This window comes from Gardnerella sp. c11Ua_71 (genome assembly GCF_055818025.1).
Genome location: NZ_JARFVR010000002.1, coordinates 173,014 through 288,356, shown reverse-complemented (window position 1 = coordinate 288,356; position 115,343 = coordinate 173,014). Strand labels below are relative to the sequence as shown.

Below are 115,343 nucleotides of genomic sequence, written 5' to 3'. Positions count from 1 at the left end.
ATCTGTTGGGTTTAATAGCGTGCGCGCACCAATTTGTATAGTAAGTCCTTGTGCGTCAATGGCCATTTGCACCCACTCCTTAAAACAATGCTTTAATCTGAATATCTTCAAAATGTGTTAGCCAAACTCACGATTATACAGTTAGGCTTGCATAGTTTTTGCTAAAGGATTTTATTCTTTATTTTTCTATGTATTTCGACAACACGCAGAAAATTATCTACTTCGAACAAGTGTTCTATAATTAATCGTATTGTATAATTAATGCTCAATCAAGAATGGGTTTGGTGCAAAATCTTGATTCTTAAAATAGCTCTTAGGGAGGCAGAATGCAAAGCAAATCAGATTCTTCGCAAAAGATGCAATTACCTTTATCCCAAGATGCAATTTTAGATAACAAAAACCGTGAATGTAATAAAAAAGCTGACATCTTGCAATCTATGCTCGATTCTGCTCATCCTGTAAAAAACAATGACAATTTAGTATATGATTTGTCTTCTGTTCCTTCAGATTTAAAGATAACCATACAAGGAGCTAGAGAACACAATTTAAAAAATGTTAGTTTACAATTGCCTAGAAATCGTATGATTGTTTTTACTGGATTGTCAGGATCTGGTAAATCTTCTCTTGCTTTCGATACTCTTTTTGCAGAAGGTCAAAGGCGTTATGTGGAATCCTTAAGCGCGTATGCCAGGCAATTCCTTGGAAGAATGGATAAACCAGATGTAGATTTTATTGAGGGATTAAGCCCAGCTGTATCTATTGACCAAAAAACTACTAATCGTAACCCTCGTTCTACTGTTGGAACAATCACAGAAGTTTATGATTATTTAAGGCTTCTTTTTGCTAGAGTTGGAATTCCTCATTGCCCTAAATGTGGCGAACTTGTCAGTGCTCAAACACCACAACAAATGGCTAATTCTATACTCTCTTTACCAGAAAGAACAAGATTGCAAATATTAGCACCTGTTGTTAACGGCAGAAAAGGCGAATTCAAAGATACAATTACTCTTCTTAGATCAGACGGCTATTCGAGAGCGCTTGTAGATGGGCAAATGCGCGAGCTTTCTGAAGATATTACTTTAGAAAAACAAAAGAAACACACAATCGAAGTTGTAATAGATAGGTTAATTATAAAAGATGGCATACGTACTCGTTTGACTGATTCTATAGAAACGGCTTTAAAACTTTCTAAAGGAATTGTTATAGCTGATTTTGTAGATGAAGTTGCTGATTCTAAATGCAGACGCCGAAATTTTTCTGAGCACAGAGCTTGTCCTAACAATCACCAGCTTAATTTATCAGAAATAGAGCCTAGAACATTCTCATTCAACGCTCCTTATGGGGCGTGCCCCGATTGCTCTGGAATCGGTTACAATCTAGAGATTGACCCTGCTCTTGTTGTTCCAAATACAGAAAAATCACTTAATGAAGGCGCGATAGAACCTTGGGCACTAAATAAAGCTGCAGGGGAATACTATAGGCATGTGCTACAAGGGCTAAGTGTTGAACTTGGTTTTAGTATGGATACACCATGGTGTGAATTGTCGAAAGATACGCAAAATTCAATACTTTATGGGCATGATTTCGAAGTAAAAGTATCTTATAAAAATAGATGGGGTAGGCAGAGAGAATATTCAACAGGATTCGAAGGTGTAGTGCGCACTCTTATGCGCAAGCATGATGAAACAGACTCAGATCAAATGCGCCAATACTACGAGTCATACATGCGAGAAGTTCCATGCTTAACATGTAACGGTAAACGATTGCGTCCAGAAGTCTTAGCAGTAACAATAAACTCATACTCAATTGCAGACATATGTGATATGCCAATAGAAAAAAGTCTTGAATGGATTAATTCTTTAAAACTAGAAGGATCAAGCAAGATAATTGCTAAAGAAATTGTAAAAGAAATCAAGGCAAGATTAGGATTCTTAAATGATGTTGGCTTAAATTATTTAACTCTTTCTAGAGCCGCAAAAACACTTTCAGGTGGAGAGGCACAAAGAATAAGATTGGCGACTCAAATTGGATCTGGACTAGTTGGAGTCATGTACGTTCTTGACGAGCCTTCAATAGGATTACATCAAAGAGACAATGAGAAACTCATATCAACATTGCACAATCTTCGCGACTTAGGTAACACTCTTATAGTTGTTGAACATGATGAAGATACAATTCGGCAATCCGACTGGTTAGTAGATATTGGACCCGAAGCTGGAGAAAACGGTGGAGAAGTAGTATATTGCGGACCAGCAAATCACATAAAAGATGCAAAACGTTCAATTACAGGAGACTATATTGCAAAAAGAAAATGCATAGAAGTTCCTAAAAATCGTCGAAAAATAAACAAAAATCGTTTACTAACTATTGTTGGAGCAAAAGAACACAACCTTAAAAATATAGATGTAGAAATACCTTTAGGCATATTTACTTGCATAACAGGAGTATCTGGATCTGGAAAATCTAGTCTTATAAACTCGATACTCTACCCAGTTTTAGCAGATAAGCTAAACGGCGCTCGCATTGTTCCAGGACTTCATAAACGAGTTGATGGTATTGAAAATTGTGACAAGGTTGTTCACGTAGACCAAAACCCTATTGGTAGAACTCCAAGATCAAACCCTGCGACTTACACTGGTGTCTGGGACAAAATACGTACACTTTTTGCTCAAACACCAGAAGCAAAAGTTAGAGGTTATGGTCCTGGAAGATTCTCGTTTAACGTAAAAGGCGGAAGATGCGAAGCTTGCAGCGGAGACGGAACGCTTAAAATCGAGATGAATTTTTTGCCAGATGTATACGTACAATGTGAAGAATGTCATGGGAAAAGGTACAACAGAGATACTCTAGACGTAACGTATAACGGTAAAACTGTTTCAGACGTGCTGAATATGCCAATTTCTGAAGCTGCTGTATTCTTTAAAGCATATCCATCTATTTCAAGATATTTGGATACTCTTGTACAAGTTGGTCTTGGATATATTAAACTTGGACAAAGTGCTCCAACATTATCTGGTGGAGAATCACAAAGAGTAAAGCTTGCTACAGAGTTGCAAAAACGTTCAACTGGCAAAACTGTTTATATTCTTGATGAGCCTACAACTGGATTGCACTTTGAAGATGTTCGTAAACTTTTAAGCGTTCTTCAATCTTTGGTAGATAAAGGCAATACTGTAATAGTTATTGAACACAATCTTGATGTTGTAAAATGCGCGGATTGGATTATTGATTTAGGACCAGAGGGAGGAGACAAAGGCGGCGAAATAGTGATCACTGGCACTCCAGAAGAAGTTGCAAAATCGACAAAAAGTTGGACGGGCAAATTCTTAAAGCCTATGCTCAAATCTTAAAGGAAATATTATTAAAAAGTATTTTTATGAAAGGAGGTGAAAACATAATGGAAATTGTGAATAATAACATAGATATCAAAGAAGATGCTATAAGCAGTCAAGGCAAATGGAAGAAAACTCATCTGTCTAATAGTGATATAAGCACTACTGACATTTTGAACAATTCAGTTAAAAATAATTTTGGAGCATCACTTTTAGGTGACACGAGAGACTTATTTAGACCAAAAACTTCCGATATTCCAAATCAACCTGGAGTATACAAGTGGAGAGATGATAAGGGGAAAGTAATATACGTTGGAAAAGCAAAAAGTTTAAGAAATAGGTTGTCTAATTATTTTCAACCGTTAAATCAGCTTCATCCTAGAACTCAGTCGATGGTTTTAACAGCTCGAAGTCTAGAATGGACCGTTGTAAACACTGAGCTTGAAGCTTTAACACTAGAATACACGTGGATTAAGGAGTTTAATCCACGTTTTAATGTTGTTTTTAAAGATGATAAAACATATCCTTATCTTGCTGTATCTGTGAATGATGATTTTCCAAGAGTCTGGATCACAAGAAATAGGAATTCTAAATCAACTAGATACTTTGGTCCATATGCAAAAGTGTGGCAGCTAAGGCACAGTCTAGATTCTTTGCTTAAGACTTTTCCTGTAAGAACGTGTAGACAATCCGTTTTTGTAAAAGCTCATAAAACTGGTAGACCTTGTCTTCTTGCAGATATTGGCAAATGCTCTGCACCTTGCATTGCAAAAGTGGATCGTAAAACTCACAGAAATAATGTTGAACAATTAGTTGGTGTACTAACTGGTTCTATAGGTGATTCTTACATTAACGATTTAACAAGAGAAATGAAAGAATCTAGCGATAATCTTGATTTTGAGAATGCTGCAAAAATAAGAGATAAAATAAACATTTTTAAAACTGTTATGCAACAAAATTCTGTTGTTTTTGACGAGAATGTTGAAGCTGATGTTTTTGGTTTTAGTGGAGATTCTCTAGAGGCATGCGTTCACGCATTCTTTGTTCGCGAAGGCTTATTGCGAGGAGAGAAAAATTGGCAGGTTGAAAGAAGCGAGGATATTAACGATGCAGATATAATAGCGAATTTGCTTATGCGAGTTTATTCAGAATATGAATCAAATAATAATTTGCAATATGAAGACTCTTTGAAAATAGAGCAATCAAGAAATGCATTGCAGATTGACTTGGAGAATACCAAGAGTAAATATATTGACTCAGCGTATCGTGCAAAAACAACAAAAGAGCGTAAAAAAAGGCAAGAATCAACAGGAAGGGGAGATTTACTAGACCCAATTACCCCAATCCCTAGAGAAATAATCATTCCTTTTGAAATATCACAGAATCAATGTGAAAATTTGGAAAATTGGTTAAGCAAATTGCGTGTATCTAAAGTTAGCATTAAGGTTCCTGAACGTGGCGATAAACGAAATCTTATGAATCAAGCAAATGATAATGCTAAACAATCATTAATGAGACTGAAGTCCAGCAGAATCAGCAGTTTAGATGCAAGAAGTAGCGCCATGAACGAGGTTGCCGATGCTCTTGGAATGAGCGAATCTCCTTTGCGTATTGAATGTTATGATATTTCCAATACGGTAAATGGAGAATATCAGGTTGCATCAATGGTTGTATTTGAAGATGGTATTGCTAAACCTAGCGAGTACAGAAGATTCTCCATAAAAGGGTCTGATGGCAACGGAAAACTTGATGATTTGAGCGCATTGTATGAAACTATTTCTAGGCGTTTTAAGCACACAAGTAGTGGCGATGTAGATGATGATTACGGAGAAAATCTTGAAAAATCAAAATATAAAAAATTCGCTTATACGCCTAATCTTATAGTTGTTGACGGGGGTAGAGAACAAGCCAGAGCAGCACAAAAAGCTATGATAGATTGTGGAATAAAAAACATAGTCGTATGCGGTTTGGCTAAAAAGCTTGAAGAAGTTTGGCTTCCTAATAATGAATACCCAATTATTCTTAAACGAAGCTCCCAAGGATTATATTTGCTACAGAGAGCTAGAGATGAATCGCATCGTTTTGCTATAACTTATCATAGGCAGAAACGAAGAAGAGCCATGTTAAATTCGTCACTAGACTTGATTCCTGGTATTGGAGAGTTTTACAAAAAACGTCTTCTTTCCGTATTTGGTAGTGTTAAGAAATTAAAAGATGCGAGTATTGACGATTTACAAAAGGTCTCTGGCATCGGTCAAGCTAAAGCTAAATCTATTTACGAATCATTGCATAAGTAACATTGATATTCAATAGAATTATCTTATAAATTAGTTAAATAATTTTCGGCATGTTGATTCGTCATGATAAGACACTAGCCTTGTAAGTATGTCTCAGGAAATTGAAATAGGATTGGGCAAAAAAGCCCGAGTCGCTTACTCACTTGACGATATTGCTATACTACCTTCGCGTCGTTCTCGCGACCCGCAGGCTGTTTCTACGTCCTGGCAAGTCGATGCTTATAGTTTTGACGTACCAGTGATTGCTGCGCCAATGGATTCTGTTACTAGCCCAGATACGGCTATTGCAATGGGTCAGATGGGCGCCTTGGGCGTACTTGATTTGGAAGGTTTATGGACTCGTTACGAGGATCCAGAACCACTTCTAAAGGAAATTTCGGAGCTTCCAAACGAAATTGCTACGAAGCGTATACAAGAAATTTATTCTGAACCAATTAAGCCTGAACTTATTGTTAAACGTTTGCGCACTATTCGTGATTCTGGAGTTACTGTTGCAGGTGCTCTTTCCCCTCAGCGCACTCAGGAATTCTACTCTACTGTGTTAGAAGCTGGAGTAGATCTTTTTGTTATCCGTGGAACAGCTGTTAGTGCAGAACATGTTTCTAAAGATCATGAACCACTTAATCTAAAGAAATTTATTTATGATCTTGATGTTCCAGTTATTGTAGGAGGCTGTGCTGATTACACTTCAGCTTTGCATTTAATGAGAACTGGTGCAGCTGGGATTCTCGTAGGTTTCGGTGGAGGTGCAGTTTCTGCAACTATGAACACTCTTGGTGTTCAAGCTCCTATGGCAACTGCAATCTCAGATGTTGCCGAAGCTCGTCGCGACTATATGGATGAATCTGGCGGAAGGTATGTTCAAATTATTGCAGATGGCGGAATGGGAACATCTGGCAACTTTATTAAGGCTTTGGCTATGGGAGCAGATGCAGTTATGCTTGGAACTCCTTTAGCGCGAGCAACCGAGGCTCCAGGCCGAGGAATGCATTGGGGTGCAGAGGCTCGCCATCCATCTTTGCCACGCGGAATGCGTACAAATGTTGGAACTGTTGCTCCGCTGGAGAATATCTTGTTTGGTCCAAGTCATATGGCAGACGGAAAAACAAATTATGTTGGTGCGTTAAGGCGCACAATGGCATCCACTGGGTATGTTGATGTTAAGAGTTTCCAGCGTTGTAGTGTTGTATTTAACCCATTCCATCAGGATGTTCGGTAATTTTTAATACTATTTGTTTACTTCCTTGTGAGCTTAAAACTAAAAATTTAAGTGCACAAGGAAGTAAAAACTATAATGTGCATAACTTAACACTAAATAATCCTTGATTTTTCAACAAAAATCGAGGATTTAATTTTATTTATGCACACTTAGAAATAATACTTTGAATTTTTGAAATAAGTTGTATGCTTTATTTAAACCTTTGCTAGACATTGGTTTTAAATTAAAAATACAAAAAATAAAATAAGGAATTTAAAAATAGAAAATGGGATAAGTAACAAATTTTAACGGGAAAGAGCAGGAAAATGAATAATACTCTTGGTACCATAGTCAGCGATAACTATGACGAAAATGATGCATTCTGGGAAGTTGTAAAAAACGACTTTGCTGCAAATGATGATCATCCTACGTTCAAGTGGAATGATCGCAAGCCATTGCCAGTATACGAAGGTTCATTCCCAGTGGGTTCTTCGCATTTTATGGCAACATATCATGTATCATCATGCTTTAATAATTCGGCAGATGAGGAATTGTACTTAGACCTCGCTTTAATAGCGTGCAAGGTAGCATGTATTGCTAGTGACATTTCTAGAGGAAGACCGATATCGTCACAAATGCGTAAGGTTCTTAGCGAAGAATGTATTTTTAAGCTTGAAAACATGTGGTATCTAATATCTCAATGTTTCTCAGACAAACACGATGAATATACAAGTTGGCAACTACGTTGCAAACCGACTATGCCAAGAATGATAAATGGAATGCTAATTAGTCCAACTCGTTTTGAGGCAGTTGTTTTATTTTCTATTGGAAGCTTAAATTATTGTGCGTCTTTGGCATTTAAATCTCAAAACGGGAGTTGGATATGTACATTAGTTGACTTGGGATGATTGGGAGGAAATATACTAGCCTTTAAATTCCATTGTCAATTAAATAATAGTTAAATACAAAAATATGACTCTTCTGGTTTAGGTAATCATTATTAGTTTGCTTCTAATTATCTAACCAGAAGAGTTTATTTGTAAAAACCACCAATTTTAGGTTGACATTTTTGTACGACTTTCGTTTGTGTCGTGTTAGATATACCGTACAATTAAGACTATGCTGCGAGAATTTGCTGTAGAGGTCATTCACCCAACAAATGACGGTGACACAATTTATTCACTGCTTGCCAATAGGGCAATGCGAGATCCACAAGGCGTAATAGCCCAATGGCAAGACGATGATACTCGTCAATGGCATGATGTTACTGCATCGGAAATGCTATTAAAAGTTCGTGCAACAGCTAAGGGGTTGATTGCTCTTGGCGTTAAACGAGGAAGCAAAGTTGTTATTTATTCCCCAACCTGTTATGAGTGGGGTGTTACGGATTTTGCTTGCGCGTGCATTGGTGCTGTAAGCATTCCAATTTATGAAACAGATTCAGCAATTCAAGCTGCTGAAATTATTTCTGAAGTAAAGCCTGTTATAGCTTTTGCAGGTGATGATGAACATGCGCAGTGTTTAGAGCGAGTCCGCCAAGACAATAAGCGTATGTCTTTAAAGACTATTTTTAACTTTAAAGCTGCTGGAATAGACGCAGTGATTGATTTTGGAAAATCAATCAGCGACGACGAGCTTAATAGAAGCATAGGTCAAGTAAAAGCTGATGATTTAGCGACTATTGTATATACCTCTGGTTCAACTGGAAAACCAAAGGGTGCAATGCTTTCCAATAGGAATTTTACGCATATTGTCTATGCGGCTTATGACGTTTTAAATGATATGCTTTATAAGCCAAGTAGACTATTGCTGTTCCTTCCATTAGCTCATTGCTTTGCCAGATACATACAATATGTGGCAATAGGTTCTCACGGCGTTATTGGATATGTGCCAAATGCGAAGCATTTATTAGCAGATTTGCGTAGTTTTAAACCTACATATTTGCTTGGAGTTCCAAGAGTGTTTGAAAAGGTTTATAATGCTGCGTCTCAAAAAGCTGGAGCAGGTATACGCGGTAGGATTTTTGCGAAGGCTGTACAACATTTTATTGAGTGGTCTAAAAATGAAGTTGAAGGCAGAGCACATTCAATTTATGCAAAACTTCAGCATGACTTCTATATGAAAACTGTTGGATCTTCCATAAGGTCTGCTTTGGGACCTAATCTATCGTGGTTAGCTTGCGGCGGAGCTCCAATAAATGCTGAACTTGCTCATTTCTTTAACGGATTGGATGGAATAACCTTTATTCAAGGTTATGGAATGACAGAAACAGCAGCTCCTTGTGTTGTTAATTTTGAACATGCTAATCAAGTTGGTTCTGTGGGTCGCCCTGGTCCTGGAATTACTATCCGTATTGCAGATGATGGGGAAGTCCTTGTAAAAGGTCCTAACGTTTTTATCGGATATTATGATAAGCCAGATCTTACTGCGGATGTTATTGACGAAGATGGATGGCTCCATTCTGGAGATTTAGGCGAGATAGACGATGAAGGATTCTTGTCTATTACTGGCAGAAAGAAAGATATTATTATCACTGCTGGTGGGAAAAATATAAGTCCAGCGCCTTTGGAAAGTATTATCTCTAAGTGTCCTCTCGTATCTCACGCAGTAGTTGTAGGAGACGGTAAGCCATTTGTTTCCGCTTTGATTGAGGTTGAGCCAGATATGGTTCGTTCTTGGCTTAAGAGTCAGGGAATGGATGAAAATCTTTCTATGAGTGCTGTTGCGGAAAACGATGCTATTCGTTCTGTTGTACAACAGTTTATTGATCAGGCAAATAGCACTGTTTCTAGAGCTGAGTCTATTCGTAAATTTATTATTTTGGATGAAGAATTTTCACAAGATGCTGGCACTTTGACTCCAAGCATGAAAGTTGTGCGTCCTAAGGTTTTGAAGAGGTATTGTGATCTTATAGAGAATCAGCTTTATGCTCCAAAACCAAACAGTAGACCATTACCTGCTACAGTTAAGATTTTAGATAAGACAACTGAGACTGTTAAGCAAGCGCAAGAAACTGTTAAACAGGCTCAAGAAGCGGTTACTCCTAGAGTTAAACAAGCAATAGATCAGGCTGCTACTCATCTGAAACGTTTTGGTGAGGATTTGCCTACACAGGTTAATGTAAAAGATCAGCATACTGAATATGCTGATAAGAATAATAATTCTAACGACAAAGAATAGTTATTGAAATTAAATTAGCTATAAAACGTTAAATAGGCTGATTAAAATTGCAATTTTAATTACACTAAGTCTTGTATAATTGCATTGCATTTTTAATTAGCCTTTTAGAATTTTTAAGGAAGTACTGTGACTATTAGACAGATTCGCATTGTTCCAGATCCTGTTCTTCGAACACCATGTGACCCAATTCGTGAGATTACTCCAGCAGTTAGAAGTCTCGTAGAAGATTTATTAGAGACTGTAAACGATCCAGGTAGAGCTGGGCTCAGTGCAAATCAAATAGGTATTAGCCTTAGAGCGTTTTCATACAATATTGAAGGCCATATTGGCTATATTCTCAATCCTGTTATTGAAGAATTGAGTGGTGAACAATATGGGGATGAAGGTTGCTTGTCCGTTCCAAGATTATGGTATAAGACTCGCAGGGCAGATTATGCTAGGGCTAAAGGCATTGATTTAGACGGTAAAACTATTGTTCTAGAGGGCAAGGGGTTAATGGCTCGTATGATTCAGCATGAGTGTGATCATTTAGATGGACACGTTTATTTGGATCGTTTAGAGAAAGATGTTAGAAAACAAGCTTTGCGCCAACTTCGTAATGGATTATCTAAATAATATCTAGATAAGAAATATCAACAACTATAGTATTAGTTCCTAATATTTATTTAGTATTAAGCGTCTGATATGATTATCTTTTGCGTGTCCATTGAGCATGAATGTTGTCGCGTTATATGATTGCTCGTTTTTTATTGTCTACTCGGATACGCGAATACGCGCCATGTACGCGTCCGTTCGTGTCGGTCGGCTTGGATTTAGACATATGTTATCCAAGTTGCATGCGAACAGGCATGGCCAGGCAAGAACCGACAAGAAAGGTATATAGATATGGCACAGATTACCATGAGTGAAATGCTGAAGGCAGGTTTGCACTTCGGACATCAGACTCGTCGCTGGAATCCAAAGATGAAGCAATTTATTCTAACCCAGCGCAATGGTATTCATATCATCAATTTGTTCAAGTCGCTCGACATGATTGACAAGGCTTATGACTTCATTAAGCAGACTGTTGCTCACAACGGTACTGTTTTGTTCGTGGGTACCAAGAAGCAGGCTCAAGAAGCTGTGCAAAATCAGGCTACCCGTGTGAACATGCCTTACGTGAGCGAGCGTTGGCTCGGCGGTATGCTGACGAACTTCCAGACTGTTTCCACTCGCGTAAAGCGTCTCAAGGAACTTGAGGAAATGGACTTCACTGATGTTCGTGGATCTGGTTTGACTAAGAAGGAGCTTTTGCTTCTTGAACGCGAAAAGGACAAGCTTTCCAAGCAGCTCGGCGGTATTCGCAACATGAACCGTACTCCTTCGGCAATGTTTGTTGTTGATATTAACAAGGAAGCTTTGGCCGTTGAAGAAGCTCACAAGCTTGGTATTCCAGTTGTGGCAATCGTTGACACCAACACTGATCCAGACTCTGTTGAGTATCCTATTCCAGCAAATGATGATGCAATTCGTGGTGTCGAGCTTCTTACTAGCTTGATGGCTGACGCTGTTGCAGAAGGTTTGCTTGAACGTGCTGGAAAGGGCGCAAAGTCCGAAGGTTCTGACGCTCAGCCAATGGCAGCATGGGAAAAGGAACTACTCACTAAGGAAACTGAACAGTCTGAAGACGAAGCCAAGGCTGAATAAGTCTGTTGGCGGTTAATGAGGAGAACAAAATGGCAGCAATTACTGCAGCGTTGATTAAGCAGGTGCGCGAAGAAACTGGCGCTGGCATGATGGACGTTAAGAAGGCTCTTACCGAAGCCGAAGGCGATGTAGCTCGCGCTAAGGAAATTATCCGTGCTAAGGGCATTCAGGCCGCTGGCAAGCGTGAAGGTCGCAAGGCTCAGGAAGGAACCGTTGCTTCTAAGGTTGTTAAAACTGCAGAAGGTGAAACTGGCTATGCAGTTGAATTGAATTCCGAAACCGACTTTGTTGCTAAGACTCCAAAGTTCGTTGAATTCTCTGAAACCGTGTTAAGCAATGCTATTGAAGCTGACGCTTCTAGTGCAGAAGAGCTTCTTGCAGCTAAGGCTGGAGATGCTACGGTTAAGGAAGAAGTAGAAGAAGCAGCAGCTTTGTTTGGTGAGCACGTTAAGGTTGGGCAGATTGCCAAGATTAGCGGTCCTCACGTTGAGGTTTATGCTCACAAGAAGTCCGTTGAATTACCTCCAAGCATTGTTTCTATGATTGCTACCGACGAAGCGGGCGCTAAGGTTGCTCACGAAGCTGCTTTGCAGATTTCCGCTATGGGCGCTCAGTGGCTTCGCCGCGAAGATGTTCCAGCAGATGTGTTGGAGTCTGAGCGTCGCGTTGCTACAGAAAAGTCTTTAGCTGAAGGCAAGCCAGAGAAGATTGTTCCAAAGATTGTTGAAGGTCGTTTGAATGCCTTCTTCAAGGAAACCGTTCTTCTTGAACAAGCTTATGTTAAGGATCCTTCCAAGACTATTGGCGACTTGTTCAAGGAAGTTGGCGGCTCTGCTTTGGCTTTCGCTCGCGTTGAGGTTGGCAAAGGCTCTGCTGAATAATTTTTAAGCGAAAGCTTATTAAAAATTCATAAAACAAGAATGGGTTTGCGTGATAAGTCATGCAAACCCATTCTTTTAATTTATACATTATAAAATCGTGTTTTGCTGTGTCGTCATTGAAAGATATCATGGCAAAGATATGCTTGCGTTCGCCGTTATGACTGGAGGAAAGTTTTATGACTATCGCACAAGCGGGGGAAAGCAAGTCTCGTAGAGTTTTATTGAAGCTCTCGGGAGAAGCATTTGGCGGTGGAGCCGTTGGTATTGATACTCATGTTATTCGTAGAATTGCTGGAGAAATTGTAAAAGCAGTGCATGAAGGCGTGCAAGTTGCAATTGTTGTTGGCGGTGGAAACTTCTTCCGCGGAGCAGAACTTCAGCAGGCTGGAATTGATCGTAGCCGTGGTGACTATATGGGTATGCTCGGTACTGTTATGAATTGCTTGGCTTTGCAAGATTTTCTTGAACAAGCAGGGCAGGCAACGCGTGTGCAAACTGCTATAACAATGGGTCAAGTTGCAGAACCTTATATTCCACTTAAGGCAATTCGACACCTTGAAAAGGGTCGTGTAGTTATTTTTGGCGCTGGTGCTGGAATGCCATATTTTTCAACCGACACTGTATCAATTCAGCGATCTTTGGAAATACATTGCGATGAGGTTTTGATGGGCAAGAATGGTGTAGATGGCGTTTATAGCGCTGATCCACGGAAAGATAAGAACGCGAAGAAATTTGTAACGTTAAATTATCAACGTGCTCTTGTCGATGGTCTTGCTGTTATGGATGCTTCTGCACTATCTATGGCTAGAGATAACAAGCAGAAGATTCGCGTATTCGGATTAGAGGGTGAAGGAAACGTCACTAGAGCACTGGTTGGTGAGGAAATCGGAACTTTAGTTTCGGATGCTGAACCTACATTTGCTTAAATATGCGAATATTCATAATTTGAATATTTAAAATTTAATAAACATGAATAGATAGTTAAATAATAAATTTTAAAATTGGCACATACCGATAAAGGAGAATACATGCCAGCGATTATCGATCAGGCTCTTGAACAGATGAACAAGTCTGTGGAAGCTACTAAAGAGAACTTCATGGGTATTAGAACTGGACGTGCTAATCCTGCTCTTCTTAATGGCATTATGGTTGACTATTATGGTGCTCCAACACCTATTAAGGCTGTTGCTTCTATTGGTGTTCCAGAGCCTCGCACTCTTTCTGTAACTCCTTTTGATGCTTCGCAAGCTAATGCTGTAGAAAAGGCTATTCGCGATTCAGATTTAGGAGTAAGCCCTAATAGAGATGGAAATGTAATTCGTGTTACAATGCCAGAACTTACAGAAGACCGTCGTAAAGAATACGTAAAACTTGCTAAAACAAAAGCTGAAGAAGGTAAGGTTGCTGTTCGAAATATTCGCCGTAAAACCAAGGAGAATATTGATAAGTCTGTAAAAGATGGTGAAATCGGCGAAGATGAAGGAGAGCGCTTACAAAAAGAGCTTGATAAAGTTACGAAGCAAGTAACTGATTCCTTAGACGCTTTGCTTGATGGCAAGCAGAAGGAAATAATGGAGGTCTGATTCTTCAGAAACTTTTAGGTTGAATGGGTGTCGTATGAATCAAGAAAATCTTGGAGAATTGTCTAACAAAGCTGATTTGTTAACTAATAACAATTTAGTCGATAATAATAAGTCGGCAAAATCTGATTCTTCACATGAAAAGACCATTAACGGCACCCATGATACTTTAGACGATATAAATCGTCGTACTGGCAGAAATATGCCTCAGGCTATAGCGACTGCGATTTTATTGGTTGCTGTGATTGTTGCTTGTCTTGTAATTAGCATCGATACTTTTGTTATTCTTTTAACCATTTTTATGGTTCTCGCGTTGTGGGAGTTGCATGTAGATTTTGCTACGGCAGGTTTTAGGATCCCATTTCTGGTATTGTCTGTTTGTTCAGTAATCACTATTCTTTCTGCTTTTTATGCAAGATGGCATACTGTTGCTATGGCTAGTGGCATAACAGCATCATTGCTTTTAACTGTTGTTTTTGCTACATTGAATAGCACTGTTTCGCAAAGGACTTTACGCGCTGTAGAAAAAAAGCTCCAGCATCCTACATCATCTAAAAGTGCAAAGGCAAATACTTTCACTAATACGGCAGTCTCATTGTTTGTTGTATTGTATATTCCTTTGCTTGCCTCATGCATTGTTTTGTCTTTAACAAATACTAAGTATGCTATAGCGCATGCGATGCTGCTTGTGTTTCTACCAGCTTTAAGTGACACTGGTGGTTTGTTTGCTGGTGCGTGGCTTGGTAAGCATAAGCTCTCTCCTCGTATTTCTCCTAAGAAATCAATAGAGGGTCTTTTAGGGTCAATGCTTTTTGCTTTGATAGGTGCTTACGCTATCATATCTGGCTTCTATGGATCTTCTTGGATAAAATTCTGGTGGATGCCAGCAATAATGGGTGTTGCATCAGGCATGGTTGGTACCTTTGGTGATTTATGTGCTTCAATGCTTAAAAGGGATATTGGTATTAAGGATATGGGGCATTTGCTTAAAGGTCACGGTGGCGTTTTAGATAGAGTGGATTCTATTTTGCTTTGTGCGCCTGTTCTTATGGCATTGATTAAGGTTGTAGGGTTCTAATTTATAGGTAATATTTTAGATATTAATCGTTTGTTTTGTCATAAAAACATTACAAGTAACCGTCATGGTTTTCTACTAACATGAGGATTTATGACGATTTGTTCTATTCCTAGTCCTAGTATTTCTCAGATTACATTAGGACCTATAACGTTAAGATTTTATGCTTTATCAATTCTTGCTGGTGCACTTGTTGCAATGTGGATTACCACTCGTAGATGGAAACGAGAAGGCGGAGATTTTAATCAGATATTAGATGTTGCACTGGTTAGTCTTCCGTCAGGAATAGTTGGAGCACGTCTTTATCATGTTATTACCACTCCCGAAAAGTTCTTTGGACCTAAGGGAGATTTGTTGGAGATATTTAGAATTTGGAATGGTGGTTTAGGAATCTGGGGAGGAGTAATCCTAGGATCTATTGCTGCAAGCGCACTGTGTGCCTATAAAAAATATCCAATAAGCTTGCTTGCAGATGCAGCTGCACCTAGCTTGCTTATTGCACAAGGTATAGGGCGGTTAGGTAATTGGTTTAACCAAGAACTTTATGGTGCTCCAACTACTTTGCCATGGGGCCTAAAACTTAATTATTCTGCTGCAAATGCTATAGGACACAGTGAAAGTTGCTACGATGGTCTCACATGCCCAGAGGGTACTCTGTTTCACCCTACTTTCTTATATGAAATGATTTGGAATTTTGCAGGCGCAGCCTTGCTTATTTCTTTCGGCAAAGTTCTTAAGAGAAAACTTAAATCTGGATCTGAGTTTGTTCTTTACGTAATGTGGTATACGGCAGGAAGAATGTGGATTGAGTCTTTAAGGATTGATTTTTCACATACTTTTCTTGGAGTAAGAATTAACGTATGGGTTTCTATAGTTATATTTATTATTTCAATTATTGTTTTTATGATTTTGCAAAATACCCACAAGTCACGAACAGATCTTGTGAATCGTCTTATTGATATAACTGCAGATGAACGTGAGCGTGAATCTCAATCTAATTCAAATATTAAAACAAAAAGATTATCCTAAAATATTCTTAAATAATATAGATATTTTGTTTTTCTAGTCGCTTGCTTTTCTTAGAATGGAACACATGAATATACAAATAGCACCTAGCATTCTTTCTGCAGATTTTTGCAATCTTGAAAGAGATCTTATAGCAATTTCAAATGCTGATCTTGTTCACGTTGATGTTATGGATCATCATTTTGTACCGAATTTAACTTTAGGGGAGCCGATTGTAAAACGCATTTGCGAAGTTACTAGTCTTCCTGTAGATGTTCATTTGATGATTGAGGATCCTGATCGTTGGGCTCCAGAGTACGCAAAACTTGGTGCTGATTCTGTGAGCTTCCATATGGGTGCCACTCATGCGCCTGTTCGTCTTGCTCGTCAGCTGCGAGACATGGGTTGCAAAGCTTGTTTTGCAGTCCGCCCAGCTGAGCCAGTTGAACCTATTTTCGATATTCTTGATGAATTCGATATGATTCTTATTATGACTGTTGAGCCTGGTTTTGGTGGACAAAAGTTCTTGAGCAATCAAATGGGTAAGGTTCGTCGTTTACGTGATGAAATTGCTTGTCGTGGATTGGATACTCATATTCAGGTTGATGGTGGAGTTAGTCCTTCTACAGCTGCTATAGTCGCAGAAGCTGGCGCTGATGTGCTGGTTGCAGGATCTGCTGTTTATGGAGCTGAAAATCCATCAGCTGCTATTGATTCTATTCGTAATATTGCGCAAGAGGCTTGGCAAGCATAAAACTTTTATTGGGGCATTTTTAGAATAATGCCCCAATATTTTATATATGCAAAATAGAATACAATTGGTAAGTCTTTTAAATTGTTTTTAAGGAAATAGGTATGGTTAAGTTCATTTCTAATCAGGAGTACAGTCCTGAAGCACTTGATCGAGTTTTTACTGTACCTAATGTGATTAGTTTTCTGCGTATATGTTCTATACCATATCTTGCCATTTTAATTGCGCAAAATAAAATGGGAGTTGCTCTAATCGTTCTTGCTATATCTGCTTTTTCAGATTGCGTTGATGGTTATATTGCCAGAACTTTTAATCAGGTTAGCAAATTAGGGCAGATTTTAGATCCTGTTGCAGATAGGCTTTTAATAGCATGCAGCATTTTAGCTTTAGCGTTTGCCAAGATTATACCTTGGTGGGCGTTGGCTCTTGTTGTTTTGCGAGATATAGTAATGGCTATTTTGATTGTTATTCTTGCACAATATGATTATGGACCTTTACCAGTGAATTTCATGGGTAAAACTGGAACAGCATTATTGATGATTGCTATCGTATTATTTATGATTGTTTATGCTGTTGCTACTGAACCAATGCTTATTTTGTATGCTGCAGCGATAGCTTGTGCAATTTGGGGAATAACACTTTACTGGTTTGCTGGAGTATTGTATTGCATTCAAGCCTATAAGCTATTAATAAAAAAGTTTAAATAAGGATTATAAGTATTATAAACTGGTTTAAATAACGGACATATTATGGTGCAAAAGACTTCTAATCTAAATCATGATGTGAATAACACTGATAATAGTGTTATTCCAGAGTCTTTTCCTGCTCCAACCGTTATCTTATTTTCAAAACGCAGAGCAGTTTTTTCCAAATCTGTATTTGCTCTTGGTCCTCATCATGTGACTAATTCAAGTTATAGCTTTTCTAACCATAATGAAAAAAGACGTCGTATTGAAGACTATTCATTACGCTTAATTGACGATTTAAGCAATAGACCGGTGGATCCTCTTTTTATGGATTCCCGTCTTAATAAGCAGAATGTTAGTAAGATTAATCTCTGGATTACTAGAATAATTGTTTTTATTATTTGTGTTGCTCTTGGTACTGTGGGAAGCCAATTTGTGCGAAAATTGCATACGGATTCTCGTAAAGCCATACGTTTATCGTTAGCTAACGAGCTTACTTCTCACGCAAGCCGTTTTGACAATCTTGTTAAAGATGTAACTAGATTGCGGGCTAGTGTAGATCGTGAGTCAAAAAGAATTAATACTCCTTATGAAAATCAAGTTGATAAATCTGACAATATGACGAATGGTACACATGGCGTTGTAGGGTCTGGAATTGTTTTAACTATTGCTAATCCTATTTCTACAAACAATGACGTCTCTAGCGGCAACATTCCTAGAGAAATGGCTAAAGGAGAAAGAATTAGGGTTGTTACAGATAGAGATATTCAGATTTTTGTTTCCATTCTTTGGGATGCAGGCGCAGAAGCAATATCAATAAATGGTCATAGAATTGGCGCTCAAACGTCCATCCGTACTGCTGGGTCAACTATTCTTATAGGTGTTAATCAGACTCAAAGCCCTTATATGATTGAGGCTATTGGAGACAGTTCTAGTCTTATTGAAAAGTTAAATTCTCAAAAGCGTTCTCCGTGGTTTGTTTCTCTTAGCGACGCAGGTATTAACCCGCAAATTTCTAAGTCAAATACGCTTAAACTTTCTGCTGCGGGAACTGGTGAAATTAATTTTGCAAAAGAATTATTGAGTAGGAGATAGGAAAATAGGTTATGACAGCTGTTCTTGGATTGATTTTAGGTGCGCTTATTGGGATTGTTGTACATCCTGATATTCCAGTAGTTATTCAACCTTATCTGCCGATTATGGTTCTTGCAGCCTTGGACGCTCTGCTTGGAGCTGCTAGAGCTTATTTTGAGCGTAGTTTCTCTGATAAGGTGTTTGTTATTTCATTCTTTTCGAATGTTATTGCTGCTACTCTTTTAGTTTTACTCGGAAACCAACTTGGAGTTGGAGCACAATTGCAAACTGCTGTTATTGTTGTATTAGGAATACGAATCTTCTCTAACGTTTCTGCAATACGTCGTTTTATATTTAGAGGCTGATATGCGTCACCCATTTTCTAATACATCAAAAAATAGCATAAAAAACGACAATTTAGACGATACTTTTGATAAAAATGTTGACAAAAATATTGATAAAAATATTGACAATATCGTCAGAAAATTGCATCTTCAGCATGCTAAAGATCGCGAAAGTGATCGTACACAAACAGGTTCTTTCCCGATTGTTAAACGAAAAAATAAGCCTTCATTGCAAGGTCATATTACGCGTACTCGTATTTTAACTGGCTTACTTGTTATGCTTCTTTGTGCATTGCTTGGATTTGCTTATATGATTCAAGTTAATAGAAGTACACTTGTATATCAGACGATGAGTGAGGATGAGCTTACTCGTTTAATTACAGAAACTAATTCGCAAATACAAAATCTAGAGCAGCGAAAGTTTGAGTTAACTAGCCAGCTTAATTCTTTAAAAGCATCTGTTAACAAACAGGAGGAAGCTGCTAGGATTGCTAAGCAGAATTCTCAGACGAGTGGTTTAATATCTGGTCGTCTTCCAGCTGTTGGTAAGGGAGTAATTATTCACATTACTGCTGGAGAAAAAGAGCGTGTGGATGCTGCTACAATGTTTCAACTGCTTGAAGAGCTTCGTAATGCTGGAGTGGAGGTTATGTCTGTTAACGACATACGTATAGTAACTTCTAGCTATATTTCTGACACTAAGCATGGGTTATTGTGTGATGCAATTGAGATTAATCCTCCATATGTTGTTAAGGCTATTGGCGAGCCTCAGAACTTGCAAAACGCCGTAAATATTGCTGGGGGAGTTGGGTCTAGATTAAAAGTCAAATTCGGTGCTTCCGTATATGTTTCAACGCCTGAAGAGGTTGAAATTCGCTCGACACGCGAACCAAAACAGTATCAATATGCAAAACCGGTCGAATAAGAAGGTAAAATAGCAATTATGACTGAACCGATTCCTACTGCTGGCGAAACAACCATTATTGGTATGCCAGCTATTACCATTCCAATAAACTCTAATGCAGATCGTCCTCTTAGGCAGGATGATTTAGATACTATAGCAAAGCTGCTTCCTGGTACCGCTTTACTTATTTCTACACGTGGAGCAGTTTCTGGATCGCGTTATTTACTAGATGAGGACGTCGTTTCTGTTGGGCGAGATTCTAGAGCCGATATTATGCTAGACGATTCTACTGTCTCTAGAGCTCATGCTGTTTTTCGTAGAAATGGTACTGTTTTTAGCATTGCTGACGCTGGAAGTCTAAATGGAACGTATGTTAATCGTAACCGTGTTGATGAAGCTATTCTTCATAATGGTGACGAAATTATGATTGGCAAGTTCCGATTAATGTTCTTTACGTGTGACGCTGTTACTAAACGATAATGACTTTTGAAAACTCTCCTGAAGATAGTGCGTTGGTTGATTCTTTAAAATATGATCATCAGCCAACGCAGGGGGAACTGTTTTCGTTTTCGGATGATGAAGAGTATTCCACAGGATACCGTGGAAGTGTTGCTATGAATATCGCTGGTATTACATATAGACAACTTGATTATTGGGCTCGTAAACACATAATTGAGCCTTCTATTAATCCGTCTCATGGTTCTGGGTCTCGTCGTTTATATTCATTTAAAGACATTGCAATTATGGCGGTTTCTAAGCGACTTTTAGACGCTGGAGTAAATCTTACTAATGTGACTACTGCTATAGTGTTTTTAAATTGTTTTAGTGTAAAGCATCTCGAAAATATGACCATAATTTGCGATGGTCAATCTGTTGTGGAATGCGATAGTAATCAGAAAAATATGCGAGATATGCTTGAATGTGGCACAGCTGTTTTTGCTATAGCTGTTGGTCGTATTGTCAAACAGGTTAAAGCTGATTTAGACTCTGAATTATCTAAGTAAATTTCTAATCTATTTGTATATTTTATCCCTAAAATATATCTAATCTGACATAACGTACATTATCGGATAAATACTCATATATTTTTTAGCACGAAAAACAAATAATATTTCAAAATTATTCAAAATACTCGTTAATGGCATTATTCAAATCAGAAACACTGTCGATAATACGATATGCTCCGTGAGTTTTAAGCTCACCAGGCTCGGCATAACCCCAAGAGCAACCCAAACAATCAATATCGCATGCTAAAGCGCCATCAACATCTGTCCAACGGTCGCCAACCATTAAAGCACGATCCCGTAAAGGATTGAATCCAATATTTTCAAAAACATAGCGAATAACTTGATCTTTATTAATCCTAGACATATCTTTGCTAGCACCATAAATACCATCAATCAAGTTTGTCAATCCAAAATGATCACAAATTGGTTTAACTTGATATTCAGGCTTGCAAGATGCAGTAGCAAGATAATAACCAGACTTTCGTAGCAACTTAAGCTGTTCAGGAATGCCATCATAAACTTTGTTCAAAAAATTCCCAGTAATCATATCGCCATTTGGATTATCAGGATCTATAAAAGTTGCAACTTCGGAATAATATTTCCTATACAATTTAACGCCTTCAGATTGCAATTCTTTAGGCATATGATTCCTCTGAAAAGATTCAAGTATAGACGGTCCAACAAAACGCAACATTTCAGTATCATCAGGTATCTGCATACCAAGATCAGACATCGCTTTTTTAGCGCACGCAATAATACCAGTATGCGATTGTGTTAAAGTACCATCTAAATCAAGAAGAACAACTTTCATGACAGCTTATTTCCCTTAGAAGTGTTTTGTTTGTAAAAATAATTCTCACTCGTAATCAGGAATCCAACCCTCATGATGCATCTTTAAACGCTTATCAAGTAAAGCTTTAAGCTCTTCTTCACTTCTACGCTCTAAAAGCATATCCCAATGCGTACGAGCTGGCTTATTAAAATCATCATCTGGTCTGTCTGCATCGCCTTCCTTATGTGCTAATGCACCACAACGGCATTCCCACTCTTCAGGGATCTCGGCACCTTGAGCAAATGGAAGAATCGTTCTGTGACCCTTAGGGCACACATATGCAACATCGTTACGAGCAGCGAAATCAACATTATCGTCGGATTCCAATGATTTAGCTCCAATGCTCATTCCACGTAAACTGCGCTCTGCCATAATATATTATTCTCCTTTTTGTTTTCATTATAAAGCTAGCGAATTGCACGGACGATACACAAAGGTATACCATGGTATATCAATAACATATCAAACATCACAATAAGCAACTACCCCGCGATTAATAAGTTTAGCTGCTTCATAAGCATTGTGAGCTAAAGAATCATCTACGTTAGGCAATATTTTCAAATATTCGCTAGCAACAGCAAGTTGATTAAGTAAGTCAATAAGTCTTTTTGCAAATCTGACAAAATCGCCACCAGTTATGTCAGTATTTTGCAATATGTCGAGTAAATCAGCACCTTGAGCCCAATCATAAATCATATCGATTGCACCAAAATCAAGAGGTCTTAAAGCATCAAGATGATTATTCAAGCACATATCACTTATACGAATAAATAATTCTTTCATCTTTAAAACTGTATTGAATACAGGCGCATTTAATCCTCCAGGATACCTACGCGGCCCTCCCCCAGCAGGACCCCTAGATTCATACACTAATGCAGATAAACAAGACAATAATTGAATAGGAGTTAGATTATTAAAAATTCCTTCACAAATTGATTGAGCAAAAACAACATCAAGCTCGTTGTAAAGTCTACGAAGCAACTGACCCTTGTCTGTTAACACTAAAGCATCGTTCGTATTTTTTAAATAATCTAATCTACAAAGTACTTCACAAATACTATCAAAACATCTTGCAACTGAGCCAGTACGAGAATTATAGCGATCCTTAACCTGATTTAGTTCACGCATTTCTCGAGCCCAATAATAACCCCAGTGTAAATGTTCTTGAATATCTGGGCATCCTGCACAAGGATGGTTACGCTCCTCGTTGCGTAAGGTATCGATAGTTTTATCTAATTCTTTAAAAGCTTTAGCACGCTCAACTTCACTAGCAAATATTGTGTGCTTAAGTTTTCTGCGCTGATCATGTTGAGCATCTTTAAGACACATTCTAAGAGTCATAAACTCAGAAAAATCACCTTGAGTGCAATGAAATGCCTGTTTGTAACCGCTAATAGCTTCTTTAAGATCCTCAATACGACTTAAAAGCCTTTGAGCAGAAGCATTGGCTTCCCATTGAGCAAAAGAACTGCTTAGAGTTATGCGAGCAGTTTTAACATCACTATTATTTAGAAGATTAACAGCCATGTTGAATGTAGGAACAAAGCTAGAATGAAGAGGATACACACGTTTACTAGACAAGGATGCAGCCTTAGAAGGATCAAAATCAGGATTGTCAATTAACACTGCATGACCAATATCATCTATGCCACGTCTGCCAGCGCGACCAGTAAGTTGTGTGAACTCACCAGGAGTTAGCGGAACATGACCTGTACCATCAAATTTAACAAGTTTTTCAACAACAACACTTCTCGCAGGCATATTTAAACCTAAAGCAAGAGTTTCTGTAGCAAAAATAACCTTAATAAGACCGCGTTCAAAAAGCGTTTCTACAATATGGCGAAAAATAGCAATCATACCAGCGTGATGAGCTGCAAAACCTTGTTCAAGAGCATACCTAAAACGCTCAAATCTAAGTGCCTTTAAATCGCTTTTGCTTAGCTTATTTTCCGCAATCATAGAATCAACTATTCTGCGAATTTCATACATTTCTTCATCGCTAGTAAGAGATAATCCAGCGTTTAAACATTGTTGAACAGCCTGATCGCATCCTGAACGAGAAAAAATAAAATATATTCCTGGTAGCATATCAAGGTAATCAAGCTCATCTATAACAGCCCACCTTTTAGGGGTGTGTCTAACAGCAACTTCTCCCCTATTACTTTTAGATGAATTAGAAAACTTATTCTTAGAAAACTTGCCTTTGCTAAAACGTTTATTTACATTACGATAAGATGCTTTACGTCGTAAAGAGGCATTCTCCCATTGAGTGATTTTTCTTGTTAAAGCAAGATTTACATGATTGGTGCTATTACCATTTTTATCAACATCATATAAGTTAAGTAATTCAGGCTCTGTGCGTCCATCCTTTTGGATAATAACATGTCTTTCAAGTGGAACAGGACGATGCTCATCTACAACCAAATGTGTTTCTCCGCGCACAGAAGAAATCCATGCACTAAAATCTTCCACATTAGAAACAGTTGCAGAAAGACCAATAATCTTAACGCTCTGAGGAAGATGAATAATAACTTCTTCCCACACAGCACCCCTGAACTTATCTGCAAGATAATGAACCTCATCTAAAACAACAAATCCAAGAGATTTAAGAGTAATTGAACGTTCATAAAGCATATTGCGTAAAACTTCTGTAGTCATAACAACAATATCAGCCTCTGGATTAACCGAAGTATCTCCAGTTAAAAGTCCAACTCTATCTATTCCATAAACTTCACAAAAATCATGATATTTTTGATTACTTAAAGCCTTAATAGGAGTTGTGTAAAATGTTTTAACTCCACGATTTACGCCTAGAAAAACAGCAAAATCAGCAACAACAGTTTTACCTGCTCCAGTAGGAGCTGCCACAAGAACATTATCTCCATTTTCCAGTGCATCAATTGCTTCTGCTTGAAAATCATCTAAATCAAAACTTAAAGATTGTTCAAATTTTGCAGCCATAGTTCGAGAGTGCTCAATAGTTTGCTTAAACAAATTAAACCGTTCAGCTGGAGATAAAGGAATTTCAGAATCATTCTTGTAATCGTTTGAATCAACAAGAATATCATTTTTCTTTTTCTTGCGATATGACGTCTTAGACATAAAAAAGTTTAGTTCTTTCTTCTTAAATCAAAATAATTTTAAGTTCGCAATTCACTAAGATTCTTTTGACTCTTTAAAATTAGGATTATCAATATCTTCTTGACGCAACGACTTTGTATTCCAATTTTGCCAAATGGACTTATGGGTTTCTCTTATACGATTATGACGATCATTAACCTTAATTCGAGTATGCTCGTATCTACGTGCCGCATCCTTTATAGGACGAGTGAATAGCGGGCTTGTATCATTATCTAAAGAATCATCATTGTCTTGAAGTCTTTCAAAGCAAGAAGAAACTTTTTCAAGAAAACTTGAAGAATTTTCAAAAATCCTAAAAGCATTTCTAATAGCGAAAACAGTCCCGCATGCAATCATACAAAGCATGAAAAGCGTAATAATAACCCAAATCCACCACGGCATTTTAATTCTCCACAATAGGAGAATCGCTATGATCAACACTCAATTCACGTTGAGCACGAGCAATAATCATAGTACGCAAAGTTTCTGGAGAAACAGCTTTAATATGACGGGCATGCGCAATACAGAAAGCAACAAACCAAGAATCTGAGCAAACAGTCAAATGAACTTTAACCCCACTCCCACAAGGCTCAACCGTAGCACCTGAAAGACTCTTTAAGAAGTTTAAATCAGGTTCATCAGTGATAAAGCATGTTTGCGTACCATTGTCAAAACTCCACTTACGAAGTTCGCTAATAGGAACATCTGGAATTTCTACAGGGCAAACAGGCGTAATTACCTCTGCATGCTCAATGCGAGCAACGCGAAGAACTTGCCAAATTCTAGGCAAACCATTTGCCTTATTGATAGAAGTATCCTTCGCAACTAGACTACGTTTATCTTCTGGAGCCTGATTTTCAACATCAGTCCAAACTGCAACGTAATAAACGCCTTCATCAACAAAAATCTTAGAAGGTGCAACAACTTTCCTACGAGTTCTGCCAGCTCCGTCCGTATACTCCATGTCAATTAGAGCACCAGCATTAATAGCGCTACGAACTATAGAACAGTTTCTAGGCTCTACTTCATAACCAGTAAGGCTCAGCCAAGGAGTTTCACCTGGACGCACATGCCTACGCAAACGCATATACAAAGCCTTAGCCTGGTCTCTCTGTTCAACAGGAAGAAGCGGAGAATGAGCAAGATAATTAACTGATGCGGTCAACATGCTCATATACTGTTGAGAAACACCAGCCAAACGCTCAAGCCCTAATGAATTTGTTGCAGAAACAATTCCTTCAGCTTCTAGCAAAGACCAATCAATATCGAAGAACTGACTACCAGCCATCTCTCCATCATCAGATACAGTCGTAAGAGTATTGATATCTTTGTGCAAAATAGCAACAAATCTACGAAGTTCGTCTTCACTCTTTGGCTTTCCTATAAATCTAACAGCAAGCTCATCCAATGGGAACTCTTCACCAAGATGTGCAGAAAGGAAGAGCATTAATCGAAGTCTGCGATCAACCTCACTGCCAGTTTGGAAAGATGCTTTCTTTTGGCGTGATTTGTCTGGCTCAGAGTCAGACAAATCCTGATTATCGTCAGAGCTATTTTGCGATAAATCGTCTTGCTCAACATAATCTTCATCGCAAGACACAAATTCCGTTGCAGCATTAAGTCTACGATGGAATGCATCTACTGCTTCTTGTGGACTTACAACACAAGAACCTGGATGTTCAAGAACGAACATCGCTAAATCATCTGAATCAGTATAAGCAACATTCAAATGCTCGCCATCAACATCAACTGTTGCGGCGAATCTACGTGAATCAATAACCTTAACTAATGCATCTGGAATTGTCTGAGTGCCTAAACCTGGAGCGATAGAATCAAGACCTAGTCCAGGTATAGGAGTTTGAGGAACTCTTGGAGCTGTGCGAGACGCAGAAGAATGCTGATGCTCAACTTTACGAGATTCAGAAGAAGAAATGGACATAGACCTAGCCAAATAATTGGCAGCAGCCAAAACAGGAAGTTCTTCTTGCTCGAAACGTATACGAACTCTTGGCTCATCGCCAAGCTGCAATCTATAAGATGCAAAATCTTGCCCTTCGGATTTGGAAGAATATTCTGGCTGTCGTGACTCAATTGCAATTCCCATAGCCGCAAGTTTTGCACGATCCCTTTGGAACTGCTTGGCAAAAGCTGCCTTAGCAGCCTGATCAGCAAGCTCTCCATATGAATCAGCATAAGCTTTAACTCGTTGTGCAATCTGACGCGAAGTCAGCCATTGTGGAAATGCGGAAGACAACACCGCTAGCACATCTAGCTCATGTTTGCCCCACTTATCGGAAAAACGACGCCTTCCGTTACTTCCTTCTGCCATTGGTCCTCACGTATCGTTTCTTTTGTAGTTTCCTTCCATGCATAGAGAATCTGCGATTAATGTAAGACGCTAAATCCTCCACACACACTTTATCTATTTTAATGGTGTTTTGCTATACGTGTGGACATTTTTAAAAAAACTCATGATTTTTCTTATTTTATTATTTTCAAGGGTAAGAGAACCCTTGAAAACAAGCCATTTCACGCGCGACACGCCATAAATATTTTTTAATTCTCAAATTTCACACGCTATTTACACCCATTCATCTGGTTCAATACCCTGAGGCCCAACAAATTCCCCATTTGGAACGTAGCTTGGCTCTCCAGTATCTTCTAAAACAGCATCGGAGAACATAGAAACCTGATTACCAAATGTCCAATCACCACGAATAGTAACTGACTTTGCAGCAGCTAAAGCAGGCACCGAATAAGGGAATCTTTCGTTGAAATCATTGATATTTCGATAATAACGAGGATCGAGATCAATATCTGGGAATATGTAGTTGCCATCCTCCATCTCATAAGAATCAGTAAGATGGAATCTGTCTGAACGCATTATAAACAAATCATTAGTTGTCTTGACAGGCAAGAATCTCATTCTATCTACTTCTACACAAATAGCATCATTAAAAAGCGAAATTGCAGCACCCATCGCAGTTTCCAGCTGAATAACTTTCTCGCTTTTTTCATTTGTAGGATCAATAGTTTTTCTATTGCAAATCACAGGAAGAGGAAGAACTCCATTGTATTCTTCCAACTTTTTTTGTAATGCGTCAACGCGAACCCAAATATTATTTGTATTAAAATAGGGATGTTTCTTAATACTTTGAGCACTTCTTCGATCTTCTGGATGAACTTGAGTCATTTCTCGAAGCATCATTCTTCCAGTTTCGAGATCTCTAACAATATGACCACCTTTACGATCGGCTTGAGTACGCTTAGCAACCTCAATCATTATTGAAGCACCCGTGTTTTCAAAGTGCTGAGCAAGAGTACGAGAAGGTCTAGCGCCTAAATTATCTGAATTTGAAATAAATAAATATTCAATACCATTTTTCTTCAAAACGTTTAACAATCCTGATTCCCAAATTGTAGAGAAAATATCTCCATGACCTGGAGGACACCACTCTAACTCAGGATCTTCTGGATAAGAAACTGGCTCACAGGTTTCCTCTAGCAATTTCGGTTCTTGATGCTGAATAATTTCAACAGGAATGTTTTCTTGAGAAAATTTACGATTACGCTTCAGCACTTGTAATGTATCTTTAGATGTGCGGAAAGAGTTCATAAAAATAAGAGGTAAATCAACACCTAAGCGTTGGCGTGCTGTAAGAACCTGACCGATTATTATATCTATAAATCGCATTTGTCGAGCTTTGTGCCTACGGACAGGCAACAAAGATTTTGCGCACGACAATCCCATAGACGTTCCCAAACCACCATTAAGCTTAATAAACGCTGTTTTTGCAAAAGCGTTTACAGCTTTATCATGATCAATAGTCTCATAAATTTCGTGAAAATTTGGAACACTCTTAATAGGCTCTACAGTGTTTTCGCGAATAAATTCACCAGACTTATCATTAATCCACGAGTCATAAAGATGCGCAAATTGATTAATCGCAATCTCACTCATACCTTGTTCGCGCATCTTTGCAGCGGACAATTCAAAAGTGTCGCCCATTTAAGACAGCCTCCTTGTATGCATTATGTTTAATAGTTTATCTATTCAATCTATATGTTGCAAACAAGGTGAATGGATTTTATTACTAAAAATCAAAAAAATAGCACAACAGGCGGAATCAAACCCATTGCGCTATTATTCATAATTAATCTAAAAATTAGAATTAATCATGCTTTTTATTATTTTTATCTTGGTTAGTATTTTGACTATCATCTAAATTCTCGTCACCAGTTTCTAGATGATGCTCATCGTAGCCTTGCAAGTAACGAGTACGACGCCAATGGTGAATAGAAGCGTTTGTACCGCGGTGATGCACGTGGTACTTTCTAGGAGTTCCACCGTACGGAAGCTCTTTAACTTCCTTAGCAACAGCAATCTGATTCACGTTAGAAGGATCCATAATTGCGATTGGCGCAACAGGTTCTGGTTCAGTCGGAGCTGCCGTTCTGCTACTAAGCTTTGATGGGAGCCATTCAGCAAACCAAGAAAGCGCCCAGCAAATCAAGAAGTACACAACTGCAGCAACAGTCAAAGTTTGCAAAATATTAAAGTACATTGATCCAAGTCGTCTAGATTCTTGGAGCAAATCAGTGTACATGATTATGGAACCCAATGCAGTATCTTTTAACACGACAACAAGCTGAGTTACAGCTGCTGGAAGCATTGCGAATATAGCTTGTGGCATTTCGATTTGTGTTAAAGACTGATATTGAGATAGTCCAAGAGCTAAAGACGCTTCACGCTGACCGTTAGGAAGATTTCCAACGCCAGATCGAACTAGCTCTGCGACCACGGAACCGTTGTACAAAATCAAAGACAACACAACGGCCCAGTAAGACGCGCCACTTATTCCAGCAAACGCAAATCCTCTCCAAAGGAAGATCATAAGCAAAAGCACTGGAACAGCTCGGCAAAACTCAACTACAACGGCAGAAATGCTACGAAGAATCAAGCTAGGCAATAGTCTTAAAAGACCAAACAAGAGTCCAAAAACTATTGAGCCTACAACAGCAAGAAGTGAAGCTTTAAGAGTCATCCACAATCCTGGAAGATAAAAATCAGTCCACGCTTCCGATTCCACAGCTGGATTCCACAAATCCCACGAAAGCTGATTTTCGCCTTCGGGAGGATTGCTAAGTCTTAAAAGCAAAGCAATAACAATAAGCGCAAACACAACGCACGCAACAATATTTGCAATGCGAATCTTTTTTAAAGCCTTAGGCCCAGGCGCATCAAATAACAGAGATTTTTCTTGTTTTTTTGCCATTTTCATCACCTTCTAACCGCAAGCTTATTAGACAAATAAGTTGTGAAAATACCGATTGGAATAATCAACACAATGTATCCGCACGCAAAAATCAAAAAGATTGGAACAATCAAATCTGCATGCCTTTCAATCATCTCACTCATAAGAGTAGATGTTTCAGTCGCAACAGATGCAGCTGCAGCAACAGTGGAATTTTTAAGCAACGCAATAAAAGTGTTTCCAAGAGGTGCTACAGATCCGCAAAATGTTTGAGGCAAAATCACATTAAAAGCTGATTGGAAGAAGTTAAGCCCAAGCGCCCTACATGCTTCTGCTTGACCCAAAGGTACAGTGTTTAAGCCAGATCTTAAAGATTCGCAAACAAATGCTGAAGTGTAAAAACTCAAGCCAGCTATAGCAAGCCAGAAGAAGTTTACGCTAAAAACAGTTGAAAAACCGAGCTTTAGCTGAGCATACACGCCAAGAACCATAAATACCATGATTATTGTTAGAGGCATATTCTTAAAGAACTCAACGTATGCGCTTGCAATAATTCGAAGCGAATGAATTGGGCAAATCCTCATCATAACTAGAATCACACCAAGAATCGTTGAAAAAAGCACGCTCCACAATGTGATTTCAATATTCACCAAGAATGCTCCTGGAATATTGTATGAAGTAAATAATTGCACAAAGTCTTGCATTTTACTCCTCCCCCTCATTTGGTACTGGCGGATTATACTTTGCGTTTGGCTTAAAACCAGTTCCGCGCATGTTATCGTCTAAAGCTCTTTTCCATGAACCATTTTTAATCATGTCTTTAAGAGCATTATTAATGCGCTTAGCTAGCTTAGTGTTTCCTTTTTTAATGCCAATGCCGTAGTGCTCTTCAGTAAATGGCTTACTAACAAGCTTTAGTCTGCCTCTAGATGCTGTAGCAAGACCAGCGAGAATAATATCGTCTGTTGTAACAGCGTCTACGATTCCAGAGAATAATGCTGTTGCACATTCTGCATAGCCAGGCTGTTGCATAAGTTGAACTTTTGAAGAGTACTTCTCTTTAATAACTATTGCAGACGTAGAACCAGTTACTGAGCATAAACGCTTTCCGTCTAAATCGTCTGGACCGCTTACTTTATGCTCGTCTTTGCGAACTAATAAATCTTGACCTGCAATAAAGTATGGTCCAGCAAAAGAAACAGTGTTTTTTCTAGCATCTGTTATAGAATATGTTGCAACAATCATATCTACATCGCCATTTTGAAGCATTGCTTCACGCTGTTTTGAAGGCGATTCCTTCCAAACAATCCTATCTTCGGAGTAACCCAACTTTTTGGCAACGTACTTTGCAACGTCTACATCAAAACCAACGTAAGTTCCAGACTTTTTAAAGCCAAGACCAGGCTGATCAAACTTAATGCCAATGCGTATTACATCGTTGCGACTATTTTTACTGCAAGCGCTAAGTGGTAGAACGCAGCACAATGCGCAAATCATAGATAAAATTGCGCGATATGTATGTCTTAATCCCAGTTTGTAACGCTTACACTTAAGCGCAATATTGTGTAAATATTTCATAACTACCTCTTAAAGATTTAAAAAATCGCTATTAATGATTTAAAAACGAGTCAAATTAATGAGTCAAAATCTTTGAAAGGAAGTCTTTTGCTCTGTCTGTCTTTGGATTTTCAAAGAACTCTTCTGGTGTATTTTGCTCAAGAATTCTGCCATCTGCCATAAACACGATTTTGTCTGCAGCTTTACGTGCAAAACCCATCTCGTGAGTAACGCAAATCATGGTCATTCCTTCTTTTGCAAGCTCAACCATAACATCAAGAACTTCGTTAACCATTTCTGGATCAAGCGCAGATGTAGGCTCATCAAAAAGCATAACCTTTGGATGCATTGCAAGCGCGCGAGCAATTGCCACTCGCTGCTGCTGACCTCCAGAAAGCTGAGAAGGCATTTTGTTAGCTTGATTATCAACACCAACTCTAGCAAGAAGATCCATTGCCAAACTTTCTGCTTCTTGCTGCTCCATATGACGAACCTTAATAGGAGCAAGCGTAACGTTTTCTAGAATCGTCTTGTTTGCAAAAAGATTAAAAGACTGGAACACCATTCCTACTTCTGCACGCAATGCGGCAAGTTCTTTTCCCTCTTGAGGAAGAGGCTTACCATCAATGCGAATGTCTCCAGAGTCAATAGTTTCAAGACGATTAATCGTCCTGCACATTGTTGACTTGCCAGAACCAGAAGGTCCAATAATAACAAGCACTTCGCCTTTATTAACAGTCAAGTTAATATCTTTTAAAACGTGAAGCTTACCGTAGTGTTTTTCAACATGGCTAAGTTCCACCAACGGCTGTGCTACTTTTTTTGTGTTGTTTAATTTAGTATCCATAAAAAGGATTCTAATGTTCTTTTGTTACATGCGTTTATCGTAATAGTTACTTTTAAACGCTTATAAAGTTACGGAAAACAATAAAAATGATACCAAAATGTTAATTTTAGTTTAAAAATGCCGTTAAGTTCGGATTTCCTAATACAATCACACAACTTAACGGCATTTATTAGCAATATTTAAATTGTAAATTATTGCATTCTATTATATTTACGATTACTCGTCTTCTTCTGGATCGTAATCGACGCCAGTTTCAGCACGCTGTTCGTCAGAAATTGGAGCAGGAGCGCCAGTTAGAGGGTCGCGTCCGCCGCCAGCCTTAGGGAAGGCGATTACGTCGCGAATCGAGCTTGCGCCTGCAAGAATTGCAGCAGTACGATCCCAGCCCAAAGCAATACCAGCGTGAGGTGGAGCACCGTACTTAAAGGCTTCAAGCAAGAAGCCGAACTTTTCTTCTGCTTCCGCTTTGTCGATTCCAAGAACATCAAGCACGCGATCTTGAATATCGTCGCGGTGAATACGAACGGAGCCACCGCCCATCTCGTTACCGTTGCACACGATATCGTAAGAATCGCTCATTGCATGCTCTGGATCTTTATCGAACTTATCAATCCAATCAGCAGATGGCATTGTAAATGGATGGTGCATAGAAGTCCACTTAGAATGGCCAACTGCAACATCATCATCGTCTGGATCATCTGTGCGCTTAAACAATGGGAAATCAACAACCCAAGTGAAAGCAAACTCGTCTGGGTGAAGCAATCCTGCGCGGCTAGCAAGCTCTACACGAACTGCACCAAGCAAAAGCTGAGAAGATTCACGGCTTCCTGCTGCAAAGAATACAGCATCGCCATCTTGCGCACCAACAGCTTCCTTAAGTCCTGCACGCTCTTCTTCGCTAAGATTCTTAGCAACAGGGCCTTTTAGCTCACCATCTTCACCAAAGACTACATAAGCCAAGCCCTTAGCTCCACGCTGCTTAGCCCAATCCTGCCATGCGTCAAACTGACGACGAGGTGTATCTGCACCGCCCTTAAAGAGCACAGCGCCAACATAAGGAGCTTGGAACACGCGGAATGGAGTGTTCTTAAAGAAGTCAGTCAACTCAATAAGTGGGTTTCCAAAACGCAAATCAGGCTTGTCGGAACCGTACTTATCCATAGCTTCCTGCCAAGTGATTCGAGGCAAAGGAAGAGTAATCTCGTGACCAGCTTCCTTCCAAATAGCAGCAATAACGCGCTCTGCCATATCCATAACATCTTCTTGGCTTGCAAAGCTCATTTCCATATCAAGCTGAGTGAACTCAGGCTGACGATCAGCACGGAAATCTTCATCACGATAGCAGCGAGCAAGCTGATAGTAGCGCTCAACACCAGAAACCATAAGCAACTGCTTTAAAAGCTGAGGAGACTGTGGAAGAGCGTACCAAGATCCTGGAACCAAACGTGCTGGAACAACAAAGTCGCGAGCGCCTTCTGGAGTGGACTTAATAAACGTTGGTGTTTCTACTTCTGTAAAGTCCATATCTTCCAAAGCGTGACGAGCTGCCTTAGCCATATCAGAGCGAAGCTTTAGATTACGCTGCATTGATGGGCGGCGCAAATCAAGATAACGATACTTCAAACGAACATCTTCGCTAGGAAGCTTGTTTTCAGACTCGTTTTCCAATGCTGTAGAAACCTGGAATGGTAACGCATCGGACTTAGCGAGAATTGTCATTTTATTCGCAACGATTTCGATTTTTCCTGTTGCTAAATGGTCATTTTCATTGCCATCTGGACGCAGGCGAACTTCGCCAGTAACCTGAACAACAAATTCACTACGCAATGGTCGCGCAGTTTCCTCATCGTAAATAACAACCTGCACTAAACCTGTGTTGTCACGAACATCTACGAAAGCGACGCCACCGTGATCACGGCGACGATCAACCCAACCAGCAATGGTTACGTTCTGTCCGACCAAGGTCTCAGTCACTTCAACGGCATGGTGTGTGCGATACGCCGTCTGGCTCATAAGTCCACTTCCTTGTTTAAATAATTTTGTTAATTTTTGTTTTGACTTTAATAGTTTACCGCATGAATCGCGCGTTCAAATATTGCAAAATATATTCTTAAAATATAAAGCAAATTATTGAGCGCAAGAAACAGTCTGCCGGGCATAAACAGTATCTGGTTGCCAAGACGTGGCGTCTGCAGAAACTTGTTCCCCAGTAATAATATTCTTCACTTCATCATGGTTAGATTCAGAATCTGCACTATCAGCTGGGAACCACACATAAGGAATACCTAACTTATCTGCATATTTTATCTGCTTACCAAGTTTTGCTGCACTTGGAGAGACATCGGCAGCAATTCCTCTAGCACGAAGCTTTCGAGCAATCTCGTTACAAGCAGACCTATCTTCCTCATTCCAAACTGCCACCAATACTGCAGCAGGAGAAACACGGGAAACAGTGGCACCAGCTGTGTGAAGCATATAAGAAAGTAAACGCGAAAGTCCTATAGAAAGACCTACGCCTGGATACTTTTTATTACCTTGAGAAACAAGATTATCGTAGCGTCCGCCAGAGCAGATTGATCCAAGGGATTCAGCACCATCCAAGAATGTTTCATACACAGAGCCAGTGTAATAATCCAATCCTCGCGCAATCTTCAAATCTGCCACAACAGCACCTGGACGAATTTTTGCTGCATCGTCCACAATCATTGCAAGAGTTTCAACACCTTGTGAAGCTAAAGTGTACGATTCGTTATCTTCACTGCGAGAAATATCATGCTTATCGCATAATTCATCGAAACGAGACTTCAACTCATCTCCTGTTTCAGCAGTAAGTTCAGCCAATTCTAAGCATGCAGCAGCTTGGGAGTCCGTAGCTCCGCACTCTTTTACCAAAAGCTTAGCAACTTCTTCAGCGCCAATTTTGTCGAGTTTGTCGATTTCTCGAAGAACTCCCTCAATATCGCTTAAACCAATACCTCGATAAAAACCTTCAGAAAGCTTACGATTATTGGCGTGAACAGTGGCTTTAGGTAATCCAAATTCGCGCAAACGTTCAAGTGCTTCTACCATGACAAGAGGAAGCTCCACTTCATAGTGAGACGGCAAATCACCATTTCCCACAACATCAATATCTGCTTGAACAAATTCACGGAAGCGTCCTTCTTGCGGACGTTCGCCGCGCCAAACTTTTTGCATCTGCCAGCGCTTAAAAGGAAAAGCTAAATCGCCAGTGTGTTCAACAACATAATGACTAAGAGGAACTGTTAAATCAAAATGCAAACCTATTCGATTTTCAACAGGAGTGTCGCTTTCATGCCCCACCTCTTGCAATCTAGACAAAAGATAGATTTCTTTGCTAGTTTCGCCTTTTTTTAACAGACTTGAACCCTGCTCAACAGCACGAGTTTCAATGCCTATAAAACCATTTAATTCAAATACTTCCCGCAATGTGTCCATAACACGCTGTTCAACAGCGCGCTCACTAGGAAGCCACTCTGGAAAACCAGATATTGATGAGCCTTGTACCATGTCCACTATAATAGGTTATGTTGCGGAAAAATCATGGCTTACCGTCATACTTATTCGTAACACTGTTACCGTGCATTTGCTGTAAGGAGTCGACCCGTGACCGAACAGACTAAACCTGAAGAAACTACTAAACAAACTACCCCAAAGCCGCATGCGCCGTCGCCTGCAAACTTTGCTAACAAGGCTCGCGTTGTTGCTGCTGTTCCAACTATCTCGTATAGCGACGAAGATGTTAAAACCGCTAAAACCTTTGGGCGAGTTGATGAAAATGGAAACGTTTATGTTCGTGAAGGAGCTGACGAACGCGAAGTAGGTCAGTATTCTACTGGTACTCCAGAAGATGCTTTGACTTTCTACGTACATCGTTATCTTGACTTAAAGATTAAACTTGATCTCTTCGAAAAAAGACTTGAATCGTCTAATGTGAGACCTAAGGAAATTGATGAGACTTTAGCTACTTTAGAGGCGGATCTTAAGGAACCATCGGTAGTTGGAGACATCGCTGCTTTGAATGCTCGACACGCCGAATTGCAGGCTAAGGCTGCATCTAAAAAAGAAGAACTTGCAAAAGCTCGCAAAGATGAATTAGATAAAGCTCTTAAAGAACGTACTGCTATTGTTGAACAGGCAGAAACATTAGTTGCTCAAATAGGTGATTCTACAAATTGGCGTTCGCTTTCAGATAAGCTTCGTTCCCTGTTTGACAAGTGGCAGCAACATCAGCGCACTACGATCCATCTCAATAAGGCGGATGCTGACGCTTTGTGGCAGCGATTTTCTAAAGCTCGTTCTGCTTTCACTCAAGCACGCAACGCTTGGGTTAAGGAGCGTGATACTGAAAGAAATACTGCTAAAGAAATTAAGGAAGCCATTATTGCTGAAGCTGAAAGCTTGAAGGAATCAACTAAATGGCGTGAAACTTCTATGAAGTTTAATGCTTTGATGGATCGCTGGAAGAAGGCTGGAAATGCTGGTCGTCAGCACGACGATGAGTTATGGGCTAAGTTCCGCGAAGCTGCAGACACATTCTATCATGCTCGTCAAGAAGATAGAGAAAAGATGAATGCTGGTGAAAAAGAAAATCTTTCCAAGAAGGAAGCTTTGCTTGTTAAGGCAGAAGCTCTTCTTCCTGTTAAAGATGAAGAAGCAGCAAAAGCAGCTCGTAAAGCATTGTCTGAGATTCAAGAAGAATGGGACAAGATTGGTTTTGTTCCACGCGAAGATATGCGCAGAATTGAATCCCGCTTAAATGATGTGGATAAGAAGATTAAGGCTGTTGAAGATGCTGCTTGGAAAGATGCTGACCCAGAGGCAGACGCTCGTAAGTCTAGTTTTGCTACGCAATTGAAGGCTCAGCTCGAGGAACTTGATTCTAAGATTGCAAGTGAAAAAGATGCAAAGCGTAAGGCTAAGCTTCAGGCTGAAAAAGCTACAAAAGAACAATGGTTGAATGCTATTAAGTAATTAATCATTAATCATTTCAATATGGGGTTACTTAAAAATTAAGTAACCCCATATTTAATAGTTTTATTTAACAGTTTCCATTAAAGCTTTAGCAAGTTGAATAAAGGTGTTAGCTAATTGTGAATTAGCTAGACTTCCGTCATCTTTAAGAACCGCAGGTCTGCCAGACTCTCCAATTTCTCTAATACTCGTATCTAATGGAATTTGTGCTAAAAGAGGCACATTCTTACCAAGAGCTTTACAAAGCTGGTCACTAACGCGTTTTCCACCACCTGAACCAAAGATTTCCAAGCGCGCTCCATTATTTTCAAACCAACTCATATTTTCTACAACTCCACGCACATTAACTGGAATTTGCAACGCCATAAGACCTGCTCTAACGGCAACATCTGAAGCACTAGGCTGAGGAGTTGTAACAACCACAAGCTCCACATTAGGCAATGATTGAGCAACAGCCAGAGCCATATCTCCAGTTCCAGGCGCCAAATCTAAAAGAAGCACATCTGGGTCTGCCCACCAAACGTCGCAAAGAAACTGTTCAAGAGAACGTTGCAAGCGAGGACCACGCCACAAAATCGCACGATCTGTTCCAGCAAACATTCCAATAGAAATCAGTTTAACCCCCCAAGCTTCTACTGGCATAAGCATGCCATTCAAATTAGTAGGCTGACTTGTAACACCAAACATACGCGGTAGAGAAAATCCATAAACGTCTGCATCTATTGCTGCTGTTTTGTATCCAAGAGCCGCGAAAGTGGCTGCTAAATTGGCAGTTATGGAAGACTTTCCAACTCCCCCTTTTCCAGATGCTATAGCAAAAATTCTTGTTTTAACGCCATTTTTATTAAAAGGATTTTCTTTACGTTCCTCTTTCAAATCCGAAACAAGTTTTGCAAGTTTATCCTTACTCATAGCGCTTATATTTACGTGAGGAACGAGATTTGCATTAGGATATTTTTTTACAGTTGATTGAATTCTCTGTGTAATTACTTGTGCTAGAGGACAATCTGGAACAGTAAGTTCTATTCTTATAGTCACATCATAAGTTGGATAAGAATTATCAAAATCGCATACACTAGTGACATTTTGTTTTCCACTTACGTGTATGCCAGTTACCATATTTAGTTCAGTAACTGAACGACCTAATTCTGGATCAATAACACTTCCTAATAGATCGTAAATGCGAGTTTCGAGTTCAATAGTGCTGCTCATTTTTAACTTTTACGATTCGTTCTTAAAATCAAGTTCGTATTTGCTATCTAGAGCAGATTCAATACTGCCAGTATTAAGCAAAATCTTAAATTGATTCTCATCTAGCATAGGTATACCAAGTTCTTCTGCTTTAGTGGCTTTAGAACCAGCATTTTCTCCGACAATAACGCAATACGTCTTTTTGCTAACAGAAGAGGCTGCTTTTCCTCCCCTAGAAGAAATAGCTTCTTTAGCTGAATCTCTGGTAAAGCCTTCTAATGATCCTGTAACAACAACCGTTTTGCCACTAAGAGTCTGTTCGACACTGTCCGCATTAGAAGAGTCAGAAGATCCAACTACTCCAGCTTCATTCCATTTACGTAAAACTTCACTACGCCAATCTTGAGGATTCTTCGATTTTTCAAACCAATCGTATACTGCTTGGGCAATTTCTGGACCAACTCCATCAATTTGTGTTAAATCTTCAACAGATGCTTTAGAAATATTCTCAATTGAACCAAATCTTGCCGCTATTAGTCGTGCTGTAGGCGGACCAAGTCTACGAATAGACAAAGCCACTAGCACACGCCAAAGTGTTGCAGACTTACCCTTTTGAGCTATTTCTTCTAACATTGCTCTTGTTGTTTCACTTGGACGAGTGTATTCAGGAACACTCACTGTTTGAAGAACATTATTTTTACGAATTTTCTTTTCAACTAACCTTATTACATAAGCGTCAGAAGGAACTTCAAACATTGGGTAATCTGGATTTAAAGATTCCTTAAGCTCATCACTGTTGGAATCATCATTGGATTTTCTTCTTGTAGCTTCTAAAGGTCTAGTCCAGAATGCAGAAACCTGTCTCCACAATCCAGATCCGCCTATTTTTTTAGTTCTTTTCTTTAATTTTCCGTCTTTTCCTAATTCTTTCCATTCTTCAACAAGAGGTATTTCTTTCCAAACTTTAATATTTCGCAAATCGTCTGCAGTAATGTTAAAAATATCCGCTTCGCTTCTTATAACAGGTTCTTGAGATTTTGGAAGATCAAACACGGATTCTGGAATAGTTGGTTGCAAAGAAGAACCGCGCTGAACTACTATTTTGTCAATATCAGGATGATAGACTTCTGCAGTTGTAGGTCTAGAATCTTCTGGATTTGTTAAAGCTAGTGCAGAAGATTCTCCAAGATTTTCAATGTCGAATGCGTGCCTCGATGCAAGATTAATTATTCTCTCTGTTAATTGTGCTGGGCAGTTTTCTACATTTGGACAACGAATATCCTTGTCTCCCTCTTTAGCAGGTGCAAGCTTAGATCCGCATGATGGGCAATACTCTGGCATAACAAATTTGCGTAATTTGCTTTCATTCCCATCCCTATACTTTAGTACTGGACCAACTAATTCTGGTATAACATCGCCAGCTTTACGAACAATAACAGTATCGCCTATAAGAACACCTTTATGCTCAACTTCGTAAGGATTATGCAATGTTGTGCGCGATATTGTAGATCCTGCAACGGTTACTGGGTCTAAAACAGCAACAGGGGTGACTCTACCTGTTCTTCCTACTTGAACAACAATGTCTTTGAGAACAGTATTTACTTCTTCTGGAGGATACTTGTACGCAATTGCCCATCTTGGTGCTCTAGATGTAGACCCCAGTTCTCTTTGCAAAGCACGATCGTCTACTTTAACTACAATTCCATCTAAGGCATGAATAATAGAGTTTCTGTGTTCTCCATAGTATTCAATCATATCTTCTATTTGTTCAAAAGACGTGACTTTGCGAGTATAAGGAGATACTGGTATTCCCCATTTTTTATACAGCTCGTATGCGTCTGACTGATTAAACGATGTTTGCGTATGTGATTGATGCTCGGAATCTTTTTTTACTGAATCTTTCCACTTTAAATCGCCTAATCCATGCGCTATAAAGCTTAATCTTCTTGTTGCAGTGATTCTAGGATCCTTTTGCCTTAAAGACCCTGCAGCAGCGTTTCTTGGATTAGCAAAAGCAGGCTTTCCTAAATCTTCTTGTTCAATATTCAGCTTTCTAAAATCCGCCCATTTCATAAAAACTTCACCACGAATTTCCACAAATTCCGGAATATCGTCTGAATTTTCGCATTTAAGCTGAGTCGGTATTTCTTCGATTGTTCTTACATTCAGAGATATGTCTTCTCCAGTAACGCCATCTCCTCGAGTTAGTCCTTGTTCCAAAGTTCCATTTCTGTATATGAGATTTAACGCAAGTCCATCGATTTTTACTTCACATGTCATTGGCAATGGCTTATTTTGGGGCCATTTTAAGTCGCGAATAATGCTATCGTACCAAGATTTTAGCTCTTCTAATGAGAACACATCATCCAAACTCATCATTCTTGATGGATGTTTAACTGACGCAAAATCGTTCGAAAAAGTTCCGCCAACTCTATGTGTTGGTGATTGAGGCGTATCTAATATTGGGAATGTAGATTCTAGTGAGCTTAAAACTCGCATTCTTGTGTCATAAGCAGCGTCAGAACTACTTGGTGAATCATCAACATAATAAGCTATCTGGTCTGATTGAGCCCAGGCAGCTAATTTTGCCCATAATCTAGCAGCCTGCTCGCTTGTTAAAAGCGAAGGTTCTAGCTTAGATAATGCAATAGCGTCTACATCTGTTGGCTCTAATTTAGAGATCCAATCATTAAAATCTGTAGTTGAACTAAACTCGTGTGATGTGCTAGATGTATTATTCTCGCTTGGCTCATGAACATTTTGGTTTTGATTATCGACTTTGTTAATGCTTGAAGATAATGAATCGTTGTTAACACTTGATTTATCATTATTTAGCGAATCATCAAAATCGTCGAAAAGAGATAATTGTTCTCCAACTGCGTGTGACGACTTATCGCTATTAGACGCAATCATAAGCTTTCCCTTCAAAACCTTTTAACTATCCTATCTACCAGACAGGCGTCAATAACTGATTATAATTACTGTTTAATAAGAGTTGTTTATGAGTTAAGCGAGCGCAAAAACTGCATTTGAACAACGTTATCTGATGAATTGTTGCTGAACAGCATTCTCGCTCTTGCAACGGAAAGCGTTCGTGCAATAACAAACATTCCCTCGTTTACTGTTATTTTTGCAGCTTCATCGATAATCTCATAAGCTTCAACATCTGGCCATTTTGGAACATTGTTTATTTTTAAAACTTCTTCTACTTGAGACATATCATTAGGAGCTGGAATGCACTGTGACTGCATGCGGCTCAGTAATTCATCAAGCTCTATTTCAATAGACTCAATTTTTCCAGAAGATAAATTGTCTGCCATTTTATATGCTGCTACAGCAAGAGGGAAATTATCTTGCATCCATTCTGCGTAAGCAAGTCTGTAGTATATAAAAGCGGCGTCTTCTCTATCAAAGCATACTGGTAATGCGTTTAGACACACTGCTTCTACAGAAGTCCAATCTTCTTTCTCTGTAAGTTGTGAAGCTAACTTGAGATGAGAAATAACATATGTTGGAGCGTATGAAACCATTGTGTTTAAGTGTTTTAGTGCATCCTCATGCCTGTTGAGTTGAGTTAGTAAATCTGCTAACTCCATATGTGCGTAAAAAAGACCATCTGGTATAAGTATCATACGTTCATTTTGTGTCGCAAATATTCGATTGTAGACAACTCGCTCTGCATAGGAATTAAAGTATCTTGGTACAACATCGTTGAAAGAAAACATGGAATCGAAATGTTTTACTGCATTTTCGTATTCTTCGATGGCATTTTCCAAGTCTCCACTCATAAATTGTTCATGAGCATGAAGTCTCATATTATAAATATCTTTTGAAACTTTAAAAGATATTTCTGGTATTTCTTTTTCGTCTATTAAAGCGCTTGTTATAAGATTGGCTTTCTCATTTAATTCTGGATCGTCAATGCTTTCCACAATATCCATTGCCATACGAGCTTTTTCTGCATTAGATATCATTACTTCTGACGATATGTGATGAAAATCTGCAACAGCCTGTTGTAATAAATCTTCTCTTTGAATTGAAAGACCTTTAGAGTTGGTAGTACCTAATGCTTTTTGAGATTTAATGTCAAAAATTACATCTGAAAACTCAGGTTCTTCCTGTGCTCCATGAGGAGAAAAACAACTATCTCTCAGATCAAAGCTTGGTTCAATCGGGTTTAATGCGCCTTCTCCATCTATTTTCATATTTGCGTTAAATTTTTTGTATGCGTCAAGAGGATTATTCAACCCATTTGCACGAATATGTTTTATAAAAGATCCGCGATTGAATGTGACTGTCAATAAAGACTTTACAGTTGGATATTTGCTAAAAGCATCCATAGGATCAGGTTCAATAGAGTCCGATTCAATATCGTTCGTATTGCTATTACTAATCTCAGTACCACTGTAGCTATCACTAGAGTTTATCGATTTGCCAGCAGTGGCTTTATTGCTACTATCAGACACAGTCACTTCATCTTCGTGAAGAATAGGATGATTAGTAAAGTTTTGTAAATCTTGAACATTCGCTAGTCCGTTATTAACATCTCCGTGAATATCTCCATCTTTAGGATCGCCTTTAGAACGAGCTGCCTCACGATTCATATTATTCAAAGCATTAATTGTTTGATTTAGGATTTTACTCATAGCATCATCTTGAGCAGCAACCATTTCTTCTAAGCCTATTGAATCTAATCTTATAGATACATTCTGTACTTCTTCACTTGCTCCAAATGCAAGGGTTGCCATTATTATTCCAAGTCGAAGATTGTAATCAGTTGTCATACGAGACTTATCTGCATTAGTTAAAGTAATCCATTTTTGGTTAACAGAATCAAATCTTCTAGTTGGCATCATCGAATTGCCAGTTGCCATAAATGCTAATGCAACATTACCGTCTTCTAGATTAGAGCGAAAATCAGTATCAAATCTAAATGGTAAATAAAGGCTTCTAATTAATCCAGATAATCTTTGCCTATAAGACCATTCACAATTAGAAGATCCATCTGACTTGTAAATATACAGGTCGTTAGATTTTTTTGCAGTATTCCACAAGTGCATTAATGGGCGAATATTGTCGTCTTGTAAAGGATTACCAAAACTATTCATATCCAATTCGCCGTTAGCACAAAACGCTGGATCTTCTATAAACGATAAATCTATTTCAGATATTTGACCAAAGTTTACAGAATTTTCCGTTAAATTACCGCCATTAGCGCAATTTTCTTCTAAACAACTACTAATGGACTGGAAACGGTTAATAGCACCTTCTATTCGCAATACTTTCAACGCAGCTTTTGCTTCTAAAGAATCATCCCATACTAGGAAATTAGCGTCTGAAACTTGCGACTTTTGCAAATGTAAGCGTTCTGCTCCATGAACAGCTTCAAGCGGACCACTATGTTCTAAAGCGCCAGAATCTAACATAAGATAAGCAAAATATTTTTCCATTGACGAAACACGCAAACCTGCTTTTTCCGCCACTTTTGAATCCATAATGCTTCTTCTAATAGCTCCAAGAGGGGCTTCCTTTGTAAGACGCCTAAAAATATTGCCAGATCCGAAACCGCTAAACGCTCTAGTTATATCTGGAATAAAGAACGATGCAAAGAAAGATGTTGAAATAGCATCGCAGTATGAAAGATTGCAACGGAGTCTGTCAGGAAGCAAAACTCTAGTTTCTTCAAGAGTATATGCTTCTTTTTTGTCATTAACTTTACGAATCCAAGATGATACCCATTGCATGCCTTCATCTTGTGATAGCTGAACAACTACATCTCCTCTTATAACAACTAAATCAGATTCACGATTATTTTTATTGATTGAATTTACTTTTTTACGCGCATGACTCGCATGAGTAATTTTCCTATCATCAACACCATAGAAACGTAACGAATCTTTAAGAGTCATAGAATTTTGTTCTACAAAAGATAACTCTGGTATTCTTTCCATCGTATCTTCAATAGAAATGTCATGTCCTGTATAAACACGACCTTCAAAATCTGCAACAGCAAGCTGACGAAAACGTTTGCAATCATCGTTGAATAATCCAATAGCTATACCATGTTTTTTCCCAGAAAGTTTAATCCAACCTAACTTTACGTTTTTTGGCATCATTGGAAAATCTTTAAAAATATGCTTTTTAGAAAATATCCTGACTGGAATAGATTCTCTATTTTCCCACAATGTTTTAATGGTTTCCTGCACAATCTGCATACTATCATCTGCAATATCTGAGCGATTTTTTTCACTACTTTCGGCAGAATCTATTTTCTTGCTAGATTGCACTTCGTCTTGCATATTCCTCGTTCTTTCGTTTTAAAGCCAACTACTATTTTCGTAAAACCCGTAAAACTAAATATTTAAGTGATTTCCATACGTGTTGCATTTATTCTTACTCAAACATTTTAAGTATAGCTGATTATCGGTTCGAAAAACACAATTAGAAGTAGAATATGTTTTAACTCTTTTAGAACAAAATCAAATTATATTTCATTTCAATCTTGTTTTAATCTAACATGTGAATGCTTTAATTGCTTTTAAAGTTTAAAAATATAAATTTTATTAACTTCACTTATGCAAATTCACGCATGCACCAGAAATAATCTTAGCTAAACCGTCCATAATTTGATCCACTGGAGAAGCTGCTCTCCAGTTTAAATACAGCGAACGATATGGTTTTGGATCTTTAAACTCGCGAATTGTTAATCCTGATGGCTGAACAATTGGAGGAAGAATAGAAAGACGCGGAAGCAAAGTCACATCTTTACTTCCAACAACCATGTATCGTAAGGTTTCCAAAGACGTAGCATAAAATTCAGACTGTTTTGCACCAACTTTTTGACATACATCTATCATGCTTCTACGCATGCAATGACCATCTTCTAAAAGTAGCACTTTTTGGCTAGACAATTGCGAAACATCAATCGGAGTTTTTTCATGACCAAACTGCGAATTTGTAGAAGCAGCCAATAAAAAGTCCTCGTCAAAAATATGTTTTACTTTCAAAGAAGATTCATTTAATTGCTCGCTTAATATTGCGCCATCAATCTGACCACTATGCAACATTTCTACAAGGCTAGCAGACTTTTCTTCAACAAATCGAATATTAAAATTCGGCTTAACTTTACGCAAAACTGGCATTATTCTTGGCAAAAGATAAGGGCATAATGTTGGAAAAACGCCTAAAACTATAGTAGATGACCATGGGTCTTCTAATCGCCTTGCTGCTTGATAAATACTTGAAACGTCGGCATGAATACGCTTTGCATAATACACGACTTCTCTGCCTGCTGGAGTTAGAATTTGCTTTCCAGGAGTTCTTTCAATAAGACAAACTCCAAGCAAATCTTCTAACTTTTTAATTTGCGTAGACAACGTTGGTTGAGAAACGTGCATACGTTCAGCTGCTTTTGTAAAACTTTCCTCTTTTGCAAAAGCAATTAAGTATTCAAGTGATTTAATGTTCACGTAATCATCTTTCTTATTAAAAGTAGTAAGAATATAATATATATAAATTTTAAGTATCAAAAGCTTATGCGTTAAAAGTTAATCTAGTTTTACACATTTCTAATTAGATAGTCGAATGCACTAAGAGCCGCGTTTGCTCCAGATCCATATGCTGTAACAATTTGCTTATAAGGCTCATCTGTGCAATCGCCAGCAGCAAAAATGCCATGAACACTCGTGCACCCTTTTCTATCTGTTACTATTTCCGAACGATTATTTAAGCTTAGTTTGTTTGAAATCCATTTAGTATTTGGCATTAAACCAATTTGAACAAACACGCCGTCTGTGTGCAAAATTTTCTCACTATTTTCACCATTATTAGCATTGCGATCTTTATAACGTACTGCAATAACCTTTGTTCCGTCTCCTTCTATAGAACTAAGAGCAGCACCTGTTATTACAGTAGTATTAGAAAGATTATTTAGAGCATTAACTAATATTTGATCTGCTTTAAGCGTGTTCATATACTCGATTAGAGTAACGTGATTTGCAACACCTGCTAAGTCTATTGCAGCTTCGACTCCAGAATTTCCTCCGCCAACAACTACAACATTCTTATTTTTAAATAATGGACCATCGCAATGCGGGCAGAACGACACTCCCTTGTTTCTATATTCGTCTTCCCCAGGAATGCCAAGTGTTCTCCATGTAGCGCCTGTTGCAATAATCACTGCTTTAGCTTTTAAGCTTCCGCCAGATTTAGTACTAATTGTGTGCAATCCGTAAGATTCTTCAGCAATATCTAAAGATGTAGCCCAATCGGGAGTAAATACGTCAATGTCATATTGAGCAATGTGGTTTGTTAAATCGTTAGCAAGCTTTGCGCCTGTTGTGTGCGTTTGCGAAATATGATTTTCAATGCTTTCTGTTTCAACAACTTGACCGCCTCTGTGGTCCATAATCATTGCTGTTTTAAGGCCTTTTCTAGCTGTGTAAATCGCTGCGGCGCTTGCAGCAGGGCCTCCACCTACAAGAATAACGTCGTACGGATTTTTGGCGTTCATTTTTTGCGCTAGTGAAGAATCGCCAGAAACCTTAGAATTGCTTGAATCGCTATTTTCCTCTTGACTTAAAAGAATCGCAACTAATTCGTCTATAGATGATCTTCCAGAAGAAATCATTTTTCCGTTTTCAAAAACTGCAGGAACACTCATTACGCCAAGAGAATCTACCTCGTCTTTAAAAGCGCTCCCTTCTACAGCAATATGTTTTACTTTAGGATTAATAATCGAAATTGTATTAAGCGATTGAACAACCTCTGGGCAATTAATGCAAGTAACAGACATGTATGTTGTAACTTCATGACTTCCAATGCTCAAAATTGCTTTGCGCTGACCATCGCTTATTTTGGGAGCGTAACCGCTTACTTGCAAAATCGCTAAAACTAAAGAGCTAAACTCGTGTCCAAGAGGTAAACCAGCAAAGCTTACAGACACATTAGTTTGTGGATTAAGTACTGCGAAACTTGGTTTGCGATTTACGCGACTTTTATCACCTTCTATAACAGTGATTTTGCTGCTTTGATCTGCTACTTCATTTAAAAGCTCAATAACTTTTTGAGAATTTTTACTACTATCAACATATGCAACAAGATTAATAGGATTAACCATTTTTGTTAGTAATCCAGCAAGTTGAGTAGTTAAGTTTGAATCCAATAAAGACATTATTTTCACTTTCTATTCTTAAGTAGCAGATCTTTAGCAGTAAATTAATTATTAGAAAATCAGACTTTTAAAAAATCAGATTTTCCCAACCAAGTCAATAGATGGAGCAAGTGTTTCTTCTCCCTGCTCCCACTTTGCTGGACATACTTCTCCTGGATGGGCTGCAATAAATTGAGCAGCTTTAACTTTGCGAAGCATCTCATCTGCATTTCTGCCGATTCCATCTGCTGTCATCTCGTAGAATTGAATATTTCCTTGAGGATCAACCAAGAATGTTGCACGGTGAGCTAAACCAGATTCCTCATTCAAAGCATTAAAGTTTTTAGAGAGCGCGCCGTTTGGATCTCCAAGCATTGTGTATTTTACTTTTGCAATAGCTTTAGAGTCATCGTGCCAAGCTTTGTGAACAAAATGAGTGTCTGTTGAAACAGAATAAACTTCTACGCCTAATTTTTGAAGATCTTCGTAGTGATTTGCAAGATCTTCAAGCTCTGTTGGGCACACAAACGAAAAGTCTGCTGGATAGAAGAAGAATATAGCCCACTTTCCAAGAACATCATTATCGCTTACTTCTACAAATTCCCCATTCTTATATCCGTTTACTTTAAACGGAAGAATATGCGTACCAATAAGGCTCATAACAACTCCAATCTTTAATTGTTTATTTAAAAAATTTTCATTTCTTGCAATTAGCAATATTTTGACCTATTTGCTAAATCTAATTATTTAGAATCAGAATTCAGCATTAAAATCATGATAGATTATTTATATCAAAAAGACTATATGTATAGACAACATCTATAGCGCTAGATGTCGTATATCAATAACTCTTTAATAAATTTATATTTTCATAAAACAAATATGACTAAAACAAACTAAAAAAAAATATAACAAAAGCAGAAGAAAAAAAAATGGAGCGGACAACGGGACTCGAACCCGCGGTCTCAACCTTGGCAAGGTTGCGCTTTACCAACTAAGCTATGTCCGCAAACAAAATGTCATAATAGCCTGATTTCTTTATAAATGCAAGTTATGAGTAAAAATAAAAATTTATAGTGATTTTTCTGCAATATACATGCAATTTTACGGAGTGTTGAATAAAAGAAAAATATTGATTACGATAATTATTATCATTAAGCCATAAATTTTTATAAAATTTTTCTTAAAATGTGATTTTTATCATGAAAAATCGTAAAAATAATGTAGAATAAAAGATAGCTTTTACCAAACAGGTAAAAGAAAACTGAAAAGGTAATGTTTTTCAAAAATGAAGCATAGAACAAGGAGGTTTCTATGAAGGCTATTGTTGCAACCAAAGATAAGAAGGCTCAAGTTGTAGAGAAGGAACTCCGCCCATTGGAATTTGGTGAGGCCTTACTCGATATGGAGTGCTGCGGCGTATGCCACACCGATCTTCACGTTAAGAACCAAGATTTTGGCGATAAAACAGGCGTTGTTCTTGGACACGAAGGTATTGGCATTGTTAAGGAAGTTGGCCCTGGTGTTACAACATTAAAGCCAGGCGACCGTGCATCTGTAGCATGGTTCTTCAAGGGTTGCGGACATTGCGAATATTGCACCACAGGCAGAGAAACACTTTGCCGTAGCGTTTTGAACGCAGGATACACTGCCGATGGTGGCATGTCTCAAGAGTGCATCGTCGCAGCAGACTACGCAGTAAAGGTCCCAGAAGGCTTGGATCCAGCTCCTGCAAGCTCCATCACTTGCGCTGGCGTTACAACCTACAAGGCTATTAAGGAATCTGGCGTACATCCAGGCGAATGGCTTATTTTATTCGGTCTTGGCGGTCTTGGTAATCTTGCGTTGCAATATGCAAAGAACGTATTTGGTGCGCACGTAATCGCAGTAGATGTTAACGATGCTCAGCTTGAATTTGCTAAGGAATATGGCGCAGATTTGTGCGTGAACCCACTTAAGGAAAATGTTCCTGAATTTGCTATGAAGAAGGTAGGCGGCGCTCATGGCGCTGTCGTAACCGCTGTAAGCAAGGCTGCTTTTAACAGCGCAGTTGACTCTGTGCGAGCAGGCGGCACTGTTGCAGCTGTTGGTCTTCCACCAGAAGAAATGGAACTTAGCATTCCTCGCCTTGTTCTTGACGGAATCCGCTTGGTTGGTTCTCTTGTTGGAACTCGTAAGGATTTGGAAGAAGCGTTCCAGTTTGGTGCTGAAGGCAAGGTTCTTCCACAGTGCCATATGCGCAAGATGGAAGACATTAACGATATCTTCGACGAGATGCTCAGCGGTAAGATTCGCGGTCGAATGGTAATCGACCTCTCCCACTGAAAAAGAGATAAAATAAAAAAAAAACTAAAAGCCACTTAGCAAATGCTAGGTGGCTTTTAGTTTATGTTTTAAGATGTTTTAAGACTTAATTTTTGTACACTATTTCAACGGAGGCATTGGCTTCCAATTAGGATCATGCAAAATTTTTCTGCTTGCAATCCAACCAGTAAAAAGCTTTTTAACACCACTTAAAATATGCTCACGATCTACAGCAACAAGCCTAATAAACTCTTTTGCAGCAGTTAATGCTGTTCCAAGAGCAAACATAAATGGTCGATAATCGCCATGAATCATAAAGTATCGCGCCATAAAACCACGATTTCGCATAATATGGTAACGATTCATGTCAGAAGTAGAATTTAGTTGACGAACGCCAGCAATATCCCAATTAGGAATATTACGAGTTCTACGAAGAATAACATCTTTTACAACAATCGGATTCGTAACTTTGCTAGCAAGGTATCCGTAAGTTGTGTCATCCCAATAAATAAAATAATGCGGATCTGGCAAACCGATTTTCTCTACAATATTGCGCTTAAACAATCCGCCTTCAAAGCACATAGTGTTCATAACGCGATACCCAGATGGTCCAAATGCTGCTGGAGCAATTGGATTAGGGATTCCAAGAGAAACAATAAATTTATATTGCCAATAAAAATCGCCACCGTCGTAGTCTAAACGGCTGCCTTGAATCACATCGTGGCTTTTAGTCCACTTTGAAAGACGTTCAATAGATTCTGGAACAGTTTCAACATCATCGTCCATAACCCAGAACCACTGCGCGCCAAGTTCATACGCTTTTTTAACACCAGCACTAAAACCGCCAGCTCCCCCAAGATTGCTGCTTTGAGGCGCGTAAACAACGCGGTTTGAATCGCCAAAATTATCCACGCTAGCAGAACCCCAGCGACGTGTAAGAACATCATCTAAATCTTGCACCATATCACGAGTTTTTTCACTCTTCTCATTGTCTACAACAACAATCCTCCATGGGCATTGATTTAATCGTTCAAAAGATTTAAACAGATTTTCAAGCAACTCCTGACGCTTATAAGTAACTACAACAACAGCAAGCTTATCAATAGTATTATCATTTATAACTTCGCTCATATTTTTAATATTACACTAGCATTGCCATCAATATTATTAATAAAATTCAAATTTTTTAGTACAAACTTCATTTTCAGATAAATGTTCATAGCATAAGATAAAAATAAAGTGTAGTTTCAGGGAAGGTGAAAATCCTTACTGGCGGTAACGAGGTAATTCTTGTATTAGTGAATTTTCTCGAAGCCCGCGAGCGGCAACGCGCTGCTGATTCGGTTAAAATCCGAAGCCAACGGTTAAAGTCCGGATGAAAGAAACGGAGGCTCTAATGAGCATTTCACGCGAAAATAATCATAAAACAAGCAATCACACAGCAAATAATCACGCAACTTACTCTGGCACAAACTATTGGTCAAGCGAAAAAATTGCTAAATACGCGCTATTCGTTGCGCTCTCTATTGCTGTAAGCTTTATAGAATTTCCACTTATTCCAGACGTAAACTACCTTAAATATGATCCTTCGGGAATTGTGTGTTTAATTGCAGGATTTGCATACGGACCATTCGCCGCTGCAATCGTAAGCGTGCTAGGATTTGCTCCACACTTCTTTACTAACCCGTTTGGCGCAATAATGGCAATATTGGTTTCAATGGGTGCGTCTGTTAGCGCTGCAATCGTCTACAAAAAAATTAGAACCAAAGAAGGCGCTATTATTTCGCTTATAGTTGGCTCTGTAGTTGCGATTGCTCTTGCAATAGTTGGAAATCTTATTATTACGCCATTTTATGCGCATATGAGCGTTGAACAAGTTGCCGCTCTTATAGTTCCAGCTCTGCTACCGTTTAATGCTATTAAGCTTGCGATTCATTGCGTAATAACTATGCTTGTTTATAAGCCTGTTTCAAAGCTTCTTAACTACAACAAATAGCAAACAAATAGCATTAGCCAAAATAGCATTAGTCAATTAAGTAAAAAGCAAGCTGATTATGCAAAGCAATAAAGTTATTCAAGATAAAACATGTTGCAAAGTCGAAAAAAGCAATACGGATTATTTTGCTAAAAAAGATAATGCTGTTTCTTTGCAAAAAGTTCGCTTTAGCTATGATGGCGGAAAAACTTGGATTCTAGACGGAATAGATCTTGAAATTGCGTATGGTCAAAGAATTGCAATAATAGGCAAAAATGGTAGCGGAAAATCTACGCTATCTAAAATTATTGCAGGACTTTCTTCCCCAGATTCTGGAATTGTTACGCTATGCGGAATAAAAGTTTTTGAAACAAACAATGTTGATTCAAAAGCGTACCAAAAAGCACGAGAATCTATTGGAGCATTGTTTCAAAGCCCAGAAGACCAAATCGTTACAACAGTTGTAGAAGACGATGTTGCTTTTGGGCTTGAAAACTTGTGCGCTTCTAAAGAATTTATGAAGCAAAATATAAGCAATGCTTTACGCGCTGTAAACATGGAAAATCACCGTTTTAGCGACCCGAGCAATATGAGTGGAGGTCAGCAGCAGCGCGTTGCTATTGCATCGTCGATTGCTACAAAATCAAAACTTCTTGTATTAGATGAGCCTACAAGCATGCTTGATTCTTGCGCAAAAGAAGATGTAAATAAGCTTTTTAACAAATTGCAAACGAGCGGCACAACAATCGTACAAGTTACGCATAAGATTAGCGAATGCAAAAATGCGGATCGAATATTGATGCTAGAAAATGGAAAATTGCGTGATGTAAGTTTATTGGAATTAGATGAATTTTTCACGGAAAAATCGCCAGCTGTTATTGAATCAAAAAGCATGACGGAAAATGCAAAAAAATCAAATACAGCAATTGAAATATCGAATTTAAATGTGAGCTATACAAATAGTCAAACTCCAATAATAAGAGACTATTCTCTAAGCGTAAAATCAGGCGAAATCGTTGCAATAATGGGAAAAAACGGGTGCGGAAAATCAACGCTCGCAAAAGCAATATGCGCACTTATTAAATACGATTCTGGCTCCATTTGCGTAAACGGAATAAAAATTAGCGAAAAAACAAGCAAATCGCAAATGCGAGAAATTCGCAAAAACATTGGTTACGTTATGCAATTGCCAGAACAGCAACTTTTTGCACAAACTGTTTTTGAAGACGTAGCATACGGGCCAAAAAACTTTGGATTAGAAGGACGTGAATTACATTCCAGAGTATTGAACGCACTAAAATCATTGCATATTGAACACTTAGCACAAAAATCCCCATTCGAACTTTCTGGCGGACAGCAACGACTAGCAGCAATCGCAGGTGTTTTAGCTTGCAATCCAAAAATTTTGGTTTTAGACGAGCCTACAGCAGGATTAGATTTTGAGTATGCAAAAATCGTATTAAAAATTTTAAGCGATTTACACAATAAAGGCATAACAATTATTGTTATTACTCACGATCTAAACGAAGCAAAATCGCTTGGAGCGCGCATAGTTACGTTAGAATCGCGCAAAAAGAAGGAGATTCAAGAACACGCGCAAGACGAAAAGCTTGAAAATGCTAGCGAGAATGTTAACGAAAAGAAAAACGAAATCAAAAACAAGTCATTGCTAAGCTTATTCAATACGCGAATCATACTAATATCATGCTTAATTCTTATGTTTAGCGCGTTTAGTATTACAAACTTCTATCAACTAGGAATTCTTGCACTATCAACGCTTGCTCTAATATTTCTCGCTAGAATATCACCTATAAAATTATTGTTGTCATTGCATATGTTTATTGCAATATTCGTATTTTCTGGAATGTTTAATCTTCTAGTTGTGAATTCTGGAAGAGAAATTTTTAAAATTGGACCGCTATTAATAACAGATGATGGAATAAAGTTTGCAATACTTTTCGCTTCAAGATTTTCGCTTGTTATACTAATCGGATCAATAATTGTACTAACAATAAGCCAAACGCAGTTGACTGAAGCGTGCGCGTCTATTATTTCGCCTCTTAGAATCATAGGATTGCCAAGTCAAGAAATTGCTCTTATTATGAGCCTCGCTTTGCGATTTTTGCCGACTCTTGCAAAAGAAGCAGAATCTGTAGCTTTAGCTCAAATTGCAAGAGGCGGAAACATAAAAGACGGGTCTATAAAAAAGCGATTGCAAGCAATAACATCTCTTATAGTTCCAGGATTTGCAAGCGTGATTCGGCACGCAAACACACTGGGACTTGCGCTAGATTCTAGATGCTACGTTCCTGGAGCTAAGCGCACGCACTTACATACAGAGAAAATGCGCTTAAAAGACTTTGCACTTTTAATAATTACATTAGCTATTGTGTGCGGAATAATTTTTGCTGGAATATTTGTATAACTGATAACTGTAATATTTGCATATTGAGCGTATTAATCGTATTGAACGTATTGAACGCGGATTCTTACGGTTAATGTATAATCCGATAAGCATTGAAAATTTAAGCGTTACAAGTAGATAATCAATAGTCGATAGTTGTTTGTTGATAATGGTTGTTGATAATTGCGTTTAACAATATAGCGTTTTGACGTTTTAGTGTTTTAATGTTTTAAAAATTGACGTTTTAGCGTTTTACGCATGTTGAACGCGATTTGGAAGGAAAATAATGGCATTAACTAAAAAGCAGATTAAGCAATTGCGCGCGCTCGCTAACACTTTAAGCCCATTGCTTTACGTTGGAAAAAACGATATTAGCGACGCTGCTGTTAAGCAAGCGGATGAGACAATGCAATCTCATGAGCTTATGAAGTGTGCTGTGCAAGATGGTTCTGGCTTAAGTGCTAAAGAAGCTGCGCAGGAACTCGCAGAACATCTTGGTGCAGAAGTCGTGCAAGTAATTGGCAACCGTTTTGTGTTATTCCGCGTTTCAAATCGCGAAGATATTGACCACATTATGCTTGTTCGCGAATAAAACTCTCTTAAAAAAAAATAGTAATACTGTATTAAAAGGCTTCTTACAATTCTAAGAAGCCTTTTAATTATTGACTTTAGTTATTGTCAGCAGATTTGTGGAGAATATTGCGGATTTGAGATAAACGTTGCGAAATCTCGTGCTCGTAGCCGCGATTATTTGGGTGATAATATTCGTGACCAACTAGCTCGTCTGGCATATATTGCTGAGATGCAACAGCACCCGGATAATCGTGAGCATACTTGTACCCATCATGATTGCCCCAACTTTTCATCAAAGCAGTTGGCGCGTTACGCAAATGAAGAGGCACTTGACCGATATTCCCAGTATCAACATCTTGCAAAGCCTTATTAATAGCGTTGTAGCTTGCGTTTGATTTTGGAGCAGTTGCTACAGCAATCACAGCTTCCGAAAGAATAATGCGCGCTTCTGGCATTCCGATTAAAGCAACTGCTTGAGCTGCAGCAACAGTTACTTGTAAAATTTGCGGCGCTGCCATACCAACTTCTTCGGCAGCAGCAATCATAATTCGCCTTGCAATAAAACGCGGGTCTTCACCAGCTCTAAGCATTCGCGCTAAATAATGCAAAGAAGCGTCAACATCACTTCCGCGCATTGATTTAATAAAAGCAGAAATAACATCGTAATGGTCATCGCCATCTTTGTCATAGCGAACTGTAGTAGTATCCATTACGTTAGAAACTATATCAGCAGTAATTACAGGCTTATTTTTACCATGCTGCAACGCAACATCTCCTGTTACAGCTCCTGCTGCCGCTTCTAGAATAGTAAGAGTTTTGCGAGCATCTCCCCCACTTAAACGAATAATTGAATCTATTGCGTCTTCGTCGATTTTAAGCTGATTATTAAGACCATTTTCGCTAGAAATTGCGCGTTCTATCAGAGTGTGCAAATCTTCAACACTAAGAGACTCAAGTTTAACAACTACTGATCTGCTAAGTAGTGGCTTAATGATTGAAAAACTTGGATTTTCGGTAGTAGCTCCAATAAAAGTTACATCGCGATTTTCTACGCTTGGAAGCAAAGCATCTTGCTGTGATTTAGAAAAACGATGAACTTCGTCAATAAACAGAACTGTTTCTTGACCTTTACTAACTAAACGCTCATGCGCTCGATCTAACACAGCTCGAACATCTTTAACTCCAGAAGTTACAGCAGAAAGCTCTTCGAACACGCGACCAGACTGTCTAGCCACAATATAAGCAAGCGTAGTTTTACCAACTCCTGGAGGTCCAAACAACACAACAGAACTTGGAGATGTAAGAGAACCTTTAGATTGTGGATTTGCAAGCCTGCGCAAAGGCGAACCTTCTTTTAGCGCATGCGACTGCCCCAACACATCTTCAATACTGCTTGGGCGCATACGCACTGCCAACGGACGCGTAACATCGCTAGGTGCACTACTTGCGGAAAATAAATCTTTCTCCATGAATACCAGCTTACACTACATATAGAACAAACGTTCGATTGCATTCTGCATTCTGTGTTTTACCTTCTGTGCTCTGTTAGCACATTTTTAAGAATCACACGTGCGACACTCTGTAGTCAAAGAACACAACTTCGCCTGTATCTTGTGTTGAATCCAAATCAACAACACCAGTAATAGCCCAATTATGGTCTCCGTCCGAATCGTCAATAATTTGCCGAACTTTCCACGAATGTTCACTCTTCTCAAGCGAATCATCCAAAATAAACAAGTCGCCACTTCTAGCCTTGGCATCGATACCAACATACTCGTGCTCATTGTAATAGTCGTCAAGCACATCATTCCACTCGTGAACGCCGTAACCCCAAGCCTTGTCAAGCTCTCCTAAAGTATCCGCATCTTCCAAATCCATAAGCTGCACGCGACGGAACATTGCGTTTCTAATCAACACAATAAGTCCACGACGATCCTCAACAACAGACTCAGAAGTTCCAGGCGCAGCCATAGTTACAGCACTAGCTTCAGCGTCCGATCCTCCTGCACTCTCCCACTCGTCAACAAGACTTGAATCAATAGATCGCACAACAAGACGAAGCCACGAAATAATATCACACAATTCTTCGTTAAGCATGTCTTCTGGCACAGTGCGAGCAAGCGAACGATAAGCGTCCGAAAGGTAACGAAGAAGCGTTCCTTCACTTCTAGCAATGCCATAGCGCGAAATATAGCCAGTAAAATCGGACGCTGTTTCAACCATGTCTCGAAGCACAGATTTAGGCTTTAGCCAGTAGTCATTTGCCCACGGAACATCTTTGCGATATTGCGCAAAAGCAGGAGCTAACAAATCCTCAAGAGGCTTAGGATAGCTAACTTCAGCTAAGCGTTCCATGCGCTCCTCGTAATCAATGCCATCATCCTTCATGCCAGCCATCGCAGCATCACGAGCCTTACGCTCTTGCGCACGAAGCACAGGCTTAGGGTCATCTAAAGTTGCTTCAACCATAGAAATTACGTCAAGCGCATAGCTTGGAGATTCTGGGTCTAGAAGTTCCAAAGCTGCGAGTAAGAATGGAGAAAGCGGCTGATCTAGCGCAAAACCTTCTGGCATAGCAACATCAAGATCGTAATCACAAGAACCATCCGAAAGCTCTCTGCATTCAATCACTTGAGTATCGAGCAAAGTTTGGAAAATATCGTTGCAACGCTCAAGTAATTTCTCTTTATCTTGCGGCTTTTGCGCACTATCTTCAATAAGTTTTTCAACGCGCGCTCTAGCATCCCCACCTTGTGTAACTTCGTTCAAAATCATTGAGTGCGTTATAACCATGTGAGGATTCAAAGTTTCTGGAGCGCTTTCAATAAGCTTAGTAAACGTTGGCTCGCCCCAAACTACAAAGCCTTCTGGAGCTTTCTTACGCTTAACTTTTTTAAGCTTCTTAGGATCATTTCCAGCTTTTGCAACAGCGCGCGCATTCTCAATCTCGAACTCTGGAGCCTCTGCAACTACTAAGCCCTCAGTATCGAATCCCATTCTGCCTGCACGTCCTGCAATTTGATGAAACTCGCGAGCACGAAGCTTTCTACTACGATTCCCATCAAATTTTGTAAGAGCTGTAAGCACAACCGAGTGAATTGGCACATTAATACCAACGCCAAGAGTGTCTGTGCCGCAAATAACGGGCAGCAATCCTTGCTGAGCTAACTGTTCGACAAGCCTACGGTAGCGCGGAAGCATACCAGCATGGTGTACACCAACTCCAGTGCGCAGTAGCCTTTGCAAAATTTTGCCGAATCCTGTAGTAAATTTAGTGCCTTTAATCGCTTGAGCTATTTTCTCTCGCTGTTCTTTGCTTGAAACTCCCGTACTTGCGAGCGCTTGCGCTGTTTCAAGAGCTGCGTCTTGCGAAAAATGAACTACGTAGATTGGTGTTAAACCCTTGTTAAATAAGAGTTCTACAGTTGTTGCAAGCGGCTTATCTGTGTACTCGTATTCGAGTGGGATTGGTCTTGGCGCATTAGCAATAATATCAACACTACGTTTTGTTGATTTTTCTAAGCGTTCCGCAATATCCGTTACGTCTCCAAGAGTTGCGCTCATAAGTAAGAATTGCGTATTTGGAAGTGTAAGCAGAGGCACTTGCCAAGCCCATCCGCGCTCTGGATCACCATAGTAGTGGAATTCGTCCATTGCAACGCAATCGACTTCAGCGTTTGCGCCTTCGCGTAAGGCTTGATTTGCTAAGATTTCTGCAGTGCAGCAGATTATTGGAGCGTCCGCGTTAATATGCGAATCGCCTGTAATCATGCCAACGTTGTCGCGCCCAAAAATCGCAACCAAATCGAAGAATTTTTCGGAAACAAGAGCTTTAATTGGCGCAGTATAGTAGGAGCGTCTGCCGGTTGCGAGCGCTGCAAAATGCATACCGAGCGCTACTAGAGATTTTCCAGAACCTGTTGGAGTGTTTAAGATTACATGGTCTCCTGCAAGCAAATCCATAACGGATTCTTCTTGATGCGGCCACAAATCTACATGTTTGTTATCTTTAACCCAATCAACAAATGCTTGAAAAATCTCGTCTTCGCTAGCATGATGCAAATCAAGAGCTAACTCGCCCAAATCAGCCATATTGCGCTCCTACTTTACTTAAGCTTTAATCGTGACTTTAATCGCAAATTTATTTACTTGCGATTTTACTTACGACTTTACTTGCGCTTCTTCTTATCTCGTACTTTTACTGAGATTTGAATAGGAGTTCCCTCGAATCCAAACTCTTCTCGAAGAGAACGCTCAATAAAGCGACGGTAGCCGTGCTCTAAGAAGCCTGTTGCGAATATCACGAAACGCGGTGGGCGCGTAGAAGCCTGAGTAGCAAACAAGATTCGCGCCTGCTTTCCGCCTCGCAAAGGATGCGGATGAGCAGACTGAATACGCCCTAAGAAAGCATTGAGCTTGCCTGTAGGAATGCGCTTATCCCAGCTGTCTAAAGCTGTTCGCATAGCGCGCGCAAGACGATTCGTATGCCAGCCTGTTTTTGCGGAAAGATTAACGCGCTCAGCCCAAGTTACGCGCTCAAACTCAGTTTTCCACAAGCGTTCCATGCGCTGTCTGGAAAATTCGTCCATCAAGTCCCACTTGTTAAACACAAGTACGATTGCTCGACCCGTGTCTACAGCCTGGCTCATAACCTTCAAATCCTGCTCTGCAATCGGCTGAGAGGAATCGAAAAGAATCAAAGCAAGTTCAGAACGCTCAATCGCAGCTTGCGTACGAAGTGAAGAATAGTATTCAGCACCCGTAAGCTTGTGCTGCCTGCGCTTAATACCAGCAGTGTCAATAAACAGCCAGTCTTCTCCATCAACTCGCACAACCTCATCAACAGGGTCGCGAGTAGTTCCAGCCAAATCGTTCACAACAGAACGTTCTTCGTGAGCTAAATGGTTCAAAAGCGAAGACTTGCCAACGTTCGGACGGCCTACTAAAGCAACTCTGCGAAGTCCTTCTGGAGTTAAGAATCCTGAGGTTTTATTCGCTTTCTTTAAAGAGTTAAGAGCCGCGTCAAGCAAATCTCCAACGCCTCTTCCGTGCATTGCAGAAATTCCGTAAGGCTCACCCATTCCGAGCTTCCAAAACTCTGCAGTCAAATACTCGCTTCTAGCGTCGTCAACCTTGTTAACTGCCAAAGTAATAGGCTTACCGGCAGCACGAAGCATTGAAACAATACGCTCGTCGGTAGCTGTTAAACCAACCTGACCATCTACTAGGAAAATCACAGCATCACTTAAACGCACTGCCACTTGTGCTTGCTGAGCAATAGAAGAATCTATTCCTTCAACATCTGCTTCCCAGCCGCCAGTGTCAACCAGCTTAAAGTTGGTTCCAGCCCACTCAGCGTCGTAACTTACGCGATCTCTCGTAACACCTGGAGTATCTTCTACAACAGCGACACGATGGCCCAAAATACGATTTACAAGAGTTGATTTTCCAACGTTTGGTCGGCCAATAACGGCAATTACTCCAACCGCTTTAGTGTCTTTCGATTCATCTTCGTTTGCTAAATCTCCACTAAGAAGCGCACGGTCTTCATCATCAAGATCGTAGCCTTCAAGATTAGCAGCATAACGGTCGTACTCATCCTGCTCAATCGCAGCATCAACCATTTCAACAAGAGCGTCAAGAGTCTGCTCAAAAGTCAAATCAGAATTATCGAGAGTTGTAACGCCTTCTGCTGCTTGAAGAAAATGAGTAACTTTAGAATCTTTAGCATCACGAGCGCGAATATCGTCTTCTTCAGATTCAATATTTTCAGATTCATTATTATGCAAATTTTCTTGCGCAATATTCTGCTTGTTTCTGCGAGCTTGACGCACATCCTCACGAGCAGTAAGAAGCACTCGAACTTGCGCATTAGGAGCAACAACAGTAGTAATATCGCGTCCTTCTGCAACTATTCCCTCTCCGCCTGAGAAAGAATCTTCACTAGACTCTGAAGCAATATACGCACGCTGAGCAGCAATAAGCATACGGCGAACTGCAGGAATTGAAGATACAGTAGACACATGCGAAGAAACTTCGCAGATGCGTAACTCTTCGCTAATATCCTCACCTTCGACAGTCACTACAGGATTCTTAGGATCAACGCTAAAGTCAGCGTCACTTTCAGTAAATAAGGCTCCAACAGCTTCAACAATTTGATTAAAGCGTTCCGCATCTGCAGAATTTGTTGGATTTCCTTCTTCATCCAACTCAAGCTGCTTGCTTAAATCAATACCTTGCTTCAAGCACCACCAAGCAGCAGCTCGATACATTGCCCCCGTATCTAAATACGCAAAACCATAGTATTGTGCTAAAGCACGAGAAGTAGAAGATTTACCTACTCCTGCTGGTCCATCAATTGCTACGCAAATCACAGGCCAACCTCCTTAGAAAGCGAGCGCACTTCTGTTTGAGAAAGCACTCGATACGATCCAGCTTTTAAGTCCCCTAACTTAATAGGGCCGATTTGCGTACGAACAAGACGCTTTACAGGGTATCCTACGGCTCCAAAAATCCTGCGCACAATACGATTTTTGCCAGAGTGTAAAACAACTTTTACGATTGTTGCATCGTGATTTTGGTCGATTATTGCACAGCGATCGAGCTTAATCCAACCGTCTTCCAGATTTACGCCTTGCGAAACTAGCCTTCGGCAAACCATTCCGTTGATCTTGCCTTCAACAGTTGCAATATACGTTTTCTCAACTTCATACTTTGGATGCATAACATGCTGGCTTAACTCACCATCGTTGGTCATTAAAATAAGACCTTCAGAATCGTAGTCCAAGCGTCCCATGTGGAAAATTCGCTCGTACTTGTCTCCAACAATATCTCTCAAAGTAAAGCGACCTTTTGGATCATCCATTGCGCTCAAAACTCTTTTTGGCTTATTAAGCGCGAGCGTTACAAGCTTGTGATTGAACTTTACTCTCGATCCGTCTACGCGTATTTTTTGTTTACTTGGATCTACTCGAGTTCCAAGTGTTGTTACAAGCTCATCATCTACTTCAACACGCCCATCTAAGATTATTTCTTCACACTTTCGGCGTGAACCAAATCCCGCTTCAGCAAGTAGCTTTTGCAGTCGAACAGCGTTTTTGGATTCTTGTTGCGCCTGATTGGCGCGGGAATATGCGTTTGGCATCGTTCTCCCAACGTGACCTTATTCGTATTCTTCTAATAAAATAGTAGTAAATTTTCATATTCTGCAATAAATACAGGAAATTACCACGTTTTTCTATGTTAGCGTATGGCATAGCCGTGATACTATAGCAAACGTTTGGTTGTGCTGTAAATAATAAAACCAGCATAGCGGTGTACACAATTAACGTAAGGAATTGTTATGAACTACACTTCAAATGCAGATTGCTCTGTTTCTAAACAATCTTCTGCACTTAGAACTCCGATCATTTTTAGAATAGGAGCAGAATTCATTGCAAGCGCTTTTGCAATGTTCACTATCTACATGTTCTCATCTATTGTTACTGCAATGTATGGCGTAAATGTTCTTATGATTGCAGTAGGAACTGGCATTGCTTATGCTGCTGCTATTGGTATTGCATCTAAGTTTTCTGGCGGACATGTAAATCCTGCTATAACTATCGCATCTATGCTTACTGGCAGAACTCCTTATATTTCTGGAATTTTATACATTATTGCTCAGGTTCTTGGAGCTATCGCTGCAGCTGGAGTAACTGTTTTTGTTCTGCCACAAACAAAGATGGTTCCAGCTCACACTTGGTTCGCTCCTGTTGTTAATGGTTTTGAAAATGCTTCCATTTCTGCAAACCAACTTAAGAGTGTTAATGCATCTTTTGGCGTTATTACTGCTCTTGTTGTTGAAATTATTGCAGTTCTTGTTATTGTTGCAACAGCAATGACGTACATGAATGATAACGGCAGCACTAAATGCGGATACTCTACTCACATGGGCATTGCTTATGCTGCTGGAGCTTTCATTACTTATCAAATTACTGGAGCTGGTTTAAACCCTGCCCGTTCTACTGGCATTGCCATTCTTGCTCAATCGCAAAAGTTATCTGTCTCACCATTGAGTCAACTTTGGGTATTTTGGATTGCACCTGTTTTTGCCGCTGCGCTCGTAGGATTTGTCATGCTTATTTGCAAGCTTGCAACATCTTCTTCAAATAATCAGAATCCTGTTGCTGCTGATTACTCAAATCAAACTTCCCCTGTTCTACAGAATACTGTTCCTGTAGTTCCAGAACCTCCTGTTAACACAGAGTCTTCAGTAACGACTTCTACGACTTTGGATTCTACTGGAAACGATAATGTTCCATTTAATCCTTTTAACAGGGATGATAAATAGAATTTCGTGAATTAAATCTATCGGATTCTACATTAAGAAAAAAATTGAAAAATACGTTATCAATAGTCCAATTCCTAGCGAAATGCTTATGAAAGAATCGAAGGCTACAGATCTAACCTTCCATGGACTTTTTTGAGTAAATATTAAGCGTATGATTCCAAGAACAATGGCTGTTGCGGCAATTATTACCGTGGCAGCCATTGTTTTACCCATAAACGCCAACACTGCGCTTACGCATACTATTGCTGCCACAATCCATTGCGCATACGGTTTTCCTTCTTTGACTTCCGAAACGTATATATGGTTTGATTTTTTTGCTAATTCAGATTCATTTACATTTAAAATGTTCTTTTGAATTTTTGATACATCGTCTTGTTTTTCATACCGATCATTAATTGTCATACTTGTATAATACATAAAAGACCTTGGAAAGTATACGAAAATACAATCCAAGGTCCTTTTTATAGAATACTTGTATTAATAAAAAATTAATAAATATTTTATTATTCAGTTAAATACTATTTAGTGGAAGAAGTGCCTTGTACCAGTAGTGTACATTGTTACTCCAGCCGCACGCGCAGCTTCAAACACTTCCACATCTCTAATTGACCCTCCTGGCTGCACAATTGCTCGCACACCTGCGTCAATAAGGATTTGCGGACCATCAGCAAATGGGAAGAATGCATCCGAAGCCGCAACAGCTCCACGAGCACGCTCAACACCATCAGCAAGAGTATTAGCACGCTCAACAGCCAAGTGGCAAGAATCCACGCGATTAACCTGCCCCATGCCAATGCCAACAGTAGCATTATCGTGCGCAAGTAGAATTGCGTTAGACTTTACGCAACGAAGCGAGCGCCATGCAAACTCTAAGTCTCTCAAAGTATCAGTATCTGCAGCTTCTCCAGATACAAGAGTCCAATTTTGAGGATTATCGCCAAAATCATCAATCTTATCTGCGCTTTGTACCAATGCGCCACCATCAATAGGATGCACCTGCAAGCCCAAAACTGGAGGATTTGCAACCTTTAAGATTCGCAAATTCTTCTTCTTAGTGCGCAATAACTCCAAAGCCTCAGGCTCATAATCTGGAGCAATAATTACCTCTGTGAAAATTGGTCGAACACTTTCAGCCATTTCTAGTGTGACAGTTGAATTGCAAGCAATCACACCGCCGTAAGCACTTACAGGATCGCAAGCGTGAGCTTTCTTATGAGCAATAGCTGCAGTTGCACCTATTGCTAAGCCGCAAGGATTATTATGCTTGCATACTGCAACAGCAATTTGTGGGGCAAAATCCCATACTGCACGCCAAGCCGCATCCGCATCAACATAATTGTTGTAGCTCATCGGCTTTCCACCAAGAAGTTCAGCTTGAGCTAAACCTCCCTTATGCAATGGGTCAAGATAAAGCCCCGCCTGCTGATGTGGATTTTCACCATATCTAAGCTTATGCTCTAAACTCCAAGTACGCGTGTAGTTTGCAGGAAGCTCAACATCTCCAGTATTTTGACTATCTTCTTCAGCATTTGTATTCAAGCTTTCAGGCTTCTTCCATGCTTTACTTGTCCACTCAGATATAGAAGCATCGTAAGCTGCGGTATGAGCAAATGCTTTACCAGCCAAATATTCGCGCTCTTGCAAATTAAAGCCTTCACCTGAAACGATTCTATTAGCTAAAAGCTGGTAATCTGCAGGGTCTGTAATAACAGCCACAGATTTATGATTTTTCGCGGCAGCGCGAACCATAGATGGTCCACCAATATCGATTTTCTCAATAATCTGAGCTTCGCTTCCACCGCTCATAACAGTGTTTACAAACGGATACAAATTCACTACAACAGCATCAAATGGCTCAATATTTAACTCTTTAAGCTGCTTTACATGATCAGGATTGCTCATATCTGCTAAAATCCCAGCGTGAATATGTGGATCGAGCGTCTTAACCCTACCATCTAAGCTTTCTGGGAAACCTGTTATATCAGATACTTCCGTAACCTTTACACCTAATTCTTGGAGTTTTGCAGCTGTTGAACCTGTTGAAACAACCTGAGTTCCGCACTTTTTAAAAGCGTCTGCCAGAGTTTCTAGCCCTTCTTTGCAAAATACTGATACAAGTACTCGCTTGATTGACCTTTTACCTGTGGTTATCAGCACATCTGCACTTGATTCTTGCGCGTGTATCTGTTGCACGGTGGTCTTCCTCCTTGATGTTGGACGAGGATTATTTTTTATTGACTTTCGAACTAACTGTTCTAGGTTTTCTAGTATCAGTTTTGTTCTCAAGCAAAGGTTGTTTTTTAGTGGATTTAACGCTTCGCGGCTGACTTATATTATCTGTTTCATTTTGACTAATTGAACAAGATGAACGCGTTTTTTCTTTTTTTGAAGACATATAATCAGCAGACTTTTCAGACATATTGTTTTCTTTAGGAGTTATTACTGACGTTTCACATGACTGTTCAACTGGTTTTGATTGCGATTTTATGTTCTGATTTTCTTTTGACTTTTCACTAATATTTTCAGATAACTTTTTGGAAAATATATTAAAATTCGACGGCTTAATGGAATCATATTTCTCAAAAATTTTAGAACTTAACGCACGAATAGAAATTATTATTGCGCACACAAATATAACGAGAATCCAGGCCAACCCAAAACCAAATACTGTTAAATGACCTAAAGCACGAACACTTCTACTTACATTTACACCAACATTGGATAAACGATATTTACCTAAATCACCGTTTGCGAACAAGAATAGTATACTCATAACGAGTATTACTAATATGCAAGTTGATACCAAAACTACAGCTGATTCCACAAAAGCAATAACGGTAGACTTCCAATCAAGTTTATCTTTATCGAAATGCAAACGAATATTACAAGACTTAGAATATAAGATCACAAATAACGCAAATACGCCACATAAGGCAAAAACAATACCATTGACAAGAAGCCTATAAAGTGAATCACCTATAGAGTCTGGGAATATGGCAAAGAATGGAACAGGAGGCAAAGACTTACGATTAACTGCATAAATTGTGAAATTAGCAACTGATCCTATAGCAAATCCTGAACCTGAAATCCATGATAATGCCCATAATGCAACGTTTGGAAGCCATACCAGACATGCAATTGTGGTTAAAATTCTTGAACCTAATTGCATTCCTAACTTTGAAAAAACTATCTCAACATTACTTGCTCCAACAATGGACCAAAAGATAATCGTTGATAATGCAATAATTGCATAAATTGACAACACGATTACGGTTGAATAAAGGCAAATTTTTATGCGTTTTAATATATGTTCAGGAACATTTTTTGTTATATTATTTTTGATTAATACAAACAATGAGCTGTATGGGAAAACAGCTATTAACTGTGCAAAAGCATATACACAAGAGCTTTTTAACAATATGACTGGTAACGAATCCAATAACTCAATATTGGTATTTTGAGATATAACTCCATTGATGAAAACCCAAACAAATAAACCAATACAATTTACTAGCGATCCACCTTTTAGTTTTCTCATCAGAATCGCAAGCATTGTAATTATAAGCGAAGTCAAACCAAGTGGAATAACTGTAAGAATAAAATCATCAAAGCCTAGACCAACTCCTTGCGCAAAAAGAAGAGCAGCCCATGTCATCGACATTGATGAATCGGAAAGATTACCAGTTCCTTCTTCTATAGAAATAACAAGAAGGGTTAGTGACATGAATAATCCAACAACTATTGCAAAAATCAAAGTCGCAATAGCGGGTATAGATATCCCCTTCAAAATGCTAATAAGAGAAGACTTCAGTTTTTTCATAACATCATCCTCCCTTATTAGCCGCTTGAAGTTAGATCTAAGTTGTTCGATTTTTTATGATTACACCTAAAAACAATATATGAATAAATGTAGCTGCCCAAGTACAACACAAGCTACTACTCATACACCACTTTTATGCAGGCATCGTCATTAAACTAGAGCATTTATAAGATTGCAACTCATTCATTCCGCTAATTCCTGTTAACTCCATTACAAAGCAGAATCCAGCAACAGTGCCCTGCGACCTTTCAACAAGTCGCGCAGCAGCTTTTGCAGTTCCTCCTGTAGCAATTAAATCGTCAACAATAAGAACACGCTGACCAGGCTTTATAAGATCTTTCTCAATCTCTATCTTAGCTTCCCCATATTCGAGAGAATATGACTCGCTTATGACTTCGGGAGGCAATTTACCTGCTTTTCTTACGGCAACAAAACCTTTATTGAGTCGAGCAGCCAAAGCTGGACCAAACAAAAATCCACGAGCCTCAAGTCCAGCAACTAAATCAAACGAATCTTGAGAAACTGGCAACGAATCTACTAATGAATCAATAAGAATTCGCATACCACGATTATCAGCAAAAACAGGAAGAAAATCGCGGAAAACAATCTTTGGATTTGGAAACCCTGGAATTGTTCTAATAAGAGATGCTAAATATTTAACATCCTCATCACTAACATTCTTCAAAGATTTTACTGTAATATCAGTTGTTGTCATAATCTTATTGTTCTTATCTCAGTTTTCTTTGACTTCACCAGTTTCGCTGGATTCTTGAATCTGCTCAGTTTCGCTCGATTCTTGAGATTCATCTTTATCAGATGCATCAACATCTTCCGAGTTATCAGCTTCATCGTCTTTGTCATAGCTGTTGAAATCTACACGAACATAAACTCTATTCACAGCTCTGAAAGACACTCGAAGTAAACTACCTTCTGAATCTAGAACAATCTCTTCGTGATCAGAATCAACTACGACGACCTTACCGATAATTCCACCAATTGTTATAACTTCAACGCCTGGTTTCAAAGAATCATGGAAGGACTTCAACTCATTTTGACGCTTTTTCATATTACGAGATTGGAACCACATGATACCAACCATGGCAATCACGAGTACAATAAGCATGCCATACTGGCTAACAAATTGGGGCACAATAAACTCCTTATGTATCCAACCCTGAGACGGACAAAACACCGCCCAAAACACTTATTTTATGTTATCTATCTGACATTATCAGGCGCTTTAAGACCTAAGTGTTGCCAAGCTTTTTCAGTGGCAACACGACCTTTAGGAGTCCTAATAAGAAACCCTTCACGCACTAAATACGGCTCACAAACGGTTTCTACAGTTTCTGCCTCTTCTCCAACCATTGCAGCCAAATTATTAAGCCCAACTGGACCACCATTAAATTGATTCACAATAGCTTTCAAAACCGCAATATCTAGACGGTCAAGACCTTGAGTATCAATCTGATACAACGATAAGGCTTCTATTACAGACTCGCGATTTACATCTTTAAGATTATGCACAACTGCCCAATCACGTACGCGTCTTAACAGTCGATTTGCGATTCTAGGAGTTCCTCTGGAACGAATAGCAAGTTCTTTAGCTGCTTGATCAACAAGATGAACACCAAGAAGAACAGATGAACGTTCAATCAGTTTTTCCAACTCATCGTGAGGATAAAAATCCAAGTGAGCCGTAAAACCAAAACGTGCTCTAAGCGGAGAAGGAAGCATACCTTCGCGCGTAGTAGCACCAACCACAGTAAAATGCGGCAATGTAAGAGGTATAGAAGACGCCCCTGGTCCTTTGCCAACCATAACATCAACTCGGAAATCTTCCATAGCTATATAAAGCAACTCTTCTGCAGCTCGAGGCAAACGATGAATCTCATCAATAAACAGTACTTCACCAGTATCAAGAGAACTCAAAATTGATGCTAAATCACCAGCATGTTGAATAGCAGGACCAGACGTAACTCTAATAGATACGCCTAACTCATTAGCAACAATCATTGCTAATGTTGTTTTTCCAAGCCCAGGAGGACCTGCAAGCAACATGTGATCTGGAGGAACATCACGCAATCTTGCAGCATCCAAAAAAAGTTGTAACTGCGCCTTTAAAAGAGGCTGTCCAATAAATCCATCTAGAGCATGAGGTCTTAATTCTTCATCGCTAATCTGTTCATTTCCTATAGGAGATGATGAAACAATTCTTAATGAATCTTCGGATACGCCAGTATTTAAAGCTTGTACGTCGATTCCTTCATCCAAACTCATGAATCATCACCTGCCTCTATCTAACGCTGCCAATGCCATACGCAAAACATTAGGCATATCTGAATCACTGATTGGCAGAGCAATTTTTTCACTATTACACACGTTTTCAACCGCTCTTTGAGCATCTGACTGCTTCCACCCTAAAGACATAAGTCCATCGACAACCTTGCTGATGCCAGATTCATCAAATTCCTTTTTATAAGATTTTGAATCTTTAGAAGTATCATCTTCATTTAATTGAGATACGTCAATAGAACCTTTAAGTTCAAGAACAATTTTTTGAGCACCCTTTTTACCTAATCCTGGAGCAGAAGACAATGCGGTGATATCGCCATCTGCAATAGCCTGCAATAAACGATTCACATTTAAAGTGGAAAGTAAAGAAAGAGCAACTTTAGGACCAACACCACTAACTTTCTGCTGAATTTGAAGAAAAATACGCTTGGCAGGCATACTCGTAAAACCATACAAAGTAACAGCATCTTGACTTACTTGTAAAGACGTATAAACCTTAACATCTTGACCTTCATGCAGCGCAGCCAAATCAGACGATGGCATATAAACTTCATAGCCAACACCACTAACACAGATAAGCGCACATCGAGAATCAACTGATTCAATAACGCCGTTAAGCATACCAATCATCAGCGCTCACCTTTCTAGATAAATAGAACATCTGTTCTATAAAACATACTACATGTCACGTCCGACAGAAGAATGTCTGCTAGCAGAACGCAAAGAAGCAGCCCACTTTCGTTGAGCCTCAGTTAAATGCTGCTCTCGCTCTCCTCCTTGCAAAGCCCCTGCTGGGCGAAGCGCGTGACAAATCGCTTGAGCCAAGGCATCAGCTGCATCTGCAGGAGTCGGTAAAACATTAAGATTTAAAAGACGCGCAACCATGCGCTCTACCTGAGTTTTATCCGCCTTTCCATTTCCAGCAACAGCGAGTTTAACCTCTGTAGGAGTATGCAAAGCTACAGGAATACCTCTCTGAGCAGCAGCCAACATTGCAACACCTGCAACTTGAGCAGTACCAAGAACAGTGTTTCGATTTTCTTGAGCAAAAACACGCTCAATCGAAATAGTATCTGGCGAAAACCTTTCGATTTTCTCCACCAGTCCATTGTAAATTTCGAGCAATCTTAAATCTTGAGAAGTCTTAGGATCACTTCTTAATACATCGACGTGAATAAAAGAAAGCCGACGAGAAACGCCGGCTTCAATCACGCCGACCCCGCAGCGAGTAAGCCCGGGATCAACGCCCAAAATCATCATAGGAAACTATTCTGCTTCCTCAAGCTGAGCCATAACCTCATCTGAAGCAGTCCAGTTGCTGTAAATATTCTGAACATCGTCCAAATCGTCGAGATTGTCAATCAAACGAGACACTTTCTGAGCATCTTCAAAGCTCAATTCAACCTCATTGTTTGGATGCATAACGATTTCTGCGGAATCATAGTCGAAACCAGCATCTTGCAAAGCCTTACGAACAGTTACCAAATCGCTAGAATCAGTGTATACGGAATACACATCACCGTCGTCAGCAACATCTTCAGCGCCAGCTTCTGCAGCAATATCAAAAAGCTTGCTATAGTCAACGCCTTCGCTAGGAACCTCAATCAAGCCCTTACGCTCAAAGTTGAAGCTAACAGAACCGCTTGTAGCCAAAGAACCATTGCCCTTTGTAAGAGTGGAGCGAACGTCTGCTGCAGCGCGGTTGCGATTATCAGTAAGGCACTCAATAATCAATCCAACACCTGCTGGAGCATAGCCTTCGTAAACAATCTCTTCGTAGTTTGCGCCGCCTGCTTCTTCACCAGAACCACGCTTAACAGCGCGCTTAATATTATCTGCTGGCATAGAAGCTTTTTTAGCCTTAACGATTGCATCGTACAAAGTTGGGTTACCATCAGGGTCTCCACCACCAAGACGAGCAGCGATTTCAATATTCTTAATAAGCTTGGCGAAAAGCTTGCCGCGCTTAGCGTCAATAGCGGCTTTCTTATGCTTTGTGGTCGCCCACTTGGAATGACCTGACATGATACTCCTAAAAAGTGTACGGTTACGTAAACGTGATGATTTTAATGCTCTTTAGCGACAAATCGTCATGCGCTAGTATTTTTAAGCAAATTTTTAACTTCAAAAATCCTCTGTATAACGGTTATGATACCACCAATACAAAGGATAAACATGGCTAAACTAAGCCATAAAAGCCAGTCAGTTAATCCACTTAATCCCATTGAAATCAATATAATAGCCACTCTGTCTGCTCTAGTAATCAAACCTTTTTTAGCTTCCACCCCAACGGACTCACCTCTTGCTCTAGCATATGACGTTACAAAAGCAGCCATAATTGCTATTAGCGAACAAAGCAATCCGCAATATTTTATAAAACCATTAACATATTCTGGCAAATATAAACATATGTTGATATTTTTAGCACGATATAAGCAAATACAAACACACAAAAATAGAGACCAATCAGCGATTCTATCTAAAGTAGAATCCAAAAACGCACCAAATTTCGTTCCACCATTTTGATTAGTTAAAGCAGCGACTGAACCATCCAAAGCATCTGCAAGGACAAAAATCGTAAGCAAAATTGTACCGAATAAAAGCCAGCCAGTCATAGAAACAAAAATTGAGGTTACTACAACAGCCAAAGTACCGAAAACAGTAATGCCATTTGCTGTACAGCCAAATTTTACAAGCAGCTTAGCAATAGGCGCAATAACACGCTTGAATCCACCTCTTAAAGATTCCAACATATCTAATAAAACGCCTTCCTAGATTAAACAAGCTACTCATACACACACTATCAACAAACTATGTTAATAAAAAACGCCGCTTAAAATTAAGCGGCGCAATTTCTAGCTCCCTCACCTGGATTCGAACCAAGACAAAGGGTTCCAAAGACCCGTGTGCTGCCATTACACCATGAGGGAACGGCGGAAAAAACCGCCAAGTCACTATTATGCCATAACAATTGACATCGTCAAGTTTGGCGTGGCGAAATAGGATTTATGCAAAGAAGAACCCCTTGCCATGATGCTCTGGATAAGTGTCAAACAGCTTTGCAACAGACCCATCTTCAAACACAGCTTTAATAGCACTTGCCAAAAGTGGGGCAATTGAAAGAACAGTTAACCCATCCCAACGCTTTTCTTCTGGAATTGGAACAGTATCCGTTAACACCACTTCCCTAGCTCCGCAATTCTTTAAACGTTCAACTGCAGGACCAGAAAGCACTCCGTGAGTTGCAACAACCGTAACAGACTTTGCACCAGCGTCCTTAAGAACATTACAAGCGCCTGCAATTGTTCCAGCAGTGTCAATTAAATCATCAACCATAACACAATCACGCCCAGCAACATCACCAACAACACGATTTGCTACAGCCTGATTTGGACGAGTAATATCTCTAGTCTTATGAACAAAAGCCAATGGACCTCCGCCTAAACGTTGCGCCCACTGTTCTGCAACTCGGATTCGACCTGCGTCTGGCGAAACAACGGTAACGTTTCCTAAATCTTCGCTGAAACGATCTCGAACGTAATCAACCAGCACTGGCATAGCAATCAAATGGTCTACAGGACCATCGAAGAATCCTTGCGATTGTGCCGCATGCAAGTCAACGCTCATGATTCGATCTGCGCCTGCTGTTTTAAGCAAATCAAACATCAAGCGGCAAGAAATAGGCTCACGACCGCGATGCTTTTTATCTTGTCTAGAATATCCAAGCAACGGGCACACAGCGGTAATAGAACGAGCAGACGCGCGCTTTAATGCGTCGATCATAATTAACTGTTCCATAATGGACTTGTTAACAGGGTCACTATGACTTTGCAACACAAACACGTCTGTTCCTCGCACAGACTGAGTGTAACGAACATACATCTCGCCATTGGCAAAATCATATGCTGTTGTTTCCAATACTTCTATACCAAGCTGATTTGCAACATCTCGAGCAAGCTTCGGATGCGCGCGACCAGTTACGAGAACAAGGTTTTTATCTGGCTTTCCTTCAAGGACGATGCTCACCATATCTCCAAACGCTAGTTCACTAACAGCCCACAAAAAACGGACTGTGATTAATACTATCTATTTGCGCAGACTATAATCATTAAGCCGTTTCATACACAACAAATCATTGCAAAAGATTCCAAATAATCACAAATCGCGTCTGTATAAACCATGCTTAACAATGTATTGAACAACTCCATCTGGAACCAAATACCATACAGGCTCCCCGTGCTCAGCTCGCTTACGAACATCAGTAGAAGAAATTGCTAGTGCTGGGATTTCCAAAATGTCAACTGGGAAACGATGACTGTGACAATTAATCATATCGTCACAAGAATCCGCTGAATACACATGAGCCTCAATTTGAGTAAACTTTTCTGGACTAGAATACCCAGGACGAGTAACAGCCACAAATCTAGCCAAATTCCACAGTTCTCTAGCATCTTTCCATTGCATAATCTCCGCAATAGCATCCGCGCCTGTAATAAAGAAAAGTTCAGCATCTGGATGCTGAGATCGAATATCGCGAAGCGTATCAATTGTATAAGTAACACCTGGTCTATCAATATCCACTCTGGAAACTGTGAACTTGGGATTAGAAGCAGTTGCAATCACAGTCATCAAATATCGATCTTCTGCGTTAGTAACCTTCTTATCAAGTTTAAAAACAGGCTTTCCTGTAGGAACAAAAATAACTTCGTCTAGATCATAAACCCATGCAACTTCAGAAGCTGCTACCAAGTGGCCGTTGTGAATAGGGTCAAAAGTGCCGCCCATGATCCCTATTCGTTGGCGCTGATGAACATTACCTCTAGCAGATTGACGGTGTTTAACAACACCTGCCACAACAGGCGGCGCAGCCTCAGTGCCATTAAAAGACCCTTGGAACAAGTCAGACATTCTGCGCTCTTCAGAAAAATCTTTTACTTCTGACTTAATACTATTTTGGGAATCAACTTTAGAGTTGTTTAGATTATTTTGCATTAATTCATTTCCACATTTTGTTCAAAATACACAAAATCAAGCATCATGATTATTTTGCACCATCAAGCAAATCAGCAGCATCATCTGCCTTAGCTTCACCGATAACGCTAGAGGCAACGTTCGCCTTATCAGGATTAATATTGCCCATTTCCTCATTCCACTCATCTTGAACAACCCGTTTAATCTCCTCAAATGTTGGAAGAGGAAAATCAGGCTGGAAAATACTTCTAATCTTTGCAACAGATTCTGTAATCTTAATAAGAATATCTGCCATATTATCTACTTCACCGCAACGCTCAAGATTACTGAATTGAGATATATTATCTTCCATTTTTCTCAAATTCTTATTAATCTCATCTAAAGCAGCATTATCCTGAGGCTTGAAAACAGTACGATTATCCCTATCTGGCCAACCCATTAATATTGCATCAGCATATTCAAGAGAAGATCTTTGAGATGCAGACGCAATACCATCTTCAATTTGCACTAAAAACACATAGCGAACTATGGATAAACGCTCAGCGGAAATATCTAAAGCATCTAAAACATTGAAATCAGACACACCATATGATTCGCTTTTCGCGTATACAATATCTGATTTAGTTGATTCCTGTGTATTTGGCATACTCATAACCTTACTCTTAATACCTTATTATCTGTCACAATTTATAACATCAAGCTCTTATTTGACCATCTCCATAACCAATCCACTTTGTGGTTGTCATTTCTCTCAAACCCATCGGACCCCTGGCATGTAATTTTTGAGTGGAAATGCCAAGCTCAGCTCCAAAACCAAATTCGCCGCCATCCGTAAATCTTGTTGAAGCATTTACCATAACAACAGCTGAGTCTACAGATGACACAAAATTATTGATTGTTAAATAATCTTCAGCAATAATCGTCTCAGTATGCCCCGTTGAATACTTTGTAATATGATTCGCAGCATCCTCAACATCTTTTACAATCTTTACTCCTATTTGCAAAGACAAATATTCACGATTCCAATCATCATCATTTGCATGTTCTAACTGCAAACCATTGATATTTGAATCGAATAGAATATTGTAGGATTTTTCATCAGCATGAATCAAAACATTATGTTTAGCTAATTCGCTTGCAATTCTTGGCAGAAAATCTTTGGCAATATCTTTATTTACAAGCAATTTTTCTGCAGCATTACAAACTCCAACTCTTTGAGTTTTTGCATTTACAATAATTTGTATCGCTTTTTCAAAATCTGCTGTTTTATCCACGTAAATATGAACATTTCCAGCTCCAGTTTCTATAACTGGAACTGTTGACTCTTTAACAACTGCAGCGATTAGATTTGCACTTCCTCTAGGAACAAGAACATCAATATGACCATGAGCATGCATCATTGACGTTGCTCCACTTCTTCCAAGATCATCAACAGATTCTATAAGATTTCCACTTACACCAAAATCTTTTAATACTTGCTTGATTACAGAAATTGTCGCATAGTTCGTGCGCTCAGCTGCACTACCGCCTCTTAAAATTACAGCATTTGAAGATTTTATGCACAAAGATGCAACGTCAACAGTCACATTTGGTCTAGCTTCGTAAATAATTCCCATTACGCCTATTGGCACTCTTACTTGAGAAAGCCTAAGACCATTTTCTAGCGTGTATCCACGAACAACTTCTCCAACAGGATCTTGTAATTGCGCTATTTTTCTAATACTTTTTGCAGATTGGAATATTCTTTCTTCATCAAATTTAAGTCTGTCTAGTTTTCCAGCATCCATACCATTTTTTTGAGCTTTTTCTAAGTCTTGCTTATTTGCTTCTTCAATAAATTCTGCATTATTTTCAATAGAATCAGCAATAGCATTTAGAAGATTATTTTTAAAATTGGTATTAGCTTTAGCAAATTCACGCTGTGCTATTCGCGAAGCATCCGATCTAGAAAAAACAATAGAATCTATAGAGTCCCCATAATCTTTAGACATATTGTTTTGTGCATTACTATGCGTTTCATCTAACTTTGTATCAAGATTAATCATATTGAACATATTAGCAATAGCAGTACTTAGGCTCCACCTCTTCAGGTAACATGTATACCAATTAGCACGAATGGAGGAATCATGGCAGAAAACACTACGAATACAGTTATGTTTCACAGCACTAGGTCAAACTCTAAAACCTATACATCGAAGCAAGCTATTCGTAGAGGAATAGCAGATGATGGTGGCTTGTTTGTTACGGATTGCCTTGGTGAAACTCGTTACGATATTTCTAATCTTTCTGGGAAAACTTATAAACAGATTGCTAAAGACGTTCTTCAAATTCTCCTTCCAGATTTTACGTCTAGCGAGCTTGATGAGTGCGTTGAAAATGCTTATGGAAGTCAGTGGGAAGATAGTGAAATTACTCCTCTAAAGACTCTTGGAAATAATAATGATTTTGTTCTAGAGCTTTTCCACGGTCCTACATGTGCTTTTAAAGATGTTGCTTTGCAGATTTTGCCGCAATTCATTAGTCACACAAAAAATGTATCTGATTCTAATAAAAATGTTATGATTCTTACCGCCACTTCGGGAGATACAGGAAAAGCTGCGCTAGCTGGGTTTGCGGATATTGAAGGCACTTCTATGGTCACTTTTTACCCAGAAGGTAAAGTAAGTAAAATTCAAGAATTGCAAATGACAACTCAAAGTGGAAATAACGTAAAAGTATGCGCTGTTAGAGGAAATTTTGACGATGCGCAAAGCGGCGTTAAACAAATATTTACTAACAATTCAATTAATGAAACGGTTGAAAACAATAATCACGCACTGCTTTCTTCTGCTAATTCGATTAATATTGGAAGACTTATTCCTCAAGTTGTTTACTACTTCTACGCTTATTCTAAGCTTGTTGAACAAGGCGTTATTGAACTTGGTAATGAAGTGGAATTTTGTGTCCCTACTGGCAATTTTGGAAATATTCTTGCTGGATATTACGCGAAAATTCTTGGTCTTCCTGTAAAACACTTAATCGTAGCGAGCAACAGCAACAATGTTTTGTTTGACTTTTTGGTCAGTGGAACATATAACAAGATTCGACCATTTAACCAAACAATTGCACCGTCTATGGATATTCTTGTTTCTTCTAATTTAGAACGCATGCTTTACTACATGTGCGATAAAGATACACGACTGTTGCAAATGCTTATGAATGATTTACAACAATGGGGCGCCTTTGAAATACCAGATAATGTTCTTTCTAAAATTAGGAAACTTTTTGGTTGCGGATGGGCAAACGAGGATCAAATTCGCGATTCCATACAAGAATGCTGGAATAAGCATAATTATGTTATTGATCCACATACTGCTTGCGGATACTTTGTTATGAATCATATTCCTCATGATTCTAATGTTCCGCGTGTTCTTTTGAGCACAGCAAGCCCGTATAAGTTCCCTAGGGTTGTTTGCGAATCTTTAGGCCTAAATATTGAAGGATTAGATGATTTTGCTTGCATGGATTTGTTAGAAAGCAAAACTTCTACAAACGCTCCTAAAATGCTTAGCGAACTTAAAAATAAAACAGCTAGATTCAACGATGTTATTAACATCGAAGATATGCCAGATTATGTTCTTAAGTGCGCTAACGAAATTTACTAAAGATTTTGGTTTAAGACTTAAACAAAGCATAATATACTTCGTTTAGTGTGTTTAAATCATGACCTTTTCTAGCTCCTGCAGAAAAGAATCTACGTCTTTTTACATTATCGTCTAGGCTTTTAAGTTTTAACGATAACTTTCTGCCTAATTCCCATGCAGCTTCTTCAAAAACACCGTCTTCTCTAGCTTCTTGCAATGTTGAACAGACCACAGTGGAAGAAACGCCCTTTTTTTGTAGCTCAAGGCGAGTCGCACGTTCTCCCAACAATCTAGATACACATGAGCGTATAACGGATCTAGCATATTGTTCATCGTCAACCAAATGTAATTCTTCCAAACGAATTATTACGGATTCAACAATATTCTCTTTGTAACCCTTATTTATGAGCCTATTCTTTAAATCATCGGAAGATCTAGCTGAATAATCTAGCATTCGTAAAGCAGATTCTCTACAATCGTCGAAATCAGAGGCTTTTTTGGCATCTACTTTTTTAGCAGCTTTTCTACTATTAAATGAATTATACTTCTTAAAAGCGTAAGAAGAGTTTTCTTCACAATAATCTTCATGATTATTATCTAAGCTATCAAATGACGTATCATAAGCATCACTAACGCCAACTGTTGTTAAATCACAACCATTAACTTCAGATTCTTCTGCTTTTTCACACTCATTTTCTGCAGAATAATAAGAATCAACAGGTTTATGATTGCGAAGAAAACTCTCTACACTAATCATCTTCTATTCTTTTCACTGAATCTCAGCCAATATGATGTGAATCAGCTAAACTCAACTTTGTTTTAATAATTTTATTTAATATAGTTTTATTTGACATCACTGCCTTTTGAAGTGTTTGTTTTACTATCAGCACTTGAAGATGATACTGACTGAGAATTGTCATCTTCATCTTCTACCTCAACGAATTGATCTTCTGGCTTCATTAGCCCAAACGCTACTTTTACTTTATCGCTAATCTCTTCTGTAATAGCAGGATTATCTTTAAGGAATTGGCGAACGTTCTCCCTACCTTGCCCAAGTTGTTCACCTTCGTAAGTGAACCAAGAACCAGATTTTTTAATAACATCGCACTGTACAGCCATATCGATTACAGAACCTTCAGTTGATATTCCTTCTCCGTAAAGAACATCAAACTCTGCTGTTTTAAAAGGCGGAGCCATTTTATTCTTTACAATCTTTACCTTAGTACGATTTCCAACAGCCTCTTCACCATTTTTGATAGTAGAAACTCGTCTAATATCCATTCGAACAGATGAATAGAATTTAAGAGCTTTACCACCAGTAGTTGTTTCTGGATTACCGAAGAATACACCAATTTTTTCACGAAGCTGATTAATAAATATTGCTGTCGTTCCAGCTTGAGACAATGCACCAGTCATTTTTCTTAAAGCTTGGCTCATTAAGCGCGCTTGTAAACCAACATGGCTATCTCCCATGTCTCCATCAATTTCCGCTTTTGGAACAAGAGCTGCTACAGAATCAACTACTATAACATCTAAAGCACCAGAACGAATTAGCATGTCGGCAATCTCTAATGCTTGTTCACCATTATCTGGCTGAGAAACAATAAGAGAATCTGTGTCAACACCCAATTTACGCGCATAAACTGGATCTAAAGCATGCTCAGCATCAATAAATGCAGCAATACCACCATTCTTTTGAGCATTAGCAACAATATGCAAAGCTAATGTTGTTTTACCAGAAGATTCAGGACCATAAACTTCCACAATACGCCCACGAGGAACGCCACCAATCCCTAGAGCCATATCTAGAGCTATTGAGCCAGTAGGGATAACCTCCACGTCTTGTAGTGGCTTATCACCCAATCGCATTGCGGAACCTTTACCATATTGTTTTTCAACATTGGCAAGAGCTGTTTCCAACGCTGCTTTTCTACGAGGATCTGCCTTGTCGGCATCAATAAGACGATCCACTGCACCTTTTTTTGCTTGTTGTGCCATATCTGCTACTCCTTTCGCATGCCGATGTATTGATTGACGTTAATGCAATACATAATGACTATGCAAGCGTTTTAGAGCAATGTGGTTAAAGGTTTTACTCAATAACACAATAGGCACTTATCACGCTGCAAGAAGCCCAACAATTGACATTATACACCATAAACGAACATTTGTTCGACAAGTGTGTTGACTTGAAATTCCAACGAAAATATCTATTTTGCAGGCATTGGTGGAGCATTATGATCTTTACCCCACCTCTTACTATCAGGAATATTCATGTGATCACATAAAACATTCCAGACAATTCTTGGCTCTACTCCAGCATCAATCGCCTCACGAGCACTCATACCATTAAGTTTTTGCAGCTCCTGATCTTTTGCGATACTCCTGCCAAACTCCCTGCCAAATACCTCTTCAAGAAGCTCCCAGAATTCACGCTCGCGCATCAAAAATCCAATCTTCAAAAATTATGGAATGCAGAATTTTTATTAACGCATAAACGACACCGTTTCGAACTTCTTCACGATTACCAGAAATATCTAATTGAACAGAAATCAACAATCCTAAATCACAAGAATAAAAATCACATTTCTCCAAGGAGAAATTACTAATTTTCCCACACTTACAATCAAAAACGCAATTTTTTATTCTATTAAACTTGCAAAAAATCGCATCAGAGTCAAGCGAATAGCAAGATTTATCTGTAACAGTTGGAACAAAAACACCAATATACGCCAACCCAGCTGGCTTACCAGCATCAGAGCCAGGTCCAGCAACACCAGTAGTTGACAATCCAATAATAGGAAAATCAGGATTGTCAACATCTTTTTGTTGCTCAAAACGCTTATAACACCAACCAGATCCACTGTATAATCTTGCTGCACCAAACGCCATTTGCTTTGCTACTCGCGCATCTACAGCACCACACGATTTTAATAAATCGCAATCCACACCAAGTATCTTAGATTTTTCACGAATATCGTAAGTAACAGCAGATCCAAGAAAAACTCTAGAAGCGCCAGGAATCTTTACAAACGAATCTGAAAGAAGACCCCCAGTCAGAGACTCAGCACATGCGATATGCAAAGAATGTGCATCGCAAAAATCAAGAATCTCACTAGCTAAAACACTAACAGAGTCACTACACATATCTATATCAATGCTTCAAAGCGTCGTTCACATAAAGAATACCAGAGTAAGTAGCAAAACCTATTGCAATTCCAATCAAACCGTAAGCAATGGAGTAATAGCAAATCACCCAAAGTGGAATATCATTTGCGCAGAAAATAGGAACAATAGGAACGAGAAGCATTGCAATACCAATTGACTGAGAAAGTGTCTTAAACTTTCCAGCAGAAGATGCTGCAATCACTTTACCGCCCTTATTTATAACATAGAATCGTAAAATAGTTATGCCAATTTCACGAATAACAAACAAAGCAGTAATCCACCAATATAGTTCTCCAAAAGCTGACGCAATAATAAGCGCGGAAAGCATAAGAAGCTTATCTGCTATAGGATCTAGTAATTTACCAAGCTCAGTTACCTGATTGTATTTTCTAGCCATCCAACCATCTAATTTATCTGTAGAAGCTGCAATTACAAACAAAACAAACACTGACCAACGTATCGCAGTAGAAGTATAACCCCAAGGACCTGCAACCAAATATAAGATTATAAATAGAATGGAAAGAATAATCCTTATGTATGTCACTACATTAGGAGCATAATCCCAACCTTCAAGTAATTTAGACTTACTGTTTTTCAACATCTATAAATACCTCCATAAAGCTACACAAATATGGTATAGCAAACGCAAAACTTAATTCAACTTTTACAAAGAATCACTTTCACCGCGAATAAATGCTAAAACTTTAGGCAAATCTTGAGGTTGCACAAGAACCTCACGTGCCTTAGATCCTTCGGATGGACCAACAACGCCACGCGACTCAAGCAAATCCATTAACCTACCAGCTTTAGAAAAGCCAACACGCAATTTTCTTTGAAGCATCGAAGTTGATCCAAACTGAGCGCCTACTACAAGCTCTGCAGCCTGAAGCAGCTCATCCATATCGTCGCCAATATCGCTAGTTTTAAGCTTGCTTTGAGCTTGAGCATCCGCTTTTTGAGCCATTTGTTCAATATCTTCACGATACTTTGGCTTGCGCTGAGTGCGAACATACTCCACAGCCCTGCGGATTTCAGATTCACTCACCCACGAGCCCTGCACACGCTGAGGCTTAGCAGCACCCATTGGAAGGAACAAAGCGTCACCTTGACCAATCAAAGTTTCTGCACCAACTGTATCGAGAATAACCCTGGAATCAGTTGCAGATGAAGTAGCAAAAGCCAAGCGAGAAGGAATATTTGCTTTAATCAAACCTGTTACAACGTCAACAGATGGGCGCTGAGTAGCAAGAACCAAATGCACTCCTGCAGCTCGAGCAAGCTGAGTAATACGCTGAATAGAACTTTCCACATCGTTCTTAGCAACCATCATCAAATCAGCCATCTCGTCTACAACCACAAGCAAATACGGGTATGGAGCAACTTTTCGATTAGAACCAGCCGGAGCATGAACTTTTCCTTCACGCACAGCCTTGTTGAAATCTTTAACATGGCGGAAGCCGAAGAATTGCAAGTCGTCGTAGCGCGCATCCATCTCTTTAACAACCCACTCGAGAGCCTGCGCAGCCTTCTTAGGATCCGTAATAATCGGTGTGAGCAAATGCGGAATGCCAGCGTATGCAGAAAGCTCTACTCTCTTAGGATCTACCAAAATCATACGAACCTGTTCAGGTGTTGCTCGCATGATAATAGAAGTGAGCATCGAGTTAATAAAACTCGACTTACCAGATCCTGTAGCACCTGCAACAAGCAAATGCGGCATTTTATCGAGAGCTGCCGTTACGAAATGACCCTCAACATCCTTACCAACACCTGTAAGCATAGGGTTTGGATCTTGGCGCGCTTTATCAGACCTAAGAACATCTCCCAGATTTACAATCTCTCTATCTACATTCGGAATCTCAATACCAATTGCAGACTTGCCCGGAATTGGAGAGAGAATACGCACATCAGTACTTGCTACAGCATACGCAATATTCTTTTGAAGATTCGTTACCTTCTCTACTTTTACTCCAGATCCTAACTCAACTTCATATTGAGTTACAGAAGGACCTCTTAAGAAGCCAATAACCTTCGCATCTACCTCAAATTGTTCAAAGGTAGAAGTTAAAGCTCGAATCACACGATCATTCGCTGGTGTTCTTGTTGCATGAGGCTTTCCATGAACAAGTATGTTCAAATCCGGCAGCATATAAGGTTCATCTTCATAAACATTAGAATCACTATGATTTGAATCGTATATATCTTTGCCAGCAGCGCTATCACTATTATTTTCTTGCGATGACCTATATTTATCTAATTGCTGAGCAGGCATATTTCCCCAAGGATCAGAAGAATATTGCTCGCTGGTGCTTATAGGAGCCTTAGGGAATTCATCAATATATAATTCTGGAGATGTTTTCCAAGAATTAGAATTCGCAGAAGAACCACTTGAAGATACAGACCTAGGAGACTCACGATTATGTGATTTATCAACCGTATTCTCATAACCTTGCGATTGATTATTAAGATCACCATCATGAATATTCGTGCGATCAGCATTATTTGATTCGAAATTACTACCGCCATCTTTTGAAGATGCACAGAGAAAAGCATCATCTCCAGCATACTCATCTAAAAGCTCATTATTACTATCTTTTTTCTTAGTTCCAAATAGTGAATTCCATAATTTAGAAATTAACGAATTATGCAAAGATCTGCGAGACTTTTCAGATTTGTCAGAATCATCATGAGTTGGCACTCCATCAGCAAATTCAAGTGTTTTATCATCATCCTTAGAATCATTATCGTATGAATCTTCCTCAGAATTATCGTCTTTACTATCTTTACTATCTTTAGAAAAAGCAGAAAATATAAACTGCGTTATGTCTGTAACATGCAATTTTAAAATCATCAAAAACGAAAAAATTGCGATAATAACAAAAATCACTAGAGCAAAAGTCCTAGATAATCCCCAAGCTAAAGGAGAACCAAGAGAAAAACCTAATAATCCACCAGATTTTTGCAAATCTTCTATGTGAAAATGTTGATTTTTACTAGCAAATAAAATATCTAAAATAGAACATATAGACCACAAAATAAGAACAAAACCACCTATAACACGTGGGTTACCTGATTTTGATCCACTATTTCTCATTAGTCTAATTGCTACAGCAAATAACCAAACTGGTAAAACAATGCTCATAACTCCAAAAACTGCAGATGCTGCGAAGTGAAAAGCAACGCCTATAAAACCACTAACTCTAAACCATTCCGATGCGCAGAAAAGAATAGCAATAATAATCATTACAAAGCACAATCCATCTCTGCGGTATGCTTCGTCGTATTCTCCCACACCAAAAAGCGAACGTACTACTTTACCAACAAGTCGCGGAACAAAAAGCAGCGCGGATTCCCAAAAAGGTTCATCATAAGATACATTTGATGACGACTTTGATGACTTACCGCCCCTACCTGCCATATATAAGCTCCTTAAACATAAATTTATGAAACATAACAAATTATGCAATCCACATTATTCTACCCCAACGTGTACTAATATACGGGCATAAACGTGTACTGATAAATTAAAAAATCTAATTGCAAAAAGAATGATACTCAAAGTAAAAAAAATAATCTAGCATAAAAAAAAAATTCGGCTGAAACCAGCCGAAAAAATGGGGTGGCTAACGCGGCTTGAACGCGCGACCTTCTGAACCACAATCAGATGCTCTACCAACTGAGCTATAGCCACCATTATGGCGCGAAACCCTTCGGGAATCGCACAACAGAGGAATACTATACACGATTTTTTAAATTTATGCTAGTCAATCTTCATTCGGCGCGTCGCACGACAATTCGACATTGCGTAATGTAAGAATATAGTTATGAGTTTTTCGCAAAAATCAGATTCAAATAATGAATTAAATGAAAGCGTTACAAACGAGCGAATTTTTGGTATTTTTGATTCAAAGTTACATACAACAAAAGTTCTTCTTCTTGGCTCTGGAGAACTTGGCAAAGAGATTGCTATAGAACTTATCAGGCTTGGCATAAGAGTATGCGCGGCAGATAGCTATGCGAACGCTCCAGCAATGCAAGTAGCTCAAGAAAATCGCGTTATAGATATGAGCGACTCTCAAGAGTTGCAAGACTTAATAAACGATATAAACCCAGACATAATAATTCCTGAAATTGAAGCAATATCAACTCAAATACTAAAAAATGTTGTAAAGAGTAAGAAAATTCAAGTTGTTCCAAGCTCTGATATTACTGCAATTGCTATGGACCGCGAAGCTTTGCGAAAAATTTCACACGAAAAACTAGGATTGCCAACAACACCATATCGATTTGCTTCTAACTATGAAGAATTAGAAAAAGGAGCAAAAATCGTAGGATATCCATGCGTCGTAAAACCAATTATGAGCTCATCTGGTCACGGTCAATCAATAGTAAAAAATCTTGAAAATCTACAAAATGCTTGGGTAGAAGCACAAAATGGAAGAAGATCTAAGCATAAGAATCAGAACGCACAAAACGCTGATATATCTCGCGTAATTGTTGAAGCTTTAGCACCATTAGACTACGAGCTAACAGTACTAACTGTAAGCTCTAGCGCTGGAATAACAACATGCGAACCCATTGCACAATTTCAAAAAAATGGCGATTACAGGCAATCATGGCAACCAGCAAATATACCAGAAAACGTTCGAATCAACGCTCAAAATATTGCTAAACGAGCCGTTGAAGGTCTATCTCAAATAGCAAGAGAAAACGGAGAAACTGGTTGGGGCGTTTATGGAGTTGAACTCTTTGTTCTTAAAAACGGTGATTTACTTTTCAACGAACTATCCCCTCGTCCGCACGATACTGGTATGGTTACAATGATTTCACAGTATTACAGCGAGTTTGCTCTGCATGTTTTAGCGATTTTGGGTGTTCCTATTACTCAAAAGCACACTGCTCTTTGTTTAAAAAATAATGAAGTCGCTTTAAGCCATGCACTTGTTGTAGAAGGTAATGGAAAAATTGGATTTGCGAATGTAGCAAAATCATTAAACACTGAAGATTGCGCAAGATGTGATATACGCATCTTTGGAAAGCCAGAAGTTCACGGCTCAAGACGCTTAGGTGTTATTTTGACAGTATCAAACAGCGTGCGTGATGCAAAATCTTGCGCGACACGCATTGCTAGCGAATTACACACTGTAGAACTACCGTCTTAAAACATCGAAAAATCAAGGTTTTTACTGGTTTAAGACATTAAAAGAATAAAAAATAATCTAAAAAAATTGTAGGTAACAATTGTTAGTCTGAACGTGCTGACAAGGTTGGATAAACCTTCAAACAATGTTGGTTTTCGCCTACAGCCATAGATGCAACAAGAGAGGCACGTCAATGGAAAAACTTGACAAGTTGTATGAGGGCAAAGCAAAGAAATTGTATGCCACTGATAACAATAATGTGTTGTGGGTGGAATACATGAATCAGGCAACAGCTGGCAACGGTCTTAAAAAAGCTCAAATTGCTGGCAAAGGCAGCTTAAACAATCAAATAACTTCTTTACTATTCCATCTTCTTGAGGCGCGTGGCGTGAAAAGCCACTTCCTAGGGCGCATTTCTAGCACTGAGCAACTTGTAAAACGCATGAAAATGTTCCCATTAGAAATAATAATGCGAAATACTGCTGCTGGTTCTTTTGCAAAACGTTATGCTGTAAAAGAAGGCACTCCTTTAAAGAAACCATTATTGGAATTCTGCGTTAAATCCGACGAACTTGGCGATCCATTTATTAATCCTGAAGGCGTTGTAGCTCTTGGATTAGCAACCGATGAAGAGATGGCAGAAATTACTCGCCAAGCTCATGCTGTTAATAATGCATTGCTTGATGTTTTCTCTAAGATTGACGTACAGCTTGTTGACTTCAAGATTGAAGAAGGCGTTGACTCTAAGGGAAACATTCTGCTTGCTGACGAAATAACGCCAGATACTTGCAGACTTTGGGATAAGCGCAATACAAATAATTCTGAAGTAAGCCACTTAGATAAAGATTTATTCAGACGAGATTTAGGAGATATAATTCCAGCCTACGAGGAGATATTCTCAAGGCTTAAATCTCTTGCTCAAAGCGAAGGCGTAAACTTCGACGAAATAAATCCAAATAATTATGTTGAAGAATGATTTTTAATGTGGCTCGCATCTTTCGAGGTGCGAGCCACGCGCGTTCTTAAAGCAAAACTAAACAAAATTGAAAAAGAAAACTGAAAAAACAAAACAACCAAAATAGCCAAAACGTACAATTACAAGGCAGGTTTACCGTGGTATTTCGCGTTTATGTTGAAAAGCAATCTGGTTTCGATGTTAAGGCACAGCATCTTAATCACGAGCTTAAAGAAATTCTAGGAATAGATTCTTTAAAATCAACGCGCATAATAAACAGGTATGATGTTGAAGGAATATCAGAAGATCTATTCAACACTGCTATCAAAACAGTTTTTAGCGAACCACCAGTCGATAACACCTATGATTATCTGCCCATAAGCACAAGCGAACATGTTTTTGCTATGGAATTTCTTCCAGGACAATTTGATCAGCGAGCAGAATCTGCAAGTGAATGCATACAGCTTATAAGCCAAGGAGAGCGACCAAGGGTAAGAACCGCGCAAATCTTGGCTTTTAAAGGTGATTTATCTAAAAAAGATTTGGACGCAATTAAACACTACATAATTAATCCAGTTGAAGCGCGCGAAGCATCTTTAGATAAAGTCAATACTTTGCAAACAGAAACAGTTATTCCAGCAAATGTGGAAGTTATCAACGGATTCAACGATTTAGACGAACAAGGTTTAAAAAAGTTCATAGAAGATCGCGCGCTCGCAATGGACTTGGAAGACGCAAAATTCTGCCAGAACTATTTTAAAAACGAAAATCGCAATCCAACTATTACAGAAATCAAAGTAATAGACACATATTGGTCTGATCATTGCCGTCATACAACTTTTGGCACGCACCTTACAAACATAAAAATAGACGATGAGCAGGTACAAGCCGCATTTAATCGTTATCTTGAAATGCGAGAAGAACTTAATCGCACAAATAAGCCGATTTGCCTTATGGATATGGCAACTATTGGTGCAAAGTATTTGAAGCATAATGGGATTCTTAAGAATCTAGACGAATCCGAAGAAATCAACGCTTGTACAGTAAAAATCAAAGTTGACGTAAACGGGCACGATGAAGATTGGCTGTTTTTGTTTAAAAACGAAACACATAATCATCCTACAGAAATCGAGCCTTTTGGTGGTGCTGCAACATGCATTGGCGGATGCATTCGCGACCCTCTTTCGGGAAGATCTTACGTATATCAGGCAATGCGAGTAACTGGTGCTGCAGATCCTAGAACGCCAATAGCCCAAACTCTTGAAGGAAAATTGCCTCAAAGAAAAATCGTAACGTCTGCAGCTGCAGGCTACTCTTCTTACGGAAATCAAATTGGACTTGCAACAGGCGAAGTACACGAGATTTACCACCCAGGATACGTTGCAAAACGAATGGAAGTGGGTGCGGTTGTAGCCGCAACCCCAGCAGACCATGTTCGAAGAGAAACACCTGAGCCAGGAGACGTGATTATTCTTCTAGGTGGACGAACTGGAAGAGACGGAATTGGTGGAGCAACTGGTGCTTCTAAAGCGCAAGACACTGATAGCATTGAGGAATGCGGAGCAGAAGTTCAAAAAGGAAATGCTCCTATTGAACGCAAGTTACAACGACTTTTCCGCCGCAAAGATGCATGCAGACTTATTAAGCGTTGCAACGACTTTGGCGCTGGCGGCGTAAGCGTTGCAACGGGTGAAATTGCAGATGGCTTGATTATTGATTTAGATAAAGTCTCTAAAAAATATGAAGGTCTTGATGGCACAGAGCTTGCGATTTCTGAATCTCAAGAGCGAATGGCTGTTGATGTTGCAGCAAGCGATGCCGACGAATTTTTGTCATACGCACGTCAGGAAAATTTGGAAGCACAAATTGTAGCCATCGTCACAGAAGAAGCACGAATGAAAATGACTTGGCGAGGAAAAACAATTGTGGATTTAAGCCGTGAATTCCTAGCTTCTAATGGAGCTCCAAAAGAGCAAAATATTCACGTTGAAAGTGGCGAAAACTATACTTCGAAATGGCAAGATATAAGTGGCGAATACGCTAATAAATCTTTTGGCGAGCGCATGAAAAATCTTGTTTCCAACATAAATATTTGCTCAAACAAAGGTCTTAGTGAAATGTTCGACTCCACTATTGGAGCTGCAACAGTTCTTATGCCTTTTGGAGGCAGACGTCAGCTTACTCCTGCACAAGCAATGGTTGCAAAATTGCCAGTTTTTGGAGAAACGAACACCGCTTCTGCAATGTCATGGGGCTTTAACCCATATATTATGGAAAAGAATCAATTTACTGGAGCTTATTTAGCTGTTGTTGAATCTTTGGCAAAGCTCACAGCCAGCGGTTTTACTATAGAAAATGCTTATTTAAGTTTGCAAGAATATTTTGGAAAGCCTCATAATGTTCCAGAACGTTGGGGAAAACCAATGGCAGCTATTCTTGGAGCTTTAAGCGCACAAATTGACTTTGGTGTAGGCGCTATTGGCGGCAAAGATTCTATGAGCGGAAGCTTTGAAAATCTTGATGTTCCACCAACACTTATTTCTTTTGCTGTTTCTACAGGAGACGCGAGAAACGTTGTTTCGCCAGAATTCAAAAAAGCCAATAGTAGAATTTTAAGAATATTGCCTAAATATAAGGAAGATGGAATCACGCCTAAATCTCAAAGCTTCTTAGAGGCGATTAGGATTGTGGAAAATCTTACCTCAAATAAACATGCGCTTTCCGTTAGCACTCCTGGATTTGGTGCTAGTGCGGAAATCTTATTTAAGATGACTTTGGGAAATCATATTGGGTTAAAGCTTAATAATGCGATTAGCAAGAATGATTTGTTTAAGCCAGCATATGGGTCGTTCTATGTGGAACTTAAAGATGATTCTGAACTTACGTATGCAGATTCAGATCTTGTAAGCGTAGATGTAGTAGGCGAAACTTGTAATGAGTTCGAGTTTTGCGTAGAAAACGAGAAACTTAATTTAGCTAGTTTGCAAGAAGATTGGGAAAATACTTTAGAAGATATATTCCCGTATCGAGAGAAGGGAGACTCAGTTCCTGCTATAAACTCTAGTGAACTGAAGTATTCTCATAACCACATGCGTTCTCATAGAAAAACTCCGATTAGTCACCCACGCGTAATCATTCCAGTTTTCCCTGGAAACAATTGCGAATACGACACTCAAGCAGCGTTTGAAAAAGCTGGAGCAGAATGCAAAACGCTTATAATCAATAATTTAAGCGCTGATGATATTGCTCAATCTGCAAAAGATCTTGTTGATGAGATTAATAAAAGCCAAATTGTTATGATTCCAGGCGGATTCTCTGGAGGTGATGAACCAGACGGTTCAGCCAAGTTCATAGCATCTTTCTTTAGGAATCCTGCTGTTAGTGACGCTGTTCGCGATTTGCTCAATAATCGCGATGGCTTAATGCTTGGTATTTGCAATGGTTTCCAAGCTCTTATTAAACTAGGTCTTGTCCCGTTTGGAGATATTGTTCCAATGGATTCAGAATGCCCGACTTTAACGTTTAACACTATTGGAAGGCATCAAAGCAAGATTGTTAGAACTCGCGTTGCTTCTAATCTTTCTCCATGGCTTTCAAATTGCAAAGTTGGCGATGTTCATAGTGTTGCAATATCTCATGGAGAAGGTCGATTCGTAGCATTGCCAGAAGTTATGGATACTCTTATACAAAACGGCCAAATCGCAACACAATACGTTGACAGCAATGGCGTTCCAAGCATGAATCTTAAAGTGAATCCGAACGGTTCACTTATGGCTGTAGAAGGAATCACTAGCCCAGATGGCAGAGTGTTTGGAAAAATGGGACATTGCGAACGCAGCGGAAACGGTTTGTACGTGAATATTCCAGATTTTAGAACACAAAACATTTTTAGCGCTGGAGTCGAATATTTCACTGCATAATGTGATTTTTGTAGCAAGTTTATAGGAAAATCTTGATTAAGAATCTACAACAACAGGGGGTGTTTGATGTCTGCAGAGCTCGAAGACATTCATGAAGAATGTGGCGTTTTTGGCGTTTGGGGTCATTCAGATGCTGCTAGATTAACATATTTTGGATTACATGCACTGCAACACCGAGGTCAAGAAGGCGCTGGAATCGTATCAAACGATAATGGTCATCTTAAAGGTTACAGAAACCTAGGTCTTTTAACTCAGGTTTTTGCAAACGAAGACATTATGAAGAAACTTACTGGAAACAGCGCAATTGGGCACGTTCGTTATGCTACTGCTGGTTCGGGAAGTGTTGAAAACATTCAGCCTTTTCTTTTTTGCTTCCATGATGGAGATGTTGCTTTAGGACATAATGGCAATCTTACTAATTGCACAACTCTTAGGAATAAACTTGAAGATGAGGGAGCAATCTTCCACTCGAATTCGGATACTGAAGTGTTAATGCATCTTATTAGAAGATCAAATAAAACTTCTTTTATGAATAAGCTTAAAGATGCTTTGCAAATAGTTCATGGTGGTTTTGCCTATTTGCTTCTAACTGAAAAGGAGCTTATTGGCGTAACAGACCCGAATGGTTTTAGACCTCTTTCTTTAGGAAGAATGAGCAATGGAGCTTATGTACTCGCATCCGAAACTTGCGCATTAGATATTGTTAGAGCAGAGTTTATTCGCGATATTGAGCCTGGCGAAATAATTGTTATTGATGACGATGGCTACACTATTGAGCAATATACAAAGCACGTACAACATGCAGTATGCTCAATGGAATTTATTTATTTCGCTCGCCCAGATTCTAATATTTACGGTATTAATGTTCATTCTGTGCGAAAGCGTATGGGTGCGCGTTTGGCTAAAGAATCTCCTGTTGACGCAGACATGGTTATTGGAGTACCTAATTCTTCACTTTCTGCTGCTGCAGGATACGCTGAAACAAGCGGAATTCCAAATGAAATGGGATTGATTAAAAACCAGTACGTTGCACGCACTTTTATTCAACCAACACAAGAATTACGCGAGCAAGGCGTTCGTATGAAACTTTCTGCTGTTCGTGGCGTGGTTGCAGGAAAACGCGTTATCGTTATTGACGATTCAATTGTTCGCGGAACTACCTCTAAGCGCATTGTGCAATTGCTACGAGAAGCTGGAGCTAAAGAGGTACATATGCGTATTTCTTCTCCTCCTCTTAAATATCCTTGCTTCTACGGTATTGATATTCAAACCACAAAGGAACTTATTGCAGCAAAACATTCAGTCGAAGAAATACGCGAGTATATTGATGCTGATTCTTTAGCATTTTTGTCTTTAGATGGATTAGTAGAGTCGATTGGATTAAAAAAGCCAGCGCCTTATGGCGGTTTGTGTGTTGCTTACTTTAATGGCGACTACCCTACTGCACTAGACGATTACGGCGAAGAATTCTTGGCTTCACTTACTCCTGAAGAACGCGAACATTTGCAAGAAGTGAGAAAGCACAGCAAATATTCACACGAAAATCTTATATAACTTAATATTTTAATTGTTTATCGCAATTTATAAATAAAATTTAAGAAAATACTTATAACATAGTTATGAAAGGAATCAATATGCCACACGCATATGAAGAGGCTGGCGTAAGCGTAGAAGCAGGATACGAAGTAGTACGTCGTATTAAATCGCATGTGAATCGCACGAAGCGCCCAGGCGTTGTAGGTGGCATCGGCGGATTTGGCGGCTTATTTGATTTGGCATCTCTTGGTTACAAAGAGCCAGTGCTGATTTCTGGTACGGATGGCGTTGGAACCAAGCTTGTGATTGCAAAAATGATGAATAAGCATAACACTATTGGCATTGATTGCGTTGCAATGTGCGTAAACGATATTGCAGCTCAAGGTGCCGAGCCGCTTTTCTTCCTCGATTACATTGCGTGTGGGAAAAACAATCCTGAAATACTTGAGCAGGTAGTTGCAGGCGTTGCAGATGGTTGCGTGCAATCAGAAGCAGGTTTAATTGGCGGCGAAACTGCTGAAATGCCTGGAATGTATGACGAAGACGAGTACGATCTTGCAGGTTTTGCAGTAGGCGTTGCAGAACGTTCGAATATTGTTGACGGCTCTGCTATTTGCGAAGGCGACGTGCTTATAGGACTTCCTTCTTCAGGAGTTCATTCAAATGGATTCTCTCTTGTTCGCAAAGCTTTGTTTGAAGAAGCAGGTTTTAGCGTTGACACCAAGTTAGATGAGCTTGGCGGCAAAACGCTTGGCGAAGTTCTTCTTGAACCTACTCGAATCTACGTAAAAGCTTTGAAGCCACTTTTTGCTGAGCATCTTATTAAGGGAGTTGCTCATATTACAGGCGGCGGATTTATTGAAAATGTTCCTCGCATGTATGCAGATGATTTGGCTGCAAAAATTGATACCACTAGCTGGAGCGTTCCACCTATTTTTGGCGTTATTGAAAAAGCTGGAGAAGTTACTCACGCTGAAATGTTCAACGTTTTTAATATGGGAATTGGCATGGTTTTGTCAGTTGATGAAAGCAAAGCAAACGAGGCAATGCGTATACTAAACGAGCATGACGAAACCGCTTATATTATTGGCAAAATGGCTAAGCGCGAAAACGCTGCAGTTGAGTTGTTGTAAACCGCAAAAAACGCAAAACAGTAGACAGCAAAATCTTAAAGCAATAAAGGATTAAAAATGAAAGTTTTAGTAGTTGGTTCTGGCGCTCGCGAACACGCTATTGCACACGCGTTACTTAAAGGAGAAAGCGTTGAAGAAGTAACTGTTGCTCCTGGAAATCCTGGTATTGCAGCAGATGGAATTCAAACTGTAAACATAAGTCAATCAGATCATGACGCTCTTATTAAGTTCGTTAAAGACAATAACTACGATTTTGCGTTCATTGGTCCTGAAGTTCCGCTTATGAATGGCATTGTTGACGATTTTGAAGCGCATGGAATTGCCGCTTTTGGTCCAAACAAAGCCGCAGCTCAAATTGAAGGCTCTAAAGATTTCGCAAAAAAGCTTATGGCTCGTCACAACGTTCCAACTGCCTCCTACAAAACATTTGACGCTTTGGAGCCTGCACGCGCATACGTTCTTGAGCATGGTGCTCCAATTGTTATTAAAGCGGACGGTTTGGCTGCTGGAAAAGGCGTTACTGTTGCTATGGATGAGCAAACAGCAGTTGATGCTTTGGAAGATATTTTCGTCGATCATCGTTTTGGTCAAGCTGGAGCAAAAGTTGTTATTGAAGAATTTTTGCAAGGTCAAGAGTTTTCACTTATGAGTTTCGTAAGCGGAACTGATTTTTGGGTTATGCCAATTTCTCAAGACCACAAACGCGCTAACGACGGCGACACTGGTCCAAATACTGGCGGCATGGGAGCTTATAGTCCTGTTCCACAAATTAGCGACGAAACAGTTCAGCGTGCTATTGACGAGATTGTGCGCCCAACTGTTGAAGGACTAGCTAAAGAGGGCACGCCTTTTACCGGTGTACTTTATGCTGGATTAATTGATACAGCTTCAGGGCCTAAAGTTATTGAGTTTAATGCTCGTTTTGGAGACCCAGAAACCGAAGTTGTTCTTCCAAGACTTACTAGCGACTTTGGTGAAGCTATTTTTAACATTTTGCATGGCAAAGAACCAACATTTACTTGGATTAAAAATGGCGTAACTCTTGGAGTTGTATTAGCAAGCGAAGGCTACCCTGGCACTTTAGTTACTGGAACTCCTATTCCTCAAATTCCTGTTGACGAAAATCAAGGTCAGCACGTGTATTATGCAGGAGTAAAAAGCGATGAAGAAAGCGGCAAACTTCTTACTTCTTCAGGTAGAGTAGCTCTTGTGCAAGTACATGGAGACGACGTAAAAGACGCTCAAAACAACGTCTACAGCATATTAGATAAGCTTAATCTTCCTCACATGTTCTTTAGGCATGACATTGCGTCAAAAGCACTAGACTTGTAGAGGATTAGCCGACTATCTGATTATCTTAAAAACCAAGAAAGTTTGTATTTTTAAGATAATGTTTCCCAGCTGTAATGTCGTACTGAATCAAGCGGTAATCATGCAATAATTGCTTAGTTTCTTTATTCATATTATTAGCAATCATTGGCTTACCATGATTATCCAGATAGATGGATTGTCCTTCTGGAATCCTATCCCAACCTTGAATCTTATTGACTACAGGAGGCTCCATAGCACTAACCTTATCGTGTAATCTAGTAAGGAAAGCTATATAGGGCGAAACCTTTGAATTAGTATGAGATGCTACTTGAGATATGAAGAAGTTTGGAGACGAATAAGTATTTTTATGAATATTTTTAATCTTATTTGTCTCAATAGCTTTTCTATTTGACCAAATAAAGTAGTCAGTTAAATGCAGATCTAGAGAATTATTTTGATCTGCACTAGCCGTACTGTATACGCCAGGAAGATGATCGCCGTAAAACACAACAGTAACAGGCTTGTCAATTGAATCAAGATTCTCTAAGAACTTTTGCGTAGCATGATCCGTGTAATTAACACCCTTAGCATATGTTTCAATTGATGATGTTTCCGATTGTCCTAAATTAGGTGAACCATCTTTTGCTTTTGCAACAAAATCATTATTCTTATACCAATTTCTATAAGGCATATGATTTTGCATTGTGACTACTTGCACAAACTGCGGCTTTTTACTAGCAGAAATTGACTCAAATGCGCTATCGTAAGCTGAAGAATCTGAAACATAAGGAGATTTATCCAACATTTTTTTATGAGAAATAATATTAGGACCTTCAAGAGCATAAAACTTACTAAAACCGAACTTCTTGTAGTTTATTGATCTAGAATACATGCTTGGCTCATATGGATGAAAAGCTACAGAATTTCCTTCACTACCCCAATATCTGTTGATTGTAGGAGTCCAAGAAGAATTTGGAACAAGCTGCTGATACGGGCTTGTAAGAGATGAATTGAAGTTCACCATGCTCAATCCCGTAAGAGACATATATTCGAGATTCGCTGTTCCCCCACCATAACCAGAAGAAAGCATTAAACCACTATCTGTTTTCTCTTTCAAAGAGCTTATAAATGGCATTGGATTCTTATTCAGTTGCAATCCTGGAACCCTCATTGGGTTTGAGAAAGATTCCGAAAGTACATAAACCACAGTATTGTCTGAAATTTTGCTTTTGCGAGAAACATTGATTTTCTTAGCTTCAGTATCATATTTTTTTAGAAGAGCTTTCATAGTGGATTCATTGTAATCCGCTGGTTTATCCATAACTTTTGGATTCACTTGTCTTAAGAAAGCAACTAAAGCACCGTTTCTTTGCGAATCATAAACAGAATCCCACATCGCAGGAGCATCGCCCATAAACTTAGCAAAACCGTTAGCACTAGAACCAACTGTTCCAACCCCAGAAACATACCATCCAAGACCCAAAAAACACACTAAGCATGTAACAACTCTAATTACAATAGAAATGCGAAAATCCTTAGTAAACACGATTTTTCCGCGATTTACATCTACAAAATGCATAAAAATAGCAGCAATAACAGCTACAAGTACAGCAATTATGGAGCAGACAATCACGGCTATAGCATTATCTGGCAGAAAAGATGCGATATTCCCCGTATTACTCTTTAAAAAGTTCAAGTCCGCTGGAAGAATTGTCTCGTATCTAACATTAACCTTCATATACTCGATTACAGAAATTATTACAGATAATGTAATCAGAATAAGTGTAGTAATCCAAAAACGATTTATTACCATCAACAGAATTCCGTAAATTAGAGCAACTATAAGCAGATTCAAAACGAATACAAAATTTAAGCTAATCCACATTTTTGAAATTATGTTCCATGCGCTTGCCGAAAGCGAGGAGGTCATTTCCACTCGTCCAGACCTTTGAACAGAAAGCTGCACAATCATAACCATTATTGCATCAAATAAAACGAACAGAACCGCATACAACCATCGCGGAATCGCAAGCTTAAAACGCTTAAAAATAGTAAGAAAATTGCTTAATGGCAATTTCACACCCTTCTAATTACATGACTAATACATAACTCATTTACGCATCTATGTTACAAATACATTTTAATTATCGCCATCGTCATAAATAAACATAACTTGTAGTAAACAATTGTGTATATTCATACTTTTGACGTATTGCAATAAACTCTGTATCTTTTATCATTATAATTGATGACATAATATAGAAAATTTTAAGGATTACGAATTATATTATCAACGGCTGTATTTTTTGACAGCTCTAATCTAGTGAGGTTTTAAGGAACAGTAAGAATGAAGTTTATTGCCACAATTAACCTAATGCACGGCATACTACCTATAAGTATATTCGCAATATCTGGATTATGCTTAGCTGTCCTTTTAATAACAAAATCTAAAAAAATAAAGTATTTTCCATCTCTTTTAACACAATTAGGTTCTGCATCATTATTCGCAATTATATTTGGATTTATAACTTGGCTTATTTCAGACGTTTTTCTTGTATTCGGAGTAAGCCTAGGATGGCTTGTGATTTTTTCTATTGCAGGAGGATTTGCGGCTGTAGGATTTGCTTTAAGCGCTGCGATAATATCTAAAGGATATAGAAGAGCTTTTGCAATATTTTCAATTATTTTGTTTATTTTAGCCACAATGATTCGCGTAAATATGATTTATGGCGAATACACAACTATTGGATCAGTATTTGGATTAGGTAATTATCCGAAGCTTGAAGAGCATAATAAACATAATGGGGTTATGGAAATCGCTGATTGGAATTCACTTGCAGCACAAAACAAGCTCCCAAAAATACCATCCAAAGGAATAAGTAGATCCGTTAAAATTCCCGCAACAACATCTAACTTCCGTGCCCGCACCGCAAACGTCTACTTACCACCAGCAGCTTTAACAAAATACGCTCCAAAACTGCCTGTAATGGTTCTTCTTTCTGGTCAACCAGGAAGCCCTAATAGGCTATTTGCTGCGAGCGAAATTGTAAACACCTTAGACGCTTATGCTAAGGATCATAATGGTTTAGCTCCGATTGTTGTGTCACCAGATCAAAACGGTACTGCAACACACAATTCTCTTTGCGCGGATACAAAGGTTTATGGAAAAGCACAAACTTATTTGACAAAAGATGTTGTTAATTGGATTCATAAAAATCTACCAGCCAGCAACAATCCAGCACTTTGGCTAATGGGAGGATTTTCTCAAGGAGGAACTTGCGCAACTCAGATTGTGCCAGCTTATCCTAAACTATTTGGAAACATGTATTCTGCAGGCGGAGAACTAGAGCCAACATACAAGAATCGCGATGAAACAATAAAACGTTATTTTGATGGAGATCGCAAAAAATACGAAAAGCATATTCCAGCAAACATAATGAGAAAAAATGCTCCTTTAAAACAAAATTATTACTCTATAGCTGGAGCTTGGGATCCTAAATCGCAAGTAAATCAGTCTAATATTGCTATAGCGGCTCATAAGTCTGGAATAAGCGTTATAACCATGATTTCTAAAGGATCTGGACACGATTGGCATACCGTTCAAAATGGGTTAAAAGTTGTAATCGACCATCTTTGTAAAGATTCTGGAATAACAAGCAATTATCCAGATTTAAACTCTTATAATAATATTCAAGTGGTTATCAATCAGAAGGTGAGGCGATAAATCATGCCAAACTTTTTATCAAAAAATCACGAGTCTACAGCAAAACATCATTTAAGCGTTCTTACCAACGATGTGCGCATGTGGCTATCGCAGCGCGTGCTAGCAGCGAAAATAACTCTAGTTTTCTTGGTTATTAACCTTATTCACTGGGTTTTCAGTACCGTAATGCACATCTATACTTATGGCACCAATGCAACTCTTTCACAATTCTTCTCGTATCATAAACCGAAAATAAGCTCTACTTTTTTGTTTGGGCATAGAAATATTACACAGCTTCTGATTAAACTATTCCACTCGCTATTTTTTGTAAATAGTTTCTCATCTCTAATAGTAAATGCAATACTTTCACTTGTTTTAATAGGGTTAGCCGAAACACGTATCGGTAAAATGCGTTTGCTTTTTGTTTCTGTAACAAGCACTCTTATTGGAACAATACTCGGGCTTACTTTAATCGGTAATCTTTCAATGATTATTAGAAACATGCGTTGGATTACTAGAATACCAATTAGACTTTCTCCTTTTACACTTTTTGTTGGAGCTTTTATGGCTGCAGCAACATGCGAATCGATATTGTGGCGTAGACGAATGTTTGTTTTGGGATATGCAATCACGTCTGCGATGCTTCTTTATAGTGGAAATCCTGGGGATTATTGCACAATTTTTGCAGCAATTTGTGGCCATATTATTGGCAATCTGATGAACAAAAATAGCAATGCTAATACAAATACTGTGAAAAGCGCGAACTGGTGGGAAGGAACAGACTACGAGATTAGACGTCTATTTGCCATAACTCAACTTGTTATGGCTTTAGGACCAGTTCTTGCACTATCTTCTAGATCTCATGCTGGAATACTAACTACATTAGGTTTATTCATGTCTCCGCAAATGGGTACGAAACCGTGGCTAGCAAGATGTATATCAAACTATAGTTCAAGCAGTTGCCTGCTTCATTCAGGATTACAACACGCAACAATAGGAGGTCTTTGGATTCGTATTCTTTTGCCTATTGTCACTTTAATGATTATATCTTGGGGACTTTTACGCGGAAGAAGACTTGCAGCTTATGCTGCTATAACAATCAACGGAATTACAGCAGTATATGCAACAATGTATTTTGCTATTTTGCCTTTGATTGCAACTAAACAAACTATGATTTTCCACAAGAATAATGCTACTTCTATAGCCTTTATGCTTACAGCTTTGCCTCCTTTATTAATAGCAATTCTACTGTTTATAAGCATAAAGCATTTTCCAAATCATAGTGATAAGCTTGAGCGCAGAGTTGGATTAGTTGCAATTGTTTTTGCACTATTTTCTACTGGAATAGGATATGTTTGCTTCGGGTTGATTGCACCAAATGAATTTAAGCCTGTAGCAGACTTGCATCATTTACTACGTGATCTTCCAGGGCGTTGGATGCCTATGGGCTTTGGATTAAGGTCCAATGCCATGCTTACACCTATAACTCCTTTGTCTTCAGCAATAACTCAAGGTGTTGGAGTTCTATTCTGGCTTGTTCTTTTTGCTGTTTGCATGGTGTGGTTTAGAAACAAAATAACAATTAATGAAGAAGACCGCAAAAAAGCAAGCGAGTTAGTTCAACTTGGTGGAGACACCATGAGTTTTATGACAACATGGCATGATAACCACTATTGGTTCTCCGCCACTGAACATTCTGCAATAGCATACAGACTAAAATATGGAGTTGCTTTAACTCTAACTGGTCCTTTTGGAGATAAAACAGAATATAAACAAGATTTGAAAGCGTTTATTCAACTTTGCGAACAAAATTCATGGTCTCCAGCATTCTACGCTGTTCACGATGAAGAACGAAAAGCCTTGGAATCTATTGGTTTTTCTTCTATAAAAGTTGGAAGCGATATGCTAGTCTACCCTAAAGAGTGGCAAACTAGGGGTAAAAAGTGGCAGGATATTCGCACTGCCATAAACAAGGCAAAACGTGATGGAATAACAGATGTTCTTAGCACTTACAACGATGCTCCTTGGGAAGTTCAGCAACAAATTATTGAGATTTCGGAAGAATGGGCGGAACTTAAAGCCCTTCCAGAAATGAAGTTTACTCTTGGCGGTTTGGAAGAATTGCATGATCCTAGAGTAAAGATTTTGTATGCGATTGACGAGAATAATCGCGTTCTTGGGGTTACAAGTTGGATGCCGACTTATGACAATAATCGCGTAATCGGGTGGACTCTTGATTTTATGAGACATCGCACGGATAGCCCTAATGGAATTATGGAGTTGCTTATTGCTAGAATGGCGGAACGGTTAAGAGACGAAGGTCTTGAAAATCCAGAATCTGCTGTGGAGTTTATGAGTCTTTCTGCAGCTCCTCTTGCTGGAATAACAGATATTTGTGAAAATTCTACATTAAGCAATGAGGATTCTAGTAAAGATATCCAGGCAAGCCAAAAGCCTACAATTCATGGAGATTCTCAATCTTCAAATCATCATGAATCAAATGATATTATTGTTCATACGCTTGAAATGATGTCCGATATTTTGGAGCCAGCATACGGATTTAAGTCGCTTTATTTCTTTAAAAAGAAGTTCCAGCCTACTAATAGACCTGTATACATATGCTATTTGGATTCTGCAAAACTAGCACAAATATCGTTAGCTGTTACAAGCTCTTATTTGCCAGAGACTAATCCTAAGCAGATTTTAGAAATGCTAAAAACTCTTAAAAAATAGTTCATGTAATGAAAAATCAGCCTAAATTCTAAATCTAGGCTGATTTTTAACTGTAATTAATTAGATTGATTAATGAGTTTGCAATCAATCTACACTCTGATTACAGTCTGGGCATAATCCAAACACTTCCAAAGTGTGATCTATAACCGTATACCCATGAGATTCGGCGATCTTGTGAATCCAACCCTCATCATCAGGAGGCTCTATATCCACGGTTTTACCACACTTTTCACACACAAGATGGTGATGATGAGTATTCTCATCGCAAATGCGAAATAGTTGCTGTCCATTAAAACGAACAGTATCAACATCGCCACTTTGTGCAAGCATATTAAGCTGACGATACACTGTGGCTAAACCAATGATTTCACCATCTTCCACAAGCAGGCGATGCAGATTCTGTGCAGAAACAAAATTACGCGAAGCTCTTAAATGTTCAAGAACAGTTTCTTTTTGTTTAGTGTTTCTGCGTACTGGCTCACCAACCATTATTTAACCTTTTACCTTTCAAACTATTAAAAAATCTAATACTAGTCCAACAAACTATAACTATTTAAATTTTAAGACTAATACTAAATCTTTTAATCAAGCTCGTCATCCCAACAGCCAGTAGCATCTAATTCTGCAGCTTCTTTAACTGTGTCATCACACAAAACAGTAATATGACCCATTTTGCGATTTTTACGAACCTCAGCCTTTCCATAGTCATGAACATGCCATTCTGGATGCTCTAATATAAGAGAACGAGTAGGAGCAACATGTTGACCAAGAACATTAACCATCACTGCAGGAGAAAGCAGCTTAGGCTTTTTTAAAGGCCATCCAACAATACCGCGAATATGTGCTTCAAACTGATCCATATCGCAAGCTTCAATCGTGTAATGCCCAGAATTGTGAGGGCGAGGAGCAAGCTCGTTTACTACTACACGATTATCTTTAGTAATAAATAACTCAATGCCAAGCGTTCCAGCAAGCTCAAAACCTTTAGCCAGTTGAAGCGCTAAATCGTGTGCGGTCTCTTCTACAACAGGATCCACAACTGCAGGTGCGAGAGTCATATGAAGAATGCTATTGTGATGAACGTTTTTTACAAGAGGATAAGTCACAAAATCATTACCATTGCCGGAAACAAGAATTGAAGCTTCAAAAGCAAAGTCAACGAAACCTTCAAGAATAGACGGAGGGAATTTTCCTCCCCTATCGGAACGGTGGTGAATATTAGCAACATCTTCTTCAGTGCGAAGAACATCCTGACCATGACCATCATAGCCACCACGACGAGTCTTAAGAATAGCAGGCAAACCAATTTCTTCGATTGCTGCGTCTAAATCGTCAAGATTATTGACTTCACGCCATTTAGCTGTTTCAATGCCATGTTTATTAATAAACTCTTTTTCACAAACACGATCTTGTGTAACACGCAATAAATCTGTGCCCTGAGGAATAGCTGTTAAATGACGAATCTTATCTAACGCATCTGCGTTAACATTTTCAAACTCGTATGTAAGAACATCACAACGTTCAGCAAGCTCGCGCAAGCCTTCAGGATCATCATAATTTGCCTCAACCTGCAAATCTGCAACCTGAAATACTGGGCAATCAAGCGTTGGATCTAAAACTCCTATGCGGAATCCCATATGTCTAGCTGCAATAGCCATCATGCGTCCCAATTGACCGCCGCCAATAATTCCAATAGTGGCTCCTGGCATCAAACGCTCTACAGCACCATTAGTGACTTCAGATAAGCTCGGCATTAGATTCCTCAACCTTCTCTTTTAATTCTTGACGGTAATCTTCAAGTTCGTCTGCAAGACGATTATCTGTTGTGCTCAACATGCTTACTGCAAGCAAACCAGCATTTGTAGCTCCCGAGTTGCCCACAGCTGTTGTAGCAACAGGAATACCACCAGGCATTTGCACTATAGAAAGCAAAGAATCCCAGCCCGAAAGAGCATGGGATTTTACAGGAACACCAACAACTGGAAGAGTTGTTTGAGCAGCAATCATACCTGGTAAGTGTGCTGCTCCACCAGCGCCAGCAATAATTACGCGAAAACCATTTTTTCTAGCACTGTGAGCAAAATCTGCCATAAGTTCTGGAGTGCGATGTGCAGAAATAACTTTTTTCATATACGGCACTCTGAATCTTTCTAGGATTTCGCAGGCATGACGCATGGTTTCCCAATCACTTGAAGACCCCATAACAACTGCCACAATAGGCTTAGAATCTGACACTTCAGCCACAACAACCTCCCCGTGTATGCACTGATACGCAACTTCTGCGCAAAGGTTACGCACAGGTTTTACTTTACGCAGAAGCACGGAAAAATCGTTGATAATTAGTCTTTTATATTATTTTTTTGTTAACTGTTTGTTTTTGAGAACATATTTTATGTCTGCAGCAGCCGCCACATCGCTCGAATGTGTTACAACAATCACGCATTTTCCGTGTTTATGAGCTGCGTCTTTTAAGATTGATATAACTTCTTGTGTTGTATTTGGATCCAAGCTACCTGTTGGCTCATCGGCAAGAATAACAGGAGCAGAAGATACAAGCGCTCGCGCAATAGCCACTCGCTGCTGCTGCCCGCCAGAAAGCTTTGTTATATTTCTAGTTGATTCGTCTTCACTAAGTCCCAGTTCTTTAAGAATCTTGGAATCAGCATTTGAATTAACAAGACGCAAGTTTTCTACAGGAGTCAAGTAGTCGATTAGATTGAAATTCTGAAAAACTAAAGACACATGATTCTTGCGATGATTAGAATATCCACCATTCTTGGAAATATCTTGTCCATCAAACAATACTGTTCCTTTTGTTGGAGTATCTAATCCTGCTAGAAGAGATAGCATAGTGGATTTTCCAGCTCCAGATTGACCTGTAATACTGTATATTTTTCCAGATTCAAAATCCGCATTAACGTTTTTAAGAACAGGAATATTAGTTGCACCATAAGAATAATCAACGTTGTTAAGTTTTAATAAAGTAGTCATAATAAAACTCCAATATTTTCTAAATTTAATATTTAATACTTAATATTTGATACTTGTAAATTTTTAATTTTCTATCAGAATCCGAATCTTATTCTTAATAAAATCCAGTTAAATCCAATCTTCTAATTGATTCATCTTAATTATCTAAGAAAATCACCTCAGCTCATTGAGTTCAATACAAAACGAGGCTTTTTAAACATTATTGGCGCAAGAGCAATGCATAGAGATACAAACGCTATAGCAAATCCTATAAGAATAGCAAAAAATGTTTGTTTATTTGGAATCCAAGAAATGCTTAAGTCAGAAATTGTACTATTTGAGACATTAGCCAATAGCATTGATCCTACACTTGAAGATATTGCAGACCCAATTAGAATTGATGCAACTGAGCAGAAGGCTGTTATTATAAAAACTTCTATAATCATTTGCAAAGCTATTACAGACTTGTTCATACCAATTGACATTAGAACGCCAACTTCGTGAATCCTTCCTCGTACCCAAAATACAAGAACTAAACCAAGCACTATGATTCCAACTGCTGCAAGACACATTAAAATCATTGTTACTAGTTGCTTAACTGTTTTTACAGATTGAAGAACAGAGGCAAATCTTTGCGCATTATTTTCTACAGAAAGCATGCCATCGCCATCGTTTTTAGCGATTTTATTAGCTTCTTCTAAAGCTTTAGTTAGATTATTTGAATTTTGCATAACACACTTTATAGAACTGCGATTTTTACTTCCAGACAAGTAAAGAGCGGATTCTAAATCAGTTATTACGCGATTTTCGGAAGAATCAGAAGGAAGCGCACCTTTTGTTTGCATCTTGCCAGAAAAAATACCAACAACCTTAAGATTAATGCTTTTGCTGCCTTGTTTTAGTTTTAAAACAGACCCGAGTTTAAGATTATTTTGCTTAGCAAAAGACTTGTGAATTATTGCAGATTTTGCGCGCTTAAAGTCGCCAGGTGCCGAAGAATCAATATGATTACCTTCCTCAAGCTTATATAATCCTTCTTGAAACCCTTGTGATAACTGTGATCTAGTTGTTCCCGTTATTGAAACAAGCGAAAACATCTCATCATTGTCTAAACGCGGACCATTTATTTGCGATACAATTTTAGCGTTAACAGGATTTGCTAAAACATCTTTTTCTTCTGCAATGGTTTTTATTCCACTAATATTTTTAAATTTTGCAATAAGATTTTCTGGAATTCCTTCGTTTTTTTGCAAATCTTGAGGAATATCTTGCTGCGATTGATTAGAGGAATCGCTGGCGGAGTCACTGGCTGAATCGCCAGCAGAATCAGACTCTGGTAAAGTCTCTCCTCTAGTTTTTGCATAAACGCTAAAGCCTAAGCCAATATTGGAAGTTAATTGATTCTCTAGATTTTTTACAGAAGCAATAACACTCGATTGGCAAATAAGCGCACTAAGAACAACAGCAATAATCAACGCTAAAATAGCATTTCGTCTTGGTTTCCTAATTATAGCTAGCCAAGCTCTTTTTATAATTTGAGTCATTTTACCACCTACTTTTACAGCCACCTACTTTTGCATGCAAAGCAAATCTCTAGGAGACTTTCGCAAAATAGGCAGATAAGATAATGCAACTGCCACAACAATAACCATTAGAACCATTAATGACGATTGAATTAAGCAATCTAAGCTAACATGAACAGCAATCTTATCTAATGTTCTTGTTGCCATGCTCGACTCTAGGTTTCCTCCAGCTTGACCCATCGAACTAAGCTGCTGCGCAGCGGAATTTTTTACTGAACCTAATGCGCAATCACTAATCCAAGGAGATATTGCGCTTGCAAAACCATAACCTATTGCAATGGCTGGAATCGCAAGTAGCACAAGCTCAAAAAGCTGCTGCAACACAAGGGACGCCTTTCCTACACCAATTGAGGTTAGAACACCAATTTCTTTTCTACGCTCATTAATCCAAAGAATAAGAACTAATCCTAAAGCAATTACAGCAAACGCGCTTACTGCAATAACTGTTATGTTCATCATGGATTTTACGCCTTTTGCTGCGCCAATCATGCCTTGCACAAACTGGTCATCTCTAGTGATCTGATAGTTTTGCAAATCAATCGGAAGCTTAGACGCTTCTTCAATCACAGAATCTGCGTCCGCTCCTTTTTTAACCTTAAAACTTGCATCCTGGTATATCTCTTTTCCAGGCTTATATTTGTAAAGCTCTCTGGTTGTTTTCAAATCTGTATACACAGTATTTGCAGTTAATTCCGCACGTGTTGCAACTGGGCGATTATTAGCTCCGCCATAAATTCCAACTATGCGTGTTTTTACTTGCTCCGTAGAATGGTTAAGATTATCGGCGTCAAACGGGTTTGCTTTAAGCGTTAACGAATCGCCTAATTTTAAGCCATTTAGTTTTGCTAAATCTTCGTGGATTAAGGAAGCATGCTCATCTGATTCTTGCAAAGCTCTTCCTTTAACCATGTGAATTGATTTTGTTTTGAAAGCATTTAAGCCCTTAGAAGAGTTTGTTCCCTCTAAGTTTACAGCGTTTCCAAATTGCTTTTCTCTACGAGCATCGTAGTCTTGAACACCTTTGATTCTAGCTGCTTTTGCACCAACTAAATCGGCAGTAACATTTTGACGCAAAACATACGAATCAACATTTTTTAGTGACGCTATTTTTTTAACATCACTTGGTTTAACGGTTCCTGCTCCCCTAGGAGTTCCAGGATTTACTTGCGGATTATTTGCTAAAACAAAACTAGATTCTGCTTGTTCTTCTACTTTTTTGCCTTCTTTTTCTGCAGCAATCGCAACTGCAGAAGATGCCAGCAGAAGCGTTGAAATTAATGCTAATATTACAAACACTATTGCTGTTTTTACTCTTTTTCTCAAAACGTAGCGTATTGCGCGAGAAATAAATGTCATCGACTACCTTCCTCATTGAACACTTGTCATTGAAATTGTCTGTTACAAAATAGGTACAATAAGTACAATCTCGTAGCTTATATGATTTACCCTTATAAAAAGCTAAGAAAGAACTGTTGATTTTCTTTAAATATCTTAGAAAATTTTATGAAAATTACTGATTTAATCTAAAAAATATGCGCAATATTGTTATAATCATTTTAAATATTTTTAGTTGTCAAATGATTATAGAAGAAAATTACGCAAACAAACTATAAGTTTTACAAATTAAAACTTACTAGTCAAAAAAATTTATTTTGCATGATTTAACTAGAATTTTCATGATCATTTTGCAGGATTTGCATAGATAAAAGCGTGTAAAAGAAATAAGGCGCGCACATTGTATTACCAAAGCGCCCGCCTTAATTATTAAAAATAGTTTTTATTTATTTATAAACAAACCTAAATCGACCCAAATCTAACTAAAGCGCGGTACCGTGCTGATCGAGTCGCGGATTTTGCTTAGAGTTGCTAAAGCTAAAGAACAGCCCAAACACGCCCAAAGCAAACAACACTGCAACAGTTATAACAAGCACCATTGGCTGACTTGGCAGCCACATAATTACCAAGAACGCGAATGCAGAAAGCAAGAGAACAGCCCAAGAACACACGCCAATAACTTTGCGAACAGTATTCCAAGTATCATCTCCAGCCTTAGCTCGCTTAATATTACGAGTTAACTGTTCCTCTTGTTCTGTAACGCTAGAAGATGGCTTCCAACCGTCAACGCCGTTTTCTTGGAGCCTTCTTGAATGTTCTTGCAGATTGTATTCGTCAATCATTCCACCGCGACCGCGGCCATTCGTTTGATCGTATTGAGACGGGATTCCCCTACGACTCTGCCTGGCTTTTGCTCTACGCTCTTTGCGGTTTGCCATGATTGATTCCTTTCTGCATTGAATTTTCACACAATACGAATCATTTTAACGCATAACTAAGCCATTTTGGCACGCGTCAACAATTTTTTCGATTAATAAATCGTTTAATAAACGCCCTTTTCGAGTGGCAGCAATACGATTTTTGTTCAACACTGCCAAATCTTCTTTACACACTTCGATTAGCACTTTTTGCAAATAAGAATCGTCAAATTCGCAATTGGCTTTACGCATCTTTGTACACAATTCATCAATACTAAGCCCATCTCTAATGCGCAACCCAAGCATTACCTCTTCTATCAACGCATCCTCACTGTTTATACACTCGTAGTTTTGCCAAGGCACGTTTCCTGCATTAATCGCATGCGCCCAACGTTTTGGATGCAAAATATCCCAAGATCTAAGATTGTAAAACTTGCTTGAATCCGCCAAAAGAGCACAATCATCCATGCTTTGCTTGCTAATGCCGCTAACAGAATTGTAGTGAGAATGAGCCCCTGGGCCAATTCCTGCCCAATCAATGTTCTTCCAATATCCAAGATTATGTTGAGACTCAAAACCAGTGCGCGCCCAGTTAGAAATCTCATACCACTTTAAGCCAGCAGAATTAAAAAGACTATCTGCCAACTCGTATTTTGCAGCTTCATCATCGTCATCTGGCGCGTGAATTGTGCCAGCAGCAATTTGGCGACCCATTTTTGTGCGCGGCTCTACTGTTAGCGCATACGCGGAAACGTGGTTAACGCCCAGGCTCAAAGCCATTTCTACCGACTTTCGCCAATCGTCTAGACTCTCCCCTGGAGCTCCATAAATCAAATCAACGCTTGAGCGCAAACCACAAGCATTCGCTGCTTTAACTCCGCGCTCTACGTTTTCTGGAGTATGCGTGCGGTCAAGCGTTTTTAGCACATGCGGCACAGCCGATTGCATTCCAAAAGATATTCGTGTAAATCCACCTTCTGCAAGCGTCTCAATATAAGACTCATCTGCAGTGTCTGGATTTGCTTCTGTAGTTATTTCCGCGCCAGGCATAATGCCCCACAAGTTACGTATTTCTTGCAAAATTCGCACTAAATCTTGCGCTTTAAGAACGGTCGGAGTGCCGCCACCAAAGAAAACAGATTGCGCTTTAGGCTCGAAAATCCCGTGAAATTCCTGCCACTTTTTTACAAGACGCATCTCACGAATCGCAACATCCGCGTACCCTTCACGACTCGCACCTTCGCCCAAATCACGAGCAGTATACGTATTAAAATCGCAATAACCGCAGCGTCGCAAGCAAAACGGCACGTGCACGTAAACTTCAAAAGGCATGCTTTTAGTTTGCATAGCTGATTTATTTAATTCAGCATCCAACTCTAAACTCATCCTTCAGACTTTTGCGCTGCACGAATCTTATCTTTAGTGTCTCTATCGTTTGCGCCATCATCCGTAGCCAAAGCCGCAACAAACGCTTCTTGAGGAACTTCAACATGTCCAAGCATCTTCATGCGCTTCTTACCAGCCTTCTGCTTTTCAAGAAGCTTACGTTTACGCGTAATATCGCCGCCGTAGCATTTAGCAAGCACGTCTTTTCTAAGCGCACTAATAGTTTCGCGAGCAATAATACGCGAGCCAATTGCAGCCTGAATTGGAATCTCAAACTGTTGGCGAGGAATAAGTCCGCGAAGCTTCTTAGTCATCATAACGCCGTAAGAATAAGCCTTATCGCGATGCACGATGGCGCTAAAAGCGTCAACCTTATCTCCCTGAATAAGAATATCAACCTTCACTAAATCTGCAGCTTGCTCGCCATCTTCGTGGTAGTCAAGAGAAGCATAACCTTTTGTGCGGCTTTTAAGCTGATCAAAGAAGTCAAAAACGATTTCCGCAAGAGGAATCCTGTAATGCATTTCCACGCGGTCTGCACTAATATATTCCATTGTGCCCATTTCCCCACGATGATCTTGGCACAAGTCCATAATCGCGCCAATAAAATCTTTAGGCGCAATAATGTCGGCAGCAACCATTGGCTCAATAATGCGCTTGATTTTGCCTTCTGGGAACTCGCTAGGATTAGTCACATGATGCTCGGTGCCGTCTTCGCTTGTAACATCGTAAGTTACGTTTGGAGCAGTTGAAATAAGATCTAATCCAAATTCTCGGCTTAAGCGCTCGGAAACAATCTCCATGTGCAACAAACCTAAGAATCCGCAACGGAAACCAAATCCCAACGCAACCGACGTTTCTGGCTCGTAAATAAGAGCAGCATCGTTAAGTTTTAGCTTATCGAGAGCATCTCTTAGCTCTGGGAATTGCGCGTTATCTATTGGGAATAAGCCAGCGTAAACCATAGGCTTAGGGTCTCTGTAGCCTTCCAAAGGCTCAGATGCGGGATTTACAGCGCTAGTAATAGTGTCGCCAACTTTAGATTGACTCACGTCTTTTGCGCCTGTAATTACGTAGCCGACTTCTCCAGCTCCAAGCGCCTTGGTTGGAGCCATATCTGGGCTAATAACGCCGATTTCAATAGGATCATGCGTCATGCCAATGCCCATCATATGCAATTTTTCACGCGATTTAAGCTCGCCATCAACCATACGAATATATGTGACGATTCCGCGATACGAATCGTAGACTGAGTCAAAAATAAGCGCACGAGCAGCGCCATTAGGATTTCCATTAGGAGATGGCACTTCCAGCACGATTTGGTCGAGAAGATCTTTTACACCTTCGCCAGTTTTCCCAGAAACACGCAAAACTTCATTAGGCTTGCAACCAATTAATCCAGCTATTTCTTCCGCATGCTTGTCTGGCTCCGCACTAGGCAAATCGATTTTGTTTAATACAGGAATAATCGTTAAATCATGTTCGATTGCCATATAAAGGTTAGAAAGCGTCTGCGCTTCAATACCTTGAGTGGCATCCACAAGCAAAACCGCACCCTCGCATGCTGCAAGCGCACGCGAAACTTCGTAAGTAAAATCAACGTGACCAGGAGTATCAATCATGCCAAGCGAGTACTCTTTACCGTCAAAAGTCCACGGCACGCGAACAGCCTGCGATTTAATAGTGATTCCGCGCTCTTGCTCAATATCCATGCGATCCAAGAAACGGTCTCGCATCTCACGTTCTGGCACAATTCCAGAAAGCTGCAAAATGCGATCCGCTACAGTAGACTTGCCGTGATCTATATGCGCAATAATGCAGAAGTTGCGTATCAACGATTGATCCGTAAATCCTGGCTGGTTATGCGGTGTAATCAAAGCAAATATCTCCTTTTAAGACACAATGAATATATAGTATAATGTGCATCAAGCACTGTAACTCATTAATGGTAGCAACTTGACTACCCTAGTCCAAGAAGATAAGAACAGCAAGTTATGCACTTAATTACATTTAATGCATGCAGTAAGCATTATGGTGATTAATATTCGTGAAAATTAGTGGTTTTATCCAAGAATCATGCTATGCTTACCCTTTGTATGTCCTTGATATAGCAAACGTCGTTTGGAGTAATAGTGGCAAACATTAAGTCGCAGAAAAAGCGCGTGCTCACCAATGAGAAGGCACACAAGCGTAACGTGGCAGTGAAGTCTGCTTTGAAGACTGCTATCCGCGCTACTCGTGAAGCCATCGCTGCTGGTGACAAGGCTGCAGCTGAAGCTGCATTCGCAGTGGCTGCTAAGAAGCTTGACAAGGCTGCAGGTCGTGGTGTGATTCATAAGAATCAGGCTGCAAACCGTAAGTCTGGTCTTGCTTTGGCAATCAACGCTCTTTAAAATAGTCGCATTAGATTGCGATCTTAATTAGAGTTTGAAAAATCTCCGTTATCATTTGTTTACATTTGGTAACGGAGATTTTCTGTATACTAGAACATTTTTATATAGAAAAACAAGAATCGTTCAAGAATAAATAAAGTAATATCAAACAGTAATATGCATTTTGAATTGAATATCACAATACTTTGGTGTATAAACAGCAGCACCAAAGGCTATTATTGAACCAAAAGAGTCCTTAACAATGGATTCAACTGCAAGAGATGGAGTTTTATCTTCAACCTGTAAAACTTTTGCCATGGTTCCACATAGTTGCTCAACATGAACAGACAAATCATTTTCACAAAGCTTTACAGCGTAATCGCTTTCTAGAAACTCTGCTAAAGATTTTTTCGTAAAATCATGAGTCAAAACTTTTGGAAATCTTGAAGCTTCAAGATAAACTACACTGTAATTAGACAAAACGTCATCAACGTACTTTAATCGTTTAACACAAATCAGATCAATTGACTCATCTAAACCAAGCTTATAAGCAGCAGATTCATCTTTAACTACATCATTTTGAATAACTTTGATTCGTATATGTTCTTTGCTTTCAGAATAATTCTGGTAAAAGCCTTGAACCTGGTCTGATATAACTTCACGGTTAACACTGTGAATAACATCTCTTGCTCTAAAAGTTCCTTTGCCTTGTATTCTTACAAGCAGACCTTCCAATATCAGATTATCAACTGCATGTCTAAGAGTAATTCGGCTAACGTTGTATTGCTTACACAATTCTACTTCTGGAGGAAGCTGTTCGTCTGGCTCCATTAAGTCAATGCGTTTCCTAAGATTGTCTCGCACGGCAATATATTTAGGTACACCTTCGGTCACAATCCACTCTCCAAATAGTAATTTTCTTTTAAAAGCTATTAAAAAAAAAATCTTAAAAAATGAAGCTTTTAAGAAAATTTTTACAAATTTGCTTTCAAAACACACAACAGTTACATAGTATCAGTATATTATGCCAATATACGATTAAGGCGTGCCTATACTACAAAAGGCTACAATCTTAAATTATTGATTAAAGTTGCTATTTAATCGCAAATTCAAGATCATAACCTTTTAGACTTATCGTTTCTATTTTTAATTGTGATTTAAGTTTAATTTCTACAATAACTCTTCACAATTGTATTAGTTTTCAATTGCATATTTGACTTTACTATTTTCTCTGCGCGTCAACAATATTGAAGACGCGTAGAAAAGAACATAAGATATTACAACTGCAATAATACTTACGATTTTGCCTCCTGCAACATTCGTGTAACCAAGAAAAACTCCAGTTACACCAAAATCAGCGTCTGAATAAGTGGAGTTTGCAGAACCAAGATTACCCAAAACAGGCAAAAGAAGTAACGGCAAGAATGTAATAACAATACCATTAACAAAACCGCCTACAACGCAGCCTCTTCTACCAGCTTGGCCGTTACTAAATACGCCAGTAACACCACCAGCCATAAAGTGAGCAACAATTCCTGGAATAACAACTGTTGTGCCAGCCAAAGCCATAATAACCATTCCAACAATTCCGCCAGCAAAGCTTGCCAAGAATCCAATAAGAACAGCGTTTGGAGCAAAACCAAAAGTCATAGGAGCATCCAATGCTGGTTTAGCGTTTTTAACGAGTTTTTCGGATATTCCCTTAAATGCTGGAACAATCTCATCTAAAACAACCTGTACGCCTGCAAGAATAATGAAAACGCCTGCAGAGAACATTGCAGCCTTAAGAATAACAAACACAATAAAGTTTTGCCCATTAGATAAATGCGATTCAATATATTGCGGCCCCGCAAAAAGTGCTACAACAGCGTAGATAATTGCCATTGAAAGTGCAATGAGAACAGTTGTATCTTTTAAGAATCCAAGAGCAGCTGGGAACTTAATATCTTCAGTAGACTTAGACGGATGCTTTTTAGAAGCTGTAAGTTTTGCAATCAAAGTTCCAATAAGAACTCCACTACTCGTAGGATGTCCAAGTGCAACATCATCTTTGCCGGAGGCAGTGCGCATAAATGACTGAACCAATGCTGGAGAAATCGTAATAAGTAGACCTTGAGCGAATGATCCGAGAATAATAACGGTTAGAGTATTAAAACCTGCGACATTGAAGATTACTGCGAGCATACTTGCCATATAGAATGCAACGTGACCAGTTAAGTAAATGAACTTAAATCTAGATGTTATTGATAAAACAATGTTAACAATCATTCCAAAGAAGAAGATTAATGCTGCTTCTGATCCATACTTCATAAGAACTGTACCGATTATAGCTTCATTATTTGGTACTACGCCTTGAACATGGAACGCATATTGGAACATGCTCCCAAAAGGATTTAGTGCTTCAGTGACTACTCCAGATCCGGCTGCCAATACTAAGAAACCAATCATTGTACGAATAGAGCCTTGTACTATGTCGGAAATCTTTTTGCCTTGTACTGCAAGACCAATTAGAGAAATCATTGCAACTATTACAGATGGTTGTCTAAAAACATCTAGCAGTATAGACAGAACACCGTTCATAGTTCTCTCCTTATATATTTTTATTAATATGTGAGCTGATTTTGGCATGCATAATTTACAAAATTACAAGAGAGAAAATGTAATTAATGCCAAAAGTCTTTTGCCCAAACTTAACTTAGTGCAAGAAGCCATAATAATGGATAAGCCAAGACATAAATTTGTTATAATGTTATATTCAATTTTTGATGATTTTCGTATATATTTTAAATAAAATGAAAATTATTAAGCATAATTGCGATTTAATAGAAAATAATACAACAAAATCGCAAATAATCTGAAATTTACTAGCATTTCATTGCAGAATAACGTAAAAATATGTGAAAATAATCACAATAATTGCAATAAAAGACACACCCACAAT

91 protein-coding genes, 3 tRNA genes and 1 riboswitch (1 of these 95 running past the window's edge) are annotated in these 115,343 nt (G+C 39.1%); of the genes, 35 read left to right on the top strand and 59 right to left on the bottom strand.

Annotated features, from left to right (window positions below; all coding sequences use genetic code 11):
- On the bottom strand, positions 1 to 66 hold the 5' end (the start) of the coding sequence (locus P0106_RS02700; RefSeq protein WP_004111673.1) for an ABC-F family ATP-binding cassette domain-containing protein. The gene continues 1,536 nt to the left of window position 1, outside the view; only the first 66 of its 1,602 coding nucleotides appear in the window; its start codon is at positions 64 to 66; the stop codon falls past the left edge of the window.
- Positions 67 to 326: 260 nt separating this feature from the next.
- Here P0106_RS02700 and uvrA point away from each other — a divergent pair, with 260 nt between their 5' ends.
- The 19 genes from uvrA to P0106_RS02605 all read left to right on the top strand — a co-directional run bounded on the left by uvrA (position 327) and on the right by P0106_RS02605 (position 20,997).
- Positions 327 to 3,350, top strand: a complete 3,024-nt coding sequence (gene uvrA, locus P0106_RS02695) for an excinuclease ABC subunit UvrA (protein ID WP_473730401.1) — start codon at positions 327 to 329, stop codon at positions 3,348 to 3,350.
- A gap of 47 nt (positions 3,351 to 3,397) precedes the next feature.
- Complete coding sequence (gene uvrC, locus P0106_RS02690) at positions 3,398 to 5,629, top strand: excinuclease ABC subunit UvrC (protein WP_473730400.1); 2,232 nt, start codon at positions 3,398 to 3,400, stop codon at positions 5,627 to 5,629.
- Between the two features lie 88 nt (positions 5,630 to 5,717).
- The gene (locus P0106_RS02685) at positions 5,718 to 6,848 is read left to right on the top strand and encodes a GuaB3 family IMP dehydrogenase-related protein (protein ID WP_004115105.1); all 1,131 of its coding nucleotides are present in this window, start codon (positions 5,718 to 5,720) and stop codon (positions 6,846 to 6,848) included.
- 305 nt (positions 6,849 to 7,153) lie between these two features.
- Positions 7,154 to 7,735 carry a hypothetical protein gene (locus tag P0106_RS02680; protein ID WP_004117869.1) on the top strand — a complete coding sequence of 194 codons (582 nt, stop codon included), beginning with the start codon at positions 7,154 to 7,156 and terminating at the stop codon, positions 7,733 to 7,735.
- A gap of 211 nt (positions 7,736 to 7,946) precedes the next feature.
- Entirely contained in the window at positions 7,947 to 10,007 is a 2,061-nt protein-coding gene (locus P0106_RS02675) for an AMP-dependent synthetase/ligase (protein ID WP_119675633.1), read from the top strand.
- Between the two features lie 126 nt (positions 10,008 to 10,133).
- Positions 10,134 to 10,622, top strand: coding sequence for a peptide deformylase (gene def / locus P0106_RS02670; RefSeq protein ID WP_116692084.1), 489 nt, complete (start codon positions 10,134 to 10,136; stop codon positions 10,620 to 10,622).
- A gap of 270 nt (positions 10,623 to 10,892) precedes the next feature.
- On the top strand, positions 10,893 to 11,693 hold the full coding sequence (gene rpsB, locus P0106_RS02665) for a 30S ribosomal protein S2 (RefSeq protein ID WP_004111661.1): 801 nt from the start codon (positions 10,893 to 10,895) through the stop codon (positions 11,691 to 11,693).
- Positions 11,694 to 11,722: 29 nt separating this feature from the next.
- Entirely contained in the window at positions 11,723 to 12,574 is an 852-nt protein-coding gene (gene tsf, locus P0106_RS02660; RefSeq protein ID WP_116437777.1) for a translation elongation factor Ts, read from the top strand.
- 176 nt (positions 12,575 to 12,750) lie between these two features.
- Positions 12,751 to 13,500: a UMP kinase gene (gene pyrH, locus P0106_RS02655; RefSeq protein WP_004111656.1), complete on the top strand. Its 750-nt coding sequence runs from the start codon at positions 12,751 to 12,753 to the stop codon at positions 13,498 to 13,500.
- A gap of 102 nt (positions 13,501 to 13,602) precedes the next feature.
- Positions 13,603 to 14,157, top strand: a complete 555-nt coding sequence (frr, locus tag P0106_RS02650) for a ribosome recycling factor (RefSeq protein WP_004111654.1) — start codon at positions 13,603 to 13,605, stop codon at positions 14,155 to 14,157.
- A 34-nt stretch (positions 14,158 to 14,191) separates the two neighbouring features.
- Positions 14,192 to 15,232, top strand: a complete 1,041-nt coding sequence (locus tag P0106_RS02645; RefSeq protein WP_116437776.1) for a phosphatidate cytidylyltransferase — start codon at positions 14,192 to 14,194, stop codon at positions 15,230 to 15,232.
- 90 nt (positions 15,233 to 15,322) lie between these two features.
- The gene (gene lgt / locus P0106_RS02640) at positions 15,323 to 16,258 is read left to right on the top strand and encodes a prolipoprotein diacylglyceryl transferase (protein ID WP_020761905.1); all 936 of its coding nucleotides are present in this window, start codon (positions 15,323 to 15,325) and stop codon (positions 16,256 to 16,258) included.
- 64 nt (positions 16,259 to 16,322) lie between these two features.
- Positions 16,323 to 16,988: a ribulose-phosphate 3-epimerase gene (rpe, locus tag P0106_RS02635; RefSeq protein WP_473730399.1), complete on the top strand. Its 666-nt coding sequence runs from the start codon at positions 16,323 to 16,325 to the stop codon at positions 16,986 to 16,988.
- A gap of 101 nt (positions 16,989 to 17,089) precedes the next feature.
- Entirely contained in the window at positions 17,090 to 17,692 is a 603-nt protein-coding gene (locus tag P0106_RS02630; RefSeq protein ID WP_004115092.1) for a CDP-alcohol phosphatidyltransferase family protein, read from the top strand.
- A gap of 42 nt (positions 17,693 to 17,734) precedes the next feature.
- Positions 17,735 to 18,766 carry a DUF881 domain-containing protein gene (locus P0106_RS02625; RefSeq protein ID WP_116437774.1) on the top strand — a complete coding sequence of 344 codons (1,032 nt, stop codon included), beginning with the start codon at positions 17,735 to 17,737 and terminating at the stop codon, positions 18,764 to 18,766.
- A gap of 11 nt (positions 18,767 to 18,777) precedes the next feature.
- Positions 18,778 to 19,110, top strand: a complete 333-nt coding sequence (locus P0106_RS02620) for a small basic family protein (protein WP_004111642.1) — start codon at positions 18,778 to 18,780, stop codon at positions 19,108 to 19,110.
- Between the two features lies 1 nt (position 19,111).
- On the top strand, positions 19,112 to 20,014 hold the full coding sequence (locus P0106_RS02615; protein WP_116437773.1) for a DUF881 domain-containing protein: 903 nt from the start codon (positions 19,112 to 19,114) through the stop codon (positions 20,012 to 20,014).
- Between the two features lie 18 nt (positions 20,015 to 20,032).
- Positions 20,033 to 20,473 carry an FHA domain-containing protein gene (locus tag P0106_RS02610; protein WP_004111634.1) on the top strand — a complete coding sequence of 147 codons (441 nt, stop codon included), beginning with the start codon at positions 20,033 to 20,035 and terminating at the stop codon, positions 20,471 to 20,473.
- Complete coding sequence (locus P0106_RS02605; RefSeq protein ID WP_116437772.1) at positions 20,473 to 20,997, top strand: MerR family transcriptional regulator; 525 nt, start codon at positions 20,473 to 20,475, stop codon at positions 20,995 to 20,997. The genes P0106_RS02610 and P0106_RS02605 overlap by 1 nt, the downstream gene beginning before the upstream one ends.
- A 115-nt stretch (positions 20,998 to 21,112) precedes the next feature.
- Here the strand turns inward: P0106_RS02605 and P0106_RS02600 are convergent, their stop codons facing one another.
- From P0106_RS02600 to hisS, 12 genes are all read right to left on the bottom strand, one after another.
- Complete coding sequence (locus P0106_RS02600) at positions 21,113 to 21,811, bottom strand: HAD hydrolase-like protein (protein WP_014554580.1); 699 nt, start codon at positions 21,809 to 21,811, stop codon at positions 21,113 to 21,115.
- A 45-nt stretch (positions 21,812 to 21,856) separates the two neighbouring features.
- Positions 21,857 to 22,204 carry an RNA polymerase-binding protein RbpA gene (locus P0106_RS02595; protein ID WP_004111625.1) on the bottom strand — a complete coding sequence of 116 codons (348 nt, stop codon included), beginning with the start codon at positions 22,202 to 22,204 and terminating at the stop codon, positions 21,857 to 21,859.
- Positions 22,205 to 22,294: 90 nt separating this feature from the next.
- A complete protein-coding gene (locus P0106_RS02590; RefSeq protein WP_473730398.1) occupies positions 22,295 to 24,934 on the bottom strand; it encodes a DEAD/DEAH box helicase in 2,640 nt (879 codons plus the stop codon).
- Positions 24,935 to 24,988: 54 nt separating this feature from the next.
- Entirely contained in the window at positions 24,989 to 25,354 is a 366-nt protein-coding gene (locus P0106_RS02585) for a hypothetical protein (RefSeq protein WP_004115087.1), read from the bottom strand.
- Between the two features lies 1 nt (position 25,355).
- Entirely contained in the window at positions 25,356 to 27,281 is a 1,926-nt protein-coding gene (locus P0106_RS02580; RefSeq protein WP_473730397.1) for a helix-turn-helix transcriptional regulator, read from the bottom strand.
- 252 nt (positions 27,282 to 27,533) lie between these two features.
- Positions 27,534 to 28,961 (bottom strand): UTP--glucose-1-phosphate uridylyltransferase, encoded by a 1,428-nt coding sequence (locus P0106_RS02575; RefSeq protein ID WP_004115085.1) that lies wholly within the window; start codon positions 28,959 to 28,961, stop codon positions 27,534 to 27,536.
- A gap of 163 nt (positions 28,962 to 29,124) precedes the next feature.
- Entirely contained in the window at positions 29,125 to 30,228 is a 1,104-nt protein-coding gene (locus tag P0106_RS02570) for an amino acid ABC transporter permease (protein WP_004117853.1), read from the bottom strand.
- 5 nt (positions 30,229 to 30,233) lie between these two features.
- The gene (locus tag P0106_RS02565) at positions 30,234 to 30,911 is read right to left on the bottom strand and encodes an ABC transporter permease subunit (protein WP_004117849.1); all 678 of its coding nucleotides are present in this window, start codon (positions 30,909 to 30,911) and stop codon (positions 30,234 to 30,236) included.
- Between the two features lies 1 nt (position 30,912).
- Positions 30,913 to 31,785: a glutamate ABC transporter substrate-binding protein gene (locus P0106_RS02560; protein WP_014554578.1), complete on the bottom strand. Its 873-nt coding sequence runs from the start codon at positions 31,783 to 31,785 to the stop codon at positions 30,913 to 30,915.
- Positions 31,786 to 31,840: 55 nt separating this feature from the next.
- The gene (locus tag P0106_RS02555; protein ID WP_004137994.1) at positions 31,841 to 32,611 is read right to left on the bottom strand and encodes an amino acid ABC transporter ATP-binding protein; all 771 of its coding nucleotides are present in this window, start codon (positions 32,609 to 32,611) and stop codon (positions 31,841 to 31,843) included.
- A 216-nt stretch (positions 32,612 to 32,827) separates the two neighbouring features.
- Positions 32,828 to 34,624 (bottom strand): aspartate--tRNA ligase, encoded by a 1,797-nt coding sequence (gene aspS, locus P0106_RS02550; protein WP_473730396.1) that lies wholly within the window; start codon positions 34,622 to 34,624, stop codon positions 32,828 to 32,830.
- A 114-nt stretch (positions 34,625 to 34,738) separates the two neighbouring features.
- Complete coding sequence (gene hisS / locus P0106_RS02545; protein WP_473730395.1) at positions 34,739 to 36,139, bottom strand: histidine--tRNA ligase; 1,401 nt, start codon at positions 36,137 to 36,139, stop codon at positions 34,739 to 34,741.
- Positions 36,140 to 36,235: 96 nt separating this feature from the next.
- Here hisS and P0106_RS02540 point away from each other — a divergent pair, with 96 nt between their 5' ends.
- The gene (locus tag P0106_RS02540) at positions 36,236 to 37,603 is read left to right on the top strand and encodes a DUF349 domain-containing protein (protein ID WP_004111602.1); all 1,368 of its coding nucleotides are present in this window, start codon (positions 36,236 to 36,238) and stop codon (positions 37,601 to 37,603) included.
- Between the two features lie 63 nt (positions 37,604 to 37,666).
- Here P0106_RS02540 and P0106_RS02535 read toward each other — a convergent pair whose 3' ends face one another.
- The 7 genes from P0106_RS02535 to P0106_RS02505 all read right to left on the bottom strand — a co-directional run bounded on the left by P0106_RS02535 (position 37,667) and on the right by P0106_RS02505 (position 48,954).
- A complete protein-coding gene (locus P0106_RS02535; protein ID WP_473730394.1) occupies positions 37,667 to 38,815 on the bottom strand; it encodes an Mrp/NBP35 family ATP-binding protein in 1,149 nt (382 codons plus the stop codon).
- A 9-nt stretch (positions 38,816 to 38,824) separates the two neighbouring features.
- Complete coding sequence (ligA, locus tag P0106_RS02530) at positions 38,825 to 41,707, bottom strand: NAD-dependent DNA ligase LigA (RefSeq protein ID WP_473730393.1); 2,883 nt, start codon at positions 41,705 to 41,707, stop codon at positions 38,825 to 38,827.
- Positions 41,708 to 41,793: 86 nt separating this feature from the next.
- Positions 41,794 to 45,093, bottom strand: coding sequence for a tetratricopeptide repeat protein (locus P0106_RS02525; RefSeq protein WP_473730392.1), 3,300 nt, complete (start codon positions 45,091 to 45,093; stop codon positions 41,794 to 41,796).
- Between the two features lie 270 nt (positions 45,094 to 45,363).
- A complete protein-coding gene (locus P0106_RS02520) occupies positions 45,364 to 46,263 on the bottom strand; it encodes a LysR substrate-binding domain-containing protein (protein WP_004115065.1) in 900 nt (299 codons plus the stop codon).
- 89 nt (positions 46,264 to 46,352) lie between these two features.
- Entirely contained in the window at positions 46,353 to 47,966 is a 1,614-nt protein-coding gene (gene ahpF, locus P0106_RS02515) for an alkyl hydroperoxide reductase subunit F (RefSeq protein WP_004117820.1), read from the bottom strand.
- A 75-nt stretch (positions 47,967 to 48,041) separates the two neighbouring features.
- Positions 48,042 to 48,605 carry an alkyl hydroperoxide reductase subunit C gene (gene ahpC / locus P0106_RS02510; protein ID WP_004115062.1) on the bottom strand — a complete coding sequence of 188 codons (564 nt, stop codon included), beginning with the start codon at positions 48,603 to 48,605 and terminating at the stop codon, positions 48,042 to 48,044.
- A 273-nt stretch (positions 48,606 to 48,878) separates the two neighbouring features.
- Positions 48,879 to 48,954: transfer RNA gene (locus P0106_RS02505), tRNA-Gly, on the bottom strand.
- A gap of 305 nt (positions 48,955 to 49,259) precedes the next feature.
- Between P0106_RS02505 and adhP the strand changes: the two genes are divergently transcribed.
- On the top strand, positions 49,260 to 50,270 hold the full coding sequence (gene adhP, locus P0106_RS02500; protein ID WP_004111567.1) for an alcohol dehydrogenase AdhP: 1,011 nt from the start codon (positions 49,260 to 49,262) through the stop codon (positions 50,268 to 50,270).
- A gap of 99 nt (positions 50,271 to 50,369) precedes the next feature.
- Here the strand turns inward: adhP and P0106_RS02495 are convergent, their stop codons facing one another.
- Positions 50,370 to 51,380: a glycosyltransferase gene (locus tag P0106_RS02495; protein WP_004111565.1), complete on the bottom strand. Its 1,011-nt coding sequence runs from the start codon at positions 51,378 to 51,380 to the stop codon at positions 50,370 to 50,372.
- 108 nt (positions 51,381 to 51,488) lie between these two features.
- A riboswitch (FMN riboswitch) is annotated at positions 51,489 to 51,640 on the top strand.
- A 5-nt stretch (positions 51,641 to 51,645) separates the two neighbouring features.
- Between P0106_RS02495 and P0106_RS02490 the strand changes: the two genes are divergently transcribed.
- The 3 genes from P0106_RS02490 (at position 51,646) to P0106_RS02480 (ending at position 55,220) form a co-directional block, all read left to right on the top strand.
- On the top strand, positions 51,646 to 52,245 hold the full coding sequence (locus tag P0106_RS02490) for an ECF transporter S component (protein ID WP_032812832.1): 600 nt from the start codon (positions 51,646 to 51,648) through the stop codon (positions 52,243 to 52,245).
- A gap of 58 nt (positions 52,246 to 52,303) precedes the next feature.
- On the top strand, positions 52,304 to 54,649 hold the full coding sequence (locus tag P0106_RS02485) for an energy-coupling factor transporter ATPase (protein WP_473730391.1): 2,346 nt from the start codon (positions 52,304 to 52,306) through the stop codon (positions 54,647 to 54,649).
- A 265-nt stretch (positions 54,650 to 54,914) separates the two neighbouring features.
- Positions 54,915 to 55,220: a YhbY family RNA-binding protein gene (locus tag P0106_RS02480; protein ID WP_004117809.1), complete on the top strand. Its 306-nt coding sequence runs from the start codon at positions 54,915 to 54,917 to the stop codon at positions 55,218 to 55,220.
- 76 nt (positions 55,221 to 55,296) lie between these two features.
- Here P0106_RS02480 and P0106_RS02475 read toward each other — a convergent pair whose 3' ends face one another.
- The 4 genes from P0106_RS02475 to P0106_RS02460 all read right to left on the bottom strand — a co-directional run bounded on the left by P0106_RS02475 (position 55,297) and on the right by P0106_RS02460 (position 62,345).
- Positions 55,297 to 56,670 (bottom strand): replication-associated recombination protein A, encoded by a 1,374-nt coding sequence (locus tag P0106_RS02475; protein WP_410309889.1) that lies wholly within the window; start codon positions 56,668 to 56,670, stop codon positions 55,297 to 55,299.
- 94 nt (positions 56,671 to 56,764) lie between these two features.
- The gene (locus P0106_RS02470; protein WP_473730390.1) at positions 56,765 to 59,293 is read right to left on the bottom strand and encodes a DEAD/DEAH box helicase; all 2,529 of its coding nucleotides are present in this window, start codon (positions 59,291 to 59,293) and stop codon (positions 56,765 to 56,767) included.
- A 77-nt stretch (positions 59,294 to 59,370) separates the two neighbouring features.
- A complete protein-coding gene (der, locus tag P0106_RS02465; protein ID WP_410309887.1) occupies positions 59,371 to 61,575 on the bottom strand; it encodes a bifunctional cytidylate kinase/GTPase Der in 2,205 nt (734 codons plus the stop codon).
- Positions 61,572 to 62,345, bottom strand: a complete 774-nt coding sequence (locus P0106_RS02460; protein WP_004113665.1) for a pseudouridine synthase — start codon at positions 62,343 to 62,345, stop codon at positions 61,572 to 61,574. The genes der and P0106_RS02460 overlap by 4 nt, the downstream gene beginning before the upstream one ends.
- A gap of 198 nt (positions 62,346 to 62,543) precedes the next feature.
- Here P0106_RS02460 and P0106_RS02455 point away from each other — a divergent pair, with 198 nt between their 5' ends.
- Positions 62,544 to 63,530: an MIP/aquaporin family protein gene (locus P0106_RS02455; protein ID WP_004138206.1), complete on the top strand. Its 987-nt coding sequence runs from the start codon at positions 62,544 to 62,546 to the stop codon at positions 63,528 to 63,530.
- A 27-nt stretch (positions 63,531 to 63,557) separates the two neighbouring features.
- On the opposite strand, the gene P0106_RS02450 is transcribed toward P0106_RS02455, so the two are convergent.
- From P0106_RS02450 to P0106_RS02380, 15 genes are all read right to left on the bottom strand, one after another.
- Positions 63,558 to 63,947 carry a DUF3017 domain-containing protein gene (locus P0106_RS02450; protein ID WP_004113661.1) on the bottom strand — a complete coding sequence of 130 codons (390 nt, stop codon included), beginning with the start codon at positions 63,945 to 63,947 and terminating at the stop codon, positions 63,558 to 63,560.
- 105 nt (positions 63,948 to 64,052) lie between these two features.
- Positions 64,053 to 65,723 (bottom strand): bifunctional phosphoribosylaminoimidazolecarboxamide formyltransferase/IMP cyclohydrolase, encoded by a 1,671-nt coding sequence (gene purH, locus P0106_RS02445; RefSeq protein ID WP_473730389.1) that lies wholly within the window; start codon positions 65,721 to 65,723, stop codon positions 64,053 to 64,055.
- Between the two features lie 31 nt (positions 65,724 to 65,754).
- Entirely contained in the window at positions 65,755 to 67,350 is a 1,596-nt protein-coding gene (locus P0106_RS02440) for a cell division protein PerM (RefSeq protein ID WP_004115047.1), read from the bottom strand.
- A 133-nt stretch (positions 67,351 to 67,483) separates the two neighbouring features.
- The gene (locus P0106_RS02435; protein ID WP_004113656.1) at positions 67,484 to 68,065 is read right to left on the bottom strand and encodes an adenine phosphoribosyltransferase; all 582 of its coding nucleotides are present in this window, start codon (positions 68,063 to 68,065) and stop codon (positions 67,484 to 67,486) included.
- A gap of 18 nt (positions 68,066 to 68,083) precedes the next feature.
- A complete protein-coding gene (gene yajC, locus P0106_RS02430) occupies positions 68,084 to 68,500 on the bottom strand; it encodes a preprotein translocase subunit YajC (RefSeq protein ID WP_004113655.1) in 417 nt (138 codons plus the stop codon).
- A 68-nt stretch (positions 68,501 to 68,568) separates the two neighbouring features.
- Positions 68,569 to 69,630 carry a Holliday junction branch migration DNA helicase RuvB gene (gene ruvB / locus P0106_RS02425; protein ID WP_004113654.1) on the bottom strand — a complete coding sequence of 354 codons (1,062 nt, stop codon included), beginning with the start codon at positions 69,628 to 69,630 and terminating at the stop codon, positions 68,569 to 68,571.
- Positions 69,631 to 69,636: 6 nt separating this feature from the next.
- Complete coding sequence (ruvA, locus tag P0106_RS02420) at positions 69,637 to 70,275, bottom strand: Holliday junction branch migration protein RuvA (protein ID WP_004113653.1); 639 nt, start codon at positions 70,273 to 70,275, stop codon at positions 69,637 to 69,639.
- Between the two features lie 48 nt (positions 70,276 to 70,323).
- On the bottom strand, positions 70,324 to 70,905 hold the full coding sequence (gene ruvC / locus P0106_RS02415) for a crossover junction endodeoxyribonuclease RuvC (RefSeq protein ID WP_004113652.1): 582 nt from the start codon (positions 70,903 to 70,905) through the stop codon (positions 70,324 to 70,326).
- A 6-nt stretch (positions 70,906 to 70,911) separates the two neighbouring features.
- The gene (locus P0106_RS02410; protein WP_004113651.1) at positions 70,912 to 71,670 is read right to left on the bottom strand and encodes a YebC/PmpR family DNA-binding transcriptional regulator; all 759 of its coding nucleotides are present in this window, start codon (positions 71,668 to 71,670) and stop codon (positions 70,912 to 70,914) included.
- 65 nt (positions 71,671 to 71,735) lie between these two features.
- Positions 71,736 to 72,398, bottom strand: coding sequence for a CDP-alcohol phosphatidyltransferase family protein (locus tag P0106_RS02405; RefSeq protein WP_004113650.1), 663 nt, complete (start codon positions 72,396 to 72,398; stop codon positions 71,736 to 71,738).
- A 106-nt stretch (positions 72,399 to 72,504) separates the two neighbouring features.
- Positions 72,505 to 72,575 (bottom strand) — tRNA-Gln (locus tag P0106_RS02400).
- A gap of 76 nt (positions 72,576 to 72,651) precedes the next feature.
- The gene (locus P0106_RS02395) at positions 72,652 to 73,674 is read right to left on the bottom strand and encodes a ribose-phosphate diphosphokinase (RefSeq protein ID WP_032833905.1); all 1,023 of its coding nucleotides are present in this window, start codon (positions 73,672 to 73,674) and stop codon (positions 72,652 to 72,654) included.
- 126 nt (positions 73,675 to 73,800) lie between these two features.
- Positions 73,801 to 74,637, bottom strand: coding sequence for a nicotinate-nucleotide adenylyltransferase (gene nadD / locus P0106_RS02390; RefSeq protein ID WP_004113635.1), 837 nt, complete (start codon positions 74,635 to 74,637; stop codon positions 73,801 to 73,803).
- Positions 74,638 to 74,686: 49 nt separating this feature from the next.
- A complete protein-coding gene (locus P0106_RS02385) occupies positions 74,687 to 75,262 on the bottom strand; it encodes a hypothetical protein (protein ID WP_020760379.1) in 576 nt (191 codons plus the stop codon).
- A 49-nt stretch (positions 75,263 to 75,311) separates the two neighbouring features.
- A complete protein-coding gene (locus P0106_RS02380; RefSeq protein ID WP_080575253.1) occupies positions 75,312 to 76,670 on the bottom strand; it encodes a glutamate-5-semialdehyde dehydrogenase in 1,359 nt (452 codons plus the stop codon).
- 72 nt (positions 76,671 to 76,742) lie between these two features.
- Between P0106_RS02380 and thrC the strand changes: the two genes are divergently transcribed.
- Entirely contained in the window at positions 76,743 to 78,260 is a 1,518-nt protein-coding gene (gene thrC / locus P0106_RS02375) for a threonine synthase (RefSeq protein ID WP_174142850.1), read from the top strand.
- A 10-nt stretch (positions 78,261 to 78,270) separates the two neighbouring features.
- Here the strand turns inward: thrC and P0106_RS02370 are convergent, their stop codons facing one another.
- From P0106_RS02370 to P0106_RS02340, 7 genes are all read right to left on the bottom strand, one after another.
- A complete protein-coding gene (locus P0106_RS02370) occupies positions 78,271 to 78,996 on the bottom strand; it encodes a regulatory protein RecX (protein ID WP_004115019.1) in 726 nt (241 codons plus the stop codon).
- A gap of 86 nt (positions 78,997 to 79,082) precedes the next feature.
- Positions 79,083 to 80,237, bottom strand: a complete 1,155-nt coding sequence (gene recA, locus P0106_RS02365; RefSeq protein ID WP_004113623.1) for a recombinase RecA — start codon at positions 80,235 to 80,237, stop codon at positions 79,083 to 79,085.
- Between the two features lie 212 nt (positions 80,238 to 80,449).
- The gene (locus P0106_RS02360; protein WP_004113620.1) at positions 80,450 to 80,683 is read right to left on the bottom strand and encodes a DUF3046 domain-containing protein; all 234 of its coding nucleotides are present in this window, start codon (positions 80,681 to 80,683) and stop codon (positions 80,450 to 80,452) included.
- The gene (locus tag P0106_RS02355) at positions 80,670 to 81,386 is read right to left on the bottom strand and encodes a CinA family protein (RefSeq protein WP_009994272.1); all 717 of its coding nucleotides are present in this window, start codon (positions 81,384 to 81,386) and stop codon (positions 80,670 to 80,672) included. Before P0106_RS02355 ends, P0106_RS02360 begins: the two co-directional genes overlap by 14 nt.
- 7 nt (positions 81,387 to 81,393) lie before the next feature.
- The gene (pgsA, locus tag P0106_RS02350) at positions 81,394 to 82,008 is read right to left on the bottom strand and encodes a CDP-diacylglycerol--glycerol-3-phosphate 3-phosphatidyltransferase (RefSeq protein WP_004113615.1); all 615 of its coding nucleotides are present in this window, start codon (positions 82,006 to 82,008) and stop codon (positions 81,394 to 81,396) included.
- Between the two features lie 63 nt (positions 82,009 to 82,071).
- Positions 82,072 to 84,825, bottom strand: a complete 2,754-nt coding sequence (locus tag P0106_RS02345; RefSeq protein ID WP_473730388.1) for an FtsK/SpoIIIE family DNA translocase — start codon at positions 84,823 to 84,825, stop codon at positions 82,072 to 82,074.
- A 197-nt stretch (positions 84,826 to 85,022) separates the two neighbouring features.
- Positions 85,023 to 85,098, bottom strand: a tRNA-His gene (locus P0106_RS02340).
- A 133-nt stretch (positions 85,099 to 85,231) separates the two neighbouring features.
- Between P0106_RS02340 and purT the strand changes: the two genes are divergently transcribed.
- From purT to purD, 6 genes are all read left to right on the top strand, one after another.
- A complete protein-coding gene (gene purT, locus P0106_RS02335; RefSeq protein ID WP_473730387.1) occupies positions 85,232 to 86,569 on the top strand; it encodes a formate-dependent phosphoribosylglycinamide formyltransferase in 1,338 nt (445 codons plus the stop codon).
- A gap of 172 nt (positions 86,570 to 86,741) precedes the next feature.
- Positions 86,742 to 87,524 (top strand): phosphoribosylaminoimidazolesuccinocarboxamide synthase, encoded by a 783-nt coding sequence (purC, locus tag P0106_RS02330; protein ID WP_004113609.1) that lies wholly within the window; start codon positions 86,742 to 86,744, stop codon positions 87,522 to 87,524.
- A gap of 137 nt (positions 87,525 to 87,661) precedes the next feature.
- Positions 87,662 to 91,423, top strand: coding sequence for a phosphoribosylformylglycinamidine synthase (locus P0106_RS02325; RefSeq protein WP_416451175.1), 3,762 nt, complete (start codon positions 87,662 to 87,664; stop codon positions 91,421 to 91,423).
- 66 nt (positions 91,424 to 91,489) lie between these two features.
- Positions 91,490 to 92,977, top strand: a complete 1,488-nt coding sequence (gene purF / locus P0106_RS02320) for an amidophosphoribosyltransferase (protein ID WP_473730386.1) — start codon at positions 91,490 to 91,492, stop codon at positions 92,975 to 92,977.
- 80 nt (positions 92,978 to 93,057) lie between these two features.
- On the top strand, positions 93,058 to 94,092 hold the full coding sequence (gene purM / locus P0106_RS02315; RefSeq protein WP_180947069.1) for a phosphoribosylformylglycinamidine cyclo-ligase: 1,035 nt from the start codon (positions 93,058 to 93,060) through the stop codon (positions 94,090 to 94,092).
- Between the two features lie 57 nt (positions 94,093 to 94,149).
- The gene (gene purD / locus P0106_RS02310) at positions 94,150 to 95,424 is read left to right on the top strand and encodes a phosphoribosylamine--glycine ligase (protein WP_009994285.1); all 1,275 of its coding nucleotides are present in this window, start codon (positions 94,150 to 94,152) and stop codon (positions 95,422 to 95,424) included.
- A gap of 25 nt (positions 95,425 to 95,449) precedes the next feature.
- Here the strand turns inward: purD and P0106_RS02305 are convergent, their stop codons facing one another.
- A complete protein-coding gene (locus tag P0106_RS02305) occupies positions 95,450 to 97,483 on the bottom strand; it encodes an LTA synthase family protein (RefSeq protein WP_415698067.1) in 2,034 nt (677 codons plus the stop codon).
- Positions 97,484 to 97,750: 267 nt separating this feature from the next.
- Here P0106_RS02305 and P0106_RS02300 point away from each other — a divergent pair, with 267 nt between their 5' ends.
- Both P0106_RS02300 and P0106_RS02295 read left to right on the top strand, forming a co-directional pair.
- Positions 97,751 to 99,127, top strand: coding sequence for an alpha/beta hydrolase-fold protein (locus P0106_RS02300; protein ID WP_013399614.1), 1,377 nt, complete (start codon positions 97,751 to 97,753; stop codon positions 99,125 to 99,127).
- Between the two features lie 3 nt (positions 99,128 to 99,130).
- Positions 99,131 to 101,839 (top strand): bifunctional lysylphosphatidylglycerol flippase/synthetase MprF, encoded by a 2,709-nt coding sequence (locus P0106_RS02295; protein ID WP_009994291.1) that lies wholly within the window; start codon positions 99,131 to 99,133, stop codon positions 101,837 to 101,839.
- A gap of 84 nt (positions 101,840 to 101,923) precedes the next feature.
- On the opposite strand, the gene P0106_RS02290 is transcribed toward P0106_RS02295, so the two are convergent.
- From P0106_RS02290 to lepA, 9 genes are all read right to left on the bottom strand, one after another.
- Positions 101,924 to 102,328 carry a Fur family transcriptional regulator gene (locus tag P0106_RS02290; RefSeq protein WP_004113597.1) on the bottom strand — a complete coding sequence of 135 codons (405 nt, stop codon included), beginning with the start codon at positions 102,326 to 102,328 and terminating at the stop codon, positions 101,924 to 101,926.
- Positions 102,329 to 102,420: 92 nt separating this feature from the next.
- Positions 102,421 to 103,593: a 5-(carboxyamino)imidazole ribonucleotide synthase gene (gene purK, locus P0106_RS02285; RefSeq protein ID WP_246979183.1), complete on the bottom strand. Its 1,173-nt coding sequence runs from the start codon at positions 103,591 to 103,593 to the stop codon at positions 102,421 to 102,423.
- The gene (gene purE, locus P0106_RS02280) at positions 103,577 to 104,041 is read right to left on the bottom strand and encodes a 5-(carboxyamino)imidazole ribonucleotide mutase (RefSeq protein ID WP_217430555.1); all 465 of its coding nucleotides are present in this window, start codon (positions 104,039 to 104,041) and stop codon (positions 103,577 to 103,579) included. Before purE ends, purK begins: the two co-directional genes overlap by 17 nt.
- Before the next feature lie 150 nt (positions 104,042 to 104,191).
- The gene (locus tag P0106_RS02275; RefSeq protein WP_004113588.1) at positions 104,192 to 104,830 is read right to left on the bottom strand and encodes an ABC transporter ATP-binding protein; all 639 of its coding nucleotides are present in this window, start codon (positions 104,828 to 104,830) and stop codon (positions 104,192 to 104,194) included.
- Between the two features lie 158 nt (positions 104,831 to 104,988).
- Entirely contained in the window at positions 104,989 to 106,353 is a 1,365-nt protein-coding gene (locus P0106_RS02270) for an ABC transporter permease (RefSeq protein ID WP_473730385.1), read from the bottom strand.
- A gap of 24 nt (positions 106,354 to 106,377) precedes the next feature.
- Positions 106,378 to 107,748 (bottom strand): ABC transporter permease, encoded by a 1,371-nt coding sequence (locus tag P0106_RS02265; protein WP_473730384.1) that lies wholly within the window; start codon positions 107,746 to 107,748, stop codon positions 106,378 to 106,380.
- Between the two features lie 461 nt (positions 107,749 to 108,209).
- Positions 108,210 to 108,665 (bottom strand): tripartite tricarboxylate transporter TctB family protein, encoded by a 456-nt coding sequence (locus tag P0106_RS02260; RefSeq protein ID WP_004117747.1) that lies wholly within the window; start codon positions 108,663 to 108,665, stop codon positions 108,210 to 108,212.
- A gap of 45 nt (positions 108,666 to 108,710) precedes the next feature.
- Positions 108,711 to 110,030 carry a radical SAM family heme chaperone HemW gene (hemW, locus tag P0106_RS02255; RefSeq protein WP_101886487.1) on the bottom strand — a complete coding sequence of 440 codons (1,320 nt, stop codon included), beginning with the start codon at positions 110,028 to 110,030 and terminating at the stop codon, positions 108,711 to 108,713.
- Positions 110,027 to 111,907 carry a translation elongation factor 4 gene (gene lepA / locus P0106_RS02250; RefSeq protein WP_473730383.1) on the bottom strand — a complete coding sequence of 627 codons (1,881 nt, stop codon included), beginning with the start codon at positions 111,905 to 111,907 and terminating at the stop codon, positions 110,027 to 110,029. Before lepA ends, hemW begins: the two co-directional genes overlap by 4 nt.
- Positions 111,908 to 112,162: 255 nt before the next feature.
- On the opposite strand from lepA, the gene rpsT reads away from it, so the two are divergent.
- On the top strand, positions 112,163 to 112,423 hold the full coding sequence (rpsT, locus tag P0106_RS02245) for a 30S ribosomal protein S20 (RefSeq protein WP_004113577.1): 261 nt from the start codon (positions 112,163 to 112,165) through the stop codon (positions 112,421 to 112,423).
- Between the two features lie 144 nt (positions 112,424 to 112,567).
- On the opposite strand, the gene P0106_RS02240 is transcribed toward rpsT, so the two are convergent.
- Entirely contained in the window at positions 112,568 to 113,296 is a 729-nt protein-coding gene (locus tag P0106_RS02240; RefSeq protein WP_004114987.1) for a GntR family transcriptional regulator, read from the bottom strand.
- Positions 113,297 to 113,596: 300 nt separating this feature from the next.
- The gene (locus P0106_RS02235) at positions 113,597 to 114,982 is read right to left on the bottom strand and encodes a PTS ascorbate transporter subunit IIC (protein WP_004113572.1); all 1,386 of its coding nucleotides are present in this window, start codon (positions 114,980 to 114,982) and stop codon (positions 113,597 to 113,599) included.
- Positions 114,983 to 115,343 lie beyond the last annotated feature (361 nt).

Bases quoted from the DNA above. Each gene is read 5' to 3' on its own strand.
- uvrA (WP_473730401.1), top strand. From the start codon at position 327: ATGCAAAGCAAATCAGATTCTTCGCAAAAGATGCAATTACCTTTATCC.
- uvrC (WP_473730400.1), top strand. From the start codon at position 3,398: ATGGAAATTGTGAATAATAACATAGATATCAAAGAAGATGCTATAAGC.
- P0106_RS02685 (WP_004115105.1), top strand. From the start codon at position 5,718: ATGTCTCAGGAAATTGAAATAGGATTGGGCAAAAAAGCCCGAGTCGCT.
- P0106_RS02680 (WP_004117869.1), top strand. From the start codon at position 7,154: ATGAATAATACTCTTGGTACCATAGTCAGCGATAACTATGACGAAAAT.
- P0106_RS02675 (WP_119675633.1), top strand. From the start codon at position 7,947: ATGCTGCGAGAATTTGCTGTAGAGGTCATTCACCCAACAAATGACGGT.
- rpsB (WP_004111661.1), top strand. From the start codon at position 10,893: ATGGCACAGATTACCATGAGTGAAATGCTGAAGGCAGGTTTGCACTTC.
- tsf (WP_116437777.1), top strand. From the start codon at position 11,723: ATGGCAGCAATTACTGCAGCGTTGATTAAGCAGGTGCGCGAAGAAACT.
- pyrH (WP_004111656.1), top strand. From the start codon at position 12,751: ATGACTATCGCACAAGCGGGGGAAAGCAAGTCTCGTAGAGTTTTATTG.
- frr (WP_004111654.1), top strand. From the start codon at position 13,603: ATGCCAGCGATTATCGATCAGGCTCTTGAACAGATGAACAAGTCTGTG.
- P0106_RS02645 (WP_116437776.1), top strand. From the start codon at position 14,192: ATGAATCAAGAAAATCTTGGAGAATTGTCTAACAAAGCTGATTTGTTA.
- lgt (WP_020761905.1), top strand. From the start codon at position 15,323: ATGACGATTTGTTCTATTCCTAGTCCTAGTATTTCTCAGATTACATTA.
- rpe (WP_473730399.1), top strand. From the start codon at position 16,323: ATGAATATACAAATAGCACCTAGCATTCTTTCTGCAGATTTTTGCAAT.
- P0106_RS02630 (WP_004115092.1), top strand. From the start codon at position 17,090: ATGGTTAAGTTCATTTCTAATCAGGAGTACAGTCCTGAAGCACTTGAT.
- P0106_RS02625 (WP_116437774.1), top strand. From the start codon at position 17,735: ATGGTGCAAAAGACTTCTAATCTAAATCATGATGTGAATAACACTGAT.
- P0106_RS02620 (WP_004111642.1), top strand. From the start codon at position 18,778: ATGACAGCTGTTCTTGGATTGATTTTAGGTGCGCTTATTGGGATTGTT.
- P0106_RS02615 (WP_116437773.1), top strand. From the start codon at position 19,112: ATGCGTCACCCATTTTCTAATACATCAAAAAATAGCATAAAAAACGAC.
- P0106_RS02610 (WP_004111634.1), top strand. From the start codon at position 20,033: ATGACTGAACCGATTCCTACTGCTGGCGAAACAACCATTATTGGTATG.
- P0106_RS02605 (WP_116437772.1), top strand. From the start codon at position 20,473: ATGACTTTTGAAAACTCTCCTGAAGATAGTGCGTTGGTTGATTCTTTA.
- P0106_RS02600 (WP_014554580.1), bottom strand. From the start codon at position 21,811: ATGAAAGTTGTTCTTCTTGATTTAGATGGTACTTTAACACAATCGCAT.
- P0106_RS02595 (WP_004111625.1), bottom strand. From the start codon at position 22,204: ATGGCAGAGCGCAGTTTACGTGGAATGAGCATTGGAGCTAAATCATTG.
- P0106_RS02590 (WP_473730398.1), bottom strand. From the start codon at position 24,934: ATGTCTAAGACGTCATATCGCAAGAAAAAGAAAAATGATATTCTTGTT.
- P0106_RS02585 (WP_004115087.1), bottom strand. From the start codon at position 25,354: ATGCCGTGGTGGATTTGGGTTATTATTACGCTTTTCATGCTTTGTATG.
- P0106_RS02580 (WP_473730397.1), bottom strand. From the start codon at position 27,281: ATGGCAGAAGGAAGTAACGGAAGGCGTCGTTTTTCCGATAAGTGGGGC.
- P0106_RS02575 (WP_004115085.1), bottom strand. From the start codon at position 28,961: ATGGGCGACACTTTTGAATTGTCCGCTGCAAAGATGCGCGAACAAGGT.
- P0106_RS02570 (WP_004117853.1), bottom strand. From the start codon at position 30,228: ATGGCAAAAAAACAAGAAAAATCTCTGTTATTTGATGCGCCTGGGCCT.
- P0106_RS02565 (WP_004117849.1), bottom strand. From the start codon at position 30,911: ATGCAAGACTTTGTGCAATTATTTACTTCATACAATATTCCAGGAGCA.
- P0106_RS02560 (WP_014554578.1), bottom strand. From the start codon at position 31,785: ATGAAATATTTACACAATATTGCGCTTAAGTGTAAGCGTTACAAACTG.
- P0106_RS02555 (WP_004137994.1), bottom strand. From the start codon at position 32,611: ATGGATACTAAATTAAACAACACAAAAAAAGTAGCACAGCCGTTGGTG.
- aspS (WP_473730396.1), bottom strand. From the start codon at position 34,624: ATGAGCCAGACGGCGTATCGCACACACCATGCCGTTGAAGTGACTGAG.
- hisS (WP_473730395.1), bottom strand. From the start codon at position 36,139: ATGGTACAAGGCTCATCAATATCTGGTTTTCCAGAGTGGCTTCCTAGT.
- P0106_RS02535 (WP_473730394.1), bottom strand. From the start codon at position 38,815: ATGAGCAGCACTATTGAACTCGAAACTCGCATTTACGATCTATTAGGA.
- ligA (WP_473730393.1), bottom strand. From the start codon at position 41,707: ATGATTGCGTCTAATAGCGATAAGTCGTCACACGCAGTTGGAGAACAA.
- P0106_RS02525 (WP_473730392.1), bottom strand. From the start codon at position 45,093: ATGCAAGACGAAGTGCAATCTAGCAAGAAAATAGATTCTGCCGAAAGT.
- ahpF (WP_004117820.1), bottom strand. From the start codon at position 47,966: ATGTCTTTATTGGATTCAAACTTAACTACTCAACTTGCTGGATTACTA.
- ahpC (WP_004115062.1), bottom strand. From the start codon at position 48,605: ATGAGCCTTATTGGTACGCATATTCTTCCGTTTAAAGTAAACGGATAT.
- adhP (WP_004111567.1), top strand. From the start codon at position 49,260: ATGAAGGCTATTGTTGCAACCAAAGATAAGAAGGCTCAAGTTGTAGAG.
- P0106_RS02495 (WP_004111565.1), bottom strand. From the start codon at position 51,380: ATGAGCGAAGTTATAAATGATAATACTATTGATAAGCTTGCTGTTGTT.
- P0106_RS02490 (WP_032812832.1), top strand. From the start codon at position 51,646: ATGAGCATTTCACGCGAAAATAATCATAAAACAAGCAATCACACAGCA.
- P0106_RS02485 (WP_473730391.1), top strand. From the start codon at position 52,304: ATGCAAAGCAATAAAGTTATTCAAGATAAAACATGTTGCAAAGTCGAA.
- P0106_RS02480 (WP_004117809.1), top strand. From the start codon at position 54,915: ATGGCATTAACTAAAAAGCAGATTAAGCAATTGCGCGCGCTCGCTAAC.
- P0106_RS02475 (WP_410309889.1), bottom strand. From the start codon at position 56,670: ATGGAGAAAGATTTATTTTCCGCAAGTAGTGCACCTAGCGATGTTACG.
- P0106_RS02470 (WP_473730390.1), bottom strand. From the start codon at position 59,293: ATGGCTGATTTGGGCGAGTTAGCTCTTGATTTGCATCATGCTAGCGAA.
- P0106_RS02460 (WP_004113665.1), bottom strand. From the start codon at position 62,345: ATGCCAAACGCATATTCCCGCGCCAATCAGGCGCAACAAGAATCCAAA.
- P0106_RS02455 (WP_004138206.1), top strand. From the start codon at position 62,544: ATGAACTACACTTCAAATGCAGATTGCTCTGTTTCTAAACAATCTTCT.
- P0106_RS02450 (WP_004113661.1), bottom strand. From the start codon at position 63,947: ATGTATTATACAAGTATGACAATTAATGATCGGTATGAAAAACAAGAC.
- P0106_RS02440 (WP_004115047.1), bottom strand. From the start codon at position 67,350: ATGAAAAAACTGAAGTCTTCTCTTATTAGCATTTTGAAGGGGATATCT.
- P0106_RS02435 (WP_004113656.1), bottom strand. From the start codon at position 68,065: ATGACAACAACTGATATTACAGTAAAATCTTTGAAGAATGTTAGTGAT.
- ruvB (WP_004113654.1), bottom strand. From the start codon at position 69,630: ATGAGTTTGGATGAAGGAATCGACGTACAAGCTTTAAATACTGGCGTA.
- ruvA (WP_004113653.1), bottom strand. From the start codon at position 70,275: ATGATTGGTATGCTTAACGGCGTTATTGAATCAGTTGATTCTCGATGT.
- ruvC (WP_004113652.1), bottom strand. From the start codon at position 70,905: ATGATGATTTTGGGCGTTGATCCCGGGCTTACTCGCTGCGGGGTCGGC.
- P0106_RS02410 (WP_004113651.1), bottom strand. From the start codon at position 71,670: ATGTCAGGTCATTCCAAGTGGGCGACCACAAAGCATAAGAAAGCCGCT.
- P0106_RS02405 (WP_004113650.1), bottom strand. From the start codon at position 72,398: ATGTTGGAATCTTTAAGAGGTGGATTCAAGCGTGTTATTGCGCCTATT.
- P0106_RS02395 (WP_032833905.1), bottom strand. From the start codon at position 73,674: ATGGTGAGCATCGTCCTTGAAGGAAAGCCAGATAAAAACCTTGTTCTC.
- nadD (WP_004113635.1), bottom strand. From the start codon at position 74,637: ATGCAAAATAATCTAAACAACTCTAAAGTTGATTCCCAAAATAGTATT.
- P0106_RS02385 (WP_020760379.1), bottom strand. From the start codon at position 75,262: ATGCCAAATACACAGGAATCAACTAAATCAGATATTGTATACGCGAAA.
- P0106_RS02380 (WP_080575253.1), bottom strand. From the start codon at position 76,670: ATGTTCAATATGATTAATCTTGATACAAAGTTAGATGAAACGCATAGT.
- thrC (WP_174142850.1), top strand. From the start codon at position 76,743: ATGGCAGAAAACACTACGAATACAGTTATGTTTCACAGCACTAGGTCA.
- P0106_RS02370 (WP_004115019.1), bottom strand. From the start codon at position 78,996: ATGATTAGTGTAGAGAGTTTTCTTCGCAATCATAAACCTGTTGATTCT.
- recA (WP_004113623.1), bottom strand. From the start codon at position 80,237: ATGGCACAACAAGCAAAAAAAGGTGCAGTGGATCGTCTTATTGATGCC.
- P0106_RS02360 (WP_004113620.1), bottom strand. From the start codon at position 80,683: ATGCGCGAGCGTGAATTCTGGGAGCTTCTTGAAGAGGTATTTGGCAGG.
- P0106_RS02355 (WP_009994272.1), bottom strand. From the start codon at position 81,386: ATGTGTAGTGACTCTGTTAGTGTTTTAGCTAGTGAGATTCTTGATTTT.
- pgsA (WP_004113615.1), bottom strand. From the start codon at position 82,008: ATGTTGAAAAACAGTAAGTCTAAATTACTTGAAGGTTGGGATTATGCT.
- P0106_RS02345 (WP_473730388.1), bottom strand. From the start codon at position 84,825: ATGGCAGGTAGGGGCGGTAAGTCATCAAAGTCGTCATCAAATGTATCT.
- purT (WP_473730387.1), top strand. From the start codon at position 85,232: ATGAGTTTTTCGCAAAAATCAGATTCAAATAATGAATTAAATGAAAGC.
- purC (WP_004113609.1), top strand. From the start codon at position 86,742: ATGGAAAAACTTGACAAGTTGTATGAGGGCAAAGCAAAGAAATTGTAT.
- purF (WP_473730386.1), top strand. From the start codon at position 91,490: ATGTCTGCAGAGCTCGAAGACATTCATGAAGAATGTGGCGTTTTTGGC.
- purM (WP_180947069.1), top strand. From the start codon at position 93,058: ATGCCACACGCATATGAAGAGGCTGGCGTAAGCGTAGAAGCAGGATAC.
- purD (WP_009994285.1), top strand. From the start codon at position 94,150: ATGAAAGTTTTAGTAGTTGGTTCTGGCGCTCGCGAACACGCTATTGCA.
- P0106_RS02300 (WP_013399614.1), top strand. From the start codon at position 97,751: ATGAAGTTTATTGCCACAATTAACCTAATGCACGGCATACTACCTATA.
- P0106_RS02295 (WP_009994291.1), top strand. From the start codon at position 99,131: ATGCCAAACTTTTTATCAAAAAATCACGAGTCTACAGCAAAACATCAT.
- P0106_RS02290 (WP_004113597.1), bottom strand. From the start codon at position 102,328: ATGGTTGGTGAGCCAGTACGCAGAAACACTAAACAAAAAGAAACTGTT.
- purK (WP_246979183.1), bottom strand. From the start codon at position 103,593: ATGCCGAGCTTATCTGAAGTCACTAATGGTGCTGTAGAGCGTTTGATG.
- purE (WP_217430555.1), bottom strand. From the start codon at position 104,041: ATGGGGTCTTCAAGTGATTGGGAAACCATGCGTCATGCCTGCGAAATC.
- P0106_RS02275 (WP_004113588.1), bottom strand. From the start codon at position 104,830: ATGACTACTTTATTAAAACTTAACAACGTTGATTATTCTTATGGTGCA.
- P0106_RS02270 (WP_473730385.1), bottom strand. From the start codon at position 106,353: ATGACTCAAATTATAAAAAGAGCTTGGCTAGCTATAATTAGGAAACCA.
- P0106_RS02265 (WP_473730384.1), bottom strand. From the start codon at position 107,748: ATGACATTTATTTCTCGCGCAATACGCTACGTTTTGAGAAAAAGAGTA.
- P0106_RS02260 (WP_004117747.1), bottom strand. From the start codon at position 108,665: ATGGCAAACCGCAAAGAGCGTAGAGCAAAAGCCAGGCAGAGTCGTAGG.
- hemW (WP_101886487.1), bottom strand. From the start codon at position 110,030: ATGAGTTTAGAGTTGGATGCTGAATTAAATAAATCAGCTATGCAAACT.
- P0106_RS02235 (WP_004113572.1), bottom strand. From the start codon at position 114,982: ATGAACGGTGTTCTGTCTATACTGCTAGATGTTTTTAGACAACCATCT.